The following is a 111535-nucleotide window of genomic DNA, read 5'->3' as shown; positions in this document are numbered from 1 at the left end:
CGCCTGCACCGGCGCCAGCCAGAGCGGGAAACGGCCGGCATAATGTTCGATGAGGATGCCGATGAACCGTTCATAGGAGCCGAAGATCGCGCGATGGAGCATCACCGGCCGATGCCGCTCGCCATCCTCACCCACATAGGATGCGTCCAGCCGCTCCGGCAGCACCCGGTCCGACTGGATCGTACCGACCTGCCACGTCCGCCCGATCGCATCGGTCAGGTGCCATTCCAGCTTCGGCGCATAGAAGGCGCCTTCACCCGGCAGTTCCTCCCAGCCAAATTCGGGCGTGTTGAGGCCTGCCGCCGCCACCGCGTCGCGCAGTTCATTTTCCGCCTGGTCCCACATCGCATCGCTGCCGAAGCGCTTTTCCGGACGCAGGGCGAGCTTGATCGAGTAGGTGAAGCCGAAATCCTTGTAGATGCGGTCGGCCAGCGCGCAGAAGGCCCGCACCTCCTCCACGATCTGGTCCTCACGACAGAAGATGTGCGCGTCGTCCTGCGTGAACTGGCGCACGCGCATCAGGCCATGCAGCGCCCCATGCGGCTCGTTGCGATGGCAGCAGCCATTTTCGTAGAAACGCAAGGGCAGGTCGCGATAGCTCTTGATCCCCTGGCGGAAGATCAGGACATGCGCCGGGCAATTCATGGGCTTCAACGCCATCCAGTCGGCATCGTCCGACACCAGCGGCCCTTCATCCGCGACATTGGGCACTTCGTCGGGGATGACGAACATATTCTCGCGATATTTGCCCCAGTGGCCCGACTGCTCCCACTGGCGCGCGTCCATCACCTGCGGCGTCTTCACCTCGCGATAGCCCGCCGCATCGATGGCACGGCGCATATAGGCTTCCAGTTCGCGCCAGATGATATAACCCTTGGGGTGCCAGAAGACGCTGCCATGCGCTTCCTGCTGAAGGTGGAACAGGTCCATCTCCGCGCCCAGCTTGCGATGGTCGCGCTTGCCCGCTTCCTCCAGCCGCGTCAGATGCGCGTCGAGCTGCTTACGATTGAGCCAGCCGGTGCCATAGATGCGCGAAAGCATCGCATTTTTCTGGTCGCCGCGCCAATAGGCGCCCGATACGCGGGTCAGCTTGAACGCCGCCGGATCGAGCTTGCCTGTCGAGGCCAGATGCGGTCCGCGGCACATGTCGAGCCAGTCGCCACCCGACCAATAGACGGTCAGTTCCTCGCCGTCGGGCAACTCGGCGGCCCATTCGGCCTTGAACGTCTCGCCCTCCGCCCGCCAGCGCGCGATCAGTTCCTCGCGCTTCCACACTTCGCGCCTGAGCGGCTTGTCGGCGGCAATGATCTCCCGCATCTTCGCCTCGATGGCGGGCAGGTCTTCCTCCGTGAAGGGCCGCTGCTTTCCTTCGACGACCGGAGGCGCGAAGTCATAATAGAAACCATCGTCCGTCGCCGGACCGAAGGTGATCTGCGTCCCCGGAAAAAGCGCCTGCACCGCTTCGGCCAGCACATGGGCAAAGTCGTGCCGCGCCAGTTCCAGCGCATCGGCCTCATCCTTCGCCGTCACCAGCGCCAGCTGCGCGTCGGCCTCCAGCGGCCGCATGATGTCGCGCAGTTCGCCATCGACGCGCGCGGCGATGGCAGCCTTGGCCAGGCCCGGCCCGATCGCCGCCGCAATGTCCGCCGGGGTAGTGCCGGGCGCGACTTCACGCACGGAACCATCGGGCAGGGTTATCTTGAGCATGGCGGACACGGGGGGTCTTTCTGTTGAAATGCAGGTTGCGCAGCCGAAAAGGGCCGCGCCTTCCCCATAAATGGGCCGCCCGCCCTGTCAATAGAAGCCCTCTTGCCAGAGAAGCCCTCTTGTCAGTGCATCGCGGTCGGTGCATGATGTATGTGTTGTTATATCATTATTTCAACAGGAGGGATGCATATGGCCTTGAGCTTCGCAAGACCCCGGCCAGGCGACGGGGAAACGCCAATGTCGGACATGAACACCACGCCGCTGATCGACGTGATGCTGGTGCTGCTGATCATGTTCATCATCACGATTCCGATCCAGACGCACAGCGTCGGCGTCGACCTGCCGCAGACCCCCAGGGAATTGATCCCACCACCGGTCGACACCGTCAAGAACAGGGTCGGCATCGACGCCGACGGTACCATCCGCTGGAACGGCGGGGCCGTCGACCGACTGACGCTCCGCCAATATCTTGCCGCCTCGCTGCGCCTGCCTGCCGAACCGGAGTTGCAGTTCCAGCCCGATGCCGGCGCCCGCTATGTGACGGTGGATGAAGTGCTGGCCGACATCCGCCGGTCAGGCGTGACGAAGCTCGGCTTCATCGGCAATGAACGCTACGCCAGCTTCTGATCACCCGTAAAATGCCGATCCGCCTGATTTCAGCGGGATAGCATTCCATACAACCATGAAACCCCTTGACCGACGGTCCCCGGCATAGTCTTCTCCCACCGGGGACCAAAGGGGGGCATCATGGATCAGGAACGCATAGGCGGCGACGGCTTCGCTTTCGAGGGCAACTGGCGCGACTATGCGCCGATCGCCTTCACCAACCTGCTGCTGACGATCGTCACGCTGGGCATATACCGCTTCTGGGCGACGACGCGCACGCGGCGCTATCTCTGGGCGAATACGCGCTTCATCGACGACCGGCTGGAATGGACGGGCACGGGCAAGGAACTGTTCCTGGGCTTCCTGATGGTGGTCGTGCTGATCGGCCTGCCCTTCCTCTTCCTGCAATTCGGCGCGCAGGCGCTGATCCTCCAGGGGCATCAGGGGATAGCCGCGATACTGACGCTCGCGGCGTTCGTGACGATCTTCTACATGGTCGGCCTCGCCCGCTTCCGCGCGCTGCGCTACCGGCTCAGCCGGACATGGTGGCACGGCATCCGGGGCGGCAGCGACGATCAGGGCTTTGGCTACGGCATTTCCTATATGTGGAAGTCCGCAGTGGGCAGCCTGGCTCTCGGACTGCTCATCCCCTGGTCGATGATGTCGCTGTGGAACGAGCGCTGGAACAAGATGAGCTTCGGCCCGCATGCCTTCGAAGCCGCGGGCGATCACGGCCCGACCTTCAGGCGTTTCCTGCTCTTCTACCTCCTGCCGATCCTGCTGTTCGTGGGCGGAGGGGTGATGGTCGCCATGGTGGGCTTTCCGGGGCAGGACAATGTGGGCTCCCGCATGGCCGGGGTCATAATAGGCATCATCGCGCTCGTGCTGGTCTTTTATCTGGGGCTCGGCCTCATCGCGCTCGCCTTCTACGCCAGCTTCTTCCGTGAAGCGGTGGAAGGGCTGTCGCTCACCGGCCTCGACTTCCATTTCTACGCCCGGACCAGGGACTGGATATTGCTGTTCCTGGGTGACATTGCACTGGTGGCCTGCACGCTCGGCGTCGGTTCGATCTTCCTGCAATATCGGCACTGGAAATTCTTCGTCACCCATATGGGCGTGACCGGCACCATCTATACCGACGAACTCACCCAGTCGCAGACGAAGACCAGCCGCCATGGCGAGGGCCTGCTGGACGCGCTCGACGTGGGCGCTTTCTGAGCCGCATGTCCGACTTCCGGCTCTGGCATTATGACGGCGTGACGGCGGTCCGGCGCGAAGTCCTGCTGCGACCCGCCGGCACGGGCTTTGTGCTGGAGGAGCCGGAAAGCGGCTGGGCGGGCCTGCCCGCCGACTGGAGCGACCTCACCGTCATCGGCCTGCAGGGTGATCGTTCCGCCTATGGCCATAAGACGGTTCCCGGCTGGCGCATGGGCTTTTCCGGCGAAGCGCCAGCCGACATCGCCACCCATTTGCCGAAGGGCGAACGCTATGGCCGCTGGATTGACCGCTTCGGCCTGTGGCCGGCGGCCGCCGTCTTCACCATCGCCGCCGCTCTCATCATCTGGGGCGCGCTCGAGGCACCCGCCGCCATCGCCCCGCTCGTCCCGCACGCCTGGGAGAACCGGATGGGCGACGCCATGGTGGGCGATTTCGGCGGCCGTTTCTGCCACACGCCGGCGGGCGATGCCGCGCTCAGGGGACTGGCGGCACGGATCGACCCGGGCCATGAGGCCCGCGACATCGCACTTGCCAATATTCCGATGGTGAATGCGGTAACATTGCCGGGGGGACGGATCATCCTCTTCGACGGACTGGTCCAGCAGGCAAAGTCCGCCGATGAAGTCGCGGGCGTGCTTGGCCATGAACTGGGCCATGTGCGCCACCGCGACACGATGACGGGCCTCATCCGCCAGCTTGGCCTCAGCGTCGTGCTGGGCGGCGCGGGGGGCAATGCGGGCAATTATCTGAACGGCGTATTGTCGCTGAGCTACGGCCGCGGCGCGGAGTCTGCCGCGGACGGGGTCGCCATCGACCAGATGCGCGCCGCCGGGATTTCGCCCGCCGCGACTGCCGCCTTCTTCGATCGGATCGGCGGCAAGGACGAAGGCACGGAAGCGCGGGCGATGAGCTGGCTTTCCTCCCATCCGCTCTCCGCCGAACGCCGCCGCCGCTTCGCCGCCGCCGTCAAGCCGGGCACAGCTTACCGACCGGCGCTGGATCAGGCGCAATGGCAGGCGCTGCGAACCTCCTGCGCCAGCGATCCGAAGGTCGCCAAATTCTGGGGCCAATCCTTCTAGGACAATTGTCTCCAGCAGACCGCCCGTTTCCCGGCCCCATGAACGGGCCAGCCACCTCACACGAATATCAGCCGGGCCTCGTCGCTCGTCTGCTGCAGGAACCCGACCGGCCCGCCAACCTCCACACCCTTGGGCAGATCGTCCGCCGACATGCCGCAAAGCACAAGTCCGCTCTGACAGGCGAGCAGGGTCACGCCCAATTCCACCGCCTCTTCGATCAGCATCGCCAGCGAGGGCAGGCCCGCCGACCGATGCGCTTCGTCAAGGGGCGCTGCCAGGGGCATACGCAACAGCCCTACCGCATCCAGTTGCAGGAACAGGACCGCGCCGCCGCCCAGCGCCGCCTGGGTCGCCGCCATCACCAATGCGCCGCGCAGCCGCTCGGCATCCGCCGTCGCGACGACGATCCTCAGTTCGCGCATAGTTCCGCGGCGCAGCCCTGGCAGGCGGCGTCCTTGGGCACCGCCACGGTCCGGAACCGCATCGACAGCAGGTCGGCGAGCAGCAGGCGCCCCGCCATATCTTCGCCAAAGGGAACCAGCGCGCGGATCACCTCCAGCGCCGCCAGGCTGCCCATCACGCCCGTCAACGCCCCGATCACGCCCGTTTCGGAACAATTCCGCTCCGGCGCATCCTCCGGCGATCCGACAAGGCAGCGATAGCAGGGCTTGCCCGCTTCCCAGCCGCGATAGGTGGCCAACTGCCCCTCAAATGGCCCGACCGCCGCCGAAACCAGCGGAATCCTCAGCTTTTGCGTGCAATCGGCCACCGCCAGCCGGGTCGCGAAACTGTCGCAACCGTCCAGCACCACATCCGCGTCCCGCAGCATCAGCGCGGCATTGTCCGCATCGATACGGGCATTGATCGGGATCAGCTTCACGTCCGGATTGAGCCGCGCAACGGCCGCCATCGCGCTTTCGGCCTTGGACGCGCCGATCGCGTCGGTGTCGAACAGCACCTGCCGCTGAAGATTGGAGAGGGCGACGATATCATCGTCTATCACCCGGATGGTCCCGACCCCCGCCGCCGCGAGATAGAGGATCGCCGGGCTGCCGATCCCGCCCGCACCGATGATCGCCACATCCGCCGACAACAGCCGCGCCTGGCCCGCGCCGCCAATCTCCTTCAGCACGATATGGCGGGCATAGCGTTCAAGCTGATCGTCGGTGAGGGGGAGTGATGCCATCAGTTACGCACCCCCGTCGATCCGAAGCCGCCCGCGCCCCTCGCCGTCTCGTCCAGTTCCTCGACCTCGGCGAAGCGAGCCACCTGCACTGGCGCGGCGACCAGTTGCGCGATCCGGTCGCCCCGCGCGATCACAAAGGGTTCCTCGCCCAGATTGATCAATATGACCTTCAACTCGCCGCGATAATCCGCATCGATCGTCCCCGGCGTGTTGGGCAGGCTGATGCCATGTTTCAGCGCCAGGCCGGATCTCGGCCGCACCTGCACTTCATAACCTTCCGGAATCGCCATGGCAAAACCCGTCGCCACCGCATGCCGGCCGCCGGGCGCGAGGGTGACGTCCTCCGCCGACACGACATCCAGCCCCGCCGCATGCGCCGTGGCATAGGCCGGCACCGGCAGGCCCTGCCCATGGGGCAGGCGCTTCAGGCGGATTTCAATGGGCGGAAGAGGAGAGGACATGGGCGACCTTTTCTATCAAGCGGGTGGCGACGGCATCCTTGGGCAGATGGTCCCAGCTCTCGACGCCATCCTTCGAAACAATGTGCACGCTGTTGGAATCGCCACCCATCACGCTGGAGCCGGGCGGGCCCGACACATCGTTGGCGACGATCCAGTCGGCGCCCTTGCGCGCCAGCTTCGCCTGCGCATGTTCGGCGATCTTCTGCGTCTCGGCGGCAAAGCCGACCAGCAGGGTGGGACGCTTCGCATGCCGGCCCAGCGTGGCGAGGATGTCGGGATTCTCCACCAGGGCCAAGGGCGACGGCTTGCCGGAGCCATCCTTTTTGAGCTTCTGATCCGCGGCATCGGCCGTGCGCCAGTCCGCGACGGCCGCCACCATGATCGCCGCATCGGCCGGCAACGCGGCCTCCACCGCCGCCAGCATCTCCCGCGCGGTTTCCACGTCGACGCGGCTTACGCCCGCTGGCGTCGGCAGATGTACGGGCCCCGCCACCAAAGTCACCCGCGCGCCTGCCCGCGCCGCTGCGGCCGCTATGGCAAAGCCCTGCTTGCCGGAGGATCGGTTGGCGATGTAGCGGACCGGGTCGATCGGCTCATGCGTCGGCCCCGCCGTCACCAGCACATGCCGTCCCGCGAGCGGTGCATCCGCCGTCTCGAAATCCGGCTGCCCCGCAAGCGGATCGGCGGCAAGCGGCCGGGCGAGCAGCCGCGCCACTTCCGCCGCGATCGCCTCGGGATCGGGCAGACGGCCCTTGCCGAATTCGCCGCAGGCCATTTCGCCGCTGTCCGGTTCCATCACATGCACGCCGTCGGCCTTGAGCTGGGCAACGTTCCGCCGCGTCGCCGCATGATGCCACATGCGCACGTTCATCGCTGGGACGGCAAGCACCGGCTTGTCGGTCGCCAGCAGCAACGTGGTCGCCAGATCATCGGCAATGCCGCCGGCCATCTTGGCAAGTATGTTCGCCGTCGCCGGCGCGACCACCACCAGGTCGGCCTGCCGCGAAAGCTGGATATGGCCGATCTCCCGCTCTTCCTTGAGGTCGAACATGTCGCCATAGACATGATCCTCGGTCAGCACGCCCAGCGACAGCGGCGTCACGAATTTCCCGGCGCTCTCCGTCAGCACCGCCCGCACGGCGATGCCTCGCTTGCGCAACAGCCGCACCAGCTCCAGCGATTTGTAGGCCGCGATGCCGCCCGACACGATGAGAAGGATGCGCTTGGTCATGACTGGCCATCATTTGGTCAAGCGACGCGCCCTTGTCCAGCAATTCCCATGGATGCGCCGGGGACGGTCGGAACCTACAGGCCCCCTCATGCGATTATTGGTTGAGAGCGGCGCAACCGTATCGAAGGGGCATGCATGGCAAGAAGCCGGACCGCACCGGGCCAGATCGACCTCCTGACCCGCTACCGCGAAGTGCGGGCGTTGAGCGAGGCGATCGCCGCGCCCCTGTCGGACGCGGACGCCACGGTCCAGTCCATGGCCGATGCTTCCCCCGCCAAATGGCACCTGGCCCATGTGAGCTGGTTCTTCGAAAGCTTCGTCCTGCGCGACAATGTGGCGGGCTACACGCCCTTCGACCCGCATTACGCCTATCTGTTCAACAGCTATTATGAGGCCGAGGGTCCACGCCACGCCCGGCCGATGCGGGGCATGCTCACCCGCCCGACGCTGGACGAAATCCGCGCCTATCGCGCCCATGTCGACGCGGCGCTGACCACCGCGCTGCCGATGCTGATGCCCGATGCGCAGGCTCTGGTGCTGCTCGGCCTTCATCATGAACAGCAGCATCAGGAACTCATGCTCACCGACATGCAGCATCTGTTGTCGCTGAACCCGCTGGAGCCGGCCCTGTACGATGCGCCCAATGCGCTGCCGGCGCCCGTTCCCGGCCCGCTCCACTGGATCGAGGGTCGGCAGGGCCTGGTCGAGATCGGCGATGACGGAAAGAGCGATTTCGCCTTCGATTGCGAAACCCCCCGCCACAAGACGATTCTCCACCCCCATGCCCTGGCGCACCGGCCGATAACCAATGGCGAATGGATCAGCTTCATGGAGGATGGCGGCTATGCCGACGCCGCCCATTGGCTGTCGGACGGCTGGGCCTGGGTAGAGGCGGAACGGATCGACGCACCGCTTTACTGGCGACGGGACGGACGAGGTTGGACGCGCTTTGGCCTGGACGGGCGCAAGCCGGTCAATCCCGCCGCCCCGGTATGCCATATCAGCCTCTATGAGGCGGACGCCTATGCCCGATGGGCGGGCGCCCGACTGCCCACGGAGGCGGAATGGGAAAGTGCGGCACTCAATATCGCGCCTACCAGCGGCAATCAGTTGGACGATGCGGCCTGCCCCCGCCCCCGCGCCGCGAATGGTGCTTCCGCCCTGACGCAGATGTTCGGCGACGTCTGGGAATGGACGGGCAGCGCCTATCGCCCCCACCCCGGTTTCCGCGCCGCCGAGGGTGCGGTGGGCGAATATAACGGCAAGTTCATGTCCGGCCAGTTCGTGCTGAAGGGCGGCAGTTGCGCCACCCCGCGGGGTCATTTGCGCGCGAGCTACCGCAATTTCTTCTACCCCCATCAACGCTGGCAGTTCACCGGACTGCGGCTGGCAAAGGATCTGTGAGGCGATGCTCCTGACCGAAAATGCCCCGCCATCGCTGCCCGCCCCCGATCCGGCCTTCCGGCGGGACATTATCGAGGGGCTGTCCCGCGAGCCCAAGGCGACGCCGCCCATCTGGTTCTACGACCAGCGCGGTTCGGAACTGTTCGAAGCGATCACCGATCTGCCGGAATATTATCCGACACGCACGGAAACCGCCCTGCTGGAGCGGCATGGCCGGGATTTCGCCGCCGCGATCGGCCCCGGCCGGGCCGTGGTGGAATTCGGCGCGGGCAGTGCACGCAAAACCCCCCATCTGCTGCGCGCCATCGATCCGGCCGCCTATGTGCCGGTCGACATCAGCGGCGACTTCCTCCATGCGTCGAGCGCGCAATTGGCATCGGCCTTTCCGGGCTTGCCGGTTTTGCCGCTGGTGGGCGACTTCAACACCGATCTGGCCTTGCCCACCGCGATCGACGGGCTGCCACGCCTTGGCTTCTTCCCCGGATCGACCATCGGCAATATGGAACCCCATGCGGCGGTCAACCTGCTGCGGGCGATGCGGCGCCTTCTCGGCGAGGGAGCGATGCTGCTGATCGGCATGGACCGGATCAAGGATCGCGGCCGGCTGGTCGCCGCCTATGATGACGCAGCCGGCGTGACGGCAGCATTCAACCTCAACCTGATCAGGCGCATCAATCGGGAACTGGACGGCGACCTGCCATTGGACGGCTTCGTCCATCGCGCCGTCTGGAACGACGACAAGGCGCGGATTGAAATGCATCTGGAAGCGGTGCGGCCGCTTCACTTCCACGTCGCGGGCCAATGCTTCCGCATGACGGAGGGCGAAACGATCCATACCGAAAGCAGCCATAAATATGGCCCACGCGACGAAAGGCTGCTGCTGCGCGCCGGTGACTGGGAACCGGTGCGCGAATGGAGCGATGAGGAGGGGCTGTTTTCACTCGTCCTGGCAGAAGCCTGACTTTCGCAGGACAGCAAATGAATTCGGAACGATCAGCGCAGGCTGAGCATCAGTCCGGCCAGCGCCGCGCTCATCAGATTGGCCAGGCTGCCCGCGACCAGCGCCTTGACCCCCAGCCGGGCGATCACCGGGCGCTGGCTCGGCGCCAGATTGCCCGTGACGGCCATCTGGATCGCTATCGAGCTGAAATTGGCGAAGCCGCAAAGCGCGAATGTGACGATGGCGACGGTCGCGGGCGACAGCGCACCCTGCACCTGCCCCAGGTTGATATAGGCGACGAACTCGTTGAGCACGACCTTGGTGCCGAACAGGCCGCCCGCCACCTGCGCCTCCGTCCAGGGAATGTTGAGCAGATACATGACCGGTGAAAAGACATAGCCCAATAGCTGCTGGAAGCTGAGGCCGGGATAGCCAAGCCAGCCGCCGATGCCGCCCAATATGCCATTTGCCAGTGCGACCAGCGCAACGAAGGCCAGCAGCATGGCGCCGACCGCCACGGCCAGCTTCACGCCCGTCTGCGCGCCCTGCGCGGCCGCCATGATCAGGTTGGCCGGCTTCTCCTCATCATGGGCGGCGGACGGCATCGGATCGCGCGACATTTCCTCCGGCGCCAGCACAGCGGGGCCGGTGCCGCCGATCCGGTTTTCAGGAAGGACGATGTCGGGATGATCGCCCAGCGGAAGTTCGGGTTCACGGTCCGCTTCGTCCGGCATCATGATCTTCGCCATCAGCAGGCCGCCGGGCGCTGACATGAAACTCGCCGCCAGCAGATAATCGATCTTGATGCCCATGGCGGCATAGGCGGCCAATATGGTTCCCGCGACCCCCGCCATGCCGCTGGTCATCACCGCGAAAAGCTGCGGCGGCGTCAGTCCCGCCAGATAGGGGCGGATGACGAGGGGGCTTTCGCTTTGCCCGACGAAGATGTTGGCGGCGGCGCAGAGACTTTCGACCTTCGAAACGCCCGTCACCTTCTCGATCGCGCCGCCGACCCAGCGCACGATCTGCTGCATGATGCCCAGATGGTAGAGGATCGAAACCAGGCTGGCGAAGAAGATGATCACCGGCAAGGCGGCAATGGCAAAGCTCGCGCCGCCAATCTCCGGCTTGGCGAGCGGGCCGAAGATGAAATCCGTTCCAGCCTGCGCATAGCCGAGCAGGTTCGCCACGCCACGCGATATGCCGGCGATGGCGGCGCGTCCGGCGGGGACATAAAGCACCAGCAGGGCAATGCCCGCCTGCAACAGGAATGCCGCGCCGACGACGCGAAGCCGGATGGCGCGGCGGTCGGAAGAAAGGGCGACGGCAATGGCAAGGATCAGCGCGATACCGGCTAGGCCTGTGAGGAGGTGCATGAGGAGCTTTCGCGGGAAGAAAGAATTGCGCGACCATAAAGAGCGCGCAGCACGGAAGCCAGCAGCTTTGCGAAGGTGAAACAGGCGGTTGTGGAGGCGATATGCGGGCCTTGCTGGCAGCGGGACGATGGCCGGAGGCAAGGTTCGCCCCGCCAACTGTATCCTCCGTGCCACGGCGGGCGAAAAAGCATCCTATTCCGCGATCCGGCACCATTTTTATCCTGTCCTACATCCCCCCGGCCTGCCTATTCCCGCTCCGTCTTTGACATGTGGAAATCATTGCCCCGAACGCTACGCGCGGGCGCGCATGCGCGCGCATATGGTGTGAACTTCGGCGGAAAACGGCCCATTCCGGACCTTCCAAACGCAAAAAGGGCCGGCATCTCGCGACGCCAGCCCCTTTTTTTTCGTCCTTCCGCCAGATCAGGCGGCGGCTTTGGCCCGCGACATGCGCTTGCGCTCGTTCGGGTCGAGATAGCGCTTGCGCAGACGGATGTTCTTGGGCGTCACCTCGACCATTTCATCGTCGTCAATGTAAGCGATGGCCTGTTCCAGCGTCATCTTCCATGGCGGGGTCAGGCGGATGCTGTCGTCCTTGCCCGAAGCGCGAAAGTTCGTCAGCGCCTTCGACTTCATCGGGTTGACTTCCAGGTCTTCCGGCTTGGCGTTCTGGCCGATGATCATGCCTTCGTAGAGCGCTTCGCCCACGCCGACCATCAGGACGCCGCGCTCTTCCAGCGGGCCAAGGGCATAGGCCACCGCCTCGCCCACGCCGTTGGAGATCAGCACGCCATTCTTGCGGCCTTCGATATTGCCCTTGTGCGGGCCATATTTCTCGAACAGCCGGTTCATGATGCCGGTGCCGCGCGTGTCGGACAGGAATTCGCCGTGATAGCCGATCAGGCCGCGCGAGGGTGCGGAGAAGGTGATGCGGGTCTTGCCGCCGCCCGACGGGCGCATGTCGGTCATTTCCGCCTTGCGCTGGTTCATCTTGTCGACGACCGTGCTGGAGAACTCATCGTCCACGTCGATCACGACAGTCTCATAGGGCTCGGTCCGGTTGCCGTTCTCATCCTCGCCGAACAGCACGCGGGGACGCGAAATGCCGAGTTCGAAGCCTTCGCGGCGCATCGTCTCGATCAGCACGCCAAGCTGAAGTTCACCGCGACCGGCGACTTCGAAACTGTCCTTGTCCGCCGATTCCGTCACCTTGATCGCGACATTGGATTCGGCTTCGCGCATCAGGCGGTCGCGGATCATGCGGCTGGTCACCTTGCTGCCTTCGCGGCCCGCCATGGGCGAATCATTGACGGCAAAGCGCATCGACAGGGTCGGCGGGTCGATCGGCTGGGCCCGGATCGCGCTGGTGACCGACGGATCGGCGATGGTGTTGGCGACGGTCGCGACCGTCAGGCCGGCCAGCGAGATGATGTCCCCCGCCCTGGCTTCTTCCACCGGCACGCGTTCCAGGCCACGGAAGGACAGGATCTTCGACGCACGGCCGGTTTCCAGCACATTGCCGTCCGCATCAATGGCATGGATCGCCTGATTGACCTTCAGCGTGCCCGAATTGACGCGGCCCGTGAGGACACGACCCAGGAAATTGTCGCGGTCAAGCAACGTCACCAGGAAGCTGAACGGCGCGTCCACGTCCAGCGCCGGCGGCGGCACATGGTCGACGATCTTCTGGAACAACGGCTCCAGCGTGCCCGAACGCAACGACGGGTCTTCATTGGCATAGCCGTTGCGGCCCGAAGCGTAGAGCACCGGGAAGTCGAGCTGCTCGTCAGTGGCATCCAGCGTCACGAACAGGTCGAACACCTCGTCCAGCACTTCCTGGATACGCTCGTCGGGACGGTCGACCTTGTTGACGACGACGATGGGCTTCAGGCCCAGCGCCAGCGCCTTGCCAGTCACGAACTTGGTTTGCGGCATCGCGCCTTCCGACGAATCGACCAGCAGGATCACGCCGTCGACCATGGACAGGATGCGCTCCACCTCACCGCCGAAATCGGCGTGGCCGGGCGTGTCGACGATGTTGATGCGGGTGCCGTTCCATTCGACCGAGGTGGGCTTCGCCAGGATGGTGATGCCGCGTTCCTTTTCCAGGTCGTTCGAATCCATCGCCCGTTCCTCGACGCGCTGGTTGTCGCGAAAGGTGCCGGACTGGCGGAAAAGCTGGTCGACGAGCGTGGTCTTGCCATGGTCGACGTGCGCGATGATCGCGATATTACGCAGGGACATGCAACTGCCTTCGGGATTTAAGGTTTCCCGGCCGGCACCGCGCCTGCTCAGGACTATCGGGCGCGCCCCTACAGGAAATGACGCGCTGCGGCAAGTTCTGCGCGACGACGGACGCCGCCTTTAATGGTCGGACGCGGCGAAGGCCCCTATTCCGGTTTCCGCCCGCACCCGCTGCGCCGTATAGCCCGCCCTGTCCACCGCAGCGCGCGGCGATCGGTCAAGCAGAGAGATCAGCCAGATCGAGAGAAAACCCGCCGGAACGGAAAAGATCGCCGCCGAACTATAGGGAAAAGGCGCGGGTCCCAGACCGAAGGTGGTCGTCCAGACCGCGGGTGACAGCAGGGTCAGGACAAAGGCCGTCAGCAGGCCGATGGTCCCGCCCCATGCCGCGCCACGGGTGGTGCAGCCGCTCCAGAGCAGCGAGAGGATCAGCACGGGAAAATTGCCCGACGCCGCCAACGCGAAGGCAAGGCTGACCATGAAGGCTACGTTCTGCTTCTCGAACACCAGTCCCAGCAGCACTGCCAGCGCACCCAGCGCCAGCGTGGTCAACCGCGACACGCGCAGTTCGTCCGCCGAACTCGCCCGACCATTTTTGAAGACCGTAGCGTAGAGATCATGGCTGACCGCGGATGCCGCCGAAAGCGTCAGCCCAGCCACCACGGCAAGGATGGTCGCGAACGCTACCGCCGAAATGAAGCCCAGGAAGGCATTGCCGCCAATCGCATGCGCCAGATGGATCGCCGCCATATTGCCGCCGCCGCGGAGCGCGCCTTCTCCGTCCAGATAGTTGCCGTCCGTCCCCACCAGCACGATCGCGCCGAAACCGATGATGAAGGTCAGGATGTAGAAATAGCCGATCCATCCGGTCGCCCAGAGCACCGACTTGCGCGCTTCCTTCGCATCCGGAACGGTAAAGAAACGCATCAGGATATGCGGCAGCCCTGCCGTCCCCAGCATCAGTGCAAGGCCGAAGGAAATGGCCGAAACGGGATCCTTGATGAAATTGCCCGGACCCATGATCGACCGGCCCCGCTCCGCCGCTTCGGCCATCGTGGCCCCGCTGGAAAGCGCGGCCTCAGTCTTCACTTCCACCGCGCGGGCAAACAGCGCTTCAAGGCTGAAGCCCATCTGCGCCAGCACCATCAGCGCCATGAAGCTGGCGCCACCCAGCAGCAGCACTGCCTTGATGATCTGCACCCAGGTCGTCGCGCGCATGCCGCCGAAGAGGACATAGAGCATCATCAGCGCGCCGACGATCACCACCGCCACGGCATAGGGCAAGCCGAACAATAATTTGATGAGCTGCCCCGCCCCCACCATCTGCGCGATCAGGTAGAAGCTAACGACCAGCAAGGTGCTGACCGCCGCGAAACTGCGCACCGGTGGCTGGGCGAAGCGGTAGGAAGCGACATCGGCAAAGGTGTAGCGCCCCAGATTGCGCAGCCTCTCCGCCATCAGGAACAGCAGGATAGGCCAGCCGACCAGAAAGCCGGTGGAGTAGATGAGCCCATCATAGCCGTCGTTGAAGATCTGCGCCGAAATGCCGAGGAAGGAGGCCGCCGACATATAGTCGCCCGCCATGGCGAGGCCGTTCTGGAAACCGCTGATCCCGCCGCCCGCCGTGTAGAAGTCGGACGCGGTACGGGTCCGCGCCGCCGCTGCCTTGGTGATCCAGAGCGTCAGGCCCACAAAGGCGACGAACATGAGGATGGCGACCAGGTTCAACGGCTGGCGCTGCGCCTCCCCCTCCAGCGCGGCGGCGAAGGCAGGGATGGGAAACAGGAGCGCCAGGGCAGTAACAAACCCCTTCATGCATCATACTCCTGCGCGGGAGCATGATCCGAAAGGATCGCAGCCATCCGCGCGTCATGATGGCGATTGGCGTGGGCGACATAGACGCCCGTGAGCGCGATCGCCAACAGGATGAGGCCAAGACCGACGGGAATGCCGATGGAGGTGACGCCCGTCCCGATCGGCGCGCCAAGCAGCGCCTTGTCGAACGCGATCAGCAGCAGATAACCTGCAAAGGCCGTGAAGATGATGATGGAGAGCAGCCATCCAAGCCGCGCGCGCGCCACCACCAGTGCATGATAGCGGGGGTCAGCGACAACCGCCGCCACCCATGCTTCTTCCCGGCCTTTCATCTGATCCCCCCTGCTCATCTTGTCCGAGTTATCCTAACCAGACCTCAGACGATTGCAATGGCAACCAGGGCGCCCTTATAACGCTGTGGCAGACTTGCGGCCCCACTGTTTTATGCACATATGACAGCGGACCCGCCACGCGCTTCTGGGAGATAACATGGCTTCGACCGCGCCAACCGCTGCCGCAACGACTTCCGGCGATATGCTGAACCTGACCCCGCCCGATCCGGTGCCGCCCGTCGCGCCGGAAAAGGCGGCCGGCCTGGTACCGCTGGACGAGGACAAAAAGTCAAAGCTCGACGAGAAGGTCGATGCCTTCATCGACGATCTCGTCGCGCAGGACGCCAATTCGCCGGAATTCGGCCAGCGGGTCGACCAGCTCACCAATATGGGGCGCAAGGAAATCGCCGAGGCCGCAGGGCATTCCAACCGATTCCTGGACCGGCCGGTGCGCGCCATGGACAGCGACAGCAAGGTCGGCGCGGACCTGGCCGAGCTGCGCCGTACTGTGGAAGATCTCGATCCCGGCAAGCGCGGCAGCTTGACCGCACCAAAAAAGCTGTTCGGCCTGATCCCCTTCGGCAATCGGATGCGCGACTATTTCGACAGCTACAAGAGTGCGCAGAGCCACATCAATTCAATCCTCGGATCGCTCGCCAGCGGCAAGGACGTGCTGATCAAGGACAATGCCGCGATCGATGTCGAGCGGCAGAATATGTGGGCGACGATGGGTCGCCTGGAACAGATGATCCATATCAGCAAGGCGCTGGACGCCCGGCTGGAGGCCAAGGCGCTGGAACTGGATTCGATCGATCCCACCAAGGCCAAGGCGATCCGCGAAAGCGCGCTTTTCTATATCCGCCAGCGCACGCAGGACTTGCTGACGCAGATGGCGGTGACGGTGCAGGGTTATCTGGCGCTGGACCTCGTCAAGAAGAACAATGTCGAACTGGTGAAGGGTGTCGATCGCGCCAGCACGACGACCGTCGCGGCGCTGCGTACCGCCGTTACCGTGGCGCAGGCGCTGGTCGGGCAACGCCTGGTGCTGGAGCAGATCACCGCACTCAACACGACGACCGCGAACATGATCGATTCGACGGGCGAGATGCTGAAGAACCAGACGGCGCAGATCCACGAGCAGGCGGCGTCCAGCACCATTCCGATCGAGACGCTGCAGCGCGCCTTCCAGAATATCTACGATACGATGGACAATATCGACACGTTCAAGCTGAAGGCGCTGGAGAATATGAAGACGACGGTGACCACGCTGTCGAACGAGGTCGAGAAGTCGAAGGGCTATATCGCGCGTGCCGAGGGGCAGGCGCAGGCCGCAAACCAGGCCCGCGCCGATAATCCGCTGCTGAGTTCGATCGAGGCCTGAAGAAATGAGTCATTCCGACCGCGTGCTGGCCGACGCGGAGGCCGTTCTCCGCCGCCACAGCGAGCGCGGACAGAGCCTGTCGGCGCGCGCCCGGCACCGCCGCAATGCCGCGCTGATGCGGAAGGTCAAATTTGCCTTTTGGGCGATCGTCGCTGTTCTGGTCGCCAGCGCGGTGGCGGGCTTCATCACCCCGCTCGGCACGACCGGGGTGATGATCGCGCTGGGCGTCATGATGACGGCGGTGCTGCTGATTGCCATTGCCCCCGGCGAGAAAAAAGTGCGCGCCGAGGCGTTGGCGGATACCGCCCTCACGGCTTTGCCCCTGCAAACCGAAATCTGGCTGGAAAACCAGCGCAAGGCCCTGCCCGCACCGGCCGTTACCCTGGTCGACAGCATCGGCGTCAAGCTGGAAACCCTGGCGCCGCAACTCGAACGGCTGGGCGAACAGGATCCGGCGGCCCAGGAAATCCGGAAATTGCTGACCGATCACCTGCCCGAACTCGTCACCGGCTACCAGTCCATTCCCGAACCGCTGCGGCGGGAAGAGCGCAACGGCCGCATTCCCGAACGGCAGTTGATCGATGGATTGGGGGTGATCGACGCCGAAATTGCGCGGATGAGCGAGAATCTGGCCAGCGGCGACCTTGACAAGCTGGCGGTGCAGAACCGCTTCCTGGAACTCAAATATCAGGAAGCGAAGGAACTTGGGCAGGACTGATGTCTTCCTACGGTGATGATCCATTTGACGCTGATCATCGTTGATTTCCTGACCGGTCTGCTGGCGGCCGGAGCCTGGGCTCTGGCGAGTGCGGGCGGGGCGATCGCGGCGCTTGTCGGCGGCGGCCTGCTGGGCGCGTCGCTGTTCCGGAAATGGCGGCAAAAGGGTTGAGGGCGTAAAAGGGGTCAGGCGCCTTCGATCAGCACGGCCATGGCCGGGTCGGTCAGGGGCTGGCTGAACCGGATGCCGAAACGCTTGCCGACGACCCACATGACACGGCCGCTCGCCTGCACTCCCGCGGCCTCGACCATGATATAGGCGCCGGCCGACGGCGGCGTTTCGCAATGCGCAAGCGCGCCCGAGGAGGAAAGGTCGAGAAAATGCGCCCGCGTCTGCGTATCGCCGAGATGCAGGGCGACGGGGCTGAACATCTTGTGGCGCGGATCAAGCCGCCGCTGTCCTGCGGTGCGATTGGGATCAATCATGCCCTGCCTTGTCCCCAAGGCATCCGATCGTCAAGCGTGTGAAGAATCGCCATCCGTCCATCATCCGTGATACGCATGGAAAGCCTCGCGGCATCAGGGAGCTCAGGGTCGGAGGGCGCAAGGGACGATGGAGGAGGGTTCCGGCCGGGCGGTAACGCGCTTGAACCGCGCAAAATAGCCGCCGGCCGTGGGTTTCGGCACCAGTTCCTCCAAACGGAAACCCATGGCCGCCAGTTCGCAGGACAGGAGGCGCGGCGGCGTGCCATGCCGGTCGGTCGGTCGGTTGGCGTCGACCACGATCAGTTCGCCGTCCGGCTTGAGCGCGGGACTGAGATTCCAGAGAAAGGCGTAGGGTTCCGCGATTTCATGGTACATGTGGACCATGAGGATGCGGTCGAAGCTGTTTGCAGGCAGTTTCGGATCTTCCGGTGCGCCCAGGCGGACGCTGACGTTGCGCCAGTTCTCACGGGTGATGCGGCGGGACAGGGCCTCGATCACTTCGGGCATGATATCCTCCGCCAGGACGCGGCCGCCATCCCCCACCCGCTTGGCGAGCCGCACGGTATAATAGCCCTCGCCTGCACCGATATCCGCCACTGTCATGCCGGGATGGATGCCGGCGCGGTTCATGATGTCTTCCGCTTCGTTCACCCGGTCGCGCGCTTCCTCGCTCGACCAGCGGGTGGACACGATCGGCGCGACCGGACGGTCGGCGCGGGGAAAGGCGCGCGCGCCCGGCGCGCGGTCGCCATTGCGGTCCGACGAAAACGGGCCGCAGCCCGCCAGCAGGAGCAAGCAGCCCGCCAGCGCCGGGGCCTTCATCAGTCGACATCCTCCACATCCACCTTCTCGCCCGTCACCTTCTGCGACAGGGCGGCCGCCATGAAGGGATCGAGAGCGCCGTCGAGCACGTCGTCGGGCGAGGTCGATGTGACGCCCGTGCGCAGATCCTTCACGAGCTGATAGGGTTGAAGCACATAGGAACGGATCTGGTGGCCCCAGCCGATCTCGGTCTTGGCCTGATATTCGCCCGAAGCGGCTTCCTCGCGCCGGCGCAGTTCCGCCTCGTAGAGGCGCGCCTTCAGCATGTTCATCGCGGTCGCGCGGTTCTTGTGCTGCGAGCGGTCATTCTGGGAGGCAACGATGATGCCCGAGGGAACGTGGGTGATGCGAACGGCGGAGTCGGTGGTATTGACGTGCTGGCCGCCTGCGCCCGATGCGCGATAGGTATCGATCTTGAGGTCGCTTTCGTTGATCTCGATATCGATATTGTCGTCGATCACCGGATAGACCCAGACCGACGAGAAGCTGGTGTGGCGGCGCGCCGAACTGTCATAGGGGCTGATGCGGACGAGGCGATGCACGCCGCTCTCCGTCTTGGCGTAGCCATAGGCATTCTCGCCCTTGAACAGGAAGGTGGCGGACTTGATGCCCGCCTGGTCGCCGGCCTGATAGTCGACCAGTTCGACCTTGTAGCCGCGGCGCTCCGCCCAGCGACGGTACATGCGGCTGAGCATTTCCGCCCAGTCCTGGCTTTCCGTCCCGCCGGCGCCGGCGTGGATTTCGAGATAGGTGTCGCTGGCGTCGGCCTCCCCCGCGAGCAGTGCCCTGATCTTGTCCTCATCGGCGCGGTCGGCCAGCGCCTTGAGCGAAGCGATGGCTTCGCTCACCATATCCTCGTCACCCTCCGCCTCTGCCATTTCGATGAGTTCGGCGGTGTCGTTCTTCTCGCTCTCGATCGCACGGGTCGCGCCGATCGCGGCCTCGAGCCGGGTGCGTTCGCGCATCACCTCCTGCGCGAGCTTCTGATTGTCCCACAGGGTCGGATCCTCGACCCGGGCGTTCAGCTCATCGAGGCGACGAAGGGCGCGATCCCAGTCAAGGAAGCGGCGCAGCAGATCCAGCGCGGCGTCAATGCGGTCAATATATTGCTGCGCTTCGGCGCGCATGGGGCATCTCCAGAATGTCGGGCGCTTGGCTTCTAGACCGGCAAACGCATCAAATGCCTGCCCCTATCCGAGGGCGGCCGATTTGGGAAGATTCAATCCTTGCCGACCTGCACGGAAGGATTGGCGGGAAATGGCCGTTTTGCGTCGAAGTTCACAGTGTATGCGCGCGCGTGCCCGGGCGCGCGTGTGCCTGGGCGGGGTTTTCATCGGACGTTTCAAAGAGGGATGCGGGATAGAGCGGTGAAGGCGGAATAGGACAGGCTGAATGGCAGCCCGCTGGAGAAATAGGATGTTTTTTGTGGGACGCTGTTGCCGTTGGGCACCCTATTGCTCCGAGTCAGGGTCGGGAAAGGGGCACCGGGAACCCCTGTCTGCTCGCCATCCTGACCGCTATCAGTAAATCCCACCCTGGTCCTGCAGGAAGTCGCTGTCGGTGCGCTGACGATGCTGAACCGTCGCTTCGATGCGGGCGGCGGCCTTGTCCTGGGCGGCGACCTCCTCCTTGCGGATCGATCGGCGCGGTTCGGATTCGGGCTTGAACGCTTCCCAGATCACGGCGGGCTTGGGCTCGTCGGTCGGCCAGACGCCGTAGACGCGCTTGCCCGAACGGCGGTCGATCGTGACCATGCGGATGCCGGCCGGCGCGATGAAAGGCGTCTTGGGCATGGTTTCCAGGACCGGCGTCATCGCCGCCTTCCAGATCGGCGCGGCGACGCGGCCGCCCTGCGCCCAGCCGCCCAGGCTGCGCGGCTGGTCATAGCCGATATAGACGCCCGCCACGATGTCCGGCGATCCGCCGACAAACCACACATTGGTCGGGCCGTTGGTCGTGCCGGTCTTGCCGAACAGCGGGCGCTTGAGGTCGGCCAGCACGGTAGCGGTGCCGCGCTGGATCACGCCTTCGGTGATGTGGACGACCTGATAGGCGGTCATGGGGTTCATCACCTGGCGCCCCTCGAAACCGAAGCGCGGCATGGGCTTGCCATCCCAATTGGCCATGTTGCAGCCATCGCAGGCACGCCAGCGCAATGGCCAGATCACCTTGCCGCGACGGTCCTGCACATAATCCATCAGCTTGGGGCTGAGTTGCCGCCCCTGATTGGCCAGCATGGCATAGGCGTTCACCATGCGCTCCACCGTGGTTTCGCCCGCGCCCAGGGCGAAGGAGAGATAGGGCTGGTAATCGCCGATCCCCATCGCCTTTATCGTACGCACGACGCGGTCCATGCCGGTCTGGCTGGCAGCGCGCACGGTCATCAGGTTGCGCGACTGTTCGACGCCCCAGCGCATCGTCTGCGGCCCGGCGCTGCCCCCGGAGAAGTTGCGGAAGCATTTCTGGCCGAGGCCCGCGCCCTGATAGACGCACAGCGGGCCATCGACGATGATCGAGGCCGGCGTCATGCCGTTGTCCAGCGCGGCGGCATAGACGAAGGGCTTGATGGTCGATCCCGGCTGCCGCATGGCCTGGGTGGCGCGGTTATAGGAGGAGAGGCGGTTGTCGAAGCCCCCCTGCATGGCGCGGACGCGGCCCGAATGGGTTTCCTCCACCACCATGCCGCCGGAAACTTCCGGCACGTTGCGCAGCGCCCAGCCCGATCCGTTGCGCGCCACCACGATCAGGTCGCCCGGCGCCATCGCGGCAAAGGCTGGTCCGCCTGTCTTGCGATAGGGCAGTTGGGCGGCGTCGGCAGGCAGCGTGCCGGTCGAACCGTCCGAAAAGCCGATCTGCGCCGAGGAGGAATCGCGACTGACGATCACGGCGACGCGCCATCCCGCATAGTCGACGTCGATATAGCTCGCCGCCAGTTCCCGTTGCCAGCCGCGATCCATGTCGATCTTGGCGACCGGCCCGGACCAGCCCTTGCCCGCGTCGAAGCGCAGCAGGCCGTTGCGCAGCGCCGTCGTCGTCAGGTCCTGGATCTTCGGGTCATAGGGGCTGCGCACCCAGAGGCCCCCGGCATAGACGCTGTTGGGGCCATCCTCCGCCTTCTCCCCGAAAAGCTGGATCAGGCGGCGGCGCACCTCCTCCATATAATAGCCGCCGGCGCGCGCATCGAAGCTGGAGCCGTGCGCGGCCACGGTGCCGAGCGGCTGCGCCTGCGCCTCGTTCCGCTGCGCCCCCGTGATCCAGCCATTTTTGTACATTTCCCCCAGCGCCCAGTTGCGACGCTCCAGCGCGCGTTCGTGGCCGGTCGGGCTTTCCGGGCGGTAATTGGCCGGTCCCTTGGGCAGGATCGCCAGATAGGCCATTTCGTGCAGCTTGAGGTCGGCCACATCCTTGTTGAAATAGGCGCGGGCCGCAGCCTGCACGCCATAGGCGTTGCGGCCGAGGAATATCTGGTTGAGGTAGAGTTCCAATATCTGCTGCTTCGACAGCACGCCCTCCATGCGATAGGCGAGGATCATTTCCTTCACCTTGCGCGTGGGCGAATATTCGTCGCCGATCAGCAGGTTCTTGGCCACCTGCTGCGTGATGGTGGAGCCGCCGCGGGCGCGCTGCCCCGATCCGATCTTGGTCGCATAGTCGAAAACCGCGCCGATGAAGCCGGGGATGTCGACGCCATGATGCTCGAAAAAGGTCTTGTCCTCCGCCGACAGATAGGCGCGGATAAGGAGCGGAGGATAATCGCTGTACTGGAGTTGCACGCGCCGTTCGCGGGCATAGCTGTGGACCGGCTGGCCGTTGGTGTCGCGCACTATGGTCGGCAGGGGCGGCTCATATTCCAGCAGCGTCGCCGCATCGGGCAGGCCGCGCGCGAAGATGAGCCAGAACAGCGCATAAGCGAGCAGGAGACCGCCAAGGCCGATCGCGATCCAGCGGAACCAGCGCCTGTCCCAATGGGGCTGGAGGCGCTGCCGAAAACCGCTCAGGCCACGAGGCAGGCGCTGAGCAAAGGATGATGCGGCGTGTTGGGGGCGTGCCTCTTCCATGATGGTCGGGCTGTAAGGTCAAAATCGGGGAAGCGCCAGAGTGGAATGCCGGTGGCGGGATATGTCGCGTCCGCCGCGCGCCTGGCTAACCACCCCGGTCCCTGCCCGCCGCCAGCTTGCGCGCAAAATGCACTTCGATGGCGCGTGCCACGCCCCGGGCGATGTTCGCCTGCCCTTCCCTCGACGCCAGGAAAGCCGCATCGGCGCTGTTGGAGAGATAGCCGGTTTCGAACAGCACCGACGGCGTATCGGGCGCCTTCAGCACCATCAGCGAGGCAAAGCGGTGCGCATTGCCGCGGAACGGGACATAGGGCGCCGCTTCGCGCTGGAGCAGCCGGGCGAAGGCCACCGAAACGTTCATCGATTCCCGCTGCGTCAGGTCGATGAGGATCGACGAGACATCGCCCGACTGGCCGCCCAGGTTGATGCCGTTCAACACATCCGCCTTGTTCTCGCGCGCGGCGAGGCGCGATGCCTCCCGGTCGGAGGCGGTTTCGGACAGGGTATAGACGGTTGCGCCCCGCGCCTTGTCGTTATCGGCCGAATCGGCGTGGATGGAAATGAACAGGTCCGCGTTGAGCTGGCGCGCGATGCCGTAGCGTTCCTGCAGCACCAGGAAACGGTCGTCGTCGCGGGTCAGCGCGACGCGGACCCTGCCCGACTTCACCAGTTCATCGCGGATCGCCTGCGCGATGGCCAGCGTCACATCTTTCTCGCGCTCGCCAGTCTCGCGGTTGACTGCGCCAGGATCATGGCCGCCATGACCGGCATCAATCACCACCAGCGGACGCGACGCGTCGCGCGGCCCCTCCACCGGCGGAAGCGAGACACCACGGGCCACGGGAGGGATCGGAACGGTGATGCTGTGGAGCCGCTTCGCCGGACGAGGCGCCATGTGCGCGGGCACGTCGAAGCGCAGGCCGGGCCGATCGCCATCAAGGCCATCAGCGGAAGCGGGCGCAGCCGAGAGGATCATGCTTGCGAGCGCAAGACTTTGAAGCATGCGCCGCTTGTGCACCGCGCGGCCCGGCGCCGTCCAGCGCAATTTTCACCTCGTCGCTTCCCGTTCGCGACGCGGGCGGCATTGTGAGACGGGGCATTGCCGAACAGGCCGCTTAATCCAATCTTAACCATGATGGCGATAAACGGCAGGATGTATTGGGAGCAAAGTGCCGCTGGCGCGAAACAATATTTCCAGGGGCCGTTGCTCCCTGCGGTTTTGACTGCTACCCAATCATATTCCTTAGAAGGCGTGCCTTTATCGGGCGACCGTTCTTTTTTGGATATTCACGATGGCATCGGCAGGCGGATACGCCAGTATCGATGCACGAACAGGTTGACGCTGCATGAGGCATGATTTCCAATCGACGCTGAACCCGATCCCGGGCGATGCGGCGTGGTTGGTGGTGTCCGGCACATGGTCCGGCCCTGCCCCGGCAGCAGACACGCAATTTTCCAAACCAAACCGGGCGATGCAGCAACTCGCGCCGCCCCCTTACTATCGCGCGGCAGCCCGGCCCAGTGCCGTCGGCCGCCAGCGCCGGAGAACAATGAATGACAATGCGTATGCTGATCGATGCGCGCCACCGGGAAGAAACCCGGGTCGCGGTCGTCAAAGGTAACCGGATCGAGGAGTTCGATTTCGAATCGGCCGAGCACAAGCAGCTCAAGGGCAATATCTACCTCGCCAAGGTCACGCGCGTAGAGCCGTCGCTGCAGGCGGCGTTCGTCGATTATGGCGGCAACCGCCACGGCTTCCTGGCCTTCAGTGAAATCCATCCCGACTATTATCAGATCCCCCGCGAGGACCGCGAAGCGCTGCTGCGCGAGGAGCGCGAGCATGCCGAGGAAGAGGCCGCGCTGCGTGCCGATTTCGACGATGACGACGATCATCCGGCCGCCGATGGGGGCCTGGAAGTGGTCGAGGCGACCCATCATCACGACGATGAGGAGCATGGTGAGGAAGCGCCCGAGAATGACAAGGGTGGCCGTGGCCGCCGCGGCAAGGGCGACGAAGCCGCCGACGAACTGCGCCGCAAGCGCATGGCGCTGCGCCGCCGCTACAAGATCCAGGACGTCATCAAGCGCCGCCAGGTGCTGCTGGTGCAGGTCGTCAAGGAGGAGCGCGGCAACAAGGGCGCGGCGCTGACCACCTATTTGTCGCTGGCGGGCCGTTACTGCGTGCTGATGCCGAACACGTCGCATGGCGGCGGGATTTCGCGCAAGATTTCGAACGCCGCCGACCGCAAGCGGTTGAAGTCGATCATCGCGGAGATGGCGCTGCCCTCGACCATGGGCTGCATCGTTCGCACCGCCGGCCTGCAGCGCACCAAGCCGGAGATCAAGCGCGACTTCGACTATCTCGCCCGGCTGTGGGACGAAATCCGCGAAAAGACGCTGAAGTCCGACGCGCCCGCGCTGATCCATAATGACAGCGACCTCATCAAGCGGGCGATCCGCGATATCTACAACAAGGATATCGAAGAGGTCATCGTCGAGGGCGAATATGGCTATAAGGCGGCCAAGGACTTCATGAAGCTGCTGATGCCCAGCCATGCGCGCCGGGTGAAGCAATATGCCGATGCCGTGTCGCTGTTCCAGCGCGCCAGCGTCGAGGATCAGCTCGCGGCGATGTACAATCCCGTCGTTCAGCTCAAGTCCGGCGGCTATCTGGTCATCAACCCGACCGAGGCACTGGTGTCGATCGACATCAACTCCGGCCGTTCGACCCGCGAGCATGGCATCGAGCAGACCGCCGTCGCCACCAATCTGGAAGCCGCCCGCGAGATCGCGCGTCAGCTCCGCCTGCGCGACATGGCGGGTCTGGTCGTCATCGACTTCATCGACATGGAGATGAACTCCAACATCCGCAAGGTCGAGAAGGCGATGAAGGAGGCGCTGAAGGACGATCGCGCCCGCATCCAGGTCGGCCGTATTTCCGGTTTCGGCCTCATGGAAATGAGCCGCCAGCGGCTGCGCACCGGCGTCCTTGAAGCCTCCACGCGCCAGTGCCCGCATTGCGAGGGCACGGGGCTGGTCCGCACCGCTTCGTCGGCGGGCCTTTCCGCGCTGCGCATGCTGGAAGAGGAGGCGGCGCGTGGTCGCGGCAACCTGATCACGCTGCGCGCGAGCCAGGAAGCGGCCTTCTACGTCCTCAACAACAAGCGCCACGAGCTGGACGAGATCGAGCAGCGCTATGGCGTGCGCATCGCCATCCTGCCCGATGGCGAGGTAGAGGGCGCGCGCATGTCGGTCGAGGCCAGCGGGCCGCGTCCGGAGCGGGTGGTCGACTATACGCCGATCGTGGAGGAGGATGACGATCTCGACGTCGTCGAGGAACTGGACGAGGAAGAAATCGAAGAGGTCGAAGCCGCGCAGGAGGAACGCGCCGAGCGGGGCGAGGACCGTGAAGGCGGCCGACGCCGCCGTCGCCGCCGTCGTCGGCGCGGTGGGCAGCGCGACGAAAATCGCGCCGAATCCGAGATCCAGGGCGAGACCGGTGAAGAGGCCGACGAAGCCGAAGAGGAAGGCGAGACCGAAGGGGAGGCCGAGACTGTTTCGGCTGACGCCGCCGCCGAAGCGGAGGGCGAGGGCCGTCGCCGCGGCCGTCGCGGTCGCCGGGGTGGACGCCGTCGTCGCGAGGCCGGTGAGGACGCCGTGAGCGAAGGCTCTGTTGCCGGCGAGGAAGCGGTCGAAGCCGTCGAAGCCGAAATCGCCCAGGAGCCTGTGGCGGAAGCCGCGTCAGAGGCGGCTGCCGAGGAAGAGGCACCCAAGACCCGGCGTCGCCCCCGTGCCCGCAAGGCGAAGGAAAGCGCCGCCCCCGCCGCCGAGGCGGTTGAAGCCGCTGCGGAAACGCCCGTCGAGGCGGCACCGGAAGCACCCGTTGCTGAAGAGGCGCCGGCCAAGCCCAAGCGGACCCGTCGCAAGAAGGCTGAGCCGGTAGCGGACGAAGCCGCAGCCGCCGAAGCTGCGCCGGAAGCGCCGGCCGCCGACGCGGCTCCGGCCAAGCCCAAGCGCACGCGGCGGAAGAAGGCCGATCCGGTGGTCGAGGAAGTCGCTGCCGCTGAGGCCGCGCCTTCGGCCGACACGCCCGCCGAGGCTGCTTCGCCCGAAACCGGCGATACGGTCACCATGGACGGAGAAGCGGACGCGACGGGCGAGGGCGACGAGGGCGGCCCGCGCCGCGGCTGGTGGCAGCGCACCTTCGGCCAATAAGCCGACACAGGATGAAAGACGCCGCTGTCTTGCCGCCCCGGGGCGGCCGGACGGCGGCGTTTTCCTTTTCGGTTGAGGATTAAACGGTGCCGGGAGAGAGAGCTTGTGGCCATTCTCCACCCCAAAGCCGCTATTGGACCTGCCGCTTAATAGGCTACATAATTGCTTTCAGCACCCGTTCAGCCCGTTCAAGGCATTGACCCTCAGCGATGGAGCCCCCTTCCCCTGCCCTGCCCCGCCCAAAAATGCCCAGCCGTCATGGCATGACCAAGCGCTGGCTTCGTTTCGCGGCCATTGCAGCCGCATCGATTGCCCTGTTGTCGCGTCCGGCCGCGGCGCAGCAGATCCTGCGCGACGCGGAGACCGAGGCCTTCATGGCGGACATGTCCGCGCCGCTGGTGCAGGCGGCGGGCATGGAGCCGCGCAACGTCCAGGTGCTGGTCATCAACGATCCCAATATCAACGCGTTCGTTGCGGGCGGCCAATATGTCTGGGTGCATAGCGGGCTGATCGCCGCCGCCGACAATGTGAACCAGGTGCAGGGCGTGGTCGCGCATGAACTCGGCCATATCGAGGGCGGCCATGTCATCCGTTATGGCGAGGGGATGAAGGAGGCCACCGGCATCACCCTGCTGAGCCTGGTCCTGGGTGCGGCGGCGATCGCGGCGGGCGGCGCGGAAGCGGGCATGGGTATCCTTGGCCTGGGGCAGCAGGCGGCGATGGGCAAGTTCCTGGCCTTTTCGCGGGCGCAGGAGAGCTCCGCAGACCTTGCCGGCGCGCGCTATCTCAGCAAGGCGGGGATTTCGGGCAAGGGCAGCCTGGAATTCTTCAAGAAGCTGCAGAACCAGGAATATCGGCTCGCCATTCCGCAGGACGACAGCTATGGCCGCACCCACCCGCTTTCCGGCGAGCGCATCAATGTGCTGCGGGAAGTCTATACGGTCGATCCCGCCTGGGACAAGCCGGTGGACCCGAAGCTGGAGGCCCGGTTCGAACGGATCAAGGCAAAGCTGGTGGGCTTCGTTTCGGAACCCAACCAGACCCTGCTCAAATATCCCGAAAGCGACCAGTCGATCCCGGCCCATTATGCCCGCGCCTACGCCTGGCACAAGAGCGCCTATCCGGACAAGGCGCTCAGCGAGGTCGACGCCCTGCTGGCCGCCGCGCCGCATGATCCCTATTTCCTGGAGCTTAAAGGGCAGGTGCTGCTGGAAAGCGGCAAGCCCGCCGACGCCATCCCGCCCCTGCGCGAGGCGGTGCGGCTGACCAACCAGCCGCTGATCGCCACGCTGCTGGGCCATGCGCTGATCGCTACGGAGAATGACGCCAATTTCGCGGAAGCGGAAACGGTGCTGCGCAACGCGATTGCGCGCGATCGCGAAAACCCCTTCGCCTGGTACCAGTTGGGCGTGGTCTATGAACATCGCGGCGATTTGCCGCGCGCCGCGCTGGCTACGGCGGAGCGCTATTCGATGATAGGCAATGACCAGATGGCGCTGCGCAGCGCCGATGCCGCGATGCAGGGATTGAAGCCGGGCACGGTTGACTATCTGCGGGCGCAGGATATCGCCATGGTTTCCCGCGCAGCCGTCGAACAGAAGCGAAAGAAACGATGACAGACCAGAGCCGGCCCAGCTTTTGCGCGGCGCTTTCCAACAGGACCATCATGATGACCCTTGGCGTTTTCGCCTTCATCGCCGCCACCGCGACGGGCGCGGCGCTCGGCACCCAGAGCACGGGCCGCGTCGATGCCGGTGACAAGGCCGCGATCGAGCAGATCGTGCATGACTATATCATGGAACATCCCGAGATCATTCCGCAGGCGGTCGAGAAGCTGCAGGCGAAGCGGATGTCGGGCATGATCGACGCCAGCCGCAAGACGATCGAAACCCCCTATGCCGGCGCGTGGGAGGGTGCCGCTGATGGCGATGTGACCGTGGTCGAGTTTTTCGACTATGCCTGCGGTTACTGCCGGGCGTCGCTGCCCGATCTCGCCAGGCTGGTGGGCGAGGACAAGAGGGTGAAGATCGTCTATCGCGAACTGCCGATCCTGTCCGACGAGAGTATCGACGCGGCGAAGGTGTCGCTGCTGGCGGCAGAGAAGAACCAGTATATGCCCTTCCACCGCGCGCTCTATGCCGCGGGCAAGGTGACGCGCGAGACGATCCTGGCGGCCGCGGCAAAGGTCGGGATTGACGCGAAGGCGGCGCAGGGGGCGATAACGGGGGGCCGATATGATGCGGAGATCCAGTCCAATATCGGACTTGCGCAGAAGCTGCAGGCGAGCGGCACGCCCACTTTCGTGATCGGGGGCCAGGTGCTGAACGGCGCCGTGGGCTATGATGCGCTGAAGGCTGCGGTGACGACTGCGCGGGAGAAATAGTCGCTGGATTTCGGCTGGATTCAGGAATGCGCCGGGTCAGCCGATTCTCCTGCTCCATGCAAAGCGAAAAGCGCGCTGCCTCTCTCCTCCGCCATTGACTCGCCGGTCCCTTTTGCCTATCGGACGCCCCCTGACATGCGGCCGCCCACCAGCGGCCCTTTTTTGTCACGCCCGATTCTTTTAGTTTTTGAGGAATGAACGATGAAGCGCACCTATCAGCCGAGCAATCTGGTTCGGAAGCGCCGTCACGGTTTCCGCGCTCGCATGGCGACCCCCGGCGGCCGCAACGTGCTGCGCGCTCGTCGTGCCCGCGGCCGCAAGAGCCTGAGCGCCTGAACGACGCGCCGCTTGATCGCGCGCCTGCCGTCATGGGCAAGCGCGCCGATTTTCTGGCGGCGAATCGCGGACGGCGTGCGCCCATGCCGGGCTTTGTCCTGCTGGTGCGCGAACGCGGCGACGGCGATCCGGCGATGCGTTACGGCATCACGGTCACGAAAAAGATTGGCGGCGCTGTCATCCGCAACCGGATGAAGCGCCGCTTTCGCGTTCTGGCGCGCGAACTGCTGCCAGCGCTTGGCATGGCCGGGGCGGATCATGTGCTGATCGGGCGCGCCGAAGGTATTGAGCGCGACTTCGCCCTGCTTCGGCAGGAGCTGGAAAAGGCGCTGGGCAAGGTGATGTCGCGGCCGGTGGGTGAAGCGCATCGTCCCTCCCGCCGGAAAACTCCACGGCCCGCTCCCGGAAGCGACGGGGCACCGAAGCAAGAACATCGACGGGAAAAGCCGTGATCGGGGGCCTTCTCATCCTGGTCGCGCGCTTCTGGCAATGGGGTCCGTCGCGCATCTTGCCGCCGTCCTGCCGCTATGCGCCCTCCTGTTCCGAATATGCGATTCAGGCGATCGGCAAATATGGTGCGGTGAAGGGTAGCTGGCTGGCCACGAAGCGGCTAATGCGATGCCACCCATGGGGCGGTTCGGGATACGATCCCGTCCCCTGACAGTGAATTTTTGAGACACGGCGGAGCCGACAAGCGTGGACGACAAGAAGAATATCATCCTGGCGGTGCTGCTGACCGCGGCGATCCTGTTCGGCTGGCCCTATGTCGCCAAACATTTCTTCCCTGCCGCCAATCCGCCGGCCACCAGGATAGAGGGCGGCAAGACCACGCCGCTCACCCCGTCCGGCACGGCCCCCGCAGCAGAGGGCGCCGCGGCGGTCCGTGATCTGGCCCTGGTGCTGAAGGACAGTCCGCGCGTGACCATCCGCACGCCCAAGATCACCGGATCGATCAACCTCAAAGGCGCACGCATCGATGATATCGTGCTGCCGACCTACAAGGAAACGATCGCGAAGGATTCGCCCGCGATCCGCCTCTACAGCCCCAGCGGCACCAAGGATGCCTATTTTGCGGGCTTTGGCTGGCAGGGCGAAGGGGTGAAGACGCCGGACGGCAGTACGGTGTGGACCACGACGGCCAAGGAACTGACGCCGACCAGCCCCGTCACGCTGACGTGGAGCAACGGCGTCGGGCAGACCTTCGAAATCCGCTACTCCATCGACGAAAATTACATGATCACCGCGCAGCAGAAGGTGTCGAACAGCGGCGCCGGGGCGGTGGGGGTCAAAAGCTATGGCTATGTCAGCCGGGCGCATCCTTCGGCCGATCCCGACACCTGGACGATCCATGTCGGGCCGATGGGCGTCTTCAACGGCGCGGCCAATTATGACGTGAATTACAAGGATCTGGCCAAGGGTCCGGCGGTGCAGAGCTTCCAGTCCACGGGCGGCTGGATCGGCTTTACCGACAAATATTGGCTTTCCGCCCTCGTGCCCGACCAGAAGGCCGCCTTCACGGGCCAGATGCGCAAGGGCGACGGCACGCAATATCAGACCGACGCCGCCCTGGCGCCCGTCATGGTCGCGCCGGGCAAGGCAATGACGCAGACCAACCGGCTGTTCGTCGGCGCCAAGGAAGTGAAGACGCTCCAGGCCTATGAACGGGCGGGCATTCCGCTGTTCGACCGGGCGATCGACTGGGGCTGGTTCTACTGGTTCGAACAGCCGATCTTCGCGCTGCTGCACTGGCTGTTCACGGTGATCGGCAATTTCGGCGTGGCGATCATCTGCCTGACATTCGTGGTGCGCGGCCTGATGTTCCCTGTCGCCCAGCGCCAGTTCGCCAGCATGGCGGCGATGCGCGCGGTGCAGCCGAAGATGAAGGCGCTGCAGGAGAAGTACAAGGACGACAAGCCCAAGCTGCAGCAGGAGATGATGGAGCTCTACAAGCGCGAGAAGGTGAACCCGCTCGCCGGCTGTCTGCCGATCTTCATCCAGATCCCGATCTTCTTCGCACTCTACAAGGTGTTGCAACTCACCATCGAAATGCGCCACCAGCCCTTCGTGCTGTGGATCAAGGATCTTTCCGCGCCCGACCCGCTGCATATCGTCAACCTGTTCGGTCTGTTGCCCTTCACCCCGCCGGCCTTCCTGGGCATCGGTGTGCTGGCGCTGCTGCTCGGCATCAGCATGTATTTCCAGTTCAAGCTGAACCCGGCGCAGATGGACCCGATGCAACAGCAGGTGTTCGCGATCATGCCGTGGATGATGATGTTCATCATGGCGCCCTTCGCAGCGGGCCTGCTGGTCTACTGGATCACCAACAACTGCCTGTCGATGTTGCAGCAATGGTGGCTTTACAAGCGTCACCCGCAACTCAGCGCGGCGACCGCGAAATAAGGCCGGCGATTTGAGCGAACAGGAACAGTCTGAGTTGATCGAGGAAGCGCGCAAGGTCTTTGCAGGCCCCATCGCCTTCCTCAAATCCGCGCCGGACCTCAAATTCCTGCCCGACATGGCGGTGAATGAGGTGGCATTTGCGGGCCGGTCCAATGTCGGCAAGTCATCGCTGCTGAACGCGCTGACGAACCGCAACGGTCTTGCGCGCACGTCCAACACGCCGGGGCGGACGCAGGAGCTGAACTTCTTCGACGTCGGCGACCCGCTGCGCTTCCGGCTGGTCGACATGCCGGGCTATGGCTATGCCAAGGCGCCCAAGGACGTGGTGCGCAAATGGCGTTTCCTGGTGAACGACTATCTGCGGGGTCGCGCGAAGCTGAAACGGACGCTGGTGCTGATCGACAGCCGCCACGGGATCAAGGATGTCGACACCGATATCCTCGACATGCTGGACGCTGCGGCGGTCAGCTATCGCATCGTCCTGACCAAGGCCGACAAGGTGAAGGCCAGCCATCTGGCGGAAGTGAAGCAGGCCGTGTCCGAGGCGATCCGCAAACGGCCAGCCGCGCATCCGGACATCATCGCGACGTCGAGCGAAAAGGGCATGGGCTTGCCCGAATTGCGCGCGGCCGTGCTGGAAAGCGTGACGCAGGGGTAAGAACGGGCCCATGGTGAAGATCACCTGCCTCTGCGGCCAGATCAGCCTGACGATCGAGAAGCGTCCGGAGTTCATCAACGCCTGCAACTGCACGCTGTGCCGCAAGTCCGGTGCGCATTGGGCCTATCTTCACCCTGACGAGGTGCAGGTGGAGGGTGTCACGCACAGCTATTGCCGCGAGGACAAGGACGATCCGGCAGCGGAAATCCAGTTTTGCGGGCGATGCGGATCGACCACCCATTTCACCCTCTCCGCCAGCGCGGTTTCCCGGTTCGGCAACAGCATGATGGGCGTCAATATGCGCCTGGCCGACGAACGTGACATTGCCGGCATCGAACTGCGCTATCCCGACGGGCGGTCCTGGTCGGGGACGGGCGATTTCGGCTATGTGCGGGCACCACGGATCATTGGCCAGGACGCAGGTTCCGACTGATCCAAAGGGCTTCCGCGCTGAAGCTGCAGCTCGTCAGAAAAGGCTGTACTGTCCGCTCCCCTTCAAAGTCCAGGTGGCAAGGGTTTCATGGTGGGTGCGCCCGACATGGCTGCATATCAGCATGAAGCGGTCGACATGCCAGCCAAAGCCCTCCACCCGACGCTGTTCCGGTGGACCGTCGCGGTAGAAGAGCGTCTGGTGCGGGCTGAAGCTCCAGCCGGGGCGCAGCATCACCCCTGCCCCCTTCATCCCTGCCGCGATCTGTTTCTGCAGCGCGTCGAGCAAGGGGACATGACGGGATGGACGCAAGGCGCCGGACCGGCCGCCGATGCTGAGCCTGTCCAGGCGCAGGTCGAACGGCTCCGCCATCACGCCCGTCCCGGCGCGCATCAGCGCCTTGATCACGGCATAGGGATAATCGACATGATCGCAGGTGATCGCCAGCGTCACATGCTGATGATCCACGGCGACCCGCCGGGCTTCCCCAGCGATGCTTTCGGCGAAATGATCCGTCTGGCGGGCGATCAGCGCTGTCGGCTTCAGCGCGAAGAACAGGCGGAACAGGGTCTGGGTGGGGCGGCTTTCCATGCAATCTGCTCCATGCGACTCGGCGGCACATGTTCATGATATGTTCTTTTCATGCCGAAGGCGAATCCGCTGAAGCCGCGCCTGTCCGCGCCGCCGGATCATCACACGCGCGGCAGGCGGGCGGAGCGGCAGGCTGGCCTCCCGACAAGATGCCGACCTCCGACAACATGATTGTCTTTGAGGGCTGTGGCCCTACTGTGCGGATTTCCAACGAACAGGCAATCAGAGAGCGATGACCCGGCACATACCCTGGATAGTGATGGCGATGGTCGGCGCGGCGTCGCTGTCCGTGGTGGCGGTATCACGCGGTGAAGCGGTCAACGCCTTGTGGATCGTGGTGGCGGCCGCCTGCAGTTTCCTCGTCGCCTATCGCTATTATGCGCTGTACATCGCGCGGAACGTGATGCGGCTGGACCCGGCGCGGCCGACGCCCGCCATCCGCCGCGCCGACGGGCTCGACTATGTGGCGACCGACCGCACCGTCCTGTTCGGCCATCATTTCGCGGCGATCGCCGGGGCAGGTCCGCTTGTCGGCCCCGTGCTGGCGGCGCAGATGGGCTATCTCCCCGGCACGCTGTGGATCATCGCGGGCGTGGTGCTGGCGGGCGCGGTGCAGGACTTCATGGTCCTCTTCATCTCCATGCGCCGCGACGGGAAGTCGCTGGGCGAGCTGATCCGCATGGAAATGGGCCAGGTGGCGGGCACCATCGCCCTGTTCGGCGCCTTCATGATCATGGTCATCATCCTGGCCGTACTGGCGCTGATCGTGGTGAAGGCGCTGGCGGAAAGTCCCTGGGGCATGTTCACCGTCGCCGCGACAGTGCCGCTGGCGATGGCAATGGGCGCCTATACGCGCTGGATCAGGCCCGGCCGCATCGGGGAAGTGTCGCTGATGGGGCTGGTCGGGCTGCTGGCCGCCATCGTCTATGGGCAGAGCATCGCCGCTTCGCCGGTCTGGGGTCCGGTCTTCACCTTCACGCCGGTGCAGCTTTGCTGGATATTGATCGGCTATGGCGCGGTGGCTTCGGTGCTGCCGGTGTGGCTGTTGCTGGCGCCGCGCGATTATCTGTCGACCTTCCTCAAGATCGGCGCGATAGCCGCGCTGGCGATCGGCATCGTCATCATGGCGCCGCCCCTCAAAATGCATGCCGTAACCGCGTTCGTCAGCGGCAACGGGCCGGTCTGGTCGGGCGGCCTGTTCCCCTTCCTGTTCATCACCATCGCCTGCGGTGCGGTATCGGGCTTCCACGCCCTCATCTCCAGCGGCACCACGCCCAAGCTGATCGCCAGCGAAGCCGATGCGCCGATGATCGGCTATGGCGCGATGCTGATGGAGGCGTTCGTCGCCATCATGGCGCTGGTGGGCGCGTCGATCCTCGATCCGGGCATCTATTTCACGATGAACAGCCCGGCGGCGGTCATCGGCAAGGATGCGGCGAGCGCGGCGGCGGCGGTGACTGCCATGGGTTTCCCCATCTCGCCCGAACTGATCCTGCAGACCGCGAAGGATGTGGGCGAGCACAGCATCATCTCCCGCGCGGGCGGGGCGCCGACGCTGGCGGTGGCGATGGCGGAGATCTTCTCCCATGTCGTGGGCGGGCCGGCGATGAAGGCCTTCTGGTATCATTTCGCGATCCTGTTCGAGGCGCTGTTCATCCTGACCGCCGTGGATGCGGGGACGCGCGCCGGACGCTTCATGCTGCAGGACCTGATCGCGCTGGTGGTGCCGGGCTTCAAGGACAGCAGGAGCATGGTGCCGGGGATCGTCGCGACGGCGCTGACCGTCGCCGCCTGGGGCTTCTTCCTCCATCAGGGGGTGACCGATCCGCTGGGCGGGGTGAACACGCTCTGGCCGGTGTTCGGCATTTCCAACCAGATGCTGGCGGCCATCGCGCTGATGCTGGGGACGGCGGTGCTGTTCCGGATGAAGCGGGACCGCTACGCCTGGGTAACGCTGGTGCCGACGGCCTGGTTGCTGGTCTGCACCCTGTCGGCCGGCGTGCTGAAGCTGTTTTCCACTGATGCGAAGGTCGGTTTCCTGGCGCATGCGGCCAAATTCAGCGGCGCGGCCGGCCGGGGCGAAGTGCTGGCGCCGGCCAAGTCGATGGCGGAGATGCGGCAGATCATCTTCAACGACCGGATCGACGCGGCGCTGGTCGCGATCTTCCTGTTCGTGGTGCTGGCGGTGCTGGTCTTCACCATTCGCACCTGTCTCGCGGCGCGGAAGGTGGCGGGGTCCACGGCGCGGGAAATCCCGGCGCAACTGGTGCCGGCGGAATGAGCCTCTTCCTCCACCGGCTGCGTCAGATGGCGCGCATGATGGTCGGGGTGCCCGATTATGACGCCTATTTGCGGCATATGCGCGCGCATCATCCCGATCGGGCGCCGATGGACCGCACCGCCTTTTTCCGGGAGCGGCAGGAGGCGCGCTATGGCGGCAAAAACGGGGGGAAGTGCTGCTAGGACGGATCGCTGGCCCAGAAATCGTGGAAAACAAGGGATCCAGAGCGGCGATCCGATTGGGCAGGATCGGATCAGCGCCTGGCGTTGAAGCCGGCGACCATGCCGGCCGCGATGGAAAGGGCGATTTCGGCCGCGCCCATCGCGCCAATATCGAGGCCGGCGGGACCGTCTATCCGCGCCAGCTCTTCTGCAGCGAAACCCAGTGCGGCCAGCCGCTCCAACCGCGCGGCATGGCTTTTGCGCGATCCGAGGGCAGCGATATAGCCGGTGGGCGCCCGCAGGGCGGCGACCAGAGCCGGGTCGTCGATCTTAATGTCGTGGCTGAGCGTCACGATTGCGGTGGATTCGCCGGGAAAACGGGCCGCGATCGCTTCGTCCGGCCAGCGGTCGTCCAGTTCGACGCCGGGGAAGCGCTCCGACGTCAGGAAGCGGCCCCGCGGATCGATGATCACCGGCGTGACACCGATCGCCTGCGCCAGCGCGCTGAGCGACTGGGCGATCTGAACCGCGCCCACGATGAATATGCGGCGCGGGGGATCGTAGCGGTTGTGGAACTGCCCCTCTACCACTCCTTCGCGGGTCAGGCCGGTCGCCAGATCGGTCGACAAGGTGAGCGCCCTGCCCTGCCCGCTCTCCGCCGCGATCCGATCCAGCAATGCGGGGTCGAAGCCGTCCGGGCCAAGCGGCTGGACCAGCACGCTGATTTCCCCGCCACAGGGCAGCCCAACCGCCCAGGCGTCGCCATCCGCCACGCCATAGCTCTCCAGATGCGCCGGTCGGCCCGCAATCACCTCCGCGGCGCGCTGAAGCACGTCGGCCTCGACGCAGCCGCCGGAGATGCTGCCTTCGAACCGGCCATCCTCATGCACTATCATATGGCTGCCGCGCGGCCGGGGTGCGGAGCCCCAGGTCGATACAACCGTCGCCAGCGCCAGCCGGGCGCCGCGCCATTCCATGGCCTTGCGGATGACCGCGCCATTGTCGTTCAAAAGCCTGCCTCCTAACCAGTCGCCTAAACCAATCGTCTGCCGGTCCATACCACCCGACCGACGATCATCACCAGCGCCGGATCGATGTCGATCCAGTCGGGATAATGTGGGTTGTCGCTGAGCACGGAGAAAAAGCCCCGGCGCGGCCCCAGGGCCACCCGCTTCACCATCAGCACCCCGTCAAGCCGCAGCACATAGACGCCATCGCGCAATCGCCCTGCATCATCGTCATGATTGACCATGATCTCATCGCCGTCGCTGAGCGTCGGCGCCATGGATTCGCCGTCGACGCGGATGATGGATATTTTTTGCGGCCGGACACCCAGATGGCGGAGCCAGTTGGCGTCGAAGGCCATCAGGCCGGCCGCCCGCTCATCCTCGTCCAGCGATCCCGGCCCGGCCGAAGCACCCAGCGACAGACGCGGCACGCTGACCACCGAAGGCAGGGAGCGAAGCTTGGCCGGCGGTGTTCCAAGCGGGGCCGATCCGCCCAGCATCTCATCCGCCACGCCGAAATAGCGGGCCAACAGGCGCCTGTCCTCCTCATCCAGCTTTCGCGGCGTGCCCCGTTTGATGAACTGCTGAATATAGGCGGGATTGCGGTTCAGCAGGCGCGAGATGTCGGAATAGCTCTCCCCCCGCTCGGCAATCAGCCGTTCCAGCACGATTCGCGGATCTTCCTGATGCCCTGTCATGCTTTCCTTCTACATCTAGGATTTTTCCTAGACAAGTAGGAAATAGGGTAAGAGATAGGAATAAACCTGCGGATCGCATCGGGCGAGTCGCTAAAGCAAAGGAGTAACAGGGGAATGCTGCTTCGTGCCGTCGAGAAGTTCCTGCGGGAGAACGGCGTCCCGGCCACCAGGTTCGGCCGTGAGAGCGTTCGCGATCCGCGGCTGGTCTTCGACCTGCGCAAAGGTCGCGAGCCGGGGGACAGAATGAGGAGACGTGTGGAACATTTCATGAACAACTATCGCAGGAGCGCCGGACAATGACAAGCATGGACATCCGGAAAAGCGCCATCGGTCGCGTGCGGGACGGCATGCAGGCCATGAGCGCGCGCGATCCCCTGCCCCGTCTGATGACGCAGCTGATCGAGCGGGCGGGAGGAACGGTCCTGGTGGAGCGCGCCGCCAGCCGTCCATGGGCCAGCGCGCTGTTCCAGGGGCGGCGCCACATCATCGCGCTGACCCTGGCCGGACCTGACGCGGCAGAGCGGAGTGCGGCCTTTGCCGAGGGAATCGAGGAGGCGGAGTGGATGCTGTCCGGCCACTTCGTCGCGGACATCCGCATCGACAGCCGTCATCCGGCGCCGGATGGCGAGCGGATGGAATTGTCGGCGCTCACCATAGAAGATTGGTGAGCGTCATCAGGGCGATGGCCAGGCGATCGCAACCGATCGCTGGTCGGCAAATCGAGGAAAACAAGGGATCTGGAGCGAGGGGTTGCCCTTCAGCGCGTCCTCGCCTGCCGGTTTACCGGGCGCGGCCAGTCATGGTGCGCAAAGTCCCCAGAGCGGCGCGCAGGGCTTCGTCCACGCCCTGTTCGACCTCGTCGCGCACCGGAACGGCAGTTTCCACCGGCATGTCGGCCAGGACGGAGACGGGCCGGCCCATGCGCTTGCGCTGGGCAAGGCCCTGCTCCAGCCGCTGGGTCAGTTCCGCCAGCGAAAGATGCGCGATGGGAGCGGGTCTCGCCCGCGCGGGCTGCGCCATCTCCGCAGGATCGGCATCGACGGCTTCCCGGCCGGTTTCGGCGCTGCTTTCCGGCGAAAATGCCTGTTGAAGGCGCGCGAAGGCCGTTTCCTCCGTCATCTTCTCCGGCGCGCCGGAAATGGCGAGACCGCCGGACGGGGCGGCCTGCGCCTCCTCCTCGGCTGGCGGCGCGGTGCGGGTAAAGATATCGAGGCCGCCAAAGTCGCGGCTGGCGAAGATCGGCGCACGTGCCGGCGCGTCGGGATGCGAGTCGCTCCGGCGCAGCGCCGGACCCGTTTTGCTCCGGCTGCGGGACAGCCAGTTCAGCTTCGACAATGCAAAACCCATTTCGCTCACTCCTGCGGCGCCGCTTTCGCGCCCTTGCTTGTCATGCGTCAGCAGAGCGACGCGCCTTTCCCTTTGCCCCGCCCAGACCAGACCCAGGACCATGGCGGCGCCAAATCCCGCGAACAGCAGCCGCGCCTTCGGCCCCAGTGGCGGCGCGGCGGCCGGTATGGCTTCGCTGAGGCCACTCGATGCCACGACCGTCTCGACCAGCCCGACCGGCAAGGAGAAGAGGAGCAGCCCGGCGCCCAAAGCGGCCAGCAGCGCCTTTGCCCAAATGCTCTTGCGCCTGCTCATTTCTTCACGCCGCCGCCCGCACCCGCTCCGGGCGCGTCAGCAATTGCCGATAGACAGGTTCGTAGCGAAGAATGTTTGACGACCAGTTACGCTCCCGCTCCACGAAGGCGCGCGCCACCGCACGCCGGTCGTCCCAGAAGCCGCGATCCGCGAACATCCCGGCCAGCGCGGCGGCAAGGGCCGGCGGATCGTCGGGCGCGAACAGCGTGCCGGTGACGCCATGTTCGATCAGTTCGCGATGGCCGCCGACGCTGGATGCGGCGACCAGCCGGCCCTGCGCCATGGCCTCCAGCGGCTTCAGCGGCGTCACCAGATCGGTAAGGCGCATCGATTTGCGCGGATAGGCGAGGATATCGACCTGCGCATAATAATCCTCGACCTGATCGTGCGGCACGCGTCCGACGAAGACGATATGGTCGGCAAAGGGAGAGGCCATGGCCTGGTCGCGCAGTGCCTGTTCACGCGGCCCGCCGCCGACCAGCAGCAGCTTCGCCTTCGGACGGGCGCGCACCAGTTTCGGCAGTGCGGCGATGAGATCGTCCAGCCCCTCATAATCGTAGAAGCTGCCGATGAAACCGACGACGTCGGCGCCATCCAGCCCCAGTTTCGCGGTCAGCGCGGGATCGCGGGGGACGGGCGTGCCGAACTGGTCCATGTCGACCCCATTGGGCGAGACGATGATCTTGGCGGCATCGATGCCCCGCGCCACCAGATCGCCGCGCAGCCCTTCGCAGATCACCGCGACCGCATCGGCGGTGCGGACGGCATGGGTTTCCAGTTGCCGGGTCAGCCAGTAGCGGGGGCTGCCCTCCGTCCCGGTGCCGTTGCCCACCGCCGCATCCTCCCAGAAGGCGCGGATTTCGTAGATCATGGGGATATTGTGCCGCTTCGCCACCTTCTGCGCGGCGATGGCGTTCAGCACCGGCGAATGGGCGTGGATGATGTCGGGCCGCCACTGGCGCACCAGCGCATCGATGGCGTCGGCATGGGCGGAAATATCGCGCCATTCGCGCAGCAGCGCATGGGCGCCGGTCGATTCGCCCGGCGTGCGATGGAAATGCAGGCCGTCAACCATCTCCTCCAGCGGACCCGGCGCGGCGTGGCGATGGCCGGTGATGCCGCGCACCTCCCACCCCTTTGCCTGTTGCGCCCGCAGGATCGCGCGGGTGCGGAAGGTATATCCACTGTGCATGGGCAGGCTGTGGTCCAGCACATGAAGAATCCGGGGATCTGGCAGAATCCGTGTCATGGCCCTGAGTCTTGCCGGAAAAGGTTTAACGGGCCGTCAACTCTGTTGGGTTAGGGGTGGGATGGTTCAGGCTTCAGTACGAGGTGCTCCTGCGAAGGCAGGAGTCCAGTTCTGCCGTCTGGACCGGGCTCTCGCGGGCCGCTCGTCTCACTCGAGTGCCTTCGCAGGAGCAGTTTGCAGATAATGGATGGCCCGCAACACACGCGATGATCGACGCCCTTTCCCTTCTCATCAGCCATGGCGTCATCCTGCTGGCGGCCTGGCGGCTGCTGTCGCGGCCTGACCTGGATCGCGACCCCTCCGACCCGCGAGCGGAGGGCGGCGATGCGTGACCTGTTCTTCGTCGCCTTCCTGGGCGCCTTCTTCCTGGCCGGATTCCGGCGGCCTTTCCTGCTGATCGCGGTCTATGCCTATATCGACATCGTCTCGCCCCAGCGGCTTTCCTATTTCCTGCTGAACAGCATTCCCATTTCCTTCATCGCCTTCGTGCTGGCGGTGGGAGCGTGGATATTGGTCGACGACAAGAAGGATTGCCGCCTGTCCGCGCGGCAGTTCATCCTGCTGCTGTTGCTCGCCTGGTGCGGCTATACCACGGCGACCGCGGACTTCCCGATCAACGCCGCGACCAAATGGGGCTGGGTGTGGAAGGCGATGCTGTTCGCCATCTTCCTGCCCGTCACCCTGCGCACTCGCCTGCGAATCGAGGCCCTGGCCCTGTTCATGGTGCTCTGCGCCAGCACGATCATCATCAATGGCGGCATGAAGACGGCATTGTCGGGGGGTGGTTATGGCGTGCTGAACCTGATGGTCGACAATAATAGCGGTCTTTATGAAGGCAGCATCATTTCGACCGTCGCCATTTCGCTGATCCCGCTGATCCTCTGGCTGTCCCGGCATGGCACCGTCTTCCCGCCCGACTGGCGGGTGAAACTGTTCGCCTATGCGCTCTGCTTCGCCTGCCTGCTGATGCCCCTGGGCACGGAGGCGCGCACCGGCATTGTCTGCATCGCCATCCTGGCGGGGCTGATGCTGATGCGGTCGAAGCGGCGTTTCCTCTATGGCCCATTGATGGCTGTCGCGGCGCTGGCGGCCATCCCCTTCCTGCCCGCCAGCTTCACGCAGCGCATGTCGACGATCGAGAATCACAGCCAGGACGAAAGCGCCTCGACCCGCCTGGCCGTGTGGAAATGGACGCTGGACTATGTGCGTGAGCATCCGGGCGGCGGCGGCTTCGACAATTATCTGCAGAACAAATTCACCTATGTCATGCAGGAGCAGGTGATCGACGCTGCCGGTTCGCGCATGGAAAACCGCATCATCACCGATCATGGCCGCGCCTATCACAGCGCCTATTTCGAGATGTTGGGCGAGCAGGGCTATTTCGGCTTCTTCCTGTGGGCGCTGCTGCATCTGACCTGCTTCATCCGCACCGAGGCGATCCGGCGCCTGTACCGAACGCGGGAAGGCGATGAGGCATGGGTATCGCCCTTCGCGCTCGCGCTGCAGCAGGGGCATGTCATCTACATGGTGGGATCGCTGTTCGTGGGCATCGCCTACCAGCCCTTCATCTTCATGATGCTGTCGCTGCAGATCGGCCTCGACACCTATTTGACCCGGAAACGCAAGTTGGCCGCGCGCCAGCCGTTATTTCCCGCAACGGCAGTCGCGCAGGGGAGTCCCGCATGAAGGGCGAGTTGAAGATATTGGGAGTGGCGCATGGGCTGCTGCTGGGACTGGTGCTCGCCGCGCCGCTGATCATGCCGTCCCTGCTGCCCTGGAGCGCGGAGGCCCTGTTCATCGTCGCCGCCTTCCAGTTGCGGCTGGCGGACCGGCGGTGGGAAACCCGCGCGGGATTGCGCGGCTGGATCAGCCATATCCGCATGGCGCCCCTGCGGCTGATGCCCTGGGCCGGGATCGCGGCTGTCGCGCTCTTCGCCGGACTGGAGCAGGGCCGCCTTGCCATGGCCATTCTGGTCGCCATCGCCATGGGCGAATTGCTGATCTATCCGGTCGTCGCCAATCTGCTCGGCCGCCTGCCGCGTCGTGGCCTGGCCGGAGCCATCCTGCTGCTGCTGATCGGCTGCGGCCTGGCGGAGCCCGCCCAGGCTGCTCGCTTCGCCATGGCTTTTGCGCTGGGCATAGGCGGCTGCGTCTTCTGGTTGCGCGGTCCGGATGGGGAGCCGGGCGCGACATTGATGGCGCTGGGCGGAACGATCTTCACGACGGCGGCCGCGCTGCTGGTGCCAGTGGCGCAGGCCGTCGCGATCCCTGCCGCGATCCTCTGCCTGACGCTGACCCTCGCCCATTTGTCGGTGATGCGCCGGCATCCCCAGCACTGGCAACTGTCCGGCGGCATGCGGTTCAGGCGGCTTTAGCCGGCGGCATAGGGGGCGCGCTTTGTCCTCCGCCCCCGCATGGCGCTTCGCGGAACGAAGCGATCGACGGCGGGTTTCGGAAAATCATGCCGTCTGTTTCCGTCGTCCATGCCAATGACAGCCTGCCTGGCATCACGCGCCGGGCCGCGAAAAGGGGATGGGCCTATTTCGACGCGGGCGGCAAGCGCATCACCAATCGGGAAGAGATCGACCGGCTGAACGCCATCGCCATGCCGCCCGCCTATCGCGACTGCTGGTTCTGCCCCCACCCGCACGGCCATATCCAGGCGACCGGCTATGACGACCGGGGCCGGAAGCAATATCGATACCATGTCGATTTCCGCGCCGCGCGGGAGGCGGAGAAATATGCCGGCTGCCCGGCGTTCGGCCGCGCCCTGCCCAAGCTGCGCGCGCGGATCGAGGCCGACCTGTCCAGGCGCGGACTGCGCAAGGAAAAGACGCTGGCCGCCGTCGTCCGCCTGCTCGACCTGGCCAAGGTGCGCGTCGGCAATGAACAATATGCCGCCGCGAACAAGAGCTTCGGCGCGACCACGCTGCGCCGCCGCCATGTCGACCTGCGCGGCCAGGCGCTGCGCCTGCGATATCGCGCCAAATCGGGGCGGGAGCATGAGCTGACGATCACCGATCGCCGGCTCGTCCGCTTCGTTCGCGCGATGCAGGACCTTCCGGGACAGCATCTCTTCCAATATCTGGATGAGGAAGGGATCGCCCGGCCGATCACCTCCAGCGACGTCAACGCCTATATATCGGAGGCGATGGGCAGCGATTTCACCGCCAAGCATTTCCGCACCTGGGGCGCCTCCGTCATTGCGTTCGAGACGCTGGCGGCGGGCGACGTGTCGCTCGGGCAGATGATAGAGCCGGTCGCCGCAGCCCTGGGCAATACCCCGGCGATCAGCCGCAAAAGCTATATCCACCCTGCGCTGATCGCACTTTGCCGCGATGGACAGGATGTCTGGCGACAGGGGCTTCGCCTGCCGCGCGCAACCCGCTATCTGTCCCGCTACGAACGCGGACTGATCGTCTTTCTGGAAGAGGCTGGCGGAACGGCCGCCCTTCCGATAGCGGCCTGATCCGCGGGCCCGAACGCAAGGATTTTCATGGCTGCCGAAAAAGACACCGCCACGCTGCCGCAGATCGATGTCCGCCCGCCCAACCTCGGCGAGATGTGGCACTCGACGGTTCACTGGTTTTCGCTCCACTATCCGCAGATCCTGATCGCCATCGGCGCGGGGGTGATCGTCTACAGCCTGCTGACGGTGCTGCGCGGCGTCGGCGGGCGGTTGAAGGGGCATCCGGGCGACACGCTGGGCCTTGCCAATGTGGTGGGCCGCGCCTTTGCCCGCACGACCCATTTCTTCATGGTGATGGTCGCCGCGCGGCTGGTGGTGAGCTATGCCAGGCCGCCGGAGATGGTGCTCAAGACCATCGCCTTCCTCTTCACCATCGCCGCCGTCTTCCAATGCGCGATCTGGGCGCGCGAGATCATATTGGGCCTGGTGGAACGGCGCACCTCGGCGGACGAGGGCCAGAGCCTGGCCAATGCCATGGGCCTGATCCGCGTGCTGGTGACCTTTGCCCTGTTCGCCATCGCGCTGATCGTCGTGCTGGACAATCTGGGGGTCAATGTCACCGGCCTGGTCGCGGGCCTTGGCATCGGCGGCATCGCCATCGGCCTTGCGGCGCAGGGCATATTTTCCGACCTGTTCGCCGCGCTGTCGATCATCTTCGACAAGCCGTTCCGGCTGGGCGAGGTCATCACCTATGACCAGACCACCGCCCGCGTGGAGCGCATTGGCCTTAAAAGCACCCATCTGCGCGCGATGAGCGGCGAGAAGAAGGTGATATCCAACGCCAACCTCCTCCAGAAGGAGATCACCAGCCTCCAGACGCTGGCGCAGCGGCGGGTGAGTTTCGCCATCGGCATCATCTACCAGACGCCGGAGGACAAGGCCGAGGCCATACCCGCCATATTGAAGGAGATCGTCGAAGCGGAAGGGCATGTTTTCGTCAATGCAGGCCTGGTCAGCTTCGGCGCCAGTTCGCTCGACTATCAGCTCAATTTCGACGTGCCCGACCCGGACACCCATGATTATTTCGGGTCACGGCACAGCGTGGGCCTGGCGATATGGAAGCGTTTCAACGCGGAGGGGATCGAGTTTGCCTATCCGACGCAGACCAGCTTCACGGCGGCGCCGGACGGCCGCGCGATCATGCCCTATCCGGAAGTGCAGCCGGTGGTCCGCGTCGGCCAGCCGCAGCGTGGCGCCCAGGGCTGACTCGCCCGACCGCATATCGGACTCGCTCTGCCTGCTCCCCCTTGCCCGGCGCGTCGGCGGGAGTCAGTCGGGGAGCGCCCTGAACGGATAATTCGGAACAGTCATGAAAAAGATCTGCCTGCTGACCGCCGCCGCGCTCGCCTTCGCCCCCGCCGCCCATGCCGAGGGGATCGGCGCCGAACTCAACTATGGGCGCGCCGACGGGCATTGGGGAACGGAAATCGGCGCCGGCTATGCCATGGATATTGGCGGCTTCAGCCTGACGCCGGGCGGCGGCGTCTATCTGCGCGACGGCGACACGAAGCTCTACGGCCGCGTGGAGGCAAGCTACTCCCTCCCCGCCTCCGCCACCATCGGCGCTGGCGTACGCTTCAGCAGCGACAATGTGCGGCCCTATGCGACGCTTGCCATGCCGCTGATCCCCAAGCTGCGCGCCAAGGCCAATGTAGGACCGAAATATTATGCGCTGGGGCTGACGCTGGGCTATTGATATCGGCGTCGGGCTGCCGCGAATGTCCGACGATCGCTTGGAAATCGCTCTAGATCTCGCCCCACAGGTTGCCCGGCCATAGCTGCCCCTCGCGCAGTTCCAGTCCCCCTTCCCGGTCCTTCGCCAGCAGCAGCGCGCCATCCAGGTCGATCCAGTCCGCCCCCTGCGCGACCAGCGCGGCGGGAGCGATGCCCAGCGACGTGCCCAGCATGCAGCCGACCATCACCCGGAATCCCCGCGCCCGCGCCTCCCGCGACAGGGCCAGGGCCTCGGTCAGCCCGCCCGCCTTGTCGAGCTTGATATTCACCGCGTCGAAATCGCCCAGCCGGTCGAGGTCGGCCCGTGTGTGGCAACTCTCATCCGCGCAGAGCGGCAGCGGCGAACGGACCCCTGCCAACCGTTCCTCCCGACCATGGAAGACCGGCTGCTCGACCATCTCCACCCCCAGTTCCGCCAGGGCCCGCGCCTCGTCCGCGATATCCAGATCATGCCAGCTCTCATTGGCGTCGACGATCAGCCGCACCGCTGGCGCCCCTGCACGCACGGCGGCTATGCGCGCCCGGTCGCCATCCCCGGTCAGCTTGCATTTGAGCAGGCCGAAACCGCGCGCCGCCGCTTCGCGCGCGTCCGACTCCATCTTTTCCGGATCGCCCAGGCTGATGGTGAAGGCGGTGGGCAGCGGGCCGGGCTTCTCCACGCCGGCGAGTTGCCACACCGGTACATCGGCGCGCTTCGCCTCCAGATCCCACAGCGCGCAGTCCAGCGCATTGCGGGCGGCCCCGCGCGGCATCGTCTCCAGCAACGCCTCCCGCTCCAGAGGCCCTGCATAGGCCTGGATCGCCGCGGCGCAGCCTTCCGCCGTCTCCCCCTCATAATAGATCGCCGTGCCCTCGCCTCTTCCGACATGCGTGCCATCGCCCACCGTGCAGACGACCACATCCACCGATGTCTTCGCCCCACGGCTGATGATGAAGGCCCCCGCGACCGGCCAGCGTTCAACAGTCGCGGATATGATGCGGGTCATCGGCGTTCCCTATGCTGGCAAATATACGGGTCTATGCGAACGGTCTATCCCGCCGCATAACCAGTCTCCACCCGCAGATAAAGGACAGGCGCACCCGTGACCTCCAGAGAATTGACCGGAATCCTGTCCCTCGGCGATGCCGACGCATCGGCGTCCCGACGGCGGCCGTCGGATGCGCTGGGCGACTGGGCCTGGCGCATCGGTTTCGGCGCGATCAGCTGGCCCTGGCTGCTGGCCAGCCTGTCGGGCGGGCGCAAGGCGGACAAGCGCGCGCTGCTCGACGAGCTTGGCCTGCCCCATGACGCGCTGCCGCATCTGGGTAGCTGGAAGGCCGATGTCGGCTTCCTGCGCCATATCGTCCGGGAAATCGCGGAGCTGCGGCCCGCCCATGTCGTGGAACTGGGGGCGGGCGCATCGACGCTCATCGCGGCGCGCGCCCTGGCGCTGCATGGCGGGGGTCGGCTGACCAGCTTTGACCAGCATGACGGCTTCGTGCAGGCGACCCGCAACTGGCTGGCCGATCACGGACTGACCGCCGATCTGCGCCATGCGCCGCTGGCCGTGGAGAGGGAAGACTGGCCGGGCCGCTGGTACGACATCGACAGCCTGCCCGAGAGGATCGACCTGCTGATCATCGACGGGCCGCCCTGGGCAGTGCATCCGATGGTGCGCGGCGCGGCGGACAGCCTGTTCTCCCGGCTTTCTCCGGGCGCCGTGGTGTTGCTGGACGACGCAGCGCGTCCCGGCGAACGGCTCGTCGCCCGGCGCTGGCGCAAGCGTTGGCCGCATATCGAATTCCGGCTGAGGCATGACGGAACCAAGGGGACGCTGGTGGGCCGGCGCCGCGACCCATCCCTCCCGGTCGCCAACGACAATGACCATCACCGCCTTTGGCGCCATCTGGGCCGGGCAGCGGGCATCGTCGCGCTGATCGCCACGGGCTGGATTGCGCGCGGCGAACTGGGCGAATTCCCGCAACCCGCCCAGGCCTCCGCCTTCCTGGACGAGGCCGCCGCATCCCACCGCACGGGGCTGCTGCGCCAGAGCATGGCATCCCAGGTGGAAAGCGCCACGCTCAATCCCGCCGAAATCCAGCGTTCGACCGGTATCGTCCTGCCGCCGCTGCCCGCCAGTTGGCATGTCCAAGACGTGCAGCTTTATCCCACGCCCGACAGCCCGGCCATCGCCGTTTCGATCACCACGCCGCAGGGGGAGCAGCTCTCCTTCTTCGCGGACCGGGCCGAAACCCCGGCGGAGGCGCGCCCGCTGCTCGCCCGGCGCGCAGATGACGTCATCGCCTATTGGGAGGCGGGCGACATGGCCTATGCCCTGACCGGCCGCGCCGGGCCCCAGCGCATCATGACGCTGGCGGCGGAGATCGCGCCCGCAAGCTAGCGGCCTTTCGATGCCGCATTTCCCGAGCCGTCGACCGTAACCGGTCAACTTGAAAATGCTCCGGGGCGCACCGCCAGAAAGGGTCGGATTTCGAATCCGGGAATGTTCCCTTTCCCGCGAAATCCCTTTAGAGCCCGGCGTCATGCAGGATGTGGAACAGCCATCGCCGCGCGCCGGGACGCGCCCCCCACTGGGCAGCCTGTCGATGATCTGGCACTTCGCCAGACGCTATCCCGGCCGCATCGCGGGGGCGCTCTTCGCCCTTCTCGTCTCGTCCGCCGCCACGCTGGCGATCCCGAGCGGGTTCCGGCTGGTGATCGACCGCGGCTTCATGGGCGGGGGCGACATCAGCCGCTGGTTCGAATATCTGTTCCTGATCGTCGCGATCCTGGCGCTGGCCACGGCCGCCCGCTTCTACTTCGTGTCCTGGCTGGGGGAGCGCGTCGTCGCCGACATCCGGTCCGCCACCCAGGCCAATCTGCTGCGTCAGGAACCTCGTTTCTTCGAGGAAAACCGACCGTCCGAAATCGCATCGCGCATGACCGCCGACACCGCGATCATCGACCAGGTGGTGGGATCGACCGTGTCGATCGCGCTGCGCAACGTGGTGACGGGCATCGGCGGCCTCATCTATCTCTTCGCGCTGGCGCCCAAGCTTGCCGGGCTGCTGCTGCTTGGCATTCCCGTCATATTGGTCGCGATCATCGGCCTTGGCCGCCGCGTGCGGGCGCTGTCGCGGGCAAGCCAGGACCGGCTGGCCGAAGTCGGCAGCGTCACGTCGGAAACGCTGGGCGCGATGAAGATCGTGCAGGCCTTCGGCCAGGAGGGGCGGGAAGCGGCGCGGTTCGACAGCACGGTCGAGGCCGGCTTTGCCACCGCGCGCCGCCGGATCGCGCTGCGCGCGGCGATGACGGCGATCGTCATCGCGCTGGTCTTCGGGTCGATCACGGCGGTCATGTGGCAGGGTGCGCTGGACGTTGCCGACGGGAAGCTGTCCGGGGGCAGCATCGCCGCCTTCGTCCTGACAGGCGGCCTGGTCGCGGGCGCTTTCGGTGCGCTGTCGGAAACCTGGGGCGACCTGCTGCGCGGCGCGGGTGCCGCCGGGCGGCTGCATGAGTTGATGGGCGCGACCCCACAGATCACCGCTCCGACGCGGACCGTGCCGGTGCCGCGGACCGAACATGGCGCGCATCTTCAGTTCGAGGACGTGCATTTCCGCTATCCCACCCGCCCCGACCAGGCGGCCCTGCACGGCATTTCGGTCGACATCGCGCCAGGCGAGACCGTTGCGATCGTCGGCCCCTCCGGCGCGGGGAAATCGACCCTGATCCAGTTGGCACTGCGCTTCTACGATCCCGATTCGGGCGTGATCCGGCTCAACGGCGTGCCGCTGCCCCAGGCCGATCCGGCGGAAGTGCGCGGCATGATGGCCATGGTGCCGCAGGAAAGCATCCTCTTCGCCGCCTCCGCACGCGACAATCTGCGCTATGGGCGATGGGATGCCAGCGACGAGGATATCTGGGCGGCGGCCCGTGCCGCCAATGCGGAGGGTTTCCTGCGCGCCCTGCCGCAGGGCCTGGACAGCTTTCTGGGTGAAGGAGGCGCGCGCCTTTCCGGCGGCCAGCGCCAGCGGCTGTCGATCGCCCGCGCCCTGCTGCGCGATGCGCCGATCCTGCTGCTGGACGAAGCGACATCCGCCCTCGACGCCGAATCGGAGCGGCTGGTGCAGGACGCGCTGGGACGGTTGATGCAGGGCCGCACCACCATCGTCATCGCCCATCGTCTGGCCACCGTGAGGGCAGCCGACCGCATCCTGGTGCTGGATGAGGGGCGGCTGGTCGAACAGGGCGACCATGCCACGCTGATGCAGCAGAAGGGGCTCTATGCGCGGCTGGCCAATCTGCAGTTTCAGGATGTTGCCGCCAGCTGAGGGGCGTGGCGGTCAGTGCGTGCGGCTGGTGACGTTCGCGGTGCCGTCGGCCTGGATCTCGATCAGATGGGCCGTGCCGTCATTGCACTCGGCCTTCCAGCCCTTGACGCCGGGCCGGACTTCCGTGCGCTCCGATCGGGTGACCGTGGGGCAAGCCGCCCCCGACGCGCGCACGGCCCGTTCCAGCACGCCGTTGCGCTGGGCCTCGTCAAGCTTCGCGACGGCCGCAGCGGCGCCGGTTTCTGGCGTTTCCCGGCGATCGACGGCCGTGATCCGGTCGCTGCTATCGCCGCAGGCGATCAGGGTGAACACCCCCGCCAGCACCATCCATGTGCGCATGATTATCCTTTCGCTTGAGCGGCAAACCCGTCCGTCGCCCGGATGAGCGCGTCCAATATGCCGGGTTCGTTGAATGCGTGGCCCGCCCCTTCGATCATTTCGAAGCGCGCCTGCGGCCAGGCCCGGTGCAGCGCCCAGGCGGTTTCGGCGGGACAGGCCATGTCATAGCGGCCCTGCACGATGACGCCGGGGATGCCCGCCAGTTTTCCGGCGTCGCGGATGAGCTGGCCTTCCTCCAGCCAGCCGCCATGGACGAAATAATGATTTTCGATCCGCGCGAAGGCGAGCGCGAAATCATCGGCCTCATGCGTGGCGGACAGCGTCGCGTCGGGCATCAGGCGGATGGTTTCGCCTTCCCAGACGCTCCAGGCCTTGGCCGCGGCGATCTGCCGCAACCGATCGTCGCCGGTCAGGATGCGGCGATAGGCGTGGAGCAGGTCGCCGCGTTCCGATTCCGGGATGGGCGCGACGAAGCGTTCCCATTTGTCCGGATAGATGCGGCTCGCGCCCTGCTGATAATACCAGTCGATCTCCTGCCTGCGGATGGTGAAGATGCCGCGCAGCACCAGTTCGGTGACGCGCTCGGCGTGGCTCTGGGCATAGGCCAGGGCCAGCGTCGAACCCCAGCTTCCGCCGAAGACCAGCCATTGGTCGACCCCCATCATCTGCCGCAGGCGTTCGATATCGGCGACCAGATGCCAGGTACTGTTCGCCTCCAGCTCCGCATGGGGCGTCGAGCGACCGCAGCCGCGCTGGTCGAAAAGAAGGACATCGTAGCGTTCCGGATCGAACAGGCGGCGGTGATCGGGCGATATGCCGCCGCCCGGCCCGCCATGCAGGAAGACGGCGGGCTTTGCGCCCGGCGTTCCCGCCCGCTCCCAATAGATGCGGTGGCCATCACCGACGTCGAGATATCCTGAAGCAAAGGGTTCCAAGGCGGGATAAAGCGTGCGCATGCACCAATGTGTAGAAAGTCTGGCGGCCAATGCAATCGACGGACGCGCGATCCGCTTCGATCGGCGACGCTTGAGTGGCGACGAAGCCCGGTGCATCTTTCGCGCGATTCATACAGGAGGGATTCCGATGCGTTCCACCCTTGCGCTTGTCTGCGCCGGCCTTGTCTTCGCTTGCGCTCCCGCTGCCCTGGCGAAGGCACCCGATTTTGCCGCCGCCATTGCCGATCCCGGGCGCCCCGCAGAGGCAAAGGCGCTGGACGAGGGACGCAAGCCGGCCGAAACGCTTGCCTTCCTTGGCCTGAAGCCGGGCATGAAGGCGGCGGACATCGTGACGGGTTCCGGCTATTGGGCGGAGATCATGGCCGATGTCGTCGGTCCGAAGGGGACGGTGACGGGCTTTGAGCCCAGCCAGTTCACGGCCGATGCCGAAAGCCTCCAGAAATGGCAAAAGCTGCAGGCCCGTCGACCCGAGGTGCGGTGGGTCAGCTATCCTTTCGAAGCTTTCACCGCGCCGCCCGGCAGCTTCGACTTCACCATCCTCAACCTCAATTATCACGACCTTTACTGGCAGTCCCAGGAGATGGGCATTCCCGTCGCCGATCCGGCCGCCTTCGTCACGGCGCTCTACGCGGCGACGAAGCCGGGCGGGATCGTCGGCGTGATCGATCATGTCGGACCGGCGGGCGACACCCGGGCGATCGTCGACAAGCTGCACAGGATCGATCCGGCGGTGGTGAAGGCCGACTTCACCAAGGCCGGCTTCGTGCTGGAGGCGGAAAGCCCGTTGCTGGCCAATCCGCAGGACGACCACAGCAAGCCCGTGTTTGATCCCGCCATCCGCGGCAAGACCGATCGCTTCCTCTTCCGCTTTCGCAAGCCGAAATAAGGATCGTTCGAACGCGGGAGGCCGGAAACGGAAGAAGCGGTCGGTGGTGCTGGGCGCGCCATCCCGCTGCGGGGCGCGTAGCGGCCATGGGCGCCCCGACGCGCGAGGGCGGCCTCATGAAGGCGGCGTCATGGATCCGGCATCCTATTCCATGACGCTTTCCGACCGGCGGTGCGACGCCGGATTACATTTTGCGACAAATCTTTACAGGCGTTGCCAGAGTCTTGCGACAACTCCCCCCTAGAGGGAGGGCATTCAGGTTCCAATCCCAGGGGGTCATAGTGCGCCGTTCCTTCGCCTGCTTTCTGCTTCCATTGATGATGAGCGCGGCGCCGGAGGCGCTGATGGCGCAGACGGAGGGCCCCAAAGGCCCGGCCGGGCAGATGGACGATGCCGATGAGATCGTCGTCACCGGCCAGCCCCAACGCGGCGCCGTGGTCGGCAATATCAAGCCGGAGCAGCAGCTTTCCCCGGCCGATGTGCGTGCCCTGGGCGTCACGTCCATATCGGAGATGATCACGGAATTGTCGCCCCAGACCAACGGAACGCCGGTAGTGCTGCTGAACGGCAAGCGCATCTCCAGCTTTTCGGAGATTCAGGACATCCCGTCCGAAGCGGTGGCGCGCGTCGACATCCTGCCCGAAGAAGTCGCGCTCAGCTATGGCTATGCGCCGACGCAGAAGGTGGTGAACATCGTGCTGCGCCAGCGGTTCCGCGCCGAGACGGTGGACCTGCGCGCGGGCACGACGACGCAGGGGGGAGGCGACAACGGCTCCGCGGAAGGGGCCGTGCTGCGCATCCGGGGCGACAATCGCTTCACCCTGGACATGCAGTACAAGACCGCCGCATCGTTGCTGGAGAGCGAACGCGGCGTGGTGCCGACCGTGCAGGGCGATCGGGCCAATCAATTGTCCGGCATCGGCGCGTTTCTGGTGGGCGAGAATGGCATGACCGGCGGCGAGCTGGCGCATCATCGCACGCTCAGCCCGGCGACCGAGAGCTTTGCCACCAATGCGACCCTAGCCCGCGCGCTGGGCAAGATATCCATGTCCCTCAACGGACGACTGGAACTGTCCGACAGCGACAGCCTGCAGGGGTTTCAGGCAGCACAGTTCGACCTGGCCGCCGGCAATCCCTTTTCACCCCTGTCCACGCCGACGAGTTTCTATCGCTACCTGCGGCAGGCGGGCGAGCTGGGGCAACAGATCAGGGGCACGACGGGCCATGTCGGCCTGACGTTGAACGGCCTGTTGGGAAGCGGCTGGCAATGGTCCTTCACCGCCAATGGAGACTATTCCAACACCCGCACCGCGACGGATCGAGGCGTGGGCACGGCGGCGATCCAGAACGCGATCGACGCGGGGGCGGACCCCTTTGGCAGCTTCTCCGCCGACCTGCTGTCGACGCGCCTGATCGACCGGGCAAGGGCGGAATCGAAAGCGGTGCAAGGCGACCTGCTGCTGTCGGGTCCGCTGTTCGACCTGCCGGCCGGGGCGGTGACGACATCCGTTCGGGTGGGCGGCTCGGCCAATGGCTTTGACAGCTGGTCAACCCGTTCGGGCGTGGAGCGCGACACCAGCTACAGCCGCGAAATCGGCAGCGGGCAGATCAGCCTGGACGTGCCGATCACCAGCCGGACGAAGGGCGTGCTGGGCGCAATCGGCGACATCGGCGTCAATGTGAATGCGGCGGCCCAGCATTATTCCGACTTCGGCACGCTGTCGACGCTGGGCTACGGCATGCGCTGGCGGCCGGTGCCCGCCGTGCAGTTGCTGATGTCGGCCAATCAGGATCGCGCCGCTCCCACGGGCCAGCAGATCACCGATCCGCTGATCTCCACGCCCAACGTGTCGGTGTTCGACTATGCGACCGGACAAACCGTGTTCGTGACGCAACTGAGCGGCGGCAACGCCGCGCTCCGGGAGAGCGTGCGCGACCAGTTCCGCCTGAGCGCCACCATCAAGCCGTTCGACAAGCCCAATCTGACCCTCACCGCGACCTATACCAACAGCCGGACCACCAACCCGATCTCGGCATTCCCGACGCCGACCCCAGCGATCGAGGCCGCCTTTCCGCAGCGTTTCCTGCGCGACGAGGACGGCAATCTGGTGCAGATCGATGCGCGGCCCGTCAATTATCTGCGTTCGCAGAGCGAGCAGCTGCGCTGGGGCTTCGATCTTTCCATTCCGCTGAAGTCGCATATCCAGAAGGTGGTGGAAGCGTGGCGGGCCGCGGGCGCCAAGCCGGAGGAGCGGCCCAAGGAACTGCAGGATCTGCGTGGATTGTTCGGCAATCGCGGACCGGAGGGCGGTGCCGGAGGGCCTCCTCCTGGACCGGGTGGTGGCGACCAGCCGCGGGGTGATGGCGATCGCGGCGGACCGGGCAGCCAGGGCGGAGGCTTTGGCGGCGGGCCGCGAGGACCGGGCGGCGGACCTGGCGGACCTGGCGGTTTCGGCGGCGGACGGGGCGGCGGAGGCGGAGGGCGGCTCAGCTTCAGCCTCTACCACAGCTGGCATTTCAACGAGAACATCCTGATCGCGCCCGGCGTGCCGGAACTCGACCTGCTCAATGGGGGTGCCACCGGATCGTCGGGCGGACAGCCCCGGCATGAGCTGAATGCGCGGGCCGGCTATACCAATAACGGCCTGGGCGCACGGTTGAGCGTGGATTGGCAGAGCGGCACCCATGTCGATGGGGCGCTGGGCGGAACGGCTGGTGGCGCATCCCGGCTGGATTTCAGCAGTCTGGCGACGGTGGACCTGCGCCTGTTTGCGAATCTGGGGCAAATGCCCTCGCTGGTGAAGAACCATCCCTTCCTGCGCGGTGCGCGCGTTTCGATCGGCATCGACAATCTGTTCAACCAGCGGCAGAGCGTCACCGATGCAAGCGGCAACACGCCGGTCCGCTACCAGCCGGGATATATGGACCCGACGGGCCGTGCAGTGACGATCAGCTTTCGCAAGCTGTTCTTCTGAGGAAACCGGCCGCGGCTTTTATCGGTGCCGCCATAGGGTCGGTGTTGCCGAAGCGAGGCTGCGATCGCGACAGGGCGATCTTCGCGGGTCGGGGGGGAAGCGCGATCAGGCGATTTCCCGGCATATCCACCAGCTGAAGCGCGTGATTATTCGCCGAGTCGGATGATGTGATCCAGAATGGCGGGGTGCAGCGGCCGTTCGAAGACGCATCCCGATTCATGCGCCCTGGTCCACAGCACGCGCGCGCGGCGGCCTTCAAAGCCGGGCAACATGATCCACAGATCATCGTCGGCTGTCAATTTCATGAAGCTTTTCAGGCGGAAGCCGACTTCGGAGACATCCGCGATGTGGCTCTTGAACCAGGTCTCGCCCGGTCGCCGCACCCGAACGGCGATAAGCGCCGTGCGGCGATCTGCGAGACGCGCGTTGCCGCTATAGGGTTTTGTCTGAACTCTGACGCCCATGATCCAATGCCGATTTGACCATCAGCATCATCGCCTTTCACGGTGAAGAAAGCATTAAGCCGCATCTGGCGCGGCAAAAATAAGGGGCCGCCGAAGCAGCCCCGTTCAAGGTTGCGCATCTCGCGCCCGATTGCGTCACCCCAGCCCGCGCCCGGAAACGGGAAGTCGAACATTCCCGGCCAGACAGCGGCGGCGTTTTCGCGCCCTGGGAGCACATGGACATCCGATGATCCAGCGGATGCCCGCCATGCGCTCCTTACGATGCGCATTCCCGGTTTCGAGCCGGGTTCCGGCACAGCCGGACCCGGCACGAAGGCCTTAGAACATGACGGCCTTAGAAATTGCCGTACTGTTCGTTGCCGACGAAGCCCAGCTTCGTCACGCCGGCGCGTTTGATCTCCGCCAGCACTTCATCGACGACCACATAGCGGGTGGCCGCATTCGGCTGGAACTGCAGTTCCGGCTCGACCGGCAACCGCAGCGACTGCTGCAGATACTGACGCAGGGTCAGCAGGTCGATCGCAGAACCGTTCCAGGTGATGATGCCGCTGGGATCGATCGCCACCTTGTTCTTGACAGGGTCGATGACGCTGTCAGTCGGCGGGGCGTTCTGCGGCAGGTCGATCTTGACCGCGTGGGTCTGGATCGGGATGGTGATGATGAACATGATGAGGAGAACGAGCATGACGTCGATCAACGGCGTCGTGTTCATTTCCACCATCGGTTCGCCATCGTCTCTTCCGGCACTCATTGCCATGGCGATACTCCTAGAGCATTTTCAGTGATGGCCGTTGACGGCCATCCGATTTGAAAATGCAGCACAAAGGGCTGTAACTTAAAGCCGCTGCGTATGCGAACCCGGCTCGGGCTCGGATATGAAGCCGACCTTCGGGAAACCGGCGCGCTGCATCGTGTAGATGGTGCCGCCGATGCACCGATAGGGAACGTTGATGTCGCCGCGGATATGCACTTCGGGCAGATCCTCCGGCGTCAGGTTTTCAACGCCGCCCGCCTTCTTGATGTCCGCCTCAAGCTTCGCGACCGCGCGGTCGAGCAGCTCGCTGGACGTTACGCGGGTCATGTTCCAGTAGACCGCACAGCTACCGTCGGAACCCTGCGTAACTGACAGGGACACGTTTTCCGGTTTTGTCGTCGTCGGCTCGAACGCGACCTTGGGGAGCTGCAGCTGAACCGTCTGGACGACGACCGGGACCGCGATGAGAAAGATGATGAGCAACACCAGCATGACGTCGACGAGCGGCGTCGTGTTGATGTCGGACATCGGCTTGTCTTCACCGCCGTCAGAGCCAACACTCATTGCCATTGATTATTTCCTAACATGCTTGTCGATGGTGCCCCGGCAATCCGGGGCCCACGTCCGATAAGGGGATCCGAGCGTCGCAGCGCCGCCGACCCCCTTGCCGGCATCTCAGCCTATCAGGCCTTGGTCGGCGCAGCGACCGGCTTGGCAGCCGGAGCGGCCGGGGCAGCGGCGATTGCGGGCTTCACGGCGCCGTTCGACACCAGATAGGCCAGCAGGTCGACGGTGAAGCCGGCGAGCTGTTCCTGGATCGACTTGTTGCGGCGCTGCAGGAAGTTGTAGGCGAGCACCGCGGGAACGGCCACGGCCAGACCCAGGGCGGTCATGATCAGAGCTTCACCGACCGGGCCGGCAACGGCGTCGATCGAGGCCTGACCGGCAGCACCGATCTTGATCAGCGCGCGGTAGATGCCGATAACCGTACCGAACAGACCGATGAACGGCGAGGTCGAACCGACGGTCGCGAGGAACGCGAGGCCACCGTTCAGCTTCGAGTTGATCGCCGCTTCCGAACGGGCCAGCGAGCCGTGCAGCCAGTCATGGGCTTCGACCGGGTCGGTCAGCTTGGTGTGTTCTTCCTGCGCCTTGATGCCGTCATCTACGATCTGCTTGTAGGCGGAGTTCTTTTCCAGCTTGGCGGTGCCTTCCTTCAGGCTGGCGGCGCGCCAGAAGGTCGCACGCACCTTCTTGCCCTGGTTGATCACCTTCTGCTGTTCGATCAGCTTGGTGAAGAGAATATAGAAGGTGCCGACCGACATACCGCAAAGGATGATGAAAACGGTCCAGGCGATGGTGCCGCCCTGCTGGAGCGCCTCCATCAGGCCATAGGGGTTCTCCGACTTCGGCGCAGCGGCCGCAGCGATAGACATCAACATGTTCAAGACTTCCCTCTCAAAGGATCAATAACAAGGGGAAGGCGGCGTCCGGAACATTCCGGGGTTTCGCTCGCCCACCCTTCAAATCATTCCGGCAGACGCCAGGTGATACGGCCGTTGTACGTGTCCGACATAGGACCACCTCCGGCTGCTGTCGCGGGCTTGAACCTCGCGCGCTTCGGCAGCAGGCGGCATGTCGCCTCATCAAGATCGGCATGGCCGGTCGAAGAGGTGATGGTACAGTTGGTTACACGGCCATCCGGACCGATTTCCAGGCGGAATCCGGCCGTACCCGAACGTTCTTCACGCTGCGCGCGGCTCGGATAGTCGGCATCGCTGAGCCAACTGCCCGGAGCGCTGCGCGGCGTTGCACGCGACGCAGGCACCGCAGGCGGTGGAGGCGCCGGGGGCGGCGGGGCCGCGACCGGAACCGGGTTGAAGACCGGCGGCGGGGTCCGAACCGTCTGGATCGGCGGAGCGGGGGCCGGGGTCTGAACAATCGGCGGCGGCGCAACGACCGGCGGCGGTTCGACCGGCTGGTCTGGCGGCGGCGGCGGCGGCTCCTCGTCCGGTGGCGGCGGTTCCTCCTTGACGTCGATCACGTTCAGCTGTTCCGCCGCCTTTTTGACATATTTCATGCCAAGACCGGTGACGAAGGCATAACCCAGAACAGCGTGAATCAGGGCGACGATAATGATCGAGATCGTACGACTCGATCCTTGCGAGTGGTCAGCATAGGCCATTCGGCAACGACACTCCTTAACTCAGCTTACCAGTTGATTATCGGCAAATAAGCCAAAAACGGCCCGAGCTGGCCGGGCTACCCCGGTCATCTTGGCCCCTATCCGTCCATTTGCTACCGTGCGAACTCCTATCGCGGCGCATCGTGGCACGCAAACGCTTTATCGATATGTTCGTTTGCGACCGTCACTACACACCGGAAAGACTTGCGTGTGGTAAATATGCCACGCGCTACTATCATTAGGACGAAGATGAAAAAAAAATCCACCATGACCCTACGGAAGCTGGCCCTTCTTTGCCTCATTTCCGCCGCACAATCGCAGATTTCCGCGGCTCAGGCGGGGTCTGAGCGGACCGTCGCGCAACCATCGGAACGGGTGGCGGGACTCGCTTACGCGGATCTCGCGGACCTCGCCGACGCCGCGCCGCTGGTGGCACAGGCGCGGATTGGCAACATCATCAAATTGAAGCCGGGACAGGCCGGCGCGGTCCCGACAGGCTATCAGAGGGTCTATATCGAGGCAAATGTGAGCAATCTGATTCGCGGCGAAGGGGGAATCAGCCCGACTGTCCGCTACCTTTACGACGCGCCGCTCGACGCGCGGGGCAAGATGCCCAAGCTCAAGAAGGCGCAGGTCATACTGTTCGCCCGTCCCGGCGCCCGTCCCGGCGAAATCCAGCTCGTCGCGCGCGATGCCCAGATCATCGCCTCGCCCGCCGAAACCGAGCGCGTGAAGGCGATCCTTTCGGAACTGGTCGCCGCCAACGCACCGCCTCGCATCGTCGGATTGGGAGATGCCTTCCATGTCGCGGGCACCATCGCGGGCGAAGGTGAGACGCAGATCTTCCTGCGAACGGAAAATGGCGATCCGGTCTCACTGTCAATATTGCGCCGGCCCGGGCAGCAGCCGCGCTGGGCCGTCGCGCTGGGAGAGATAGTGGATGAGGCCGCCCGCCCGCCGGCACCAGGCAGCCTGCTGTGGTACCGACTGGCATGCGGCCTGCCCAACGCGCTGCCGGCGCGGTCCGTCCGCGCGCTTTCTCCCCAGGATGCCGAACTGGCCCGCGCTGACTACCAGCTCGTCCTTGACGCCCTGGGTCCGTGCGGACGGACGAGGGCTGTCCGCTGATCGGCGGCGACAGTTTTCGGTCGCGCCGCCGGCTCCTTTTCCTTGGACAGATGCGCAGGGGCCGCTATCAGCGCGACGTCCCGCGAACAGGAAGGATGAACACAAGCCATGACCAATCTGCACCGCCATGCCCCGCTGCGCGTCGCGCTGGTCGGCCTCGGCACGGTGGGCGGCGGCGTCATCCGGCTGCTCCAGACGAATGCGGACCTGATCGCCCGCCGCGCCGGTTGCCCGATCCAGATCGTTGCCATCTCCGCCCGCGACCGCAACAAGGATCGCGGCGTCGACCTTTCGCCCTATGAATGGGTGGACGACATGACGACCCTCGCGGGGCGGGACGACATCGACGTGGTGGTGGAACTGATCGGCGGCGCCGATGGCCCTGCCCTCACCCTCGCCCGGCAGTGCCTGAGCGTCGGCAAGCCCTTCGTCACCGCCAACAAGGCGATGCTGGCGCATCATGGCCTCGACCTCGCCGGGCTGGCCGAGAAGGCCGGCGTCGCGCTCAAATATGAAGCAGCGGTCGCAGGCGGCATCCCGGTCATCAAGGGCATGCGCGAGGGCGCGGCGGCGAACGAGATCAGCCGCGTCTACGGCATCCTCAACGGCACCTGCAACTACATCCTGACCACCATGGAAAAGGAAGGCAGGAGCTTTGACGAGGTGCTGAAGGAGGCGCAGGATCTGGGCTATGCCGAGGCCGATCCGAGCTTCGACATCGATGGCGTCGACGCGGCGCACAAGCTGACCATTCTCGCCAGCCTCGCCTTCGGCACGGAACTGGATTTCGACGCGGTCGCGACCACCGGCATCCGCCATGTCATCGCCGCCGACATCGCGGAAGCAGCGGCGCTGGGCTATCGCATCCGCCTGGTCGGCATGGCGGAGAACGGCCCCGACGGCCTGTTCCAGCGCGTCCATCCCATGCTGGTGCCGCTCGACCATCCGCTCGCCCATGTCGACGGGTCGCTGAACGCGGTGGTGGCGGAGGGCAATTTCGTCGGCCGCCTCTTCTTCCAGGGTCGCGGCGCGGGCGACGGCCCGACGGCATCGGCCGTCGTCGCGGACCTGATCGACGTGGCGCGCGACGAATATGGCGATGCGCTGGCCATGCCGGTCGCCGCGCTGGCGCAGCAGAAGCCTGCGGATGCCGGCAAGCGCGTGGGTCGCGCCTATCTGCGCTTCAAGGTGCAGGACCGTCCGGGCGTGCTGGCGGAGATCGCGGCGGCAACCCGCGACGCCGGCGTGTCCATCGAGAGCATGATCCAGCGCGGCGCCAGCCAGACTGACGGCGTGCTGGTGGCGATCGTCACCCATGCGGGCGAAGAACGCTGCGTGCGCGAGACGCTGGACCGGCTGGCCGGGTCGGACAGCCTGCTGCAAACACCGATGGTGATGCATATTCTGGATTGAGGAGAAGCGCGCGATCCGTCCGCGCCTCCCCTCGCCCCCCCGCCCGGACTGACCCAGGCGGTCGGGTTCAATCCGGCGCAAGTCCCCTCTGATCCAGTCCGAAACTGCGCACCAGTGTCTGGCCAATGGGTTCGCCAAGCTGGAATATCCGGCGATGGGCGCGCTTGGGACAATCCATATTGCCGACGATCCGGCACGGCCGCGCATCGAAACGATAGGCGGTCATCTTGCCGTCGTCGGGTGCCGCTGTACCGCCCACCAGGCGCTGTTCCTGCGTCGCCGGCCCGGTCAGGCACAGCGCCGGCACGGCCTGGCATGGCGCGGGCCGAACCTTGGCGATCCGGCGCGGCAGCACGTCGGGCGGGGTGGAAAGGCTGGCGGCAATCAGCAGGAGGATCATCGGGGCGCCCCTTGGTCTTGTCCTGCTGCGAACGCTAGGGACGCGCTTCCGTTGCATCCGCCTTGCTAAAAGCGCACCCTCGACAATGGTCCGACGACATCCTATCGCGCTCTCCAAAATAGCGGCTGAAGAGGAAAAGATATGGTGCAGGCAAGCTCGATACTCGATCGCGTGCTGGTGCTGGAAATGGTGCGCGTGACCGAAGCGGCCGCGATCGCAGCATCGAAGCTGATCGGCCGCGGCGATGAAAAGGCGGCCGACGCCGCCGCAGTCGAAGCGATGCGCCTGGCCTTCAACGACCTTTATATGGACGGCACCGTCGTCATCGGCGAAGGCGAGCGTGACGAGGCGCCGATGCTTTATATCGGGGAAAAGGTCGGCAATGCGATCGGCACCGGCCCCCGGATCGACATCGCGCTCGATCCGCTGGAGGGCACCACCATCACGGCCAAGGCCGGTCCCAATGCGCTGGCGGTGCTGGCGATTTCGGAAGAAGGCGGCCTGCTCAATGCGCCGGACGTCTATATGGAGAAGCTGGCCGTCGGCCCCGGCCTGCCCGAAGGCATCATCGACCTCAACAAATCGGTGAAGGAGAATGTCGAGGCGGTCGCCCATGCCAAGGGCGTCGACCCGCATGAGATCATCGTCTGCGTGCTCGACCGGCCGCGCCATGAAAAGCTGATCGCGGAACTGCGCGCCATTGGCTGCGGCATCATGCTGATCCCCGACGGGGACGTGGCGGGGGTGATCGCCACCACCAATCCGGAAACCAATATCGACATGTATATGGGTTCGGGCGGCGCGCCGGAGGGCGTGCTGGCCTGCGCGGCGCTGCGCTGCGTCGGCGGACAGTTCAAGGGCAAGCTGCTGTTCCGCAATGATGACGAGCGGGCCCGCGCCCGGAAATGGGGCATTGCGGATCTCGACAAGGTCTATGACCTCAACGAACTGGCGAAGGGCGACTGCATCTTTGCCGCGACGGGCGTCACTGACGGCTCGCTGCTGGCCGGGGTGAAGCGGCTGCCGGGTGGCAAGCTCACAACCGACAGCGTCGTGATGCGCGCCAGCACGGGCACGGTGCGGTGGGTGAAGGGCGAGCATCGGCTGGACCGGAAGCCGATCTAGAGCGATTTCCAAGCGATCGGAACCGATCGCTGGTTAAGAAATCGGGGAAATAAGGAATCCAGGGCGGCGATCTGATTCAATCAGATCGAAGCCCGCTCTGGAACGGTCAGGAAATCGCTGCAAGGCAATGGCATGGGGCTTTGATCAACCGCCCTGTGCCATGCGCGGCGTCGATGCGGCTAGCGTCCGGCGCGGTGATTGAGATCGTGACCCAGCGCCAGGATCGCGACGCCCAACAGCGTATAGGCGCTTTCCTGCAAACCATGGTCCATGGTCAGCGCGCCGGCCATGATGCCCAGGCCCAGCGATCCGATCGCGGCAGGCATCATGAAGCCGTGCGCCACCGCACCATGGCCGAGCGCCACGGCGCCCAGCAGTATCGCCAGCACCAGGCCGGTCTCATGGAAAATCGGACTTTCGAATATGCCGCCCGCCGAGGCCATCACGCCCAGCAGCACGGCCGTGCCGAAGCAATGCGCCACGCACATGCCCGACAGAGCGATCGCGATGCGATCGATCCGGCCGTTGAGCAGATGGTGACGAAGGCTGATCGGCATGGTTCGAGGTACATAGGCGAGACAAAGAAAAGTTACAACATATCATTCGCCATTTTTCACGATCTCGCGCGACAGGTGCTTCCCAACATATTGCCCGATGCGCCCTGCCCCTTTCTCATATCGAGAAGCCTTTGGTCGCCCGCGCCACGGCGCCGCCCTCCCCCGGCCGCTCCAGCCGCGATTTCCCGGCCGGCAGATGTTCCATTCCGGGCAAAATCGCTCTAGAGGGCTGCCGCAAGCCTGAACGGCATTCGAACAGCAGGAAGCACCCCCATGTCAGACGTCACCATCAAGCGCGCCCTTCTTTCCGTGTCCGACAAGTCCGGCCTGGTCGAACTGGGGCAGGCGCTGGGCAGGCATGGGGTCGAACTGGTTTCCACCGGCGGCACGGCCAAGGCTCTGCGCGAGGCGGGACTGGAGGTGAAGGACATTTCCGACCTCACCGGCTTCCCGGAAATGATGGACGGACGGGTCAAGACGCTGCACCCCAAGGTGCACGGCGGGCTGCTGGCCGTGCGCGACAATCCAGAGCATGTCGCTTCCATGCAGGAGCATGAGATCGGCGCGATCGACCTGGTCGTCGTCAACCTTTATCCCTTCGCCGCCACTGTCGCCAAGGGCGCGGCGCGCGAGGAAATCATCGAGAATATCGACATTGGCGGTCCTTCCATGGTCCGCTCCGCCGCCAAGAATCACGAAAGCGTGGCGATCGTCACCGACCCCGCCGACTATGCCCGGCTGATCACCGAAATGGAGGAGAAGGCGGGCGCGACGAGTTACGACTTCCGCCGCATGCTCGCGGCCAAGGCCTATGCCGCCACCGCCGCCTATGATTCGATGATCGCGAGCTGGTTCGCCTTCGCCGACCAGGGCGTGCAGTTCCCCGAAAGCCTCTCGGTCTCCAGCAAGCTGGGTTCGACGCTGCGCTATGGCGAAAATCCGCACCAGTCGGCGGCGCTCTACCTGCCGGTCGGCGGCGGATCGGCTTCTGGCGCCAACGGCATCGCCCAGGCGCGGCAGATCCAGGGCAAGGAACTCAGCTACAATAATTACAATGACGCCGACGCCGCGCTGGAGCTGGTCAGCGAATTCCGCGACGGCCCGCCGACCGTCGTGATCGTGAAGCATGCCAATCCGTGCGGCGTTGCCACCGGCGACACGCTGATCGAAGCCTATGAGGCCGCCCTCGCCTGCGACAGCGTATCGGCGTTCGGCGGCATCATTGCCGTCAACCGTCCGCTGGACGGGCCCACGGCCGAAGCGATCAGCGGCATCTTCACCGAAGTCGTCGCCGCGCCCGACGCGGATGAGGAGGCGAAGGCGATCTTCGCGAAGAAGAAGAACCTCCGCCTGCTGCTGACCGGCGAACTGCCCGATCCGGTGCGCCCCGGCCTCCAGATCAAGAGCATTGCGGGCGGGCTGCTGGTCCAGAGCCGCGACAATGGCCGCATCAGTCGCGACCAGCTGAAGGTGGTGACGAAGCGCGCGCCCACGGAGCAGGAGCTGAGCGACTGCCTGTTCGCATGGACCGTCGCCAAGCATGTGAAGTCGAACGCCATCGTCTATGCCAGGGGCAACAGCACCGCCGGCATCGGCGCGGGTCAGATGAATCGCCTGGAATCCGCCCGCATCGCAGCGTGGAAGGCGAAGGACGCCGCCGACAAGGCAGGCTGGGCGGAGGCGCGGACCATCGGGTCGGCCGTGGCGTCGGATGCCTTCTTCCCCTTTGCCGACGGTTTGCTGGCCGCGGTCGAGGCAGGCGCCACGGCCGTGATCCAGCCGGGCGGCTCGATCCGCGATGATGAAGTCATCGCCGCTGCCGACGAGGCGGGGCTGGCAATGGTGTTCACCGGCATGCGCCACTTCCGCCACTGAGCATCTTGCCGAAAGTGGGCAGCGCGTTCCCGCCTTTACCGATGCAGCGGCGGGAACGGGGAACGCCACCTGCGGTGCGATCAAAGGCAGGCGTCCGGGGCATGATTGGTGCGGATGCGAAAGGAGAGAAGATCCTTTCGCATCCGCAAAAATAGCGGTTTTCAGCCAATTTTTATCAACTGGCCTCTTTTCCTCGACCTTCATGAAGCTTATCTCATGCGCGACCCTTCTCCCACGTCAGGCGTTGGGCAGATCCCATGAGTTCGACAGGAGATACAAGATGACCAGAAAGATGCTGGTGGCGCTGACCGCCGCCATGACGCTAGCCTTGCCCGCGGCAAACGCCTTTGCGGGGATCAACGATATGGAAGTGGTGGTCGACGGACGGACTGGCGCGGAAACCCGCAGCATCGCCGTTTCGATGGCCGACCTGAACCTTAGCAGCACCCATGGCGCCCGCATGGCCGATTCCCGCATCACCAAGGCCGCCAAGAAGGTCTGCGGCTGGATGAACGGATCGATCCTGCCGGCAACGCCGGAATATCGCGCCTGCTTCGGTGATGCGCTCGACGGGGCACGGACCGACCTCAACACGCTGATCCAGGCGCAGCGCCAGGGCTGACCTGCGCCATTGCAAAAAGCGAATGCCGGCGGCTTAGCCAGGCCGCCGGCATTGCCTTATCTTGCATTGTTACCGGTCATTAACTACTCCTTAGAAGATTTCCTTCACCTAAAATCGGCAAAGGATTTCATCGGGGGGCCTAGATGCCGCAGAACGACCACAATGTGGATGTCGCCATTATTGGCGCGGGTCCGGCCGGGCTTACTGCGGCTTATCTGTTGAGCAAAAAGGGCTATTCGGTCAGCGTCATCGAAAAGGACGCCGTCTATGTCGGCGGCATCAGCCGGACAGTGGAACTTGACGGTTTCCGTTTCGATATTGGCGGCCATCGTTTCTTTTCCAAGTCGAAGGAGGTCGTCGACCTCTGGAACGAGATTTTGCCCGACGATTTCATTGTGCGCCCGCGCATGAGCCGCATCTATTATGAGGGCAAATTCTACAGCTATCCGCTGCGCGCCTTCGAGGCGCTGGGCAATCTGGGGCTGTGGCGGTCAACACTTTGCATGGCGAGCTTCGCCAAGGCGAAGCTGTTCCCCAATCGGGATGTCCGCTCCTTCCAGGACTGGACGGTCAATGCCTTTGGCCACAAGCTGTTCTCGATCTTCTTCAAGACCTATACGGAGAAGGTGTGGGGCATGCCCTGCGACGAAATGTCGGCGGATTGGGCGGCGCAGCGCATCAAGGGACTGTCGCTGTGGGGCGCGGTGACCGACGGGCTCAAGCGATCCCTGGGCCTCAACAAAAGGCCCAATGACGGCATGGCGACCAAGACGCTGCTGGAAAGCTTCCGCTATCCGCGCCTTGGCCCCGGCATGATGTGGGAAGCAGCCCGCGACTTCGTGCTCGCGCGCGGCAACAGCGTGCTGATGGCCCATAGCCTGGGACAATTGTCGCAGGATCAGGCCAGCGGCCGCTGGCGCATGACGGCAAACGGACCGGATGGCGAGGTCGCCATTACCGCCGGCCATGTCATCAGTTCCGCGCCGATGCGCGAACTGGCCGGGCGCATCCAGCCCCAGCCAGCGACGCTGGGCCAGGCGATGGACCTCAAATATCGCGATTTCCTGACCGTGGCACTGATGGTGAAGGGCAAGGATATCTTTCCCGACAACTGGATCTACATCCACGATCCAAAGGTGCAGGTCGGCCGAATCCAGAATTTCCGCAGCTGGTCGCCCGAAATGGTGCCGGACCCGGACCTTGCCTGCGTCGGCCTGGAATATTTCTGCTTCGAGGGCGACGGCCTCTGGTCGTCGAGCGACGCCGATCTGATCGAACTGGCGAAGAGGGAAATGGCGACGCTGGGCCTGTGCAACCCCGATCATGTCGTCGGCGGCGCGGTGGTCCGGCAGGAAAAGGCCTATCCGGTCTATGATGACGGCTATGCCGACAATGTCCTTGCCATGCGCACCGAACTGCAACGGCTCTATCCCACGCTGCATCTGGTGGGGCGCAACGGCATGCACCGCTACAATAACCAGGATCATGCGATGATGACGGCGATGCTGACGGTCCGCAATATCGAGGCGGGCGAGCAGCTTTACGACATCTGGGCGGTCAACGAGGATGCCGAATATCATGAAGCGGGCGAGGAAGGGCAGGACGCCGCCGGCCAGCGCGCCGCGCTCGCCAGCGAGAGGCTGGTGCCCAATCGTCTGAAGGCGGCCTGACCCCATGGGTGATTGGGTGCGAAGCGTGGCCGGGCCATTCAATGCCGTCTTCGGCCGCTTCACTTTCACGCGCTATCTGCTGGCCAGCATCTGCGCGCTGTCGGCCGATTTCGCGCTGTTCATGCTGTTGCACCGGTTGGGCGTGCCGCCTGCGCTGGCCGCATTTGGCGGCTATTCGGGCGGGCTTGTCCTGCACTGGATGATCAGCACGCAATTCGTGTTCGAAATGCGGCAGCCCGCCACCCATAGGCAGCGCATCGCCTTCCTCTTCAGCGCCCTGATCGGCATGGCGATCACCATGGGGCTGGTCGGCGGACTGAGCGCGCTGGGGCTTTCGCCCGCCCTCGCCAAGCTGGCGGCCGTTCCGGTGAGCTTCCTGTCCGTCTATGCGATCCGGAAATATGGCATCTTCGCCCGCGTCTGACAGCAGCCCCATTCCCAGGACATCGCCCCTCACCCGTTGGCAAGGCAACGCGGCGGTGCTGTTGCTCTGGGCGCTGTGCTGTCTCGTCATGCTCTGGCTGTTCCGCCATGGGCTGTCCGGGCTGGAGTTTCGCGACCCCGATGACGCGATGCGCCTGCAACAGGTGCGCGACTGGCTGCATGGCCAGGCCTTCCGCGATGTCAGCCAGCATCGCGTGAACCCGCCGGCCGGCGGGCCGATGCACTGGTCGCGCATCGTCGACATGCCGATCGCCGCGCTGATCCTGATGCTGCAACCGCTGCTGGGAACGGTTCGGGCCGAAATCGCGGCCTGCGCGCTGGTGCCGCTGATGCTGTTGGGTGGATTGACGGCAACGGTGTTCCTGGCCGCGCGGCGCGCGGCAAGTGGCATGTTCGTCCCGCTGCTGGCGGTCGTCCTGCTGCTGACCACGCCCAGCATCCTGGTCCAGTTCACCCCCTTCCGCATCGACCATCATGGCTGGCAGATCTGGATGGCGGCGATCGCCCTTTGCGGCGCGCTGGATGCCCGGCGCCTGCGGGGCGGCATCACAGCCGGTCTTGCCATCGCGCTCTGGCTCCAGATTTCCAGCGAAGCGCTGCCCTATGCCGCGCTGTTCGCCGGTACTTTCGCGCTGCGGACATGGCTCGACCGGCGGGAGGCGGTGCGGATCGCAGCCTATGCCGCCAGTCTTGGCGGCGGTGCGCTCCTGCTGCTGTTGATGCTGCGCGGCACCGGCGCAGCATTGATACGGCAATGCGACAGCCTTTCGGCAGCCTATATCTGGCCTCTTCTGGCGTTCGCGCTGGCGATGCCGCTTGCGCTGCATCTGATCGGCACGACGACCGTCCGGCAGCGCATCCTGGCGACAGCGGCTGGCGGGATCAGCGCAGCGGGCATATTCCTGCTGAGCGGTGGCGCCTGCCTTTCCGGCGATCCGTTCAAGGCGCTGGGCCCGGTCGCCTATCGCTTGTGGTATCTGCAGGTGAAGGAGGGCCGCCCTGTATGGGAACAGGGCACCCTGATGGCCGGGATCATCCTGCTGCCCGCGGCCATGGGGCTGTTCAGCACGATCATCGCGGCCTGGCGCGCCGAGGAGCGGGAGGCAAGGGATCGCTGGATCGTCGTCGCCTTGTTGCTGGCGGGCGCGTCGGCGGTCGCCATCCTCGTGCTGCGCGCCATGTCGGTGGCGCATGTGCTGGCGCTGCCGGGCACGGCGTGGCTGCTGCTGACCCTGTTTCGCCGCATCCAACGCTGGACGAACGCCGTCGCGCGCATATTGGTCACGGCGGGCGTGGCGATATTGCTGACGCCGGCGGGGCTGTGCGGCGCCTGGATATTGATCGCGAGCGGCGCAGCGCGGAAGGAGCAGCCCGAAACCGTCAATTGCCGGGCCGCCGCCCCTTTGGCTCCGTTACAGGCACTTCCCCGCTCGACCCTGTTCGCGCCACTCGATCTGGGACCGGATATCCTCTTGCGGACCGGACATAGCGTGATCGGCACCGCGCATCATCGCAATGCCGTGGGCATCAACGCGGTCATCGACGGCTTCACCCAGCCGCCCGACAAGGCCCGGGCGATCGTCATACGCCTGAATGGCGGGAAAGGCGCGGATTACCTGCTGATCTGCAACGAGATGAACGAGATCAAGCATTATCGCGCCGACTTCCCCCAGGGGCTGGCCGCGGCGCTGAAGCGCGACCGGCCGCCGCAATGGCTGCGACAGCTTCCCGGCAAGGGTCCGCTCCGCATCTACAAGGTGATCGCTCAGCCCGCGACGAAGGCCAGCGCGACGCCATTCATGCAATAGCGCTTGCCGGTGGGCTGCGGCCCGTCATCGAACACATGGCCCAGATGTCCGCCGCAGCGGGCGCAATGCACCTCGGTCCGCGGATAGCCCAGTTCGAAATCGCGCGAGGTGCCGACGGCGCGCGGCAGCGGCGCCCAGAAGCTGGGCCAGCCGGTGCCGCTGTCGAACTTGGTCTTCGAGCTGAAAAGCCGCTGCCCGCAACCCGCGCAGGCGAAGATGCCCGGTCGATGCTCCTTGTTGAGCGGGCTGGTGAAGGGATATTCGGTCGAGCGCTTGCGCAGCACCTGATAGGCGAGCGGACTCAGGCGCTTGCGCCATTCGGCATCGCCGAGCGTGAAGGGATAGGCGGCAGCGGCCTCTCCCACGCCGGCCTGCCAAAGGACGATCATCGTCGCGACGCCGCCACCCAGTCCCAGAAATTGCCGCCGATCCATGGACCGCACCATAGCAGCGTCAGCCTGTCGCGCTTCTGAACAACTGCTTCCACCAGCCACCGCCCGATTTCAGCACATGGCGGCGGAACAGCAGCACGCCGATCCGGATGATGAGGCCGACCCAGAGCATCTGCCAGACGATGGCAAGGAGATGGGGCCAGAGCGCGTCCACCTGCGCGGCGCGGGCGATCATGGCGAAGGGGGAGGAGAAAGGCAGGACCACCGCTGCAACCTCCGGCGGCGATCCCATCTTGTCGACGGCATAGGTGGCGAAGAAGAAGATCAGCATCTGTCCCATGGTCACGGGCATGTTGAGCGTCTGCACCTCCCGCACGGTTGCCGCCTGCGCGCCGATGCCCAGGAACAGCGAACCCAGCAGCGTATAGGCCATCGCGAAATAGATGACGGCCAGCATCAGGAACAGCGGCCAGCCGACGGCGGGGTCCGGCAGGCTGGCGCCGGGCGTCTTGAGGGCCAGGAACACGGCGAAGGCGGTTCCGCCCCAGAAGAGGATGCCGACGAAGCTCATCGCCAGCATCGCCATCAGCTTGCCCAGGAAGATCGCGTCGACCGGCACGGCGGCTGCCAGTATTTCTATGATCTTGTTGGTCTTTTCCTCGACCAGGTTGGATAGGATCATGCCGGCCAGCAGGATGGTGAGGAAGAAGATGACGATCTGCGCGATCCGGCCGATCACCAGCCTGCCCTGGCTCTGCGCGCCGACGCTGGTCGCGACCTGCTGCGCCTCCACATGCACCATGTGCAGCGATTTTTCCGCGACGGCGGCGCTGGCGAGCAGGCTGATGTCGCCTTCCAGCCGCTGGATGTCCTGCGGCTGTCCCGTCATCACGGGGCGGGCCGGCGATCCCGACACGATCACCATGACATCCGCATTCGCCCTGGCCAGTTGAGCGCGGGGCGCGGGCGACAGCGGAACGCGGCGCAGCACGGGCAGGGCCTGAGGCCCCATGCGCTCCGCCAGCCGGGCATGGGCGCGCTCCATCCGCGACGCGTCGGCCGGGGACATGGCGATGCCGACGACCGGCCGCAGATCCGTGGTGGAAATCCTGTCGCCCAGCCCGCCAAAGGCCATGCCGATGACGATGGGGAAGAGCGGACCCAGAAGGAAGAAGATGAAGGTGCGGGACAGCACAACGGCGGTGAAATCCCGCCGGGCGATGACGAAGGCGGCGCGCATCAATTCGTTCATGCGGCTTCCTCCTCCTGCGGGTCGCCCTGCATCTGCCGGGCTGCCGCCTCGCCTGCAATGGCGACGAAGGCGTCGTGCAGGCCGGGGCGCTCGATCGACAGGCTTTCGATCCCGGCATTGCCGTCCAGCAGGGCGCGGAGCAGCGGTTCAATACCCCCCAGCGGCAAGGGGAAATGCCATGTGCCGTCCTGCGCCAGCGTTTCTGCGGGCAAGGCGCGACGCCAGCCGCCGTCGCTGGCGCGGGTGCGCAGGCGCACCTGCGGTCGCAACCGGTTGCGGGCATCGTCCACCGTGCCTTCGAAACGGATGCGCCCGCCCGCGACGATGGCGACGCGTTCGCACAGCCGTTCGGCATGGGCGATGACATGGGTGGAGAACAGCACCGTGACGCCGCGCCGGGCCTGATCCCGGATCAGCACCTCCAGCTTGCCCTGGTTGAAGGCGTCCAGGCCCGAAAAAGGCTCGTCCAGCACGATCAGGCGCGGTTCGTGGACGATCGTGCCGAAAAGCTGCACGGTCTGGGCCATGCCCTTCGACAATTGGCGGATCGGCTTGTCCGCCGAGGCGCCCATGCCATAATCCGCCAACATGGATCGGGCCCGCTCCCGGCCGATCTTCAGCGGCAGCCCGCGCAGCGCGCCCATGAAGGCAACGGCTTCGAAGGCCTTCATCGAGGGGTAAAGGCCGCGCTCCTCCGGCAGATAGCCGACATTGCGCGCCTGGCGCAGCGGCGCGCTGTCGCCCAGCAGGCTGCGATGCCCTTCATCAGGATCGATAATGCCGAGCAGGGTGCGCAGCATCGTTGTCTTGCCCGCGCCATTGGGGCCAAGGATGCCGTAGATCGACCCGGCAGGCACGGCGACGTCGATACCGTCCACCGCCCGGAAATCGCCGAATGTCTTGACAAGACCATGGCCTTCAACGGCATAGGTCGGTTGAGGAGCCCCGATCATCGGCCTCTGATAATCGCATCGCATGCCAACGCAAAATGAAACCTTGGAACAGCGGCTGAAGGCCGAAGCGCTGCGGCTGGGCTTTGCCGCCTGCGCCATCGCGCCGGCCGATGCCGCGCCGCGTTCGGCCGAAAGGCTGCGGCAATGGCTGGATGCCGGCCATCATGGCGACATGCTGTGGATGGCGGAGCGCGCCGGACAGCGCGGATCGCCGCAGGCGCTGTGGCCGGACGTGCGAAGCGTCATCATGCTGGGCATGAGCTATGCGCCGGGGCGCGATCCTCTGGCGCTGGCCGATGTGCGTGATCGCGGCCGTATTTCCGTCTATGCCCAGGGGCGCGACTATCATGACGTGGTCAAGAAGGGGCTGAAGGCCCTCGCCCGCTGGCTGGTGGAGCAGCAGCCGGGCGCGCTCAAGGTCTTTGTGGATACGGCCCCGGTCATGGAAAAACCGCTGGCGGAAGCGGCTGGCCTGGGCTGGCAGGGGAAGCACAGCAATCTGGTCAGCAGGACGCATGGAAGCTGGCTGTTCCTGGGGGCAATCTACAGCGAGATCGCGCTGGCACCCGACATGCCGGAAAAGGACCATTGCGGCAGTTGCACCGCCTGCCAGGCGGCGTGCCCGACCGACGCCTTCCCGGCGCCTTATGTCGTCGATGCGCGACGGTGCATCTCCTATCTCACCATCGAGCATAAGGGCCCGATCCCGGAGGCGTTGCGCGCCGGGATCGGCAACCGCATCTATGGCTGCGACGATTGCCTGGCCGTCTGCCCGTGGAACAAGTTCGCGGAGGTCGCGGCCGCGAACCGCGCCTTTGTCGGGCGGGCGGAACTGGCGGCGCCGGAACTGGGCGACCTGCTGGCATTGGACGATGCGGGCTTTCGCGAGATATTCGCAGGCTCCCCGATCAAGCGGATCGGACGCAACCGAATGGTGCGCAATGCCGCCATCGCGGCGGGCAACAGCGGTGACAGGGGATTGATCGGGCGGCTGCGTCCGCTGACCGAAGATGAGGATGCCGTCGTCGCGGAGGCGGCGCGCTGGGCGATCGAGCGGCTGGAGCGGGAATAGCTGGAAAGCTGCTCCGGGTGCGCCAGGCGGATGCGCTATTTGCCCTGCAGCGCGGCCGAGCAACTCGCCGGATCGACATCCGTGCCGGTCAGCGTGCGGGCATCGACATGGGTGACGAGCGGCTCTTTTCCCTGTGGCGGAAGGTACAGATAGGCATCGAGCACGCAGCGGCCATTGGCGAATTGCAGCTTGCGCATGGTGCTTCCGCGAATGTCGAGCCGGGGTTGGCCGAACAGGTGCATGAGCTGCTTCGCGTCCGACCCGATCAGCGGACCGGGACGGGTGAAGGCGCTGGCCGGCGGACCGACAGGCGGGCGGGTGATCTGGGCCGCAGGCGGCGGCACCACCCCTCCGCAGGCGGCGAGGGTCAAGAGCGAAGCCAGGACGAGCGCCGGATGAGGACGGGTCATGGCATGTTCCTTCGGGCACCGTGCAGCATGTGGACCGCCATAGCGGCGCTCCAGATCGGCGCAAGCAGGTTGAGCACCGGCACGAGGAAGATCAGCGCCGAAGCGAGGCCCATCAGCCACCGGCCGCCACGCGGGATAGGCGGCAGGTCGGGATGGCGCGGCTCGACCATGTCGGCCATGTCACGGCCCAGCAGGGCGGCGTTCAGGACCAGGAACAGGCCCAGCGTGCCGACGCCCGTCACCAGCAGTAGCAGATAGGCCGGCAAAGCGAACAGGTTCCAGCCGACAGTCCGCAGGATGGAGCGCAGGGCGAGCCGAAGGCTGCGGCCCCAGCCGACCGGCCGGGCGCGGGCCGCCGCCGCCGGATAACTGTCCCGTTCGATGGCAATGACGATGTCGTCGGCAAACAGGCTCATGATCGCCATGGCGGTGGCGCGGAACAGCAGCCAGCCGGCGGCGATCACGATCAGCGCGGTCGCGGTCGCCTCCGCCAGCCCGCCCCAGCCCACGCCCGGCATCCAGCCTTGATGCTGGCGGAGCGCGTGAACGCCCGCCCCCAATGCGGCGGCGAGAAGCGCGAAGATCAGCAGGGTCAGCAGCAGCGATTTGACCAGCAGGCGAAGTGCGGCGCCATGGACGATCGAGGGGCAGGCGCGGAGGACGGCGGCAAGGACCATGGCACAGCTATTCCCGCCTCTGCGCCCAGCGTCAATCAGCGCCGTTGCGCGCCACGCCCCGGATCGGTAGAGACGGCGGGATTTTCCCCCTCATTCACGAAGGATTTTGCGTGACTGCTGCTGCCCCCACGCTTGATGTTGTCGCCATCGGCAATGCCATTGTCGACGTGCTTGCCCGGAGCGACGACGCTTTCCTGGCCGAACATGCGCTGACCAAGGGCGGCATGCAGCTGATCGACGCGGAGACGGCGGAGAGCCTGTATGCCGACATGGGCGCGGGCAAGGAGATCAGCGGCGGATCTGCGGCGAACACGCTGGCGGGCCTGGCCGCGTTCGGCAAGAAATGCGGCTTCATCGGACAGGTCAATGACGATCAGCTCGGCGCCGTCTTCTCCCATGACGTGCGCGCGCTGGGCATCCGTTATGACACGCCGACGATGCAGGGGGACGTGCCGACGGCGCGCTGCCTGATCCTGGTGACGCCCGACGCGCAGCGAACGATGAACACCTTTCTGGGCGCATCGCAATTCCTGCCGGAAGCCGCGCTGGACCTCGACCTTATCCGTTCCGCCTCGATCCTCTATCTGGAAGGCTATCTCTGGGATCCGGAGCAGCCGCGCGCGGCGATGCGGGCGGCCATCGACGCCGCGCGGGGCGCGGGGCGGAAGGTCGCCTTCACCCTGTCGGACAATTTCGTGATCGACCGTCATCGCGCCGACTTCATCGAATTGATCGATCAAGGGCTCATCGACATTCTCTTCTCCAATGAAGGCGAGATCCAGTCATTGGCGGGGCTGCACGATTTCGAAGCCGCCGTGGCGGCCGTGGCCGCGAAAGTTCCGGTGCTGGTCTCCACGCGCAGCGAGAAGGGCGCGATCGCCGTGGTCGACGGCACGCGGTACGAGGCGCATGCCGCGCCGGTTGCGGAAGTGATCGACACGACCGGTGCGGGCGACCTGTTCGCGGCAGGTTTCCTGGCGGGCCATCTGGAGGGGCTGGATGTCGACCAATGCCTGAAGCTGGGCGCTGCGGCGGCGGCTGAAGTGATCTCCCACTGGGGTGCGCGGCCGGAGGAGGATCTGAAGGCGATCCGGGCAAAGACGCTGGGCTGAGGATGCGGGACGTGCTCCTGCGCAGGCAGGAGCACGAGGCGGTCGATTCAGGCGGCCTTCTGCTTCCGGAACAGTGCGCGGTCATCGGGGCCGAAACCCCAGCGCCAGATGACCAGGCCATAGACGCCAAGAATAGTGAAGACGCCGAAGACCAGTTCCATCCATTCGAAATGAGGCGGCAGCGCGACGAAAGCCGCGCCGACGATGCAGGCTACGCCGGAAGCGCTGAGCAGCGGCCAGCGCCAGGCATTGACCTTCGCGCCCAGCAGCCTTGACAGCAGGCGCGCCTTGACCAGCGCGCTGGCGCCAAGCGCGATGCTGAGCGCCAGCGCAGGGGCGGCGGCGACGGCCATGTCGCTCAGGCCCAGGCGCCGCGCGGCGAAGATCAGGGCGAAGCTGAGCGCCGCCTGCAGGCCGATCATCAGCAGCGAGATCATCAGATTGCGATGGCGCGCAATATAGACCAGCGCCGATTCGCTGACGACGGCGGTCGCCGCCACGACTTCGGCCAGCAGCAGGAAGGCGAGCGCGCCGGTTCCGCCGACGAAATGGGGTCCGACAAGACCCATGACCGCTTCACCCGGAATGCCCAGCGCGAGCGCGATGCCCGCCTGCGCCGCGATGATCCAGAAGCCCACCTGGCTCACCTGCCTGGCTATGGCGGTCAGATTGCCCTCCGAAAGATTGCGCGTGATGACGGGGCCGAGGATCGGGTCGAAGCTGGTCTTCAGTTTCTGGGGCAGGGATGCGACCTGCTGGGCGACATAATAGATGCCGACGACCGCCGGACTGACGAACAGGCCAAGGATCGCCATGTCGAGCCGGCGCGACCCCCATTCCACGCCGTCCGCGGCCGCCAGCGGGAGATTGCGGCGGGCGAGGCGCCAAAGCCTGCCGACATCGGGGCGCCAGCCATAGGGGATGCCATAATGGCGGGTCATCGGGATGATGGAGGCGACGAGCGCCGACACCATCGAGAGGACGTAGGAGAGGATCAGGCCGTCGCGGGTCGAATAGAAGGCAAAGGCAAAGGCGCCGATGCTGATCGCCCACGGCTCTATGATCGATCGCGCGCGCACCGTGGCGCCAATGTCGAAGCGGTAGGCGCAGGCGGCCAGCGCCACGTCGGACCCCGCGACGGCGATCACGATCAGGGCGAGCAGCCGGTCGAGGCCGTTGATGCCGCTGTTCGGGAACATGGCCTGGGGAATGGCGACCAGGATCGCGCTGCCCATGAGGGAAGCGATCAACGTCACCACCATGGCGTCGGTCACGACATGGCTGTGCGGCCGCCGGGTCTGGGTCAGCGCGCCCGCGAGGCCGCGCTTCAGGCCCAGCGTCGCGAGCTGGGCGATGAATTCCACCACCAGCACCGCATAGGCGAAGCGGCCCAGAGCATCGGCCCCATACCAGCGCCCGGCGATGAACAGGAACGGCAGGCGCGCCGCAAGGCGGAGCAGGAAACCGAACACATTGGTCCGTCCACCCTTGGCGAGCGCCGCAATATCATCCTGCTGCGCCGGAGAGGCCTCTTCAGCCGCCAAAAACCTATGATCCCCCTGTGAACTCAAGACCGTTGCGTCATCTTGTGGAGCCGGACTGTAGCAATAAATGATGATGGGGCGATGAATTTATTCGGCGCGCAGCGGGCGGGCGAGCAACGCATCCATCACCTGGGCAAGCGGCGCCGCGTCTTCCAGAAGGGCGCAGACCGCCTCGACCACGGGCATTTCGACATGGGCGGCGCGAGCGGCCTCGCGCAGCACGGGCGCGGTAAAGGCCCCTTCCGCGACGGTCCGGCGGTTGGCGAGCAGGGCCGCGGCCGCCTGCCCCTCCCCCAGCCCCTTGCCGAGCGAGAAGTTGCGGCTGTTGGTCGAGGAACAGGTAAGGACGAGATCGCCCAGCCCGGACAGACCCGCCAGTGTCTCGGCGCGCGCGCCCCTGGCCAGGCCGAAGCGGGTCATCTCGGCAAATCCCCGGCTGATCAGCGAGGCGCGGGCGTTGAGGCCCAGGCCCGCGCCCTCCGCAACGCCGCAGGCGATCGCGAGCACGTTCTTCACCGCGCCGCCGATCTCCGCGCCGACGACATCGTCCGACAGATAGGGGCGAAAGGCCGGCCGCGCGATGCGGGCGGCAATCGTCGCGGCGAGACCGGCGTCGGCACAGGCCAGCGTGATCGCGGTCGGCAGGCCCTTCGCGACTTCATGGGCGAAGGTCGGCCCCGAAAGGACGGCGATGGGCGAGGTCGGCTGCGCTTCTCTCGCCACTTCGGACATCAGCAGGCTGGTCCCCGCCTCGATCCCCTTGGAACAGAGGATGAGCGGCGTGCCCGCCGGCGCCTGCGCCACGACGGCGCGCAGATGCTGGGCAGGGCTGACGATCAGCAACAGGTCGCGGTCGGCCATGGCGGCCATGTCGCCGGTCGCCTCGATCGAGGCGCTGAGCGGGATGGCGGGCAGATAGAGCGGGTTCTGGCGTTCTCCATTGACCGCCGCCACCACTTCGGATTCCAGCGCCCAAAGCCGGACATGCTGGCCGTCCGCCGCCAGCGTCTGGGCAAGCGCGGTGCCCCAGGCGCCGGCGCCTATCACACCTGCTTTCAGGGAGGGGGCGTTCATGCTTTCACTCCTGCGCCGCGCGCCTTTTCCGCGCCGGGGTCCAGCGGCCAGCGCGGGCGCGCCGGAACGGTGAGATCGTCGATCAGCCCCACCGCATAGCGTTCCGCCCCGGCCCAGGCGATCATCGCCGCATTGTCCGTGCAGAGCCAGAGCGGCGGCGCGACGAAGGGCAGGTCGTGCCGGGCGGCCAGTGCTTCCAGCGCGGCGCGGATCGACTGGTTGGCGGCGACGCCCCCCGCGACGACGAGGGCGGTGATGTCGTGAAGGCCGGCCAACTGCCGCTCCGTGCGGTCGACCAGGCAATCGATGACGGCTTGCTGGAAGCTGGCCGCAACGTCCCCGGTCGAATATTGACCGGACTGGGCGGCGCGCATGACCGCGCTTTTGAGGCCGGCGAAGGAAAAATGCGGCTCGACCGTGCCAACCAGCGGGCGCGGCAGGGGGACGGCTTTCGGATTGCCCGCGGCGGCGGCCTTCTCGACCGCCGGGCCGCCGGGATAGCCCAGGCCAAGCAGCTTCGCCGTCTTGTCGAAGGCCTCTCCGCTCGCATCATCTATGGTCGTGGCGAGGCGGGCATAATCGCCCGGCCCGCGCACATGCAGCAACTGGCAATGGCCGCCCGACACCAGCAGCAGCAGATAGGGGAATTGCAGCGTCGGATCGGCCAGGCGCGGCGAAAGGGCATGGCCTTCGAGGTGGTTGACCGCGATCAGGGGCTTGCCGGCGGCATGGGCAAGCGCCTTGCCGGTGACGAGGCCGACCATCACGCCGCCGATCAGGCCGGGACCGGCCGTGGCGGCGATCACGTCCACATCGGCGAGGGTGAGGTCGGCGTCCTTGAGCGCCGCCTCTATCAAGGGCGAAAGCACTTCGACATGGGCGCGGGCAGCGATTTCGGGGACGACGCCGCCATAGGGGCGATGCGCCTCCTCCTGCGTGGCGAGGCGGTGGGCCAGTATCCTGCCCTCCCCCGTCACCAGCGCCGCCGCAGTTTCGTCGCAGCTTGATTCCAGGCCCAGGATGATCGTCATTGCCGCTTCCATCTAATGCCCGTGGTCATTAGAGCAAGCGGGATCATGCAAAAGCCTTCCCGTCCACCCCACACGCCCCTGCGCCTCGGCACGCGCGGTTCCCCGCTTGCGCTGGCGCAGGCGCATATGACGATGGCGGCGCTGCGCGCCCATCATGGCTGGGATGAAGGCGCGATCGAGATCGTCGTGGTGCAGACCAGCGGTGACCGGATCCAGGACCGGGCGCTTGCGGAGATCGGGGGCAAGGCGCTGTGGACCAAGGAGCTGGACCGCGCGCTGACCAGCGGCGAGATCGATTTCGCGGTGCATTCGATGAAGGATGTGGAAACCATCCGCCCCGCCGAAATCCGGATCGCCGCCATGCTGCCCCGCGCCGACGTGCGCGACCGGCTGGTGGGCGCGGAGAGTTTCGCGGCGCTCCCGGAAAGGCCGGTGGTGGGCACCAGTTCCCCCCGCAGGGCGGCGCAGGTCAAGCGGCTTCGCCCCGACGCGGAGGTCATCCTGTTCCGCGGCAATGTCGCCACCCGACTGGCCAAGCTGGAAAGAGGAGAGGCGCACGCGACCCTGTTGGCGGCGGCCGGGCTGGACCGACTGGACCAGGGCGATGTGGGCGTCACCATCCCTGTCGAGGTCATGCTGCCCGCGCCGTCCCAGGGCGCCGTGGGCGTGGAGACGCTGAGCACCAATGAAGCGATGCTGGAACTGCTGGCGGCGATCAGCGACGCCGACACCTTCGATTGCGTAATGGCGGAGCGCGCGGTGCTGGCCGGGCTGGGCGGTACATGCCATTCGCCGATCGCGGCGCTGGCGCGGCTGGAGGATGGGCAGATCCATCTGCGGGCCGAGATCATCAGCCCCGACGGGCGGGAGACGGTCAGCGATTCGCTGCGGATCAGCCGGGGCGACGCCGCCGCGGCCGGGGATATGGGACGCGGCCTGCTGGATCGCGCCAGTCCCGCGCTTCGCGCACTGTTCGAAGCGTGAGGCGAGTCGTCATCCTGCGGCCCGAACCGGGGGCGGGCAGGACGGCGGAACGGGCGGCGGAACTGGGACTTGAAACCCGCATCTTTCCGCTGTTCGTGCCCCAGGCGCTGCAATGGGACGCCCCGGCCCCGGAAAGGTTCGACGCCCTGTTGCTGACCAGCGCCAATGCGGTCCGGTTGGCGGGGCCGTCATTGGCGCTTTATCGGAACCTGCCCGCTTATGCGGTCGGCCGGGCGACGGCGAAGACGCTGGAGGAAGCGGGTTTCGCCCGGATTGTCGCGGGGAACGGCGACGGCACCGCCATTGCGCGGCGGATCGCGGCGGACGGCCATGGCCATGTGCTGCACCTGGCCGGACGGACGGTGGCGCCGATCGATGCGGGCGCGCTACGGATCGAGCGGGTCGTCGTTTATGAAATGCTGCGGACCGGTGATGACGGGCTGGCGGAACACCTGGAGGCTGACAGCATCCTGCTGGTCCACTCTCCTCGCGCCGGCGAGCTGCTGGCGCGGCATGTCGGGCCGGGGCAGCGCGCGTTCCTGCACCTGATCGCGATCAGCCCCGCCGCGCTGGCGGCTTGCGGCACCGGCTGGGCCAGCGCCCAGGCTCCGGAAAAGCCTGATGATGAGAGGATGCTGGCCCTCGCCGTCCGATTGTGCGAATGATCCGCTGCATATGGAAGAAAAGCCCTTGATGAGCGACACGGATGGCCCGCCCGGCGATGCGGCGGCAACGCGCCCCGCGCGGCGTGGATCCTGGCTGCTGGTGCTGCTGGTCTTGCTTGCCTTTGCCATCGGGGTCGTGCTGACCGTTCTCGCCCTGCCGCGCATCCAGCGATGGAATGCGCCGCAGCAAGCGTCCATGCAAAGCGATCCCCTGCTGAATACCATCGCGCCGGGTGTACCGATGCGCCCGCTCTCCACCGATGCCGGGCAGATGCTGGACGCACGGGTCGTGCAGCTTGAGGAACGGCTCAACCGCATCACGGTGGAAGCGCAGGCAGCATCGGGCAATGCGGCCCGGGCAGAGGGTTTGCTGGTCGCCTTCGCGGCCCGCCGGGCGCTGGATAGCGGGGCGCCGCTCGGCTATATCGAGGGTCAGTTGCGCCTGCGTTTTGGACAGGCGCAGCCGCGTGCCGTCGCGACGATCATCAACGCGGCGCGGGAACCGGTGACGCTGCCCGATCTGCGCGCCGGGCTGACCGCCCTCGCCGATCAGGTCACCGTCCCCCCCGCGAACGCAAGCTGGTGGGAAGCGCTGGAACATGAGGCGCGGGAGATCATCACCATTCACCGGGCGTCCACGCCCTCTCCCCGGCCGCAGGCAGCGCTGGACCGGGCACTCCGCTATCTGGACGGCGCACGCGTGAACGCGGCACTGGCGGAGGTGGAGCAGATGCCGGGACGCGCCGCGGCCGGCGGCTGGATGCAATATGCGCGCCGCTACATGGAAGCACGGCGAGCTCTGGACCTGATCGAGACCGCCGCCATATTGGAGCCGCGCCAGTTGCGGGCGGCCGATGGCGGGGCAGTAGCGCAGACGTCGCCGCTGGCGCCCTGATCCTTCCCCCAAAAGGCACTGTCACAAACGGCGAACCGTTCATGCCTGTGGACGAATGTCCATGGACTTGGGAGCCCGTGTCATGAGAATGTCATTTTTCCTGCTGGGAAAAGGAAGATATTTTCGTGCCGCCCTACGCCGACGCCATTGCCAGTTTCTGGAAGAGCCGTTTGGCCAGCGGTCCCCGCGCGGCCGAGCGGCCCTCCCTCCAGCACCTGTTGGGCAATGCGTCGGTTCCCTTCGATCTGGCGCGTACGCGCGCGCAAGCATCTGAACTGGCGCAGGCGATCCGTGGCGATGGACGGCAAATCCTGCTGATCCCCGGCCTGCTCGCCAGCGAGCAGCGAATGGAGCCCTTGCGCGCCGTGCTGAACGCGGCGGGCTTCATGGCGCATGGCTGGGGCATGGGCCGCAATTTCGGGCCCAGGCCGGACAGTCTGGAACAGATTGATCGCCGGGTGGAAGCGATAAGGCGGGCGAGCGGAACACCCGTGACGCTGGTGGGCTGGAGCCTGGGCGGGCTGTTCGCGCGGGAATATGCCAAATATGCCACGGACAAGGTGAACGGCGTGGTGACGATGGGCACGCCCTTTTCGGGCGATCCGCGCGCCAATCATGCATGGCGCCTCTATCAACTTGTTTCCGGCTTCCCGGTCGACCGGCCGCCCTTCACCTGCCGGCGCGAGGAGAAGCCGCCCGTGCCGACGGTTGCGCTCTGGTCCCGACGAGACGGCGTGATCCTGCCGGAATGCGCCAGGGGGCGCGTGGGCGAGCGGGACCGGGCTATGGAGGTCGATTGCACCCATATGGGCTTCGCGGCCGCGCCGGAAGGGATTTTGGCCGTCGGTCGCGCGCTGGAGCTTATGCGGCGCTGAGGTTTTCGGCCGGCGGATGATGGCGGCCTGGTGGCAAGCCTAGCACCGGCTGAATAGCCCCTTCAGGCCGCCAAACGCGACAAGGCTGCCTCCCGCCCGATCAGCGGCAGCAGCTGGCCCATGTCCGGTCCATGGTCCAGTCCCGTCAACGCGCGGCGCAGCGGCAGGAACAGCGCCTTGCCCTTGCGGCCCGTTTCGGCCTTCAGCGCTTCGGTCAGGGTCCGCCAGACGGCGGCGTCAAAGCTCGCCTCGGCCAGCCGGGCATGCGCAAGGACAAGGAAATCGCGATCTTCGTCCATCGGGGCCGGCGCATCGATCGGGCCAGTGACGATCCGCCACCAGTCGGCCGCCCCCGCCAACGTTTCCAGATTGGGTCGGATGGCATCCCAGGCCGCTTCGTCCATCCCCTGGGGCAGGCGATCGGCGACGGCGGCATAGGGCAGCAGGTGGACGATCTTCTGATTGAGGGACGCCAATTCCCCTTCATCGAAGCGCGCCGGCGCGCGGCCGAAATGAGCGAAGTCGAAGCTGTCGATCAACGGCTGCAGGTCGGTAAAGGGTTCCACCGGCATGGAACTGCCCAGCCGCGCCAGCAGGGAGGCGACGGCCATCGGTTCAAGGCCCACCTCGCGAAAATGCGCGACGCCGAGCGATCCCAGGCGTTTGGAGAGCTTGCCCTCACTGCCCGTCAGCAGCGCTTCATGGGCGAAGGCGGGCAGTGGCGCGCCCAGGGCGGCGAACATCTGGATCTGGGTCGCGGTGTTGGACACATGGTCCTCGCCGCGCAGAACATGGGTGACGCCCATGGCGATGTCGTCGATCACCGACGGGAGCATGTAGAGCCAGCTTCCATCGGCGCGGCGGATCACGGGATCGGACAGCAGCTTCGGGTCGAAGCGCTGGTCGCCGCGGATCAGGTCGGTCCAGGCGATGGGCAGGTCATGGTCCAGCCTGAAGCGCCAATGCGGGCGGCGCCCTTCGGCTTCATAGGCGGCGATCTGGCCGGCATCGAGCGACAGCGCCGCCCGATCATAGACCGGCGGGAGGCCGCGGCCCAGCAGCACTTTGCGGCGCAGATCCAGTTCCTGCGCGCTTTCATAGGCCGGATAGACATGGCCCGACGCCTTGAGCGCTTCGAACTTCTCTTCATAGAGGGCGAAGCGATCGGACTGCCTCTCCTCCCCGTCCCAATGGAGGCCCAGCCAGCTCAGGTCAGCCTTGATGCCGTCGGCATATTCGGGCCGCGAACGCTCAACATCGGTGTCGTCGAGGCGCAGCAGGAACCGGCCGCCATTCTTCCGCGCGAACAGCCAGTTGTGCAGCGCAGCGCGGATATTGCCGACGTGGAGGTTGCCGGTGGGGGACGGCGCGAAACGGGTGATGACTGTCATGCGGTTTACAGCGTTCGGAAGGCGTTGGTGATCGGATAGCGGCGGTCGCGGCCGAAATTGCGGATGCCGAGCTTCACGCCGGGCGGCGACTGGCGGCGCTTATATTCCGCGACATAAAGCAGCCGCTCGATACGGGCGATGGTGTCGCGTTCGAATCCGCGAGCGACCAGTTGCTCGGCCGACAGTTCCTCCTCCACCAGGCCATAGAGTATGGGGTCCAGCACCTCATAAGGGGGCAGGCTGTCCTCGTCCTTCTGGTTGTCGCGCAGTTCGGCGCTGGGCGGCTTGGTAATGACGCGTTCCGGCATGACGGGGCCGATGGGGCCGAACGCCTCGCCCAGCGACGGGACATTCCCGTTCCGCCAGCGGCTCAAGTCGAACACCGTCGTCTTGTAGGCGTCCTTCAACACGGAATAGCCGCCCGCCATGTCGCCATAGATGGTGGCGTAACCGACCGACATCTCGCTCTTGTTGCCGGTGGTGAGCAGCATATGGCCGAATTTGTTGGACAGGCCCATCAGCGTCACGCCGCGGATCCGGGACTGGATATTTTCTTCCGTCAGGTCGCGCTGGCGACCGGCGAAGACGTCGGCCAGCATGGAATCAAAGGCTGCGACCGCCGGTTCGATCGGAATGCTGTCGTAGCGGACGCCCAGCAGGCGGGCGCATTCGATGGCATCGTCGAGGCTTTCCCGGCTGGTGAAGCGCGAGGGCATCATCACGCACCAGACCCGGTCGGCGCCCAGCGCATCGACCGCGACGGCGGCGGACAAGGCCGAATCAATGCCGCCCGACAGGCCGAGCACCACTCCGGGAAAGCGATTCCTGTTCACATAGTCGCGCAGGCCCAGGACCATGGCGTTGTAGATATCGGCAGGACGATCATCGAGCACATGGCGCTCACCGGGAAGGCAGACCCACTGGCCATCCCATTTTTCCCAGTGCGTCAGGACCAGCGCCTCTTCCCAGTCGGGAAGCTGCTGCGCCAGGCTGAGGTCGCCGTTCATCACGAAGGAGGCGCCATCGAACACCAGTTCGTCCTGCCCGCCGACGCGGTTCAGATAGACGAGTGGCAGGCCGGTTTCGCGGACCCGCGTGCCGGCGACGGCGTTGATGCGGCGGTCGTCCTTGTCCACCTCGAACGGCGATCCGTTGGGGCTGATCAGGATTTCGGCGCCTTCGGCCCGCAAATGGGCGGTGACGAAGGGGAACCAGATGTCTTCGCAGATCGGGACGCCGATCCGGACGCCCCGGAAATCGATGGGTGCGGGCAACGGGCCGGGCGCAAACAGGCGCTTTTCGTCGAACGTCCCATAATTGGGCAGCTCCCGCTTCTGCCGAATGGCGGTAACCGCGCCATTTTCCAGCAGGGCGACGACGTTGAACAGGACGCCCTGCGACGCCACGACCGTGCCGACGAGCATGGCCGGGCCGCCATCGGCGGTCGCCTGCGCCAACCGATCCAGCTCGTGATTGGCGCGCTCCACCAGCGCCGGCTTCAGCACAAGATCCTCGGGCGGATAGCCGATCAGTTGCAATTCGGGATAAACGATCAGGTCGGCGCCCATGGCCCGCGCCCGCCATTCCAGCATCGCATCGGCATTGGCGGACAGGTCGCCCACCGATTGCGTCATCTGGGCCAGGGCTATCACGAGTTTGTCGGTCATGCGCGCGGCCCTAGAGCATTTTGCGACGGCGCGCAAAAGCGCCTTTTCAGGACGGGCCTCCGCCGCTAAAGGGGCCGCGTTCCGACAGCGTCACCATTTTGTCACGGGGGTTTGGCCATGAAGCTCATGACCGGCAATTCCAACAAGCCGCTCGCGGCCGCCATCGCCGACTATATCGAGATTCCCCTGACCGACGCCAGCGTCCGCCGCTTCGCCGACGAAGAGGTTTTCGTGGAAATTCATGAGAATGTCCGCGGCGAGGACGTGTTCGTTATCCAGTCGACCAGCTATCCGACGAACGACAATCTGATGGAGCTGCTGATCATGATCGATGCGCTGAAACGCGCATCGGCCAAGCGAATCACGGCGGTCGTCCCCTATTTCGGCTATGCCCGGCAGGACCGGAAGCCCGGCCCGCGCACGCCGATCTCGGCCAAGCTGGTCGCCAATCTCATCACCACGGCGGGCGCCAACCGTGTCCTGTCGGTGGATCTCCACGCCGGACAGATCCAGGGCTTTTTCGATATCCCGACCGACAATCTGTTCGGTGCGCCGGTCATGTCGGCCGACATCCAGGCGCGCTTCGGCGACCGCAACCTGATGGTCGTGTCGCCGGACGTGGGTGGCGTGGTGCGCGCCCGCGCCCTTGCCAAGCGGCTGGATAACGCCCCCCTCGCCATCGTCGACAAGCGCCGCGAGCGCGCCGGCGAATCGGAAGTGATGAACATCATCGGCGACGTGAAGGGGCGCTTCTGCGTGCTGATCGACGACATCGTCGATTCGGCGGGGACACTCTGCAATGCGGCGGGCGCGCTCAAGGCGGCAGGGGCCGAGGATGTGGTCGCATATGTCAGCCATGGCGTGCTGTCAGGCGGCGCGGTGGCTCGGGTCGAGGCGTCGGAACTCAAGGAACTGATCATCACCGACTCGATCCAGGGCACCGATGCGGTCTGCGGCGCCAAGAGCATCCGTCATCTGCCGATCGCACCCCTGCTGGGCGAGGCGATCAAGCGCATCGCGGACGAAAGCTCGGTTTCCAGCCTGTTCGACTGAGATCGTTTCAAAGGACCAAAAAAAGCCGCCGATGGATCATCGGCGGCTTTTTTTTGGCCTGTTCGTGGAAATCGGGCGGCGCGACTTTGCTCAATTGCGCGGAAACAGCAGCAGCGGCAGGCTGCACACCAGCGCCATGGCCAGGAAGATGCGCTGGCTGAGCGATATGCCCAGCGGCTTGTCGCGCCACAGCCAGGGGCAGGTCAGCAGAGCCAGCATGAACAGGATGTTCGCCAATGCGGGCGAACCGTCGGCCGGCATATCCTGCCACAGCGCCAGCCCCCCGAACAGGGCCATGAAACTCACAATCCAGCCGACCAGCGCCACCTGCAACTCCTTCAAGACATGTCGAAGGCGTAGGACGGCGCGAAACGGGGGAAGTTTAGGGCGATTTCCAAGTGATCGGAACCGATCGCCGGTCAGGAAATCGCGGAAAACAAGGAATCTGGAGCCGCGATCTGATTCAACCAGGTCGACCCCCCTATGCGGAATGCGTCCAGGGATCGTAGGTGCCGAAGCTCCAGATATTGCCTTCCGGGTCCAGCGCTTCATAGCCGCGTCCGGGATAGCCGTCATTGTCATGCGGCTCGGTCACCACCACGGCGCCTTCGTTCCGGGCGTGGAGGCAATGGGCGTCGGCATCGGGCACGATCACATAGATGCAGGTGGTGACGCCGCCCAATTCCCTGGGCGTGGTCCAGCGATAGAGCGACTCCGCCTCGCCGTCGCGAGCGCTGCCCAGCATCACCATGCCCTCCCCCAGCACCAGCTGGGCGTGGTGAATGATGTGCGGATCGTCCGCATCCTCATAGCTGGCCTGCACTTCGAAACCGAATGCCTGGCAGAGAAAACGGATGGCGGCGGGCGCATCGGCATAGCGCAGGCCGGGGATGACGGGAGAACCGGGCATCACATCCCTCCTTCAAGGATCGAGGAAGGCCCAACCTATCCTCTTGGCGCGCGCATCGCGACATATGTTTGCGCATTTTCCGGCCGTCGACCGTTCCGCCGGGCGACAAAATGCTCTAGGCGGGCAGCATGACGACCCGCGACGACCTGACCCTTGCCAACCGCCTTGCCGACGCCGCCCGCACGGCGATCCGCCCTTTTTTCCGCGCGCGCTACGACATGGAATTCAAATCCGACCAGTCCCCCGTGACGGAGGCGGACCGGGCGGCGGAAGCTGCGATCCGCGCGATCCTGGAGAAGGAACGGCCGCAGGACGGTATCATCGGGGAAGAATATGGCGCGGTCCGCGAGGATGCGGAGCGGGTGTGGATTCTCGATCCGATCGACGGCACGCGCAGCTTCATTGCGGGGCGACCGATCTTTGGCACGCTGATCGCGCTGACCCAGGCGGGCTGGCCCACCGTCGGCATCATCGACCAGCCCATCGCCGGCGAGCGTTGGGCCGGGATGATGGGGCAGCCGACGACCTTCAACGGCAAGCCGGTGACGACGCGCCCCTGCCGCGCCCTGGAAGAGGCGATCCTGGCCTCCACCGCGCCGCAGCTGTTTCCTGGCTGCACCGGGGAGCATTTTTCCCGGCTGGCGGGACAATGCCGGGACACGGTCTGGGGCGGGGATTGCTATAATTACGGACTGGTCGCGTCCGGCCATGTCGATATCGTGGTCGAAGCGGGCCTCAAATTGCACGACCTGGCCGCATTGGTGCCGGTGGTCGAGGGCGCGGGCGGGCGCATGTGCGACTGGGCTGGCGAGCCCCTGACCCATGACAGCGACGGCCAGGTCATCGCGCTGGGCGATGCCGCGCGCCTCGACGATGTGCTGGAGGCGCTGGCCGAGGGGCACGACCATCATTAGGACGGATCGGCATTCAGCCCTGACGGCCTGCAAATGGCGGCCTTTCGCGCTTCCGGTGCTCACCTACTGGAAGTACGCTGCGCGCCGGGTCACGAAAAACCACCATTTTCGGCTCGTCATCATCTGAATGTCGATCTGTCCTAGCGCCTGATCATTCCATATAGACGACTTCTTCTTCCGCAGCCGGTTGGCGTTGCTCTCTGTCGCGGACGGTGGATAGCCGCCGCCTTGTCCGCGTCGCGGAACTCCCCGGACCGCCGCCCACCAGCTTCTGCAGATCGATCATCGCCCGGGAGAGGGAGATGCCGCGCGGTCCGGCAATGAAGCGCGGTTCCCAGCGCGGGGCATATTTGTCCTTATAGGCGCGCAGCCCCTCGAAACCGTAGAAGCTTTCGCCATGGCGGAAGAAGAAGGCGCCTGCCTTGGCCCAGAAGGGGGAAAGACGACGCGCCTCTATGCCCGACAGCGGCGCTATGCCCAGGGTGAACCAGTCATAGCCCTGCTCTCGTCCCCATTGCATCAGGCGGATGAACAGGAAATCCATCGTGCCATAGGGCATCTCCGCCGCGTGGCGCATCAGGTCGACCGATAGTTCGCGGCGGTTGGCGGTCTCCCAGATATTGGCGAAGGCGACGATGCGCCCTTCCTGCCGGACAAGCGCGCAGTTGCAGGCGGCGATATAGTCCGGGTCGAAACGACCGACGCTGAAGGCCTTTTCGCCATGGCCCTTGGCAGCGAGCCACTGGTCGGAAATCGCCTTCAATTCCGGCAGCAGCGGTGGAACGGCGGATGCGGGCACAATCTCGAACGTCGCCCCTTCGCGCATGGCGCGGCGCTCGGCATAGCGCAGCGGCTTGGCGTCGGCGCCCTCCAGCGTGAAATGATGCAGGTCGACGCGGGCCTCCTCGCCATATTTGACGATGGCGAGGCCCAGGTCGATGGCCAGGGGCAGCGCATCCAGGCTCAGTTGGTAGAGCAGCAGGCGACCCTGTTCGGCATCGGCGCGCTCGCGCAGTTGCCACAGCAGGTCGGGCCATTCCGCCTTGTCACCGACCGGATCGCCCATGACGATCCAGCTATGCCCCTGCACCTGGTACATGACGAACGCCCGTCCGGTGGCGGAGGTCAGGAACAGCTTGTCCCCGGTGGTCGCCAGCAGGGCATCTGTCCGTTCGGCCAGCAGCAGCGCATCGCCGCTGGCCGTGGTTGACGGGTGATCGATCGGCCGCGGTGCGTTCGCGGGACGGAACATGCGCCAGAAGGCGGCACCGACAGCCAGCACAGCGCTGGCAAGGCCCGCGCGCAGGAAGCGGGCGGCGTTGGCGTGCGGGCCGAAATGCCACCACAGGTCGTTCTGGTAATCGACATGCTTGTAGGCGAAGAAGCCGATCCAGATCGACAGGCCGACCGCTACCGCCAGCGTCGCGATCCAGGCAGGGGTCAGCGCCTCCGCCATGAAGCTGGTGCGGCGGTAAAAGGCGCCCCGCGTCCATTGCAGCAGCGCGGCGATAAGGAGCAGCGCACTCGCCTCCTCATAGTCGAGCCCCTTGATCAGCGAGAAGAACGCACCTGCCAGCAGCAAGGCGCGCGTCATCCAGAAAGCCGCATCGAGCCGGCGATAGAGGCCCGAGGCAAGCAGGATCAGCAGCGTGCCGACGATACTGGCGGCAAAATGGGACGCCTCGATAAAGCTGAGCGGCAGCCAGCCGGTCACGATGAGCATGCGCTGCTGGATCGCGGGCAACGCGCCCGAAATCAGCAGGATCACGCCGCCCACGGCGACCAGCAGCGACAGCATGAGGGGCGCCATGCCCGATGCCGCGGCCTGGGCCCCGCCCAGCACCCGGCCGACGGGATGACGCCAGCCATTGCCTTCATGCAGTGCGATGGCGATGACGCCCAGCAGCAGCGGGATCAGGTAATAGATCAGGCGATAGGCGATCAGCGCGGCCAGCAGGCTGGGCCGGTCCACATCGGGCAGGGTGGCGACGATCACCGCCTCGAATATGCCCAGGCCGCCGGGCACATGGCTGACCAGGGTGACGATGATCGCCAGCGCATAGGCCAGGAACAGCGTGGGATAGAACGTCGGGGCGATGCCGGGCACCAGGATGAAGAGCGCGGCGCTGGCGGCGGCGAGATCGATGCAGGCGACCCCGACCTGGGCGAGCGCCTGCCCCTGCGTCGGCAGGGCGATCCGCCAGCCGAACAGGCGCGGGGCGCGGCCGGGGCGGGCAAGCAGGAACAGGACCGCCACAGCGGCCAGCAGGATCGCCCCGCCCGCCAGCCTCTGCAGCGGCATGCCCACCGCCCCGGCGACGAACCCGATGTCGGCGGGATGAACGAGCATCAAACCGCCCGCCAGCAGGAATACGCCGCCCCAGAAGGACAGGCCGGCAGAGGCGATGATGCGCGCTATGTCCCCGGCCTCCAGCCCGGCGGCGGTGTAGATGCGATAGCGTGCCGATCCGCCGGTCAGCAGCGAAAGGCCGAGATTGTGGCTGAGCGTGTAACTGCAGAAGGACGCCAGAGCGGCCGTCCGCCACGGCAGGGGTCGCCCGACGATGCGCAATGCGACATAATCGTAGAAGGTGAGCGCCACATAGCTGACCGCCGTCAGCGCGAGCGCCGACGCCAGCCGCCAGTCCGGGATCATGTGCACCGCATGGCGGATGTCCTTCAGCCGCACTTCCGCCAAGAGGCCGTGCAGCGCCGCCAGTCCGATCGCCGCCACCGCCAGCATGGCGACCACCATGAGCGGTCCCTTCCACGCCCTGATCCGGTCGAGCGCGATCATATCGCCAGCCCCTGCAGCATGTGGCTCACCAGCAGCGGAGCGTTGCGATCGAAATGATGGCCGCCGGGCACCACCACCATCTGCGCCAGTCCGGCGGGGATGGAGGGGCAGGCGCTGTCATTCTCCAGCGTTCCGCGCACGCACAGCATGGGCACGCCGCGCAGCCGCTCTATGGCGGGGATGGTCGGATATTGGCTATCCGAATCCATGTTCAGCCAACTGCTCAGATGGAACTGGAAATCGGCGGTGGGACTGAGCCCCATCAAGGACAGGCGCTGCACCTGGGCGCGCTGGGCCGCGGGCAGGCCACCGACGATATAGGGCAGCACGTCCGCGCCGAAGCTGTATCCGACCAGCAGGATGCGGGGCCGGTGCCAGTGACGCGAATAACCCCGGATGATCGCGCTCAGGTCATGGGCAGCCCCCTGGGGCGTGCGCTGGCTCCAGAAATAGGACAGGCTGTCGACGCCGACGACCGGGATGCCACCACGGGCGAGCTGGCCCGCGACGTCCTTGTCCAGCCCGACCCAGCCGCCGTCGCCCGAATAAAGGACCGCCATCATGTCTGTCCTGGGCGCGGCGGCATCGGCGACGATATTGAGCGGCAACCCGCTGGGCAAAGCCGCGTCGACGGGCTGCGCGGCAAGGAACGGCCGAATGCGGGAGAGCAGGGCGAGTTCCCCCTGCCCCTTTGCCGCCGTTACCAGCGTGCCGCTGCCGGTGTGGGCAACGAACCGGCGCAGCGCCGGACTCGCATGGACTTCGGCCAGGGCAATCCAGGGTGAGGGCAAGCGGCGGCTGGGCGCAAAGGCGAAGCCACGGCCCTGGCGCATCATCGCGGCCTTCAGGCTGCCGGACCGGCACCAGGATCCTCCGCCGTTCAGAAGGGGCGTAAAATCCTGCGACAATACCGCCTTGTACGCGCCATCGGGTCCGGCGGCCAGCGTCGCATAGGCCAGAGCCGCCCCCTCGCCACGGCCGATCAGGATCGGCTTGTCGTACATGGGCAGGGCCAGCCGGTGCTGCAGGTCGCGAGCCAGCGCGATGATCCCGTAATTGGGATTGATGCAGCGGTGCGTCGCCTGCAACGCCTGGAGGAAGGACGGTGTCGAAATCCCCGCTACCAGCGCGCCGCGTGCCGACAGGGCGCGGGCGACGTCAGCGCTTTCATCGTCCCAGCCGTCGCTGCCCGACAGCGACAGCACGACTCCGCTGGGCACGCCCGCCGGCCGATAGACCATGATCCGGCCCATGGGAGGGAGATCATATTGGCTTTCCACCACCGGCCCTGCCGCGCCCGGCAGCGGATCGGCCGCCGCCCGCGCCGGATTGGCGGCGTTGGAGGTCGACAGCAGCAATGCAGCCGCCGCCAGGAAAGCAGATACGAGCCAGAGACGGGCGCGGCGAACGGCGATCATCATTGCACCGGCAACCGTTCAATCCTGGTCCAGAGCTGCGACTTGCAGATGAGGCCACCCAATATGCAGCCCTTGACCCGCAACTGACCCGGTGAAAGCAGGCTGATTTCCGAACTGAAACGACGTCCCAGATCGGGGACGAACACAGTACCGCGCCATTGGCCCTCGCCCTCGGCGCGATAATCCTCCAGCAATTCGGTGCCGACCAGCCGAGCGGTGCCACCGTCGCGCGCGTCGGCCTGCGCCTCGCGGTCGGCCCAGACGATCCAGCCGCACAGCCGATCCCCGCAGGCGCCGGTGCGCACGGCCACATTGTTGTGCGGGCTGAGCCACATGCCTTCAGGCGGCGGAGCAAGGATGTGGGCAGCGGACACCGGCGCAGCCGACAGGGGCGCGGCCGCCGCCAGAAATGCCATCAGTGCCCAAAGCCTCCCCACCCTCATATGCCCTCTCCTTTCCCGATCAATCACCGTCCTAGGCGCATTCAGATTGCGGGAGGCTCTGCGCTGCCTGAACTTTTGGCAATGTTCGGCGGCGCGGCAGGCAAGGCACGCAGCAGGGTTTCCGCCACCCGCTGCGAATCATCGTCCAGGAAATGGCCGCCGGGCAGGCCGATGACGCGCACATTGGACTGGCGCCAGCCGGGGCAGAGGCTCCCGCTTTCCTCGATACCGTGGATGCACAATACCGGGGCCCAATCCAGTGCCCGGGCGACGGGAGTAGCCGGGCCGTCGTCGCCGAAGTCGAACACGCCGCCCGGCGTGGCGCGAAACAGCATGGTGTCGGCCGGGACGATCAGCGCGACCATGGCGACGCGGGACCGCAACCGGGGCGGCAGGCGCTCCAGCCCGGCGAGCAATATATTGGCGCCGAAGGATTGCCCGGCCAGCACCAGCCTGCGCGCGCCCGGCAGCGAGAGGGCGCGGCGTGCCGCCTGCTCCACCAGAGCCGCGCTTTCCTGCAGCGAGCGGCGGCGGGCAAAGGCTGTCAGCGAATTGACCCCGATCACCGGAACGCCCTGTCGCGCCACATGGCCGGCGATGACCGGCCCCATGCCCGTATTGAATCCCATGTCACCGGAGAAGAAGACCGCGACCGTACCATCCTGCCGGGGCGATTGTGCCGGAAGGACGGTGAAGAGCTGCCCGTCGGGATAGCCCAGATAACGGCAATAGGCCGCGCCCGCGACGGCAAGGACGGCAATCACCGCCAGGGCCAGACGAACCCGTCGCCGGGGCCGCCCTGCCCCACCATGGCGGCGCTGTTTCAGCATCCATCGCCCCCTGGGACAGAACGGACCATGGCAAGGGATGGATGCTGAAATCCGGTCAGCATGAGCAAGGGCGAACATGGAGTCACCCACCCAGCCTAGAGCGATTTCCAGCCGATCGGAACTGATCGCCGGTCAGGAAATCGCGGAAAATGAAAACAGTCGAGCCGGTCATCTTCCTGCAAAAGCCCGACTGCCCATGGAATAGTCAGATGATGCCGGGCGTATATCGGCGATGGACAATGCCGCCGATCTTCGTTCCCGTTCGATACGCTTGCCCACATCCGGCCTCGCGCTGACGAAGGCGTTGCGCCGTCCGCTGCGGGTCGCCCTGTTTTCCGGCAATTATGATTGCGTGCGGGACGGCGCCAATCAGGCGCTCAACCGGCTTGTCGCCTATCTGCTCCACCGCCTGCGGGCAGAGGTCCGGATCTATTCGCCGACGGCGCCACGCAAAGCATTCGAATCGGTGGGGGACGTGCGCTCCGTCCGTTCGATCAGCATCCCCGGGCGTCCCGAATATCGCGTCGCGCTGGGCTTCCCCCGCGCCGTCAGGGAGGATTTCGAGGCATTCGCACCCGACATCGTGCATCTTTCCGCCCCCGACCTGCTGGGACGGCAGGCACAGAAACATGCGCGCGCGCTCGGCATCCCGGTCGTCGCGAGCCTGCATACCCGCTTCGAAACCTATCTCGACTATTATCGCCTGTCTTTCCTGCGCGGGCCGGTGGAGCGCTATCTGGATCGCTTTTATGACGATTGCGATCGCATCCTTTGTCCGACGCAGCCAATCGCCCAGGACATGGCGGCGCGCTTCGGTACGGAACGGGTGACGATCTGGGGACGGGGCATCGACCCGGACTGTTTCCGCCCCACGCTGCGCGACGAGGGCCTCCGCGCGCGCCTCGGCCACGCGCCCGGCGATGCGGTGCCGCTGTTCTTCGGGCGGCTGGTGATGGAAAAGGGGCTTGCCGTCTTCGCCCGGACGATCGCGGCTGTCCGTGCCGAGGGCCTGGCGGTGCGCCCGCTGATCGTCGGCGAAGGCCCGGCGCGGAACTGGCTGGCGGAACATCTGCCCAATGCCACCTTCATGGGCCATTTGTCGGGTGAAGAACTGGGCCGGGCCGTTGCCAGCGCCGACATATTGATCAACCCTTCGGTCACGGAGGCATTCGGCAATGTCAATCTGGAGGCGATGGCATCCGGCCTAGCCATCGTGTCCGCCGATGTGCCCAGCGCATCGACCATGATCGCCCATGGCCGCACCGGGCTGCTGGTGCCGCCGGCGGATGTCGGGGCCTATGCGGCGGCGGTGGCGGACCTTGTTCGCCGACCCCGTCGCCGCGCTGCGCTGGGTGCCGCGGCGGCCGCTGCGGCGGCGTGCTTCACCTGGGACGACGTGCTCGACGATGTGGCGCGCTGCTATGGCGCACTGGTGCACGTCCCGCTTGCAACGCCGACGGCGCGGGCCGCATGATAGGGCCGTGATGAACGAGGGCTCCGACATCAGGGATGATCTGGTCGCGATGCGGCGCTATGCCCGCTCGCTGACCCGCGACGATCAGGATGCCGACGACGTCGTGCAGGACGCCATCGTCCGCGCCATAGAGCGGCAGGAGACGTTCCAGCCCGACCGCAACCGCCGCCGCTGGCTGCTGGCGATCGTCCATAATGTCTTCTTCTCGTCGAAACGGCGCGAGGCGTCCGAGGCTCGGCGCAACGACCGCTTTGCCGAAACGCTGGTCGACCGGCTGGAGCCCGGGCAGGAGGAGCATGCCCGGCTTGTCCAGATCGCACGGCAGTTCGCCGCTTTGCCCGAACATCAGCGCGCCGTGCTTCATCTGACCGCTATCGAGGGCTTCAGCTACCAGCAGGCAGCAGAGGCTCTGGAAGTGCCCGTGGGCACGGTGATGTCAAGGCTGGCGCGTGCGCGCGCCGCGCTCAGGGAAAAGGAAGAGGGGCAGCAGGGAGCGGCTGGCCTCCGGTTGATAGGAGGAAGCGATGACTGATCGTCCGACCGATATGGAGATCGACGCCTATATCGACGGTGAACTGGATGTGGAGCGACGCTTTGTCGTGGAAACGCATCTTTCGCACCAACCCGACCTTGCAGCGCGCGTGATGGGCGATCTCAGCATCCGTAGCGCGCTGCGGATGCTGACGCATGACCGGCGGCCGGTGCCCGCCCGCCTGGCGGACATGGCAGGACGGCTTACGCGGCCGCAGAAAAGCCGCTGGCGCGGCCTGATGCCTACGGGCCTCGCCACCTCTGGCCTGGCAGCAGCGCTTGCCGTGTGGATATCGGGGATCGAACGCCCCCCATCCTATGTCAACTATGCCGTCGCCTCGCACCGGATCGCCATGCTGCGCGCCGACATGCGTTCGCAGATCGAAGCCCCCCGCTTCGACGCGCGGGAAGTGGCGCGCAACACCCGCATCGCCATGCCGCAATTGCCCGATGACTGGCATGTCACCGACGTCCAGCTTTTCCCGACCGACAAGACGCCCGCCCTGCTGATGGCGGTGCGCACTGAAACGGGACATAGGATGACGATCTTCGCCGTGCATCAGAAGACCGCCGCGCCCGAGCATCCCGATGCGGTGCGGGAGGGCGAACAGTCCGTGGCCTATTGGCGGCGCGGCGACATGTCCTACGCCCTTACCGGAGACCAGGAACCGGGCTTTATGGACGCGACGGCGGAGGCGCTGACGCGGATCTGAGGGGCAGCTTTCCGCTGCGATGAGGGACGCCGCGCGGACGGCAGCAAGCCCGCAGCCATTGTCACCGCAATTCCAGCGAGGGTTCCATCCGTTCGCTTTTCTCGGTCGATGGCGCCAGGGCTTCGGGGCCGCGGTCCAGCAGCACGCGGTCGGGCTCCCGCAACAATTCGCGCTTCATGGCGTCACTCCAGCGACCCCAGTGCCGACCGATTGCAGAGCGCCATTCCATATTTCTTCTCCTGCGAATCGAGACGCGTCTTATCTAGTGTTCAGATAGAGATTTGTCTTTCAAGCTTTGCTGATCATCGGGGTAGAAAAGCTTGGCCGGGCGTGCCGCGACGCGTGCTCGCATCCTCGCATCCCTGAGAGGATTCATGACCAATAGTTCATGAGCGGCTCATTGGCCCGGCATGACCCACCGCGTAAAGGCGGTCCCGAAACAGGGCGACAGCGCGAACCATGAGCAGACCAATCTTCTTCGATCCCACCGGCCGCCGGGGGCTTTGGGCGCGGCGCCTGCTGGCGGGCGCATTGCTGCTTATCCTGCTGGGCGCGATCGCCTTCGCCACCACGCTGGTCGCCGTCCCGTCGGAGGGTGACCTTGCGTTGCCCCTGCCCCAGCCGCATGCGGCGCGCCTGTCGGGCATATCGTCGCTGCGGCACGATATCGCCAAATGGCTGCCGCATTGGGGCAAGCGTCACGTGCAGGCCCGGCCGCTCAACATCGGCTTCTACATGCCCGGCGACGAAGGCAGCATCGCGTCGCTGCGCCGCCATGTCGCACAGCTCGACTGGGTGGTGCCGGCGCTGGTCACCATATCGGGTTCCGGCCAGCCCATCCACGTCGCCAGCGACCCCGCGTTCGACCGCATGATCGCCGCCATGCCCCGGCCGCCCAAAGTGCTGCCCATGGTGCAGAATATCGGCAGCGAAAGCTGGGACGGCGCGGGTGCGGCGCGGCTGTTGCGCGATCCGGCTGCGTCGCAGGCACTCGCCCGGCAGCTAGGCGGCTTTGTTGCCCGCAACCATGAGGCGGGGCTGGTCATGGACCTGGAATCGCTGCCGGGCAATGCCATGCCCGGCTATCTGCGCTTCCTCCAATTGCTGCGCGCGGCCATGCCGCATGGCACGCAGATCGCGCTGACCGTGCCCGCGGGCGAACAGGGCTGGCCGCTTGCCCGCTTCGCCGCTGTGGCCAACCGGGTGATCCTGATGGATTACGATCAGCATTGGCAGGGTGGCGAGCCGGGCCCCATCGCCGCGCAAGGATGGTTCGCGCGGGAAGCCGAGACCGCCTTGCGTGAAATCGGCGCGGACCATATCGTCGTCGCGCTGGGCAGCTATGCCTATGACTGGCATGGCGGCACCGCCGATGCCCTGTCGCTGGACGAAGCGTGGCTGGCCGCGCATGACAGCGACGCCCGTCCGCTTTACGACGCCGCGAGCGGCAATGCCGGCTTTGCCTATGACGAGGCGGGGCAGCGCCACCAGATCTGGATGCTGGACGCCGCCGCGAGCTGGAACGAGCTGCTGGTGCTGAAGCGGCTGGGCATCCAGAGCGTCGCGCTCTGGCGGCTGGGCAGCGAAGACCCAGGCATCTGGTCGGACCTGACCGCCTGGCGCACCGGCGGCCGCCCGAAGCTGGACGTGATGGCGAGCACGCTGGACACGGATGTCGAGGGCTCCGGGGAAATACTGCGCATCACCGCCACGCCCACGCAGGGCCGTCGCGCCATCACCTTCGGGCAGCAGGGAACGATCGCGCAGGAAATCTATGAAACGATGCCGACGCCCTATCAGGTGCAGCGTACCGGTGCGCAGGACCCCAAGAAGCTGGCCCTAACCTTCGACGACGGGCCGGACGCGGAATGGACGCCCAAAATATTGAACGTGCTGGAACAGACCCACACGCCCGCGACCTTCTTCGTGATCGGCGAAAATGCGCTGGAGCATCCGGGCCTGCTGGAGCGGATCGTTGCCGACGGGGACGAGATCGGCAATCACACCTATGACCATCCCAATCTCGCCACATGGTCCGAAGAGCCGACCCGGCTGCAGCTCAACGCCACCCAACGGCTGGTGCAGGCCTATACCGGGCGCAGCACGCGGCTGTTCCGTGCGCCCTATTTCGGGGACGCGGAACCGACCACCGCGGACGAACTGGGGCCCGCGCTGACGGCGCAGAAGCTGGGCTATACGGTGGTTGGGCTGCACGTTGACCCCAATGACTGGCAGCGTCCCGGCGCCGACGCCATCGTGCAGCAGGTGATCGATCAGGTGCATGCGGCCGACAGCGAGCGGTCGGCGAACATCGTGCTGCTGCACGATGGCGGCGGCGAACGGTCGCAGACGGTGTCCGCGCTTCCCCGCATCATCGCGCAGCTGAGGGCCGAGGGCTATCGCTTCGTGCCGGTGTCGCAACTTGCCGGGCTGCCGCAGAATGCCGCCATGCCGCCGGTCAAGGCCAGCGACCTGCTGGCAGTGCGGGTCGACGTCGCCGCATTCGTGGTGCTGGCGACACTTTCCGCGCTACTCGGCTGGATCTTCTACGTCGCCATCTCCCTGGGGCTGGCGCGGGCGGTGTTGATGACGCTGCTCGCCTGGTTCCAGGCGCGGCGGGGGCGGCCGACGCCACCGGATCATCAGCCGACCGTCTCCGTCATCATCCCCGCCTATAATGAGGCGCGGGTGATCGAAGAATCGGTGCGCCGCGTGCTGGCCAGCGACTATCCGGGCCTTCAGCTGATCGTCGCCGACGACGGGTCGAAGGACGCAACCAGCGCCATTGTTGCAGAGGCCTTCGCCAACGATCCGCGCGTCACGCTGCTGACGCTGCAGAATGGCGGCAAGGCGGCGGCGCTCAACCGCGCGCTGCAGGAGGCGACCGGAGAAGTCGTCATCGCGCTGGACGCCGACACGCAGTTCGAGCCGGCAACGATCCGCCGCCTTGCCCGCTGGTTCGCCGACCCCACGCTGGGCGCGGTGGCGGGCGACGCGCGGGTGGGCAATCGCGTGAACCTCGTCACCCGCTGGCAGGCGGTGGAATATATCACCGCGCAGAATCTGGAACGGCGTGCGCTGGCCGGCTTCGACGCGATAACGGTGGTGCCGGGCGCGGTCGGCGCGTGGCGCCGCGCGGCGCTGGACGCCGTTGGCGGCTATCCGGAAAACACGCTGGCAGAGGACCAGGATCTCACCATCGCGATCCAGCGCGCAGGCTGGCGCGTCACCTATGATCCCGAAGCGGTCGCATGGACCGAGGCGCCCGAAAGCTTCAGGACGCTGGCCAAGCAGCGCTATCGCTGGGCCTTCGGCACGCTGCAATGCCTGTGGAAGCATCGCCGCATCCTGCGCGATAGGAAGCCCACCGGCCTTGCCCTGGTCGGCCTGCCCCAGGCCTGGCTGTTCCAGATATTGTTCGCGGCCATTTCGCCCCTGATCGACCTGGCGCTCATCACCTCCATCATCGGCACGCTGGTCCGCGTGCACCAGCATGGCTGGGCGCAGACCAGCAACGATGTGTGGACGATGGGCGTCTACTGGCTGGCCTTCACCGGCATCGACGTCCTCTGCGGCTGGGTGGCCTATGCGCTCGACAATCACGACGTGCGCTATCCGCCGCACCTGCTGGTGGCGCAGCGCTTCGTCTACCGCCAGATCATGTACTGGGTCGTGGTGCGGGCGATCGCGTCGGCCATTGGCGGCTGGGTGGTCGGCTGGGGCAAGCTGGAGCGGACAGGCCGGGTCGCCGTCACCCAGCCAGGCATTCCGTCCGGGGCATGAACAAAGCTTAACATGACTTGGCAGCGCACCCGCTTCATCCTTCAATCGGCGGCGGAGATCCCGTCAGGACGGGCAAAGCGCCGCCAGCAAGTGAAGGAGATGATCCATGAAATACCTGATCTTCCCTCTCGTCGCTTTGGGCATGGGCACAGCCGCCATGGCGCAGGCGCCCAGCACCCCGCCCAGTCCGCCCAGTTCCTATCCCCCCTGCTCCAAGACCGTGACCGACGAATGCACCAGCTCGTCGGGCGAAATGATGCACCATGCCGCACGCCCGGCCGCCCATCACAAGGCAGCACACCACAAGGCCGCGGCACATCACAAGGTCGCCGCACGGCATCACAGGACAGCGCATGCCGCCAAGCCCGCAGCCGAAGGCACGCCGGCGCCGAAACCCTCCTGATGCCGGCACGGCCGGGGAAGGATGGGACGCCGCCATCCTTCCCCGGCGCGACGGGGATGGGGGAGTAGGCGGATGACGAAGCGACCGATCGACAGGAACGCGACCGGCCTGCTGCTGGCCGGACTGGCGCTGTGCGCGCTGCTCATGAGCGGCGCCTTCTTCATGCATGTCCGCCGCGTCACGGACGGCCATATCGAAGCGGCGGCGGCCAAGGCCCGCGCACTGCCCGGCATCACCCTGACCGACGGAAGCTGGCCCGACGGTCGCCCGGCGGTCGTCGTCACCAGCATGGAAACGGACGGGGAAGCCGCGCGCCTGGGCATCAGCGTCGGCGACGACGTGGTCAGCCTGAACGGCACGCCGATAAGCTCGCTGGATCAAGCCAGCACCTATCTGTTACATCATTCCCAGCCAAGGATAGCGCTGGGGCTGAAACATGCGGATCATATGCGCGTGGTGATGCTGGACCGGCCGGAAAGGGAGCAATGAGCCACAAGATTCTGGTGGTCGAGGACGATGCAGCCACCGCCGCCTACGTCGCCAAGGGCATGGGCGAGGCAGGCTTCACCGTCGACCGGGCGGACAATGGCCGGGACGGCCTGTTCCTGGCGAGCGACGGCAGCTATGGCGCGATCATCCTGGACAGGATGATGCCGGCGATGGACGGGATGGCGATGCTGAAGGCCCTGCGCGCGGCGGAGATCGAGACGCCGGTCATCATCCTTTCCGCGCTGGGAACGCCGGAGGACCGGGTAGAGGGGCTGACCAGCGGCGCGGACGATTATCTGGTGAAGCCCTTCGCCTTTGCCGAACTGATGGCGCGGGTGCAGTTGCTGCTGCGGCGGAGCGGCGGCAGCAGCGCGGTCGTCACCAGCCTGCGGCACGCGGATCTGGAAATGGATTTGCTTTCCCGGCGGGTGAAGCGGGGGTCGCGGAATATCGACCTGCAACCGCGCGAATTCCGCCTGCTGGAATATTTTCTGCGCCATCCCGACCAGGTGGTGACGCGCACCATGCTGCTGGAAGGCGTATGGGACTATCATTTCGATCCGGGCACCAACGTCATCGACGTGCATGTCAGCCGCCTGCGCCGCAAGCTGGACGAAGGCGGGGACAAGCCGCTGCTGCACACGGTGCGCGGCATGGGATACCGGCTGGGGCCGGAGGGCTGAGGGCGGGCGGAAAGCAGGGTGGTCTCAAGCTCAAGATCGCCTACTTCGCCCTCCCCCCTACCGGAACTTGACCAGCGGCTGAGGAGGCCCCGACCATCCCTGGAAACCATCCTTCCCGTCGTTGGTTCGGTTTTGTCCGATCGACCATCGGGCGGTTCGTGGGCCTGGCCTTCCTCTGCCAGTTCCTGGTGACCGGCGGCGTGCTGCTGTTCGTGCAGCAAGCAAGCCAGCGTACCGTCGTCGCCGCCGATCGTCAGGCGGCGGAGGATGCCCGCGACGACCTGCTTGCGCTCCATCGCAGCGGAGGGACCGCCGCCCTGCGCGCGGAGATCGCCCGACGTTTCCGCGCGGTCGAGGGGGAGCGCGCCGTGCTGCTGCTGACAGATCCGTCAGGCCGCCCCGTCAGCGGCAATCTGGGCGCCTGGCCTGCCGGACTGGCCGCTGACGGACGCTGGCAGATCATCTCGCTCTACCGCGTCGGCCGCGACGAGCCCGAGCCGATGGGCGTCATCCCGATAAGATTGAAGGACAACACTCAATTGCTGGTCGGCATGGTGGTTTCCAACAGCCTGCAACTTACCCGCATCTATGAGGAGGCGCTGACCGCCGCCTTTGCAATAAGCCTGGTCCTGGCGCTGGGCAGCGCGATCATGCTGGGCCGCATCCTGGCGCGGCAGGTTTCGGACATCGCGGAAACCGCCAATGACGTGGCTGTCGGCGCGCTCGACCGGCGTGTGCCGACCGACGGCAGCGGCGACGCCTTCGACCGCCTGGGCCAGTCGATCAACGCCATGCTGGAGCGAATCGACGCCCTGGTGACGCAGTTGCGCATGATGACCGACGGCCTTGCCCACGACCTCAAATCCCCGGTGACGCGCCTGATTTCCGTTGTCGAGCAAGCCAGCGCCCAAACCGCCGACGACACCGCGCTCGACGCACTGGAAAAGGTGCATCATGAGGCGCAGACGCTGCGATCCATGCTCACCACGGCGCTGCTGATCAGCCGGACCGAAGCGGGATTCGGCGGCGACCAGCGGCGCGACACCGATGTCATGGAACTGCTGCGCGATGTGGGCGAGATCTACGGCCCGCTGGTGGAGGACAGCGGCTTTGCGCTGACGATCGCGGCCGCCGATCCGCTGGTCTTTCCGCTCCATCGCGAACTGGTGAGTCAGTCGCTCGCCAATCTGATCGAAAATGCGCTCTATTATGCTGAGGGGGGCGATCGCATAGAAATCAGCGCGGCGATCGACAATGGCGATCTGCTGATCACCGTGGCCGACAACGGTCCGGGGATTCCGGCAGAGAGCCGGGCCGCCGCCCTGAAGCGCTTCGGACGGCTCGATCCGGCGCGCGGCAAACCGGGATCGGGACTGGGCCTGTCGCTGGTCGAAGCGGTGGGGCGGCTGCACAACGGCATGGTGACGCTGGCTGATAATGGGCCCGGACTGAAGATCCTGCTGACCTTGCGGCGACCCTGAAAAGCGCATCCCGGGCAACGATCAGGGCGTGCAGTTCCACCGACCGCTGCCCAGGATGGTATCCGTTGTCGTGCTTGGAGAGTATGACAACGTTGTCCAATCGATGTAGACCCCTGTGGCTGCCAGATCAAGGGCATTTTTTCGTGACAATCCCTGCAGGAGTGCGCCCGGCCCGCCTGGCAGCAACGGCGGCTTCGCAAGAGGAACCTCGGGCCGCGGACAAACCGGGTAAACGCTGTTCCATCCCCCGGCCTTCCATGGCAAGAGCGGTGCCATGACGGCCCTTTTTCCCATTCAGTACTGCTGATGTCCAACATTCACGACGTTGCGGCCCTGGCCGGCGTATCCATCAAGTCCGTTTCGCGCGTGGTCAACAAGGCGCCCAATGTGAGCGAGGAACTGCGCGAACGGGTGACGACGGCGATCCGCCAGCTTGGCTATCGGCCCAACCAGTCGGCGCGGCGGCTGGCCGGCGGGCGGTCTTTCATGATCGCCTTCCTCTACAACAATCCCGCCCCTTCCTATAACAGCGGCATTCAGTCCGGCGCAGCGAACCGATGCCGGGACATGGGCTATCATCTGGTGGTCGAACCCATGCCACTGTCGGGGGAGGAGCGCTTTGCCATTCTCGACCGGCTGGTGGCGGCGCTGCGGCCAGATGGCGTCTTCCTGGTGCCGCCCCTGTCCGATGATGCGCAGTTGCTCCAGCGCCTGTCCGAACTGAAGCTGCCCTGCGCCCGCATCGCCGGCTCAGTGATGGCGGAGAGCTTCAACATCCCGACGCCGGAGCGCGCGGGGGGACGGATGGTCGCGGATCATCTGATCGGCCTTGGCCATCGCCGCATCGGCGTGATCACTCCGCCCGCCAGCCACAAGGCGGCGATGCAACGCGTCGAGGGTTTTCGCGACGGCATGGCCGCGGCGAAGCTGCCGCTCGATCCGCTGTTGTTCGTGGAGGGCGCCTTCGATTTCGAGTCCGGCATCAGCGCAGGCACGCATTTGCTGACCCAGGACCAGCGTCCCACCGCCATCTTCGCGACCAATGACGACATGGCGCTTGGCACCCTGACCGTCGCGCATCGGATGAAACTGCGCGTGCCGGAGGATCTGTCAGTGGTCGGCTTCGACGATACGCCCGCCGGCCTCACGGCCTGGCCGCCGCTCACCACCGTCAGCCAGCCGCTTGAGGAGATGGGCCGTGCCATGATCGACGCCCTGGCTGGAAGCGCCGATGATGCACCGCATTTCACTTTCGACCTGGTGCAGCGCGACAGTTCCGGCCCGGCGCCCGCGTGACGGTTTGACGGCTCATCCCTGACCATGAAATGATCAGCTGGGATGGCGCTGAAAAACGGGCCGGATCGCCCCGGTGATAGCGCAAACACGACCCTTCCGATCCGGCACCCTGCCTCATCCCGTCAATTGGAATAGATTTTGATATCCTTGACGATCATATCACCCGAGCCATCGGCATAATCGCCATTGGTTTTTACAGCGACATCCATGATCGGATACCAGCGGAAGCCGGCGAACGGATTGACCGCCTGATAGGTTTCCTTGCCATCGATGAACCAGGTTATGTAGTCGGGCTGGATATCCACGGCAAAGCTGTGAAAACCCTTGGTGAACCCGCCGATGCCGTAGACCTCGTCGCTGTTCATGAATATGCCCTCCTGGAAGGTGCGGGTGATATTGGCGCCGCCATGCAGGGTGTTGGCGGTATAACGGTCGAAATCCCACCAACTCTCGAAGCCGAACCCCTCGTAGATATCGATCTCCGGCGGCCAACCGGCCGTGGAGATGAGCCAGAAAGCCGGCCATGACCCGCGCCGGTCGGGCATTTTGGCAGTGAATTCATATTGGCCATAGCCGATCTGGACCGGCCTGGTGTTGTGGCCGCTGAGGACGACCGAGCCGTAATCATAGGGGACGCCGTCCCACTCCAGCGGCTGTTTCAGCTTCTGGGTGTGCATGACAAGCCCTTCATCCGTGTAGCGCAGCGGCGCCTCGATCCCGGCATCACGATATACCCAGCCATCGAGATAAATGCCGGTTTCCTGGTTGCCCGGCTGCGAGCGGCCGTTGGGCAATTTGGTGGACCAGGCCTTGTCATGGCCTGCATCGGACCACTTCAATGTGTCCCGGCTCATCCGCCACTGAAGCGTGCCGCTTGGGCTGAAGGTTCGGGGTTCCCGGCCTTCTGTCTGCGCCGGCGTTGCTTCCTTCTGAAAATCGCACTGCACATAGGCGCGGTCGGTGCCCATCATCCCGCCCCAGGGTGCCTCAACGAACCGGACGATGAAATCAGCCCCAGGGATCCCAAGGATGATCGGCACCTCCACCGTCTTGGTAAGCGGATCGCCCGGGCGGAAGATGACGGATTTATAGATGGGTTGGTAATTGATTCCGGCAACGCCTCTCACCAGACCGGTCCCATCCTCTGTCATGACCCTGGCAATCACGGTGTTCGGGGTGGGCCGGTCCAGGCTGATCGGAACATATGCTATGGTGGACCCGGGCCGATAGGTGGCTGGCCCGACGGATGCCGTGGCTCTTTCCGGATATCGGGTGCCATTGGCGAAGTCGAAACTGGCAAAATCCCCGGCATCCGTCGACAGGGAGGAAGCAGCCGCCAACTGCTGCATAGATGCGTCGTCTATGGCGGAGCGCATGAATGCCAATGTGTCGAACGCGTCATCCGAAGCATGACGGCCATCTGTCGCCGCGAGCCGCGCTGTTCCACCTGAACGTTGAAAATCGACGTTTGAGGTCAGGCCCCAAGCGCTGACACAAACCACAAAAAGACATGCGAACAAAGCGCTCGAAAGCGAGCGCGAGAACGATGATTTTTTCATGATGCAACCCCCGTTGCTTTTTAGGCCGATAGGCCTTCTGTCCGCTCCTTCTTCAAGGGCAGATAGTCTCCGGCAATGTAGCCGTTCGAGTCTATCACATTGATTATCATATATTTTATTGCATCTGAAACGATCCTGAATGCGCGCCTCATCGGCTTTGCAGCACCTTTCATCGTGCTGCCTGCGGATGGCGTTTGGGACTGGGTGCCCGGATTGGTGAATCGCACGGAAGCAAACAGGGCTGCTGCTATCTTAACCCATGTTGTACAGATTCCCGGCAGACCGGAGGGACGGAGCGATCTCGATGCCTTCGGCCAGCGTCAGGCCGTCTTCTACATCGACGCCGAGATATCGGACCGTGTTCTCGATCTTGGAATGCCCGAGCAGGATTTGGACCGCGCGGAGATTGCCCGTGCCTTATAGATGATGGAGGCCTTTGTTCTACGCAGAGAGTGCGTGCCATCGCGGAGCCGCCTCTTTCGGTCGAACCAAAATCGAATTTCCCAAATCTGTTTGGACTTCAACGCGCGCTTTGAACCAACCTTCCTGCCCGCATTCCAGGCGGGGCGTTCTGAAAAGGCGGGGTCATACACTGAATGTCCCATGACACATCTCTGTTGGCCGCAGGTGGCCGGAGACAGAATAGCGGGACGGTGCATTTATGTGCTCGCGCTCCGTATATCATGATAACCGATCAGCGTCTTTAGGATGCGGGATCCAACAGCTCTCGCGTTTGCCAAAAATGCGGTAACGGTTACGGGCGACCCAGCGATAAATCGGATCACGCAGGTTTCTGGGTATAAGTGCTGCAGCACCGGCGATCCGCCACGGCCAGCCAAGGCCGGCGTAGATCGATATCACTGCGTCGCTGTCGCGCAGCACTCTGTCCCCGTCGATTACCAGGATCGTGTCCGGATCGCTCGGATCAACGCCGTGCCGACGAAAGAGATCGGCACCCACCGCGCTCTGCATCGACGCCAGCCGATAGCGGCGGTCGCGGTCATGCGTCATGATGAACTGGGCATTGGCGGAGCAGAGTACGCACTCGGCATCGAACAGGATGATGGGGTGGGCATCAGTCATCAATGCGCTCCATCTGACCGGTATAGCGAATGACATGCCCTAACCATGGAAGGCTCACCGGCACGTCAAAGACATAATGCCCCGCCTCTTCCCTTTCCCGTGCATGGCAGCGCGGACGCGCCCAGCGCGGGAAGGGAATGCCCAGAAAACGAAAGCCGACGAGGTCCAGATGAAGCAGCCCGGCGATTATCGAAATCTGGAAAATATTGGTGGCCGGTCCCATCCGCTCGATCATCAGCCCGTTGCGTTCGGCCAGGCTGCTGCGATAGCGGCGCCCGGCAAAGGTCCGGCTCCACCGTTCGGCGGTGCCGGTACGCTCGAACAGAATGGTGACGGGCACATCGTCCCCCGGAGAGGGCAGCTTCATCATTCGGCATAGCAGTCTGGCGATCGGATTTGCGCTGCGCGTTACGACAGCCGTGCCTACCCAGAGCCGCCTATCGTCCGCATCATGCGCCTGCCGCAATATCGGTGGCAATCGCTCCATATCCTGCCCCAACAGGCGGCGGAACAAGGGGGTGGTCATAGTCCTATCTCCGGTTTGGCGACCATCAGCCAGAAGATGATGATGACCCCGATGAAGGCCGGCCAACCTAGCGCGAACCACCAGCGGGAAAGGCGGAAGTAACGCGGCGGCAGCGGTATGCCATCAGGCGTTGCATCCGCGATCCTTCGCATGGCGATCTGGATGCAGACGACCGGCAACCAGCAGGCTCCCACCAGCAGATAGAGGAGCATTGCCGCAACAAGCCACCCGCTGGTCAGGGGAAAGCCCGCAATCTGCGCCAGCCATATGCCGGTGAAGGGCTGGACGATGACGGCGGAGGTCGTGAACAGCCAGTCCGCCAGCACGACATTGCGGTTCACCACGCGGCGCGCGTCCAGCGACCCGGCGCGGTTGGCCATCCAGCCATGGAAGGCGGTGCCCAGCCCGGTGCCGAACAGCAGGGTGGAGCTGAGGATATGGATCGTCCTCAACAGCATATAGTCATCCATGGCGAATTTCCTTCGCGTGGACGGCCAACGACAGGCCGAGTACGGCGATATTCTTGACGAGCGGGCCGAAGGGATCGGCCCATAGTTCGGGAGCGGCTGCGGTCAGGATCGCGGTATAGGCCAGCATCAGCGCGACACCGGCCAGTGCTGCGCCGCGAACCCTTGCCAGCAGAGCGATGCCGATGGCTATATCGGCGAGCGATCCTGCCCATAGCGTCGCAGTCGCAGCGGAACCGCCAAGGCTCACGCGCGCCAGCCATGTAGCGATCAGATCGGGCGGTGCGAACGCCAGCGAGACGACCCGACCTTCGCGCCCGCCCCGGTGGTGGTGATGACCGGTCATGCCGACCATGCCCTGGCTTTGAAAGCGGTACAGGCCGGAGCATGGGATTTTCTGGCCAAGCCGGTCGATCCGGACATGTTGCAGGTGGTCATCGCCCGTGCCGTCGAGCGCGCCCGTCTCGCCCGCGAAGTGGCGCAGTTACAGGCGCAGGCGAGCGGCGGCGAGGATATGGGCCTGTTCGGCGTATCGCCTGCGATGGCGGGCCTGCGCGATCTCATCCGCCGCGTCGCGCCCACCCAGTTGCCGGTGATGGTGCTGGGTCCAAGCGGCACCGGCAAGGAACTGGTCGCTCGCGCGATCCATACGGATTGTTAACCTGCCGGAGTGGCGGCATCATGTGCTGACCCGTCTGCGCGACGAGGCCGACCGTGCCGGCGATCCGGTGCTTGCTGCACTCCACGACGAACTTCGCGCTTTACCCGCCCCGGCGAGCCGTCATCCTCCCGGGCCCGGCGGGCGTATCGCCGTGCCTCTCGTTCTGCGCGGTTCGAGTGACGGCCAAAACCTCAGCTTCATCTCCACAACGACCGTATTCGGGAGCGCCACCGACATCACGCTCGCCGAACTAACGCTCGAATGCTTCTATCCCGCGGATGACCAAACCCGGCTAGCGCTGCGCCCGACAGATCAGCGGGGATGACCGCTACCATCCGAATCAGTCGCTGTGCGATCGTACCTCAAACGGCCTGATCGCGTCTGATAGCCACACTCCTACGCAAGTGCAGCATTGTTTGGCCATTCAATCGCTGCGATTTTTTTACCTCGAAAGATCTGTCGCATTGGTGAAACCGATTCTGAACTCGGCCTCTGTGACACCCACCCGGATCTCGAGTCAGTAGGCGGGCAATGGGATCGATAAGTCTGCTATCGGCAGAAGCTGCCATGTAAATTCGCTCGTCGAACGGCGTAAGCTAGGTCGCAAGCTACCGCTTCAAAGGTAGCCTGTGGAGTGGCAAATGCCGCCGACAAAGCAGTCGCTCCCAGGGCCAAATTCTCCGTCGTAACCAGCCATACATTCATGCACTCGAGCCGACCGCCGAATGACCGGGACGGAAAATGGCGCCGGGTAGCCCTGTGGTCGGAAAGGGTGGGAAGAGGACTGTCTGCTTTGCGGCTGCTGGCGTTGGTAAGCTGCTAACTGAGCCTACGCCGCGCGCTTAATTTTCACGGCATTAGCTACACTTCCACCAAAGAGTGGGGGTTCACCATCGCAGGAAATCTGACCATTATTGATGAGCGCACGAAGCCGCCATAGAAGCAAATCACTACCGGCGGATTGTCCAGTGTCCCAAATGTCGCCCATGGCATCGGCGATGACGCGATGAAACTTCGTCCAGCCAACTGGGCAGCGTGCAAGCAAAAAGTCATCAAAGTAATTGTCCGGCGCGCTCCGAAGGTACCCTCCCTCGGCGACGACGCGGACGAGGGCATTTTCCGCAACCAACGTGTTCCATAGATCCTCGGGAAAGCGTAAAGGGTCCCATGGCACGCGAGGGCATTCATCATAGAGTTCGCCCATTGGCTCAAGGCCAAGTTCACCTAGTTTAAGTGGTGATTTGCCGTTCCAGGTTCCGCGAAGGTTATAGTCAGCGATTGCCAATCTCGTCCCGTTTCCGCCGAACTGCGAAAGATACCAGTAAAGACCGGCCTGTTCCGTAGCTGATGCCGGGGCGATCCAAACCAACCGTTCAGGATTTCTGGCTATATGGTTTCTAAATCTGACCTCGCTCTCGGCAAGCCAGTCTCGCTTACCGAAATCCATTGGCGCGAATTGATCGAGCCATACCTCTCGATCAGCAAGATCACCATGAGAGATGGGACCGAGATCAAGCTCTTCAGAAATATCAGCCACTTCTTCAGCGATATCTCTGGCGCGCAGTAGTTGCCGAAAGGTCCCCGCAGCCGAGGCACAGAAAAAAATGTGGATCATCAATCACCTCGTGCGCGGTCTTGGACAATGGAATGCTCAGGCAGTCTTATTATGCCCTTAACAATGAGGGATGATATTGAGGAGTGGCGGCTTTTGGCATCGATCGTAGGGACTGTGAACGTCCATAATTGGTCGCGAGCCGTCCGGCAGCTTGCCCGTTCCGGACCGGACGGTCGCCAATGGA

Annotated in this window: 110 protein-coding genes and 1 pseudogene (1 of these 111 cut by a window edge); 58 read left to right on the top strand and 53 right to left on the bottom strand. The window is 65.4% G+C overall.

Going from position 1 to position 111535, the window contains the following annotated elements:
- Window positions 1–1707: the 5' portion of a threonine--tRNA ligase gene (gene thrS, locus ACN9MX_RS14680; protein WP_363739555.1), read on the bottom strand. It extends 291 nt beyond the left edge of the window; the window shows 1707 of its 1998 coding nt (coding positions 1–1707); it begins with the start codon at window positions 1705–1707; its stop codon lies beyond the left edge, outside the window.
- A gap of 189 nt (window positions 1708–1896) precedes the next feature.
- Here thrS and ACN9MX_RS14675 point away from each other — a divergent pair, with 189 nt between their 5' ends.
- The 3 genes from ACN9MX_RS14675 to ACN9MX_RS14665 all read left to right on the top strand — a co-directional run bounded on the left by ACN9MX_RS14675 (window position 1897) and on the right by ACN9MX_RS14665 (window position 4610).
- On the top strand, window positions 1897–2334 hold the full coding sequence (locus ACN9MX_RS14675) for an ExbD/TolR family protein (protein WP_133653428.1): 438 nt from the start codon (window positions 1897–1899) through the stop codon (window positions 2332–2334).
- 120 nt (window positions 2335–2454) lie between these two features.
- Entirely contained in the window at window positions 2455–3531 is a 1077-nt protein-coding gene (locus ACN9MX_RS14670) for a YjgN family protein (RefSeq protein ID WP_426387193.1), read from the top strand.
- A 5-nt stretch (window positions 3532–3536) separates the two neighbouring features.
- Complete coding sequence (locus ACN9MX_RS14665) at window positions 3537–4610, top strand: M48 family metallopeptidase (protein WP_363739354.1); 1074 nt, start codon at window positions 3537–3539, stop codon at window positions 4608–4610.
- 56 nt (window positions 4611–4666) lie between these two features.
- Here ACN9MX_RS14665 and ACN9MX_RS14660 read toward each other — a convergent pair whose 3' ends face one another.
- Genes ACN9MX_RS14660 through coaBC form a run of 4 tightly spaced genes read right to left on the bottom strand, consistent with a single transcriptional unit; the run spans window position 4667 to window position 7488 of the window.
- Window positions 4667–5032 carry a DsrE/DsrF/DrsH-like family protein gene (locus tag ACN9MX_RS14660; RefSeq protein ID WP_363831034.1) on the bottom strand — a complete coding sequence of 122 codons (366 nt, stop codon included), beginning with the start codon at window positions 5030–5032 and terminating at the stop codon, window positions 4667–4669.
- Complete coding sequence (locus ACN9MX_RS14655; RefSeq protein ID WP_133653432.1) at window positions 5020–5796, bottom strand: HesA/MoeB/ThiF family protein; 777 nt, start codon at window positions 5794–5796, stop codon at window positions 5020–5022. Before ACN9MX_RS14655 ends, ACN9MX_RS14660 begins: the two co-directional genes overlap by 13 nt.
- The gene (gene dut, locus ACN9MX_RS14650) at window positions 5796–6257 is read right to left on the bottom strand and encodes a dUTP diphosphatase (RefSeq protein ID WP_133653433.1); all 462 of its coding nucleotides are present in this window, start codon (window positions 6255–6257) and stop codon (window positions 5796–5798) included. Before dut ends, ACN9MX_RS14655 begins: the two co-directional genes overlap by 1 nt.
- Window positions 6232–7488: a bifunctional phosphopantothenoylcysteine decarboxylase/phosphopantothenate--cysteine ligase CoaBC gene (gene coaBC / locus ACN9MX_RS14645; protein WP_426387192.1), complete on the bottom strand. Its 1257-nt coding sequence runs from the start codon at window positions 7486–7488 to the stop codon at window positions 6232–6234. Before coaBC ends, dut begins: the two co-directional genes overlap by 26 nt.
- 135 nt (window positions 7489–7623) lie before the next feature.
- Between coaBC and egtB the strand changes: the two genes are divergently transcribed.
- Window positions 7624–8892 (top strand): ergothioneine biosynthesis protein EgtB, encoded by a 1269-nt coding sequence (gene egtB, locus ACN9MX_RS14640; protein WP_363831042.1) that lies wholly within the window; start codon window positions 7624–7626, stop codon window positions 8890–8892.
- 4 nt (window positions 8893–8896) lie between these two features.
- The gene (gene egtD, locus ACN9MX_RS14635; RefSeq protein WP_426387191.1) at window positions 8897–9853 is read left to right on the top strand and encodes an L-histidine N(alpha)-methyltransferase; all 957 of its coding nucleotides are present in this window, start codon (window positions 8897–8899) and stop codon (window positions 9851–9853) included.
- Window positions 9854–9885: 32 nt separating this feature from the next.
- Here the strand turns inward: egtD and ACN9MX_RS14630 are convergent, their stop codons facing one another.
- From ACN9MX_RS14630 to ACN9MX_RS14615, 4 genes are all read right to left on the bottom strand, one after another.
- Window positions 9886–11208 carry a NupC/NupG family nucleoside CNT transporter gene (locus ACN9MX_RS14630; RefSeq protein WP_363739343.1) on the bottom strand — a complete coding sequence of 441 codons (1323 nt, stop codon included), beginning with the start codon at window positions 11206–11208 and terminating at the stop codon, window positions 9886–9888.
- A 423-nt stretch (window positions 11209–11631) separates the two neighbouring features.
- Entirely contained in the window at window positions 11632–13452 is a 1821-nt protein-coding gene (gene typA / locus ACN9MX_RS14625) for a translational GTPase TypA (RefSeq protein WP_363739342.1), read from the bottom strand.
- A 120-nt stretch (window positions 13453–13572) separates the two neighbouring features.
- On the bottom strand, window positions 13573–15267 hold the full coding sequence (locus ACN9MX_RS14620) for a cation acetate symporter (RefSeq protein WP_426387189.1): 1695 nt from the start codon (window positions 15265–15267) through the stop codon (window positions 13573–13575).
- On the bottom strand, window positions 15264–15599 hold the full coding sequence (locus ACN9MX_RS14615; RefSeq protein WP_426387188.1) for a DUF485 domain-containing protein: 336 nt from the start codon (window positions 15597–15599) through the stop codon (window positions 15264–15266). The genes ACN9MX_RS14620 and ACN9MX_RS14615 overlap by 4 nt, the downstream gene beginning before the upstream one ends.
- 157 nt (window positions 15600–15756) lie before the next feature.
- On the opposite strand from ACN9MX_RS14615, the gene ACN9MX_RS14610 reads away from it, so the two are divergent.
- From ACN9MX_RS14610 to ACN9MX_RS14600, 3 genes are read left to right on the top strand one after another with little or no spacing between them, the layout of a single operon-like run.
- The gene (locus tag ACN9MX_RS14610; RefSeq protein ID WP_363739336.1) at window positions 15757–16980 is read left to right on the top strand and encodes a toxic anion resistance protein; all 1224 of its coding nucleotides are present in this window, start codon (window positions 15757–15759) and stop codon (window positions 16978–16980) included.
- 4 nt (window positions 16981–16984) lie between these two features.
- Window positions 16985–17698: a hypothetical protein gene (locus tag ACN9MX_RS14605; protein WP_426387187.1), complete on the top strand. Its 714-nt coding sequence runs from the start codon at window positions 16985–16987 to the stop codon at window positions 17696–17698.
- Between the two features lie 12 nt (window positions 17699–17710).
- A complete protein-coding gene (locus ACN9MX_RS14600; protein WP_167706561.1) occupies window positions 17711–17869 on the top strand; it encodes a hypothetical protein in 159 nt (52 codons plus the stop codon).
- Between the two features lie 14 nt (window positions 17870–17883).
- Here ACN9MX_RS14600 and ACN9MX_RS14595 read toward each other — a convergent pair whose 3' ends face one another.
- The 5 genes from ACN9MX_RS14595 to ACN9MX_RS14575 form a co-directional block, all read right to left on the bottom strand.
- Window positions 17884–18183 (bottom strand): PilZ domain-containing protein, encoded by a 300-nt coding sequence (locus tag ACN9MX_RS14595; protein ID WP_363739332.1) that lies wholly within the window; start codon window positions 18181–18183, stop codon window positions 17884–17886.
- Window positions 18184–18285: 102 nt separating this feature from the next.
- Window positions 18286–19005 carry a class I SAM-dependent methyltransferase gene (locus tag ACN9MX_RS14590; RefSeq protein WP_363739330.1) on the bottom strand — a complete coding sequence of 240 codons (720 nt, stop codon included), beginning with the start codon at window positions 19003–19005 and terminating at the stop codon, window positions 18286–18288.
- A complete protein-coding gene (prfB, locus tag ACN9MX_RS14585) occupies window positions 19005–20132 on the bottom strand; it encodes a peptide chain release factor 2 (protein ID WP_363739329.1) in 1128 nt (375 codons plus the stop codon). Before prfB ends, ACN9MX_RS14590 begins: the two co-directional genes overlap by 1 nt.
- A 393-nt stretch (window positions 20133–20525) precedes the next feature.
- Window positions 20526–23063: a penicillin-binding protein 1A gene (locus ACN9MX_RS14580; RefSeq protein WP_426387186.1), complete on the bottom strand. Its 2538-nt coding sequence runs from the start codon at window positions 23061–23063 to the stop codon at window positions 20526–20528.
- 85 nt (window positions 23064–23148) lie between these two features.
- Complete coding sequence (locus ACN9MX_RS14575) at window positions 23149–24108, bottom strand: N-acetylmuramoyl-L-alanine amidase family protein (RefSeq protein WP_426387185.1); 960 nt, start codon at window positions 24106–24108, stop codon at window positions 23149–23151.
- Window positions 24109–24617: 509 nt separating this feature from the next.
- On the opposite strand from ACN9MX_RS14575, the gene ACN9MX_RS14570 reads away from it, so the two are divergent.
- The 9 genes from ACN9MX_RS14570 (at window position 24618) to ACN9MX_RS14530 (ending at window position 33488) form a co-directional block, all read left to right on the top strand.
- Entirely contained in the window at window positions 24618–27278 is a 2661-nt protein-coding gene (locus ACN9MX_RS14570; RefSeq protein ID WP_426387184.1) for an Rne/Rng family ribonuclease, read from the top strand.
- Between the two features lie 263 nt (window positions 27279–27541).
- Window positions 27542–28894 (top strand): M48 family metalloprotease, encoded by a 1353-nt coding sequence (locus ACN9MX_RS14565; RefSeq protein WP_426387183.1) that lies wholly within the window; start codon window positions 27542–27544, stop codon window positions 28892–28894.
- A complete protein-coding gene (locus ACN9MX_RS14560) occupies window positions 28891–29661 on the top strand; it encodes a DsbA family protein (RefSeq protein WP_426387182.1) in 771 nt (256 codons plus the stop codon). Before ACN9MX_RS14565 ends, ACN9MX_RS14560 begins: the two co-directional genes overlap by 4 nt.
- A 201-nt stretch (window positions 29662–29862) precedes the next feature.
- Complete coding sequence (gene rpmH, locus ACN9MX_RS14555; protein ID WP_007683189.1) at window positions 29863–29997, top strand: 50S ribosomal protein L34; 135 nt, start codon at window positions 29863–29865, stop codon at window positions 29995–29997.
- Window positions 29998–30029: 32 nt separating this feature from the next.
- The gene (gene rnpA, locus ACN9MX_RS14550) at window positions 30030–30449 is read left to right on the top strand and encodes a ribonuclease P protein component (RefSeq protein ID WP_363739317.1); all 420 of its coding nucleotides are present in this window, start codon (window positions 30030–30032) and stop codon (window positions 30447–30449) included.
- Complete coding sequence (gene yidD, locus ACN9MX_RS14545) at window positions 30446–30658, top strand: membrane protein insertion efficiency factor YidD (RefSeq protein WP_133653450.1); 213 nt, start codon at window positions 30446–30448, stop codon at window positions 30656–30658. The genes rnpA and yidD overlap by 4 nt, the downstream gene beginning before the upstream one ends.
- A gap of 35 nt (window positions 30659–30693) precedes the next feature.
- The gene (yidC, locus tag ACN9MX_RS14540; protein WP_363753075.1) at window positions 30694–32397 is read left to right on the top strand and encodes a membrane protein insertase YidC; all 1704 of its coding nucleotides are present in this window, start codon (window positions 30694–30696) and stop codon (window positions 32395–32397) included.
- 10 nt (window positions 32398–32407) lie between these two features.
- A complete protein-coding gene (gene yihA, locus ACN9MX_RS14535) occupies window positions 32408–33055 on the top strand; it encodes a ribosome biogenesis GTP-binding protein YihA/YsxC (protein ID WP_426387181.1) in 648 nt (215 codons plus the stop codon).
- A 10-nt stretch (window positions 33056–33065) separates the two neighbouring features.
- Complete coding sequence (locus ACN9MX_RS14530; protein WP_363739310.1) at window positions 33066–33488, top strand: GFA family protein; 423 nt, start codon at window positions 33066–33068, stop codon at window positions 33486–33488.
- A gap of 33 nt (window positions 33489–33521) precedes the next feature.
- Here ACN9MX_RS14530 and ACN9MX_RS14525 read toward each other — a convergent pair whose 3' ends face one another.
- Window positions 33522–34076, bottom strand: coding sequence for a 2'-5' RNA ligase family protein (locus tag ACN9MX_RS14525; RefSeq protein WP_363739308.1), 555 nt, complete (start codon window positions 34074–34076; stop codon window positions 33522–33524).
- 232 nt (window positions 34077–34308) lie between these two features.
- Here ACN9MX_RS14525 and ACN9MX_RS14520 point away from each other — a divergent pair, with 232 nt between their 5' ends.
- Complete coding sequence (locus ACN9MX_RS14520; protein WP_426387180.1) at window positions 34309–36357, top strand: carbon starvation CstA family protein; 2049 nt, start codon at window positions 34309–34311, stop codon at window positions 36355–36357.
- Window positions 36354–36539, top strand: a complete 186-nt coding sequence (locus ACN9MX_RS14515) for a YbdD/YjiX family protein (protein WP_133653456.1) — start codon at window positions 36354–36356, stop codon at window positions 36537–36539. The genes ACN9MX_RS14520 and ACN9MX_RS14515 overlap by 4 nt, the downstream gene beginning before the upstream one ends.
- 71 nt (window positions 36540–36610) lie before the next feature.
- Here ACN9MX_RS14515 and ACN9MX_RS14510 read toward each other — a convergent pair whose 3' ends face one another.
- Entirely contained in the window at window positions 36611–37528 is a 918-nt protein-coding gene (locus ACN9MX_RS14510) for an XdhC family protein (protein WP_426387179.1), read from the bottom strand.
- Between the two features lie 23 nt (window positions 37529–37551).
- Entirely contained in the window at window positions 37552–38223 is a 672-nt protein-coding gene (locus ACN9MX_RS14505; RefSeq protein ID WP_363738936.1) for a S24 family peptidase, read from the bottom strand.
- Between the two features lie 114 nt (window positions 38224–38337).
- Between ACN9MX_RS14505 and ACN9MX_RS14500 the strand changes: the two genes are divergently transcribed.
- Both ACN9MX_RS14500 and ACN9MX_RS14495 read left to right on the top strand, forming a co-directional pair.
- Window positions 38338–38523, top strand: coding sequence for a hypothetical protein (locus ACN9MX_RS14500; RefSeq protein ID WP_133653459.1), 186 nt, complete (start codon window positions 38338–38340; stop codon window positions 38521–38523).
- Window positions 38524–38528: 5 nt separating this feature from the next.
- Window positions 38529–38891: a hypothetical protein gene (locus ACN9MX_RS14495; RefSeq protein WP_426387519.1), complete on the top strand. Its 363-nt coding sequence runs from the start codon at window positions 38529–38531 to the stop codon at window positions 38889–38891.
- Between the two features lie 112 nt (window positions 38892–39003).
- Here ACN9MX_RS14495 and ACN9MX_RS14490 read toward each other — a convergent pair whose 3' ends face one another.
- Both ACN9MX_RS14490 and ACN9MX_RS14485 read right to left on the bottom strand, forming a co-directional pair.
- On the bottom strand, window positions 39004–39864 hold the full coding sequence (locus ACN9MX_RS14490; RefSeq protein WP_426387178.1) for a hypothetical protein: 861 nt from the start codon (window positions 39862–39864) through the stop codon (window positions 39004–39006).
- Window positions 39865–39868: 4 nt separating this feature from the next.
- Window positions 39869–41113 carry a TIGR04063 family PEP-CTERM/XrtA system glycosyltransferase gene (locus ACN9MX_RS14485; RefSeq protein WP_426387177.1) on the bottom strand — a complete coding sequence of 415 codons (1245 nt, stop codon included), beginning with the start codon at window positions 41111–41113 and terminating at the stop codon, window positions 39869–39871.
- 206 nt (window positions 41114–41319) lie between these two features.
- Here ACN9MX_RS14485 and ACN9MX_RS14480 point away from each other — a divergent pair, with 206 nt between their 5' ends.
- The 6 genes from ACN9MX_RS14480 to ACN9MX_RS14455 all read left to right on the top strand — a co-directional run bounded on the left by ACN9MX_RS14480 (window position 41320) and on the right by ACN9MX_RS14455 (window position 46278).
- The gene (locus ACN9MX_RS14480; protein WP_363738930.1) at window positions 41320–41445 is read left to right on the top strand and encodes a hypothetical protein; all 126 of its coding nucleotides are present in this window, start codon (window positions 41320–41322) and stop codon (window positions 41443–41445) included.
- Window positions 41438–42799 (top strand): putative O-glycosylation ligase, exosortase A system-associated, encoded by a 1362-nt coding sequence (locus ACN9MX_RS14475; RefSeq protein WP_426387176.1) that lies wholly within the window; start codon window positions 41438–41440, stop codon window positions 42797–42799. The genes ACN9MX_RS14480 and ACN9MX_RS14475 overlap by 8 nt, the downstream gene beginning before the upstream one ends.
- On the top strand, window positions 42796–43488 hold the full coding sequence (locus tag ACN9MX_RS14470) for a hypothetical protein (RefSeq protein WP_363738926.1): 693 nt from the start codon (window positions 42796–42798) through the stop codon (window positions 43486–43488). Before ACN9MX_RS14475 ends, ACN9MX_RS14470 begins: the two co-directional genes overlap by 4 nt.
- 86 nt (window positions 43489–43574) lie before the next feature.
- The gene (locus ACN9MX_RS14465; protein ID WP_426387175.1) at window positions 43575–44582 is read left to right on the top strand and encodes a DNA topoisomerase IB; all 1008 of its coding nucleotides are present in this window, start codon (window positions 43575–43577) and stop codon (window positions 44580–44582) included.
- Window positions 44583–44609: 27 nt separating this feature from the next.
- Entirely contained in the window at window positions 44610–45788 is a 1179-nt protein-coding gene (locus ACN9MX_RS14460) for a mechanosensitive ion channel family protein (protein ID WP_426387174.1), read from the top strand.
- Window positions 45789–45891: 103 nt separating this feature from the next.
- Window positions 45892–46278, top strand: coding sequence for a hypothetical protein (locus ACN9MX_RS14455; protein WP_363831093.1), 387 nt, complete (start codon window positions 45892–45894; stop codon window positions 46276–46278).
- 49 nt (window positions 46279–46327) lie between these two features.
- Here ACN9MX_RS14455 and dgcA read toward each other — a convergent pair whose 3' ends face one another.
- Window positions 46328–47302 carry an N-acetyl-D-Glu racemase DgcA gene (dgcA, locus tag ACN9MX_RS14450; RefSeq protein ID WP_426387173.1) on the bottom strand — a complete coding sequence of 325 codons (975 nt, stop codon included), beginning with the start codon at window positions 47300–47302 and terminating at the stop codon, window positions 46328–46330.
- A 96-nt stretch (window positions 47303–47398) separates the two neighbouring features.
- Here dgcA and ACN9MX_RS14445 point away from each other — a divergent pair, with 96 nt between their 5' ends.
- Complete coding sequence (locus ACN9MX_RS14445; RefSeq protein ID WP_363755695.1) at window positions 47399–48697, top strand: class I SAM-dependent methyltransferase; 1299 nt, start codon at window positions 47399–47401, stop codon at window positions 48695–48697.
- A 142-nt stretch (window positions 48698–48839) separates the two neighbouring features.
- Window positions 48840–50627, top strand: coding sequence for an ABC transporter transmembrane domain-containing protein (locus tag ACN9MX_RS14440; protein WP_426387172.1), 1788 nt, complete (start codon window positions 48840–48842; stop codon window positions 50625–50627).
- A 12-nt stretch (window positions 50628–50639) separates the two neighbouring features.
- Here the strand turns inward: ACN9MX_RS14440 and ACN9MX_RS14435 are convergent, their stop codons facing one another.
- Together ACN9MX_RS14435 and pip are read right to left on the bottom strand one after the other, a co-directional pair.
- Window positions 50640–50966 carry a hypothetical protein gene (locus tag ACN9MX_RS14435; protein WP_363738913.1) on the bottom strand — a complete coding sequence of 109 codons (327 nt, stop codon included), beginning with the start codon at window positions 50964–50966 and terminating at the stop codon, window positions 50640–50642.
- Between the two features lie 2 nt (window positions 50967–50968).
- A complete protein-coding gene (gene pip, locus ACN9MX_RS14430; RefSeq protein ID WP_426387171.1) occupies window positions 50969–51922 on the bottom strand; it encodes a prolyl aminopeptidase in 954 nt (317 codons plus the stop codon).
- Between the two features lie 127 nt (window positions 51923–52049).
- Here pip and ACN9MX_RS14425 point away from each other — a divergent pair, with 127 nt between their 5' ends.
- Complete coding sequence (locus ACN9MX_RS14425; RefSeq protein ID WP_426387170.1) at window positions 52050–52808, top strand: class I SAM-dependent methyltransferase; 759 nt, start codon at window positions 52050–52052, stop codon at window positions 52806–52808.
- A 320-nt stretch (window positions 52809–53128) separates the two neighbouring features.
- Window positions 53129–55783, top strand: coding sequence for a TonB-dependent receptor (locus ACN9MX_RS14420; protein WP_426387518.1), 2655 nt, complete (start codon window positions 53129–53131; stop codon window positions 55781–55783).
- A gap of 146 nt (window positions 55784–55929) precedes the next feature.
- Here the strand turns inward: ACN9MX_RS14420 and ACN9MX_RS14415 are convergent, their stop codons facing one another.
- The 5 genes from ACN9MX_RS14415 to ACN9MX_RS14395 all read right to left on the bottom strand — a co-directional run bounded on the left by ACN9MX_RS14415 (window position 55930) and on the right by ACN9MX_RS14395 (window position 59186).
- Complete coding sequence (locus ACN9MX_RS14415; RefSeq protein WP_363738905.1) at window positions 55930–56247, bottom strand: PilZ domain-containing protein; 318 nt, start codon at window positions 56245–56247, stop codon at window positions 55930–55932.
- A gap of 334 nt (window positions 56248–56581) precedes the next feature.
- Window positions 56582–57004 carry an ExbD/TolR family protein gene (locus ACN9MX_RS14410; protein WP_013848753.1) on the bottom strand — a complete coding sequence of 141 codons (423 nt, stop codon included), beginning with the start codon at window positions 57002–57004 and terminating at the stop codon, window positions 56582–56584.
- Window positions 57005–57082: 78 nt separating this feature from the next.
- Window positions 57083–57571, bottom strand: coding sequence for an ExbD/TolR family protein (locus tag ACN9MX_RS14405; protein WP_363738902.1), 489 nt, complete (start codon window positions 57569–57571; stop codon window positions 57083–57085).
- Window positions 57572–57684: 113 nt separating this feature from the next.
- The gene (locus tag ACN9MX_RS14400) at window positions 57685–58443 is read right to left on the bottom strand and encodes a MotA/TolQ/ExbB proton channel family protein (protein ID WP_426387169.1); all 759 of its coding nucleotides are present in this window, start codon (window positions 58441–58443) and stop codon (window positions 57685–57687) included.
- 86 nt (window positions 58444–58529) lie between these two features.
- Window positions 58530–59186 (bottom strand): energy transducer TonB, encoded by a 657-nt coding sequence (locus ACN9MX_RS14395; RefSeq protein ID WP_363755685.1) that lies wholly within the window; start codon window positions 59184–59186, stop codon window positions 58530–58532.
- 267 nt (window positions 59187–59453) lie between these two features.
- On the opposite strand from ACN9MX_RS14395, the gene ACN9MX_RS14390 reads away from it, so the two are divergent.
- Both ACN9MX_RS14390 and ACN9MX_RS14385 read left to right on the top strand, forming a co-directional pair.
- The gene (locus tag ACN9MX_RS14390; RefSeq protein ID WP_426387168.1) at window positions 59454–60314 is read left to right on the top strand and encodes a hypothetical protein; all 861 of its coding nucleotides are present in this window, start codon (window positions 59454–59456) and stop codon (window positions 60312–60314) included.
- Window positions 60315–60422: 108 nt separating this feature from the next.
- Window positions 60423–61727 (top strand): homoserine dehydrogenase, encoded by a 1305-nt coding sequence (locus ACN9MX_RS14385; RefSeq protein ID WP_133653480.1) that lies wholly within the window; start codon window positions 60423–60425, stop codon window positions 61725–61727.
- A 67-nt stretch (window positions 61728–61794) separates the two neighbouring features.
- Here the strand turns inward: ACN9MX_RS14385 and ACN9MX_RS14380 are convergent, their stop codons facing one another.
- On the bottom strand, window positions 61795–62127 hold the full coding sequence (locus tag ACN9MX_RS14380) for a hypothetical protein (RefSeq protein ID WP_426387167.1): 333 nt from the start codon (window positions 62125–62127) through the stop codon (window positions 61795–61797).
- Window positions 62128–62268: 141 nt separating this feature from the next.
- On the opposite strand from ACN9MX_RS14380, the gene glpX reads away from it, so the two are divergent.
- A complete protein-coding gene (gene glpX / locus ACN9MX_RS14375) occupies window positions 62269–63252 on the top strand; it encodes a class II fructose-bisphosphatase (protein ID WP_133653482.1) in 984 nt (327 codons plus the stop codon).
- Window positions 63253–63431: 179 nt separating this feature from the next.
- On the opposite strand, the gene ACN9MX_RS14370 is transcribed toward glpX, so the two are convergent.
- Complete coding sequence (locus ACN9MX_RS14370) at window positions 63432–63809, bottom strand: MerC domain-containing protein (protein ID WP_133653484.1); 378 nt, start codon at window positions 63807–63809, stop codon at window positions 63432–63434.
- A 273-nt stretch (window positions 63810–64082) separates the two neighbouring features.
- Between ACN9MX_RS14370 and purH the strand changes: the two genes are divergently transcribed.
- From purH to ACN9MX_RS14345, 5 genes are all read left to right on the top strand, one after another.
- Window positions 64083–65684: a bifunctional phosphoribosylaminoimidazolecarboxamide formyltransferase/IMP cyclohydrolase gene (purH, locus tag ACN9MX_RS14365; protein ID WP_426387166.1), complete on the top strand. Its 1602-nt coding sequence runs from the start codon at window positions 64083–64085 to the stop codon at window positions 65682–65684.
- Between the two features lie 280 nt (window positions 65685–65964).
- Window positions 65965–66306, top strand: coding sequence for a UrcA family protein (locus ACN9MX_RS14360; protein WP_363738893.1), 342 nt, complete (start codon window positions 65965–65967; stop codon window positions 66304–66306).
- 143 nt (window positions 66307–66449) lie between these two features.
- On the top strand, window positions 66450–67976 hold the full coding sequence (locus ACN9MX_RS14355) for an NAD(P)/FAD-dependent oxidoreductase (protein ID WP_426387165.1): 1527 nt from the start codon (window positions 66450–66452) through the stop codon (window positions 67974–67976).
- Between the two features lie 4 nt (window positions 67977–67980).
- Entirely contained in the window at window positions 67981–68400 is a 420-nt protein-coding gene (locus ACN9MX_RS14350; protein ID WP_426387164.1) for a GtrA family protein, read from the top strand.
- Window positions 68378–70228 (top strand): hypothetical protein, encoded by a 1851-nt coding sequence (locus ACN9MX_RS14345; protein ID WP_363831116.1) that lies wholly within the window; start codon window positions 68378–68380, stop codon window positions 70226–70228. The genes ACN9MX_RS14350 and ACN9MX_RS14345 overlap by 23 nt, the downstream gene beginning before the upstream one ends.
- Here ACN9MX_RS14345 and msrB read toward each other — a convergent pair.
- The 3 genes from msrB to ACN9MX_RS14330 are packed head-to-tail and all read right to left on the bottom strand — an operon-like array spanning window position 70186 to window position 72825.
- On the bottom strand, window positions 70186–70674 hold the full coding sequence (gene msrB, locus ACN9MX_RS14340; RefSeq protein WP_363831118.1) for a peptide-methionine (R)-S-oxide reductase MsrB: 489 nt from the start codon (window positions 70672–70674) through the stop codon (window positions 70186–70188). The two genes, ACN9MX_RS14345 and msrB, sit on opposite strands and share 43 nt — an antisense overlap.
- A gap of 7 nt (window positions 70675–70681) precedes the next feature.
- Window positions 70682–71872, bottom strand: coding sequence for an ABC transporter permease (locus tag ACN9MX_RS14335; RefSeq protein ID WP_363738883.1), 1191 nt, complete (start codon window positions 71870–71872; stop codon window positions 70682–70684).
- Window positions 71869–72825, bottom strand: coding sequence for an ABC transporter ATP-binding protein (locus ACN9MX_RS14330; RefSeq protein ID WP_133653491.1), 957 nt, complete (start codon window positions 72823–72825; stop codon window positions 71869–71871). Before ACN9MX_RS14330 ends, ACN9MX_RS14335 begins: the two co-directional genes overlap by 4 nt.
- Before the next feature lie 22 nt (window positions 72826–72847).
- On the opposite strand from ACN9MX_RS14330, the gene queG reads away from it, so the two are divergent.
- Window positions 72848–73897: a tRNA epoxyqueuosine(34) reductase QueG gene (gene queG, locus ACN9MX_RS14325; RefSeq protein ID WP_363831124.1), complete on the top strand. Its 1050-nt coding sequence runs from the start codon at window positions 72848–72850 to the stop codon at window positions 73895–73897.
- A 35-nt stretch (window positions 73898–73932) separates the two neighbouring features.
- Here the strand turns inward: queG and ACN9MX_RS14320 are convergent, their stop codons facing one another.
- Window positions 73933–74307 (bottom strand): hypothetical protein, encoded by a 375-nt coding sequence (locus ACN9MX_RS14320; protein ID WP_426387163.1) that lies wholly within the window; start codon window positions 74305–74307, stop codon window positions 73933–73935.
- Window positions 74304–74984 (bottom strand): EI24 domain-containing protein, encoded by a 681-nt coding sequence (locus tag ACN9MX_RS14315; protein WP_426387162.1) that lies wholly within the window; start codon window positions 74982–74984, stop codon window positions 74304–74306. Before ACN9MX_RS14315 ends, ACN9MX_RS14320 begins: the two co-directional genes overlap by 4 nt.
- Window positions 74985–75094: 110 nt before the next feature.
- Between ACN9MX_RS14315 and ACN9MX_RS14310 the strand changes: the two genes are divergently transcribed.
- The gene (locus ACN9MX_RS14310) at window positions 75095–76096 is read left to right on the top strand and encodes an adenosine kinase (protein ID WP_363738875.1); all 1002 of its coding nucleotides are present in this window, start codon (window positions 75095–75097) and stop codon (window positions 76094–76096) included.
- A gap of 47 nt (window positions 76097–76143) precedes the next feature.
- Here the strand turns inward: ACN9MX_RS14310 and ACN9MX_RS14305 are convergent, their stop codons facing one another.
- The 3 genes from ACN9MX_RS14305 to tsaD form a co-directional block, all read right to left on the bottom strand.
- Window positions 76144–77640, bottom strand: coding sequence for a lipopolysaccharide biosynthesis protein (locus ACN9MX_RS14305; protein ID WP_363738873.1), 1497 nt, complete (start codon window positions 77638–77640; stop codon window positions 76144–76146).
- Between the two features lie 87 nt (window positions 77641–77727).
- The gene (locus tag ACN9MX_RS14300; protein WP_363831132.1) at window positions 77728–78714 is read right to left on the bottom strand and encodes an NAD(P)H-dependent glycerol-3-phosphate dehydrogenase; all 987 of its coding nucleotides are present in this window, start codon (window positions 78712–78714) and stop codon (window positions 77728–77730) included.
- Window positions 78711–79745 carry a tRNA (adenosine(37)-N6)-threonylcarbamoyltransferase complex transferase subunit TsaD gene (gene tsaD / locus ACN9MX_RS14295; protein WP_426387161.1) on the bottom strand — a complete coding sequence of 345 codons (1035 nt, stop codon included), beginning with the start codon at window positions 79743–79745 and terminating at the stop codon, window positions 78711–78713. Before tsaD ends, ACN9MX_RS14300 begins: the two co-directional genes overlap by 4 nt.
- Before the next feature lie 45 nt (window positions 79746–79790).
- On the opposite strand from tsaD, the gene hemC reads away from it, so the two are divergent.
- From hemC to ACN9MX_RS14275, 4 genes are all read left to right on the top strand, one after another.
- On the top strand, window positions 79791–80729 hold the full coding sequence (hemC, locus tag ACN9MX_RS14290; protein WP_426387160.1) for a hydroxymethylbilane synthase: 939 nt from the start codon (window positions 79791–79793) through the stop codon (window positions 80727–80729).
- Complete coding sequence (locus ACN9MX_RS14285; protein WP_426387159.1) at window positions 80726–81394, top strand: uroporphyrinogen-III synthase; 669 nt, start codon at window positions 80726–80728, stop codon at window positions 81392–81394. The genes hemC and ACN9MX_RS14285 overlap by 4 nt, the downstream gene beginning before the upstream one ends.
- Window positions 81395–81404: 10 nt before the next feature.
- Window positions 81405–82289, top strand: coding sequence for a hypothetical protein (locus ACN9MX_RS14280; protein WP_426387158.1), 885 nt, complete (start codon window positions 81405–81407; stop codon window positions 82287–82289).
- Between the two features lie 125 nt (window positions 82290–82414).
- Window positions 82415–83164 (top strand): esterase/lipase family protein, encoded by a 750-nt coding sequence (locus ACN9MX_RS14275; RefSeq protein ID WP_363755657.1) that lies wholly within the window; start codon window positions 82415–82417, stop codon window positions 83162–83164.
- A gap of 62 nt (window positions 83165–83226) precedes the next feature.
- Here ACN9MX_RS14275 and gltX read toward each other — a convergent pair whose 3' ends face one another.
- Window positions 83227–84555: a glutamate--tRNA ligase gene (gene gltX, locus ACN9MX_RS14270; protein WP_426387157.1), complete on the bottom strand. Its 1329-nt coding sequence runs from the start codon at window positions 84553–84555 to the stop codon at window positions 83227–83229.
- 5 nt (window positions 84556–84560) lie between these two features.
- Entirely contained in the window at window positions 84561–86222 is a 1662-nt protein-coding gene (locus ACN9MX_RS14265; RefSeq protein WP_426387156.1) for an NAD+ synthase, read from the bottom strand.
- 117 nt (window positions 86223–86339) lie between these two features.
- On the opposite strand from ACN9MX_RS14265, the gene ACN9MX_RS14260 reads away from it, so the two are divergent.
- Window positions 86340–87275, top strand: coding sequence for a ribose-phosphate pyrophosphokinase (locus ACN9MX_RS14260; protein WP_133653505.1), 936 nt, complete (start codon window positions 86340–86342; stop codon window positions 87273–87275).
- Between the two features lie 90 nt (window positions 87276–87365).
- On the opposite strand, the gene ACN9MX_RS14255 is transcribed toward ACN9MX_RS14260, so the two are convergent.
- Together ACN9MX_RS14255 and ACN9MX_RS14250 are read right to left on the bottom strand one after the other, a co-directional pair.
- Complete coding sequence (locus ACN9MX_RS14255; RefSeq protein WP_133653506.1) at window positions 87366–87602, bottom strand: hypothetical protein; 237 nt, start codon at window positions 87600–87602, stop codon at window positions 87366–87368.
- 154 nt (window positions 87603–87756) lie between these two features.
- The gene (locus tag ACN9MX_RS14250; protein ID WP_363738855.1) at window positions 87757–88185 is read right to left on the bottom strand and encodes a VOC family protein; all 429 of its coding nucleotides are present in this window, start codon (window positions 88183–88185) and stop codon (window positions 87757–87759) included.
- A gap of 128 nt (window positions 88186–88313) precedes the next feature.
- Here ACN9MX_RS14250 and hisN point away from each other — a divergent pair, with 128 nt between their 5' ends.
- The gene (hisN, locus tag ACN9MX_RS14245; protein WP_363755650.1) at window positions 88314–89099 is read left to right on the top strand and encodes a histidinol-phosphatase; all 786 of its coding nucleotides are present in this window, start codon (window positions 88314–88316) and stop codon (window positions 89097–89099) included.
- 151 nt (window positions 89100–89250) lie between these two features.
- On the opposite strand, the gene mprF is transcribed toward hisN, so the two are convergent.
- The 4 genes from mprF to ACN9MX_RS14225 are packed head-to-tail and all read right to left on the bottom strand — an operon-like array spanning window position 89251 to window position 94587.
- Complete coding sequence (gene mprF / locus ACN9MX_RS14240; protein WP_426387155.1) at window positions 89251–91896, bottom strand: bifunctional lysylphosphatidylglycerol flippase/synthetase MprF; 2646 nt, start codon at window positions 91894–91896, stop codon at window positions 89251–89253.
- Entirely contained in the window at window positions 91893–93317 is a 1425-nt protein-coding gene (locus ACN9MX_RS14235; RefSeq protein ID WP_426387154.1) for a virulence factor family protein, read from the bottom strand. The genes mprF and ACN9MX_RS14235 overlap by 4 nt, the downstream gene beginning before the upstream one ends.
- Window positions 93314–93757 (bottom strand): DUF2147 domain-containing protein, encoded by a 444-nt coding sequence (locus tag ACN9MX_RS14230; RefSeq protein WP_363738850.1) that lies wholly within the window; start codon window positions 93755–93757, stop codon window positions 93314–93316. Before ACN9MX_RS14230 ends, ACN9MX_RS14235 begins: the two co-directional genes overlap by 4 nt.
- A gap of 41 nt (window positions 93758–93798) precedes the next feature.
- Entirely contained in the window at window positions 93799–94587 is a 789-nt protein-coding gene (locus tag ACN9MX_RS14225; RefSeq protein WP_426387153.1) for an AcvB/VirJ family lysyl-phosphatidylglycerol hydrolase, read from the bottom strand.
- Window positions 94588–94819: 232 nt separating this feature from the next.
- On the opposite strand from ACN9MX_RS14225, the gene ACN9MX_RS14220 reads away from it, so the two are divergent.
- Genes ACN9MX_RS14220 through ACN9MX_RS14210 form a run of 3 tightly spaced genes read left to right on the top strand, consistent with a single transcriptional unit; the run spans window position 94820 to window position 97305 of the window.
- Entirely contained in the window at window positions 94820–96061 is a 1242-nt protein-coding gene (locus ACN9MX_RS14220) for a glycosyltransferase family 4 protein (RefSeq protein WP_363755642.1), read from the top strand.
- 10 nt (window positions 96062–96071) lie between these two features.
- Window positions 96072–96593: a sigma-70 family RNA polymerase sigma factor gene (locus ACN9MX_RS14215; protein WP_363738846.1), complete on the top strand. Its 522-nt coding sequence runs from the start codon at window positions 96072–96074 to the stop codon at window positions 96591–96593.
- A complete protein-coding gene (locus ACN9MX_RS14210) occupies window positions 96586–97305 on the top strand; it encodes an anti-sigma factor family protein (RefSeq protein ID WP_426387152.1) in 720 nt (239 codons plus the stop codon). Before ACN9MX_RS14215 ends, ACN9MX_RS14210 begins: the two co-directional genes overlap by 8 nt.
- 61 nt (window positions 97306–97366) lie before the next feature.
- On the opposite strand, the gene ACN9MX_RS14205 is transcribed toward ACN9MX_RS14210, so the two are convergent.
- A complete protein-coding gene (locus ACN9MX_RS14205; RefSeq protein WP_363738842.1) occupies window positions 97367–97534 on the bottom strand; it encodes a hypothetical protein in 168 nt (55 codons plus the stop codon).
- Window positions 97535–97764: 230 nt separating this feature from the next.
- On the opposite strand from ACN9MX_RS14205, the gene ACN9MX_RS14200 reads away from it, so the two are divergent.
- The 6 genes from ACN9MX_RS14200 (at window position 97765) to ACN9MX_RS14175 (ending at window position 105440) form a co-directional block, all read left to right on the top strand.
- Window positions 97765–101088 carry a glycosyltransferase gene (locus ACN9MX_RS14200; RefSeq protein ID WP_426387151.1) on the top strand — a complete coding sequence of 1108 codons (3324 nt, stop codon included), beginning with the start codon at window positions 97765–97767 and terminating at the stop codon, window positions 101086–101088.
- A 106-nt stretch (window positions 101089–101194) separates the two neighbouring features.
- Window positions 101195–101491, top strand: a complete 297-nt coding sequence (locus ACN9MX_RS14195; protein ID WP_363755640.1) for a hypothetical protein — start codon at window positions 101195–101197, stop codon at window positions 101489–101491.
- A gap of 72 nt (window positions 101492–101563) precedes the next feature.
- Window positions 101564–101980 (top strand): PDZ domain-containing protein, encoded by a 417-nt coding sequence (locus tag ACN9MX_RS14190; RefSeq protein WP_363738837.1) that lies wholly within the window; start codon window positions 101564–101566, stop codon window positions 101978–101980.
- Complete coding sequence (locus ACN9MX_RS14185; protein WP_133653517.1) at window positions 101977–102663, top strand: winged helix-turn-helix domain-containing protein; 687 nt, start codon at window positions 101977–101979, stop codon at window positions 102661–102663. The genes ACN9MX_RS14190 and ACN9MX_RS14185 overlap by 4 nt, the downstream gene beginning before the upstream one ends.
- A gap of 158 nt (window positions 102664–102821) precedes the next feature.
- The gene (locus ACN9MX_RS14180; RefSeq protein ID WP_426387150.1) at window positions 102822–104144 is read left to right on the top strand and encodes a sensor histidine kinase; all 1323 of its coding nucleotides are present in this window, start codon (window positions 102822–102824) and stop codon (window positions 104142–104144) included.
- 306 nt (window positions 104145–104450) lie between these two features.
- Window positions 104451–105440, top strand: coding sequence for a LacI family DNA-binding transcriptional regulator (locus ACN9MX_RS14175; RefSeq protein WP_363738834.1), 990 nt, complete (start codon window positions 104451–104453; stop codon window positions 105438–105440).
- Window positions 105441–105562: 122 nt separating this feature from the next.
- Here ACN9MX_RS14175 and ACN9MX_RS14170 read toward each other — a convergent pair whose 3' ends face one another.
- The 6 genes and pseudogenes from ACN9MX_RS14170 to ACN9MX_RS14145 all read right to left on the bottom strand — a co-directional run bounded on the left by ACN9MX_RS14170 (window position 105563) and on the right by ACN9MX_RS14145 (window position 109421).
- Window positions 105563–106999, bottom strand: coding sequence for a glycoside hydrolase family 16 protein (locus ACN9MX_RS14170; protein ID WP_414714666.1), 1437 nt, complete (start codon window positions 106997–106999; stop codon window positions 105563–105565).
- 252 nt (window positions 107000–107251) lie between these two features.
- Window positions 107252–107604 (bottom strand): annotated as a pseudogene (locus ACN9MX_RS14165) (tyrosine-type recombinase/integrase).
- A gap of 76 nt (window positions 107605–107680) precedes the next feature.
- Window positions 107681–108082 (bottom strand): thiol-disulfide oxidoreductase DCC family protein, encoded by a 402-nt coding sequence (locus ACN9MX_RS14160; protein WP_363831179.1) that lies wholly within the window; start codon window positions 108080–108082, stop codon window positions 107681–107683.
- Window positions 108075–108608 (bottom strand): DUF4166 domain-containing protein, encoded by a 534-nt coding sequence (locus ACN9MX_RS14155; RefSeq protein ID WP_426387149.1) that lies wholly within the window; start codon window positions 108606–108608, stop codon window positions 108075–108077. Before ACN9MX_RS14155 ends, ACN9MX_RS14160 begins: the two co-directional genes overlap by 8 nt.
- Window positions 108605–109078, bottom strand: coding sequence for a DUF2269 family protein (locus tag ACN9MX_RS14150; RefSeq protein WP_363831185.1), 474 nt, complete (start codon window positions 109076–109078; stop codon window positions 108605–108607). Before ACN9MX_RS14150 ends, ACN9MX_RS14155 begins: the two co-directional genes overlap by 4 nt.
- Entirely contained in the window at window positions 109071–109421 is a 351-nt protein-coding gene (locus ACN9MX_RS14145; RefSeq protein ID WP_363831187.1) for a DoxX-like family protein, read from the bottom strand. Before ACN9MX_RS14145 ends, ACN9MX_RS14150 begins: the two co-directional genes overlap by 8 nt.
- On the opposite strand from ACN9MX_RS14145, the gene ACN9MX_RS14140 reads away from it, so the two are divergent.
- Window positions 109410–109736 carry a sigma 54-interacting transcriptional regulator gene (locus tag ACN9MX_RS14140; RefSeq protein ID WP_363831190.1) on the top strand — a complete coding sequence of 109 codons (327 nt, stop codon included), beginning with the start codon at window positions 109410–109412 and terminating at the stop codon, window positions 109734–109736. The genes ACN9MX_RS14145 and ACN9MX_RS14140 overlap by 12 nt on opposite strands.
- A gap of 22 nt (window positions 109737–109758) precedes the next feature.
- The gene (locus ACN9MX_RS14135) at window positions 109759–110061 is read left to right on the top strand and encodes a hypothetical protein (protein WP_363831193.1); all 303 of its coding nucleotides are present in this window, start codon (window positions 109759–109761) and stop codon (window positions 110059–110061) included.
- A gap of 504 nt (window positions 110062–110565) precedes the next feature.
- Here the strand turns inward: ACN9MX_RS14135 and ACN9MX_RS14130 are convergent.
- Window positions 110566–111351 (bottom strand): DUF3658 domain-containing protein, encoded by a 786-nt coding sequence (locus tag ACN9MX_RS14130; protein ID WP_426387148.1) that lies wholly within the window; start codon window positions 111349–111351, stop codon window positions 110566–110568.
- Between the last annotated feature and the right edge of the window lie 184 nt (window positions 111352–111535).

It is taken from the genome of Sphingobium sp. R-21 (genome assembly GCF_049913335.1).
Lineage (GTDB): Bacteria > Pseudomonadota > Alphaproteobacteria > Sphingomonadales > Sphingomonadaceae > Sphingobium.
Note: the sequence above shows the minus strand (reverse complement) of the source record. Positions and strands in the feature narration are given on the sequence as shown.

Bases quoted from the DNA above. Each gene is read 5' to 3' on its own strand.
- ACN9MX_RS14675 (WP_133653428.1), top strand. From the start codon at position 1,897: ATGGCCTTGAGCTTCGCAAGACCCCGGCCAGGCGACGGGGAAACGCCA.
- ACN9MX_RS14670 (WP_426387193.1), top strand. From the start codon at position 2,455: ATGGATCAGGAACGCATAGGCGGCGACGGCTTCGCTTTCGAGGGCAAC.
- ACN9MX_RS14665 (WP_363739354.1), top strand. From the start codon at position 3,537: ATGTCCGACTTCCGGCTCTGGCATTATGACGGCGTGACGGCGGTCCGG.
- ACN9MX_RS14660 (WP_363831034.1), bottom strand. From the start codon at position 5,032: ATGCGCGAACTGAGGATCGTCGTCGCGACGGCGGATGCCGAGCGGCTG.
- ACN9MX_RS14655 (WP_133653432.1), bottom strand. From the start codon at position 5,796: ATGGCATCACTCCCCCTCACCGACGATCAGCTTGAACGCTATGCCCGC.
- dut (WP_133653433.1), bottom strand. From the start codon at position 6,257: ATGTCCTCTCCTCTTCCGCCCATTGAAATCCGCCTGAAGCGCCTGCCC.
- coaBC (WP_426387192.1), bottom strand. From the start codon at position 7,488: ATGACCAAGCGCATCCTTCTCATCGTGTCGGGCGGCATCGCGGCCTAC.
- egtB (WP_363831042.1), top strand. From the start codon at position 7,624: ATGGCAAGAAGCCGGACCGCACCGGGCCAGATCGACCTCCTGACCCGC.
- egtD (WP_426387191.1), top strand. From the start codon at position 8,897: ATGCTCCTGACCGAAAATGCCCCGCCATCGCTGCCCGCCCCCGATCCG.
- ACN9MX_RS14630 (WP_363739343.1), bottom strand. From the start codon at position 11,208: ATGCACCTCCTCACAGGCCTAGCCGGTATCGCGCTGATCCTTGCCATT.
- typA (WP_363739342.1), bottom strand. From the start codon at position 13,452: ATGTCCCTGCGTAATATCGCGATCATCGCGCACGTCGACCATGGCAAG.
- ACN9MX_RS14620 (WP_426387189.1), bottom strand. From the start codon at position 15,267: ATGAAGGGGTTTGTTACTGCCCTGGCGCTCCTGTTTCCCATCCCTGCC.
- ACN9MX_RS14615 (WP_426387188.1), bottom strand. From the start codon at position 15,599: ATGAAAGGCCGGGAAGAAGCATGGGTGGCGGCGGTTGTCGCTGACCCC.
- ACN9MX_RS14610 (WP_363739336.1), top strand. From the start codon at position 15,757: ATGGCTTCGACCGCGCCAACCGCTGCCGCAACGACTTCCGGCGATATG.
- ACN9MX_RS14605 (WP_426387187.1), top strand. From the start codon at position 16,985: ATGAGTCATTCCGACCGCGTGCTGGCCGACGCGGAGGCCGTTCTCCGC.
- ACN9MX_RS14595 (WP_363739332.1), bottom strand. From the start codon at position 18,183: ATGATTGATCCCAATCGCACCGCAGGACAGCGGCGGCTTGATCCGCGC.
- ACN9MX_RS14590 (WP_363739330.1), bottom strand. From the start codon at position 19,005: ATGAAGGCCCCGGCGCTGGCGGGCTGCTTGCTCCTGCTGGCGGGCTGC.
- prfB (WP_363739329.1), bottom strand. From the start codon at position 20,132: ATGCGCGCCGAAGCGCAGCAATATATTGACCGCATTGACGCCGCGCTG.
- ACN9MX_RS14580 (WP_426387186.1), bottom strand. From the start codon at position 23,063: ATGGAAGAGGCACGCCCCCAACACGCCGCATCATCCTTTGCTCAGCGC.
- ACN9MX_RS14570 (WP_426387184.1), top strand. From the start codon at position 24,618: ATGACAATGCGTATGCTGATCGATGCGCGCCACCGGGAAGAAACCCGG.
- ACN9MX_RS14565 (WP_426387183.1), top strand. From the start codon at position 27,542: ATGACCAAGCGCTGGCTTCGTTTCGCGGCCATTGCAGCCGCATCGATT.
- ACN9MX_RS14560 (WP_426387182.1), top strand. From the start codon at position 28,891: ATGACAGACCAGAGCCGGCCCAGCTTTTGCGCGGCGCTTTCCAACAGG.
- rpmH (WP_007683189.1), top strand. From the start codon at position 29,863: ATGAAGCGCACCTATCAGCCGAGCAATCTGGTTCGGAAGCGCCGTCAC.
- rnpA (WP_363739317.1), top strand. From the start codon at position 30,030: ATGGGCAAGCGCGCCGATTTTCTGGCGGCGAATCGCGGACGGCGTGCG.
- ACN9MX_RS14530 (WP_363739310.1), top strand. From the start codon at position 33,066: ATGGTGAAGATCACCTGCCTCTGCGGCCAGATCAGCCTGACGATCGAG.
- ACN9MX_RS14525 (WP_363739308.1), bottom strand. From the start codon at position 34,076: ATGGAAAGCCGCCCCACCCAGACCCTGTTCCGCCTGTTCTTCGCGCTG.
- ACN9MX_RS14520 (WP_426387180.1), top strand. From the start codon at position 34,309: ATGACCCGGCACATACCCTGGATAGTGATGGCGATGGTCGGCGCGGCG.
- ACN9MX_RS14515 (WP_133653456.1), top strand. From the start codon at position 36,354: ATGAGCCTCTTCCTCCACCGGCTGCGTCAGATGGCGCGCATGATGGTC.
- ACN9MX_RS14505 (WP_363738936.1), bottom strand. From the start codon at position 38,223: ATGACAGGGCATCAGGAAGATCCGCGAATCGTGCTGGAACGGCTGATT.
- ACN9MX_RS14500 (WP_133653459.1), top strand. From the start codon at position 38,338: ATGCTGCTTCGTGCCGTCGAGAAGTTCCTGCGGGAGAACGGCGTCCCG.
- ACN9MX_RS14495 (WP_426387519.1), top strand. From the start codon at position 38,529: ATGGACATCCGGAAAAGCGCCATCGGTCGCGTGCGGGACGGCATGCAG.
- ACN9MX_RS14490 (WP_426387178.1), bottom strand. From the start codon at position 39,864: ATGAGCAGGCGCAAGAGCATTTGGGCAAAGGCGCTGCTGGCCGCTTTG.
- ACN9MX_RS14485 (WP_426387177.1), bottom strand. From the start codon at position 41,113: ATGACACGGATTCTGCCAGATCCCCGGATTCTTCATGTGCTGGACCAC.
- ACN9MX_RS14480 (WP_363738930.1), top strand. From the start codon at position 41,320: ATGATCGACGCCCTTTCCCTTCTCATCAGCCATGGCGTCATCCTGCTG.
- ACN9MX_RS14475 (WP_426387176.1), top strand. From the start codon at position 41,438: ATGCGTGACCTGTTCTTCGTCGCCTTCCTGGGCGCCTTCTTCCTGGCC.
- ACN9MX_RS14470 (WP_363738926.1), top strand. From the start codon at position 42,796: ATGAAGGGCGAGTTGAAGATATTGGGAGTGGCGCATGGGCTGCTGCTG.
- ACN9MX_RS14465 (WP_426387175.1), top strand. From the start codon at position 43,575: ATGCCGTCTGTTTCCGTCGTCCATGCCAATGACAGCCTGCCTGGCATC.
- ACN9MX_RS14460 (WP_426387174.1), top strand. From the start codon at position 44,610: ATGGCTGCCGAAAAAGACACCGCCACGCTGCCGCAGATCGATGTCCGC.
- ACN9MX_RS14455 (WP_363831093.1), top strand. From the start codon at position 45,892: ATGAAAAAGATCTGCCTGCTGACCGCCGCCGCGCTCGCCTTCGCCCCC.
- dgcA (WP_426387173.1), bottom strand. From the start codon at position 47,302: ATGACCCGCATCATATCCGCGACTGTTGAACGCTGGCCGGTCGCGGGG.
- ACN9MX_RS14440 (WP_426387172.1), top strand. From the start codon at position 48,840: ATGCAGGATGTGGAACAGCCATCGCCGCGCGCCGGGACGCGCCCCCCA.
- ACN9MX_RS14435 (WP_363738913.1), bottom strand. From the start codon at position 50,966: ATGCGCACATGGATGGTGCTGGCGGGGGTGTTCACCCTGATCGCCTGC.
- pip (WP_426387171.1), bottom strand. From the start codon at position 51,922: ATGCGCACGCTTTATCCCGCCTTGGAACCCTTTGCTTCAGGATATCTC.
- ACN9MX_RS14425 (WP_426387170.1), top strand. From the start codon at position 52,050: ATGCGTTCCACCCTTGCGCTTGTCTGCGCCGGCCTTGTCTTCGCTTGC.
- ACN9MX_RS14420 (WP_426387518.1), top strand. From the start codon at position 53,129: ATGAGCGCGGCGCCGGAGGCGCTGATGGCGCAGACGGAGGGCCCCAAA.
- ACN9MX_RS14415 (WP_363738905.1), bottom strand. From the start codon at position 56,247: ATGGGCGTCAGAGTTCAGACAAAACCCTATAGCGGCAACGCGCGTCTC.
- ACN9MX_RS14410 (WP_013848753.1), bottom strand. From the start codon at position 57,004: ATGGCAATGAGTGCCGGAAGAGACGATGGCGAACCGATGGTGGAAATG.
- ACN9MX_RS14405 (WP_363738902.1), bottom strand. From the start codon at position 57,571: ATGGCAATGAGTGTTGGCTCTGACGGCGGTGAAGACAAGCCGATGTCC.
- ACN9MX_RS14400 (WP_426387169.1), bottom strand. From the start codon at position 58,443: ATGTTGATGTCTATCGCTGCGGCCGCTGCGCCGAAGTCGGAGAACCCC.
- ACN9MX_RS14395 (WP_363755685.1), bottom strand. From the start codon at position 59,186: ATGGCCTATGCTGACCACTCGCAAGGATCGAGTCGTACGATCTCGATC.
- ACN9MX_RS14390 (WP_426387168.1), top strand. From the start codon at position 59,454: ATGACCCTACGGAAGCTGGCCCTTCTTTGCCTCATTTCCGCCGCACAA.
- ACN9MX_RS14385 (WP_133653480.1), top strand. From the start codon at position 60,423: ATGACCAATCTGCACCGCCATGCCCCGCTGCGCGTCGCGCTGGTCGGC.
- ACN9MX_RS14380 (WP_426387167.1), bottom strand. From the start codon at position 62,127: ATGATCCTCCTGCTGATTGCCGCCAGCCTTTCCACCCCGCCCGACGTG.
- glpX (WP_133653482.1), top strand. From the start codon at position 62,269: ATGGTGCAGGCAAGCTCGATACTCGATCGCGTGCTGGTGCTGGAAATG.
- ACN9MX_RS14370 (WP_133653484.1), bottom strand. From the start codon at position 63,809: ATGCCGATCAGCCTTCGTCACCATCTGCTCAACGGCCGGATCGATCGC.
- purH (WP_426387166.1), top strand. From the start codon at position 64,083: ATGTCAGACGTCACCATCAAGCGCGCCCTTCTTTCCGTGTCCGACAAG.
- ACN9MX_RS14360 (WP_363738893.1), top strand. From the start codon at position 65,965: ATGACCAGAAAGATGCTGGTGGCGCTGACCGCCGCCATGACGCTAGCC.
- ACN9MX_RS14355 (WP_426387165.1), top strand. From the start codon at position 66,450: ATGCCGCAGAACGACCACAATGTGGATGTCGCCATTATTGGCGCGGGT.
- ACN9MX_RS14350 (WP_426387164.1), top strand. From the start codon at position 67,981: ATGGGTGATTGGGTGCGAAGCGTGGCCGGGCCATTCAATGCCGTCTTC.
- ACN9MX_RS14345 (WP_363831116.1), top strand. From the start codon at position 68,378: ATGGCATCTTCGCCCGCGTCTGACAGCAGCCCCATTCCCAGGACATCG.
- msrB (WP_363831118.1), bottom strand. From the start codon at position 70,674: ATGGTGCGGTCCATGGATCGGCGGCAATTTCTGGGACTGGGTGGCGGC.
- ACN9MX_RS14335 (WP_363738883.1), bottom strand. From the start codon at position 71,872: ATGAACGAATTGATGCGCGCCGCCTTCGTCATCGCCCGGCGGGATTTC.
- ACN9MX_RS14330 (WP_133653491.1), bottom strand. From the start codon at position 72,825: ATGATCGGGGCTCCTCAACCGACCTATGCCGTTGAAGGCCATGGTCTT.
- queG (WP_363831124.1), top strand. From the start codon at position 72,848: ATGCCAACGCAAAATGAAACCTTGGAACAGCGGCTGAAGGCCGAAGCG.
- ACN9MX_RS14320 (WP_426387163.1), bottom strand. From the start codon at position 74,307: ATGACCCGTCCTCATCCGGCGCTCGTCCTGGCTTCGCTCTTGACCCTC.
- ACN9MX_RS14315 (WP_426387162.1), bottom strand. From the start codon at position 74,984: ATGGTCCTTGCCGCCGTCCTCCGCGCCTGCCCCTCGATCGTCCATGGC.
- ACN9MX_RS14300 (WP_363831132.1), bottom strand. From the start codon at position 78,714: ATGAACGCCCCCTCCCTGAAAGCAGGTGTGATAGGCGCCGGCGCCTGG.
- tsaD (WP_426387161.1), bottom strand. From the start codon at position 79,745: ATGACGATCATCCTGGGCCTGGAATCAAGCTGCGACGAAACTGCGGCG.
- hemC (WP_426387160.1), top strand. From the start codon at position 79,791: ATGCAAAAGCCTTCCCGTCCACCCCACACGCCCCTGCGCCTCGGCACG.
- ACN9MX_RS14280 (WP_426387158.1), top strand. From the start codon at position 81,405: ATGGAAGAAAAGCCCTTGATGAGCGACACGGATGGCCCGCCCGGCGAT.
- gltX (WP_426387157.1), bottom strand. From the start codon at position 84,555: ATGACAGTCATCACCCGTTTCGCGCCGTCCCCCACCGGCAACCTCCAC.
- ACN9MX_RS14265 (WP_426387156.1), bottom strand. From the start codon at position 86,222: ATGACCGACAAACTCGTGATAGCCCTGGCCCAGATGACGCAATCGGTG.
- ACN9MX_RS14260 (WP_133653505.1), top strand. From the start codon at position 86,340: ATGAAGCTCATGACCGGCAATTCCAACAAGCCGCTCGCGGCCGCCATC.
- ACN9MX_RS14250 (WP_363738855.1), bottom strand. From the start codon at position 88,185: ATGCCCGGTTCTCCCGTCATCCCCGGCCTGCGCTATGCCGATGCGCCC.
- hisN (WP_363755650.1), top strand. From the start codon at position 88,314: ATGACGACCCGCGACGACCTGACCCTTGCCAACCGCCTTGCCGACGCC.
- mprF (WP_426387155.1), bottom strand. From the start codon at position 91,896: ATGATCGCGCTCGACCGGATCAGGGCGTGGAAGGGACCGCTCATGGTG.
- ACN9MX_RS14235 (WP_426387154.1), bottom strand. From the start codon at position 93,317: ATGATGATCGCCGTTCGCCGCGCCCGTCTCTGGCTCGTATCTGCTTTC.
- ACN9MX_RS14230 (WP_363738850.1), bottom strand. From the start codon at position 93,757: ATGAGGGTGGGGAGGCTTTGGGCACTGATGGCATTTCTGGCGGCGGCC.
- ACN9MX_RS14225 (WP_426387153.1), bottom strand. From the start codon at position 94,587: ATGCTGAAACAGCGCCGCCATGGTGGGGCAGGGCGGCCCCGGCGACGG.
- ACN9MX_RS14220 (WP_363755642.1), top strand. From the start codon at position 94,820: ATGGACAATGCCGCCGATCTTCGTTCCCGTTCGATACGCTTGCCCACA.
- ACN9MX_RS14215 (WP_363738846.1), top strand. From the start codon at position 96,072: ATGAACGAGGGCTCCGACATCAGGGATGATCTGGTCGCGATGCGGCGC.
- ACN9MX_RS14210 (WP_426387152.1), top strand. From the start codon at position 96,586: ATGACTGATCGTCCGACCGATATGGAGATCGACGCCTATATCGACGGT.
- ACN9MX_RS14205 (WP_363738842.1), bottom strand. From the start codon at position 97,534: ATGGAATGGCGCTCTGCAATCGGTCGGCACTGGGGTCGCTGGAGTGAC.
- ACN9MX_RS14200 (WP_426387151.1), top strand. From the start codon at position 97,765: ATGAGCAGACCAATCTTCTTCGATCCCACCGGCCGCCGGGGGCTTTGG.
- ACN9MX_RS14195 (WP_363755640.1), top strand. From the start codon at position 101,195: ATGAAATACCTGATCTTCCCTCTCGTCGCTTTGGGCATGGGCACAGCC.
- ACN9MX_RS14190 (WP_363738837.1), top strand. From the start codon at position 101,564: ATGACGAAGCGACCGATCGACAGGAACGCGACCGGCCTGCTGCTGGCC.
- ACN9MX_RS14185 (WP_133653517.1), top strand. From the start codon at position 101,977: ATGAGCCACAAGATTCTGGTGGTCGAGGACGATGCAGCCACCGCCGCC.
- ACN9MX_RS14175 (WP_363738834.1), top strand. From the start codon at position 104,451: ATGTCCAACATTCACGACGTTGCGGCCCTGGCCGGCGTATCCATCAAG.
- ACN9MX_RS14170 (WP_414714666.1), bottom strand. From the start codon at position 106,999: ATGAAAAAATCATCGTTCTCGCGCTCGCTTTCGAGCGCTTTGTTCGCA.
- ACN9MX_RS14160 (WP_363831179.1), bottom strand. From the start codon at position 108,082: ATGACTGATGCCCACCCCATCATCCTGTTCGATGCCGAGTGCGTACTC.
- ACN9MX_RS14155 (WP_426387149.1), bottom strand. From the start codon at position 108,608: ATGACCACCCCCTTGTTCCGCCGCCTGTTGGGGCAGGATATGGAGCGA.
- ACN9MX_RS14150 (WP_363831185.1), bottom strand. From the start codon at position 109,078: ATGGATGACTATATGCTGTTGAGGACGATCCATATCCTCAGCTCCACC.
- ACN9MX_RS14140 (WP_363831190.1), top strand. From the start codon at position 109,410: ATGACCGGTCATGCCGACCATGCCCTGGCTTTGAAAGCGGTACAGGCC.
- ACN9MX_RS14145 (WP_363831187.1), bottom strand. From the start codon at position 109,421: ATGACCGGTCATCACCACCACCGGGGCGGGCGCGAAGGTCGGGTCGTC.
- ACN9MX_RS14130 (WP_426387148.1), bottom strand. From the start codon at position 111,351: ATGATCCACATTTTTTTCTGTGCCTCGGCTGCGGGGACCTTTCGGCAA.